This is a genomic window from Mycoplana ramosa (assembly GCF_041930185.1).
Lineage (GTDB): Bacteria > Pseudomonadota > Alphaproteobacteria > Rhizobiales > Rhizobiaceae > Mycoplana > Mycoplana ramosa.
In genome coordinates, this window is sequence record NZ_JBHEEW010000001.1 from 447,388 (window position 1) to 555,833 (window position 108,446).

At 64.8% G+C, this 108,446-nt stretch carries 88 protein-coding genes, 1 tRNA gene and 5 pseudogenes (1 of these 94 running past the window's edge); 47 read left to right on the forward strand and 47 right to left on the reverse strand.

The window, feature by feature from the left end; translation table 11 throughout:
• The 3 genes from JNC62_RS02095 to JNC62_RS02105 form a co-directional block, all read right to left on the reverse strand.
• On the reverse strand, window positions 1-452 hold the 5' portion of the coding sequence (locus JNC62_RS02095; RefSeq protein ID WP_374835475.1) for a DUF1254 domain-containing protein. The gene continues 106 nt to the left of window position 1, outside the view; 452 of the gene's 558 nt are visible here — the first part of the coding sequence; the start codon lies at window positions 450-452; its stop codon lies off the left edge, out of view.
• Window positions 445-1,032 (reverse strand): DUF1214 domain-containing protein, encoded by a 588-nt coding sequence (locus JNC62_RS02100; RefSeq protein ID WP_374835476.1) that lies wholly within the window; start codon window positions 1,030-1,032, stop codon window positions 445-447. Before JNC62_RS02100 ends, JNC62_RS02095 begins: the two co-directional genes overlap by 8 nt.
• A gap of 163 nt (window positions 1,033-1,195) precedes the next feature.
• Window positions 1,196-3,355 carry a transglycosylase domain-containing protein gene (locus JNC62_RS02105; RefSeq protein WP_374835478.1) on the reverse strand — a complete coding sequence of 720 codons (2,160 nt, stop codon included), beginning with the start codon at window positions 3,353-3,355 and terminating at the stop codon, window positions 1,196-1,198.
• Window positions 3,356-3,600: 245 nt separating this feature from the next.
• Here JNC62_RS02105 and JNC62_RS02110 point away from each other — a divergent pair, with 245 nt between their 5' ends.
• From JNC62_RS02110 to JNC62_RS02120, 3 genes are all read left to right on the forward strand, one after another.
• Window positions 3,601-4,101 carry a YcgN family cysteine cluster protein gene (locus tag JNC62_RS02110; protein WP_374835667.1) on the forward strand — a complete coding sequence of 167 codons (501 nt, stop codon included), beginning with the start codon at window positions 3,601-3,603 and terminating at the stop codon, window positions 4,099-4,101.
• Between the two features lie 136 nt (window positions 4,102-4,237).
• Window positions 4,238-4,927, forward strand: coding sequence for a hypothetical protein (locus JNC62_RS02115; protein WP_374835479.1), 690 nt, complete (start codon window positions 4,238-4,240; stop codon window positions 4,925-4,927).
• 170 nt (window positions 4,928-5,097) lie between these two features.
• Entirely contained in the window at window positions 5,098-6,060 is a 963-nt protein-coding gene (locus tag JNC62_RS02120; RefSeq protein ID WP_374835481.1) for a glycosyltransferase family 32 protein, read from the forward strand.
• Between the two features lie 40 nt (window positions 6,061-6,100).
• On the opposite strand, the gene JNC62_RS02125 is transcribed toward JNC62_RS02120, so the two are convergent.
• A complete protein-coding gene (locus tag JNC62_RS02125) occupies window positions 6,101-7,081 on the reverse strand; it encodes a polysaccharide lyase family 20 protein (RefSeq protein ID WP_374835483.1) in 981 nt (326 codons plus the stop codon).
• A 157-nt stretch (window positions 7,082-7,238) separates the two neighbouring features.
• Between JNC62_RS02125 and JNC62_RS02130 the strand changes: the two genes are divergently transcribed.
• From JNC62_RS02130 to JNC62_RS02140, 3 genes are all read left to right on the forward strand, one after another.
• The gene (locus JNC62_RS02130) at window positions 7,239-8,333 is read left to right on the forward strand and encodes a glycosyltransferase family 4 protein (protein ID WP_374835485.1); all 1,095 of its coding nucleotides are present in this window, start codon (window positions 7,239-7,241) and stop codon (window positions 8,331-8,333) included.
• Window positions 8,330-9,085: a polysaccharide deacetylase family protein gene (locus JNC62_RS02135; RefSeq protein ID WP_374835487.1), complete on the forward strand. Its 756-nt coding sequence runs from the start codon at window positions 8,330-8,332 to the stop codon at window positions 9,083-9,085. Before JNC62_RS02130 ends, JNC62_RS02135 begins: the two co-directional genes overlap by 4 nt.
• Window positions 9,086-9,179: 94 nt before the next feature.
• A complete protein-coding gene (locus JNC62_RS02140; RefSeq protein ID WP_374835489.1) occupies window positions 9,180-9,710 on the forward strand; it encodes a DUF1801 domain-containing protein in 531 nt (176 codons plus the stop codon).
• A gap of 91 nt (window positions 9,711-9,801) precedes the next feature.
• Here the strand turns inward: JNC62_RS02140 and JNC62_RS02145 are convergent, their stop codons facing one another.
• The 12 genes from JNC62_RS02145 to JNC62_RS02200 all read right to left on the reverse strand — a co-directional run bounded on the left by JNC62_RS02145 (window position 9,802) and on the right by JNC62_RS02200 (window position 26,860).
• The gene (locus JNC62_RS02145) at window positions 9,802-10,713 is read right to left on the reverse strand and encodes an MBL fold metallo-hydrolase (protein WP_374835491.1); all 912 of its coding nucleotides are present in this window, start codon (window positions 10,711-10,713) and stop codon (window positions 9,802-9,804) included.
• Window positions 10,714-10,930: 217 nt separating this feature from the next.
• Complete coding sequence (locus JNC62_RS02150) at window positions 10,931-11,392, reverse strand: cyclic nucleotide-binding domain-containing protein (protein ID WP_374835492.1); 462 nt, start codon at window positions 11,390-11,392, stop codon at window positions 10,931-10,933.
• A gap of 51 nt (window positions 11,393-11,443) precedes the next feature.
• Window positions 11,444-14,155 (reverse strand): ABC transporter transmembrane domain-containing protein, encoded by a 2,712-nt coding sequence (locus JNC62_RS02155; RefSeq protein ID WP_374835494.1) that lies wholly within the window; start codon window positions 14,153-14,155, stop codon window positions 11,444-11,446.
• 347 nt (window positions 14,156-14,502) lie between these two features.
• Window positions 14,503-15,696: a glycosyltransferase family protein gene (locus tag JNC62_RS02160; RefSeq protein ID WP_374835496.1), complete on the reverse strand. Its 1,194-nt coding sequence runs from the start codon at window positions 15,694-15,696 to the stop codon at window positions 14,503-14,505.
• Window positions 15,696-16,940, reverse strand: coding sequence for a glycosyltransferase family 4 protein (locus JNC62_RS02165; protein ID WP_374835498.1), 1,245 nt, complete (start codon window positions 16,938-16,940; stop codon window positions 15,696-15,698). Before JNC62_RS02165 ends, JNC62_RS02160 begins: the two co-directional genes overlap by 1 nt.
• Before the next feature lie 10 nt (window positions 16,941-16,950).
• Window positions 16,951-18,153 (reverse strand): glycosyltransferase family protein, encoded by a 1,203-nt coding sequence (locus tag JNC62_RS02170; RefSeq protein WP_374835500.1) that lies wholly within the window; start codon window positions 18,151-18,153, stop codon window positions 16,951-16,953.
• Between the two features lie 78 nt (window positions 18,154-18,231).
• Complete coding sequence (locus JNC62_RS02175) at window positions 18,232-19,407, reverse strand: ABC transporter permease (RefSeq protein ID WP_374835502.1); 1,176 nt, start codon at window positions 19,405-19,407, stop codon at window positions 18,232-18,234.
• Window positions 19,404-20,402: an ABC transporter permease gene (locus tag JNC62_RS02180; protein ID WP_374835503.1), complete on the reverse strand. Its 999-nt coding sequence runs from the start codon at window positions 20,400-20,402 to the stop codon at window positions 19,404-19,406. Before JNC62_RS02180 ends, JNC62_RS02175 begins: the two co-directional genes overlap by 4 nt.
• A 3-nt stretch (window positions 20,403-20,405) precedes the next feature.
• Window positions 20,406-22,316 carry an ABC transporter substrate-binding protein gene (locus JNC62_RS02185; protein WP_374835505.1) on the reverse strand — a complete coding sequence of 637 codons (1,911 nt, stop codon included), beginning with the start codon at window positions 22,314-22,316 and terminating at the stop codon, window positions 20,406-20,408.
• Window positions 22,313-24,202, reverse strand: coding sequence for an ABC transporter ATP-binding protein (locus tag JNC62_RS02190; protein WP_374835507.1), 1,890 nt, complete (start codon window positions 24,200-24,202; stop codon window positions 22,313-22,315). The genes JNC62_RS02185 and JNC62_RS02190 overlap by 4 nt, the downstream gene beginning before the upstream one ends.
• A 127-nt stretch (window positions 24,203-24,329) precedes the next feature.
• The gene (locus tag JNC62_RS02195) at window positions 24,330-25,307 is read right to left on the reverse strand and encodes a polysaccharide lyase family 20 protein (protein WP_374835509.1); all 978 of its coding nucleotides are present in this window, start codon (window positions 25,305-25,307) and stop codon (window positions 24,330-24,332) included.
• Between the two features lie 188 nt (window positions 25,308-25,495).
• Window positions 25,496-26,860 (reverse strand): adenylate/guanylate cyclase domain-containing protein, encoded by a 1,365-nt coding sequence (locus tag JNC62_RS02200; protein WP_374835511.1) that lies wholly within the window; start codon window positions 26,858-26,860, stop codon window positions 25,496-25,498.
• Between the two features lie 198 nt (window positions 26,861-27,058).
• Between JNC62_RS02200 and JNC62_RS02205 the strand changes: the two genes are divergently transcribed.
• Complete coding sequence (locus tag JNC62_RS02205; protein ID WP_374835513.1) at window positions 27,059-28,435, forward strand: nucleotide sugar dehydrogenase; 1,377 nt, start codon at window positions 27,059-27,061, stop codon at window positions 28,433-28,435.
• A 22-nt stretch (window positions 28,436-28,457) separates the two neighbouring features.
• A complete protein-coding gene (locus tag JNC62_RS02210) occupies window positions 28,458-28,943 on the forward strand; it encodes a class I SAM-dependent methyltransferase (RefSeq protein ID WP_374835515.1) in 486 nt (161 codons plus the stop codon).
• Here the strand turns inward: JNC62_RS02210 and JNC62_RS02215 are convergent.
• The 4 genes and pseudogenes from JNC62_RS02215 to JNC62_RS02230 form a co-directional block, all read right to left on the reverse strand.
• A pseudogene (locus tag JNC62_RS02215) lies at window positions 28,925-30,671 on the reverse strand (adenylate/guanylate cyclase domain-containing protein). The gene JNC62_RS02210 and the pseudogene JNC62_RS02215 overlap by 19 nt on opposite strands.
• 314 nt (window positions 30,672-30,985) lie before the next feature.
• Window positions 30,986-32,023, reverse strand: a complete 1,038-nt coding sequence (locus JNC62_RS02220; protein ID WP_374835517.1) for an NAD-dependent epimerase/dehydratase family protein — start codon at window positions 32,021-32,023, stop codon at window positions 30,986-30,988.
• A gap of 2 nt (window positions 32,024-32,025) precedes the next feature.
• Complete coding sequence (locus tag JNC62_RS02225; protein ID WP_374835519.1) at window positions 32,026-33,342, reverse strand: UDP-glucose dehydrogenase family protein; 1,317 nt, start codon at window positions 33,340-33,342, stop codon at window positions 32,026-32,028.
• A gap of 136 nt (window positions 33,343-33,478) precedes the next feature.
• Entirely contained in the window at window positions 33,479-33,880 is a 402-nt protein-coding gene (locus JNC62_RS02230; RefSeq protein ID WP_374835520.1) for an MmcQ/YjbR family DNA-binding protein, read from the reverse strand.
• 439 nt (window positions 33,881-34,319) lie between these two features.
• Between JNC62_RS02230 and JNC62_RS02235 the strand changes: the two genes are divergently transcribed.
• The 25 genes and pseudogenes from JNC62_RS02235 (at window position 34,320) to JNC62_RS02355 (ending at window position 60,053) form a co-directional block, all read left to right on the forward strand.
• Window positions 34,320-34,907, forward strand: coding sequence for a hypothetical protein (locus tag JNC62_RS02235; RefSeq protein ID WP_374835522.1), 588 nt, complete (start codon window positions 34,320-34,322; stop codon window positions 34,905-34,907).
• A gap of 304 nt (window positions 34,908-35,211) precedes the next feature.
• Complete coding sequence (locus JNC62_RS02240; RefSeq protein ID WP_374835669.1) at window positions 35,212-36,411, forward strand: DNA-packaging protein; 1,200 nt, start codon at window positions 35,212-35,214, stop codon at window positions 36,409-36,411.
• A 171-nt stretch (window positions 36,412-36,582) separates the two neighbouring features.
• Window positions 36,583-37,236 (forward strand): hypothetical protein, encoded by a 654-nt coding sequence (locus tag JNC62_RS02245; RefSeq protein ID WP_374835524.1) that lies wholly within the window; start codon window positions 36,583-36,585, stop codon window positions 37,234-37,236.
• Window positions 37,237-37,435: 199 nt separating this feature from the next.
• Complete coding sequence (locus tag JNC62_RS02250; RefSeq protein WP_374835526.1) at window positions 37,436-37,870, forward strand: phage portal protein; 435 nt, start codon at window positions 37,436-37,438, stop codon at window positions 37,868-37,870.
• 4 nt (window positions 37,871-37,874) lie between these two features.
• A complete protein-coding gene (gene gp17, locus JNC62_RS02255) occupies window positions 37,875-38,009 on the forward strand; it encodes a tail completion protein gp17 (protein WP_374835528.1) in 135 nt (44 codons plus the stop codon).
• Window positions 38,010-38,460: 451 nt separating this feature from the next.
• Window positions 38,461-40,011, forward strand: a complete 1,551-nt coding sequence (locus tag JNC62_RS02260) for a hypothetical protein (RefSeq protein ID WP_374835530.1) — start codon at window positions 38,461-38,463, stop codon at window positions 40,009-40,011.
• A 123-nt stretch (window positions 40,012-40,134) separates the two neighbouring features.
• Window positions 40,135-40,542 (forward strand): phage major tail protein, TP901-1 family, encoded by a 408-nt coding sequence (locus JNC62_RS02265; protein ID WP_374835532.1) that lies wholly within the window; start codon window positions 40,135-40,137, stop codon window positions 40,540-40,542.
• Window positions 40,542-40,910, forward strand: coding sequence for a gene transfer agent family protein (locus JNC62_RS02270; RefSeq protein WP_374835534.1), 369 nt, complete (start codon window positions 40,542-40,544; stop codon window positions 40,908-40,910). Before JNC62_RS02265 ends, JNC62_RS02270 begins: the two co-directional genes overlap by 1 nt.
• A complete protein-coding gene (locus tag JNC62_RS02275; RefSeq protein ID WP_374835671.1) occupies window positions 40,907-41,188 on the forward strand; it encodes a rcc01693 family protein in 282 nt (93 codons plus the stop codon). The genes JNC62_RS02270 and JNC62_RS02275 overlap by 4 nt, the downstream gene beginning before the upstream one ends.
• Window positions 41,185-41,722 (forward strand): annotated as a pseudogene (locus JNC62_RS02280) (phage tail tape measure protein). The gene JNC62_RS02275 and the pseudogene JNC62_RS02280 overlap by 4 nt, the downstream one beginning before the upstream one ends.
• 8 nt (window positions 41,723-41,730) lie before the next feature.
• Window positions 41,731-42,057 (forward strand): annotated as a pseudogene (locus tag JNC62_RS02285) (DUF2460 domain-containing protein); the annotation flags it as partial.
• A pseudogene (locus JNC62_RS02290) lies at window positions 41,999-45,709 on the forward strand (baseplate multidomain protein megatron); the annotation flags it as partial. The pseudogenes JNC62_RS02285 and JNC62_RS02290, both read left to right, overlap by 59 nt.
• Before the next feature lie 18 nt (window positions 45,710-45,727).
• Window positions 45,728-45,937, forward strand: a complete 210-nt coding sequence (locus JNC62_RS02295; protein ID WP_374835535.1) for a hypothetical protein — start codon at window positions 45,728-45,730, stop codon at window positions 45,935-45,937.
• 103 nt (window positions 45,938-46,040) lie between these two features.
• A complete protein-coding gene (locus JNC62_RS02300; protein ID WP_374835537.1) occupies window positions 46,041-46,295 on the forward strand; it encodes a hypothetical protein in 255 nt (84 codons plus the stop codon).
• 50 nt (window positions 46,296-46,345) lie between these two features.
• The gene (gene feuP / locus JNC62_RS02305) at window positions 46,346-47,017 is read left to right on the forward strand and encodes a two-component system response regulator FeuP (protein WP_374835539.1); all 672 of its coding nucleotides are present in this window, start codon (window positions 46,346-46,348) and stop codon (window positions 47,015-47,017) included.
• The gene (locus tag JNC62_RS02310) at window positions 47,007-48,428 is read left to right on the forward strand and encodes an ATP-binding protein (protein WP_374835541.1); all 1,422 of its coding nucleotides are present in this window, start codon (window positions 47,007-47,009) and stop codon (window positions 48,426-48,428) included. The genes feuP and JNC62_RS02310 overlap by 11 nt, the downstream gene beginning before the upstream one ends.
• Window positions 48,429-48,543: 115 nt before the next feature.
• Window positions 48,544-48,966 (forward strand): RT0821/Lpp0805 family surface protein, encoded by a 423-nt coding sequence (locus JNC62_RS02315; RefSeq protein WP_374835543.1) that lies wholly within the window; start codon window positions 48,544-48,546, stop codon window positions 48,964-48,966.
• A gap of 104 nt (window positions 48,967-49,070) precedes the next feature.
• Window positions 49,071-50,201, forward strand: a complete 1,131-nt coding sequence (ccmI, locus tag JNC62_RS02320; RefSeq protein WP_374835545.1) for a c-type cytochrome biogenesis protein CcmI — start codon at window positions 49,071-49,073, stop codon at window positions 50,199-50,201.
• Window positions 50,198-50,650 carry a cytochrome c maturation protein CcmE gene (ccmE, locus tag JNC62_RS02325; RefSeq protein WP_374835547.1) on the forward strand — a complete coding sequence of 151 codons (453 nt, stop codon included), beginning with the start codon at window positions 50,198-50,200 and terminating at the stop codon, window positions 50,648-50,650. The genes ccmI and ccmE overlap by 4 nt, the downstream gene beginning before the upstream one ends.
• Window positions 50,647-52,638: a heme lyase CcmF/NrfE family subunit gene (locus JNC62_RS02330; protein ID WP_374835549.1), complete on the forward strand. Its 1,992-nt coding sequence runs from the start codon at window positions 50,647-50,649 to the stop codon at window positions 52,636-52,638. The genes ccmE and JNC62_RS02330 overlap by 4 nt, the downstream gene beginning before the upstream one ends.
• A complete protein-coding gene (locus JNC62_RS02335; protein ID WP_374835551.1) occupies window positions 52,635-53,120 on the forward strand; it encodes a cytochrome c-type biogenesis protein in 486 nt (161 codons plus the stop codon). The genes JNC62_RS02330 and JNC62_RS02335 overlap by 4 nt, the downstream gene beginning before the upstream one ends.
• 146 nt (window positions 53,121-53,266) lie before the next feature.
• Window positions 53,267-54,829, forward strand: coding sequence for a Do family serine endopeptidase (locus tag JNC62_RS02340; protein ID WP_374835553.1), 1,563 nt, complete (start codon window positions 53,267-53,269; stop codon window positions 54,827-54,829).
• 118 nt (window positions 54,830-54,947) lie between these two features.
• Window positions 54,948-55,631, forward strand: a complete 684-nt coding sequence (locus JNC62_RS02345) for a response regulator transcription factor (RefSeq protein WP_374835555.1) — start codon at window positions 54,948-54,950, stop codon at window positions 55,629-55,631.
• A 5-nt stretch (window positions 55,632-55,636) separates the two neighbouring features.
• Window positions 55,637-57,058: a sensor histidine kinase gene (locus tag JNC62_RS02350; protein WP_374835675.1), complete on the forward strand. Its 1,422-nt coding sequence runs from the start codon at window positions 55,637-55,639 to the stop codon at window positions 57,056-57,058.
• Between the two features lie 37 nt (window positions 57,059-57,095).
• On the forward strand, window positions 57,096-60,053 hold the full coding sequence (locus JNC62_RS02355) for a bifunctional [glutamine synthetase] adenylyltransferase/[glutamine synthetase]-adenylyl-L-tyrosine phosphorylase (protein ID WP_374835557.1): 2,958 nt from the start codon (window positions 57,096-57,098) through the stop codon (window positions 60,051-60,053).
• A 27-nt stretch (window positions 60,054-60,080) separates the two neighbouring features.
• Here JNC62_RS02355 and JNC62_RS02360 read toward each other — a convergent pair whose 3' ends face one another.
• Together JNC62_RS02360 and pepN are read right to left on the reverse strand one after the other, a co-directional pair.
• Entirely contained in the window at window positions 60,081-62,432 is a 2,352-nt protein-coding gene (locus tag JNC62_RS02360; RefSeq protein WP_374835558.1) for a PAS domain-containing sensor histidine kinase, read from the reverse strand.
• Window positions 62,433-62,622: 190 nt separating this feature from the next.
• Window positions 62,623-65,271: an aminopeptidase N gene (gene pepN / locus JNC62_RS02365; RefSeq protein WP_374835560.1), complete on the reverse strand. Its 2,649-nt coding sequence runs from the start codon at window positions 65,269-65,271 to the stop codon at window positions 62,623-62,625.
• A gap of 257 nt (window positions 65,272-65,528) precedes the next feature.
• On the opposite strand from pepN, the gene JNC62_RS02370 reads away from it, so the two are divergent.
• Together JNC62_RS02370 and JNC62_RS02375 are read left to right on the forward strand one after the other, a co-directional pair.
• Complete coding sequence (locus JNC62_RS02370; RefSeq protein ID WP_374835562.1) at window positions 65,529-67,832, forward strand: xanthine dehydrogenase family protein molybdopterin-binding subunit; 2,304 nt, start codon at window positions 65,529-65,531, stop codon at window positions 67,830-67,832.
• 193 nt (window positions 67,833-68,025) lie between these two features.
• Entirely contained in the window at window positions 68,026-68,964 is a 939-nt protein-coding gene (locus JNC62_RS02375) for a DMT family transporter (RefSeq protein ID WP_374835564.1), read from the forward strand.
• Between the two features lie 36 nt (window positions 68,965-69,000).
• On the opposite strand, the gene JNC62_RS02380 is transcribed toward JNC62_RS02375, so the two are convergent.
• The 6 genes from JNC62_RS02380 to JNC62_RS02405 form a co-directional block, all read right to left on the reverse strand.
• On the reverse strand, window positions 69,001-70,284 hold the full coding sequence (locus JNC62_RS02380; RefSeq protein ID WP_374835565.1) for an MFS transporter: 1,284 nt from the start codon (window positions 70,282-70,284) through the stop codon (window positions 69,001-69,003).
• Between the two features lie 352 nt (window positions 70,285-70,636).
• Entirely contained in the window at window positions 70,637-70,780 is a 144-nt protein-coding gene (locus JNC62_RS02385; RefSeq protein ID WP_374835567.1) for a hypothetical protein, read from the reverse strand.
• A 66-nt stretch (window positions 70,781-70,846) separates the two neighbouring features.
• Complete coding sequence (locus JNC62_RS02390; RefSeq protein ID WP_374835568.1) at window positions 70,847-71,023, reverse strand: hypothetical protein; 177 nt, start codon at window positions 71,021-71,023, stop codon at window positions 70,847-70,849.
• 196 nt (window positions 71,024-71,219) lie between these two features.
• Entirely contained in the window at window positions 71,220-72,113 is an 894-nt protein-coding gene (locus JNC62_RS02395; RefSeq protein ID WP_374835570.1) for a uracil-DNA glycosylase, read from the reverse strand.
• A gap of 117 nt (window positions 72,114-72,230) precedes the next feature.
• A complete protein-coding gene (locus JNC62_RS02400) occupies window positions 72,231-73,019 on the reverse strand; it encodes an SDR family oxidoreductase (RefSeq protein WP_374835572.1) in 789 nt (262 codons plus the stop codon).
• A 75-nt stretch (window positions 73,020-73,094) separates the two neighbouring features.
• Window positions 73,095-74,384, reverse strand: coding sequence for an Hsp70 family protein (locus JNC62_RS02405; protein WP_374835573.1), 1,290 nt, complete (start codon window positions 74,382-74,384; stop codon window positions 73,095-73,097).
• Window positions 74,385-74,669: 285 nt separating this feature from the next.
• On the opposite strand from JNC62_RS02405, the gene JNC62_RS02410 reads away from it, so the two are divergent.
• From JNC62_RS02410 to JNC62_RS02425, 4 genes are all read left to right on the forward strand, one after another.
• Entirely contained in the window at window positions 74,670-76,334 is a 1,665-nt protein-coding gene (locus tag JNC62_RS02410; RefSeq protein ID WP_374835575.1) for an electron transfer flavoprotein-ubiquinone oxidoreductase, read from the forward strand.
• Window positions 76,335-76,616: 282 nt separating this feature from the next.
• Window positions 76,617-77,234 carry a L,D-transpeptidase gene (locus tag JNC62_RS02415; RefSeq protein WP_374835577.1) on the forward strand — a complete coding sequence of 206 codons (618 nt, stop codon included), beginning with the start codon at window positions 76,617-76,619 and terminating at the stop codon, window positions 77,232-77,234.
• A gap of 317 nt (window positions 77,235-77,551) precedes the next feature.
• On the forward strand, window positions 77,552-78,550 hold the full coding sequence (locus JNC62_RS02420; RefSeq protein WP_374835579.1) for an ABC transporter substrate-binding protein: 999 nt from the start codon (window positions 77,552-77,554) through the stop codon (window positions 78,548-78,550).
• A 107-nt stretch (window positions 78,551-78,657) separates the two neighbouring features.
• Window positions 78,658-79,545: an ABC transporter permease gene (locus JNC62_RS02425; RefSeq protein ID WP_374835581.1), complete on the forward strand. Its 888-nt coding sequence runs from the start codon at window positions 78,658-78,660 to the stop codon at window positions 79,543-79,545.
• A 284-nt stretch (window positions 79,546-79,829) separates the two neighbouring features.
• On the opposite strand, the gene JNC62_RS02430 is transcribed toward JNC62_RS02425, so the two are convergent.
• Window positions 79,830-80,735, reverse strand: coding sequence for a DMT family transporter (locus JNC62_RS02430; RefSeq protein WP_374835583.1), 906 nt, complete (start codon window positions 80,733-80,735; stop codon window positions 79,830-79,832).
• 141 nt (window positions 80,736-80,876) lie between these two features.
• Between JNC62_RS02430 and JNC62_RS02435 the strand changes: the two genes are divergently transcribed.
• Window positions 80,877-81,350 (forward strand): Lrp/AsnC family transcriptional regulator, encoded by a 474-nt coding sequence (locus JNC62_RS02435; protein ID WP_374835585.1) that lies wholly within the window; start codon window positions 80,877-80,879, stop codon window positions 81,348-81,350.
• 46 nt (window positions 81,351-81,396) lie between these two features.
• Here JNC62_RS02435 and JNC62_RS02440 read toward each other — a convergent pair whose 3' ends face one another.
• A complete protein-coding gene (locus tag JNC62_RS02440) occupies window positions 81,397-81,825 on the reverse strand; it encodes a DoxX family protein (RefSeq protein WP_374835587.1) in 429 nt (142 codons plus the stop codon).
• Window positions 81,826-81,964: 139 nt separating this feature from the next.
• Window positions 81,965-83,212, reverse strand: coding sequence for an MFS transporter (locus tag JNC62_RS02445; protein WP_374835589.1), 1,248 nt, complete (start codon window positions 83,210-83,212; stop codon window positions 81,965-81,967).
• A gap of 320 nt (window positions 83,213-83,532) precedes the next feature.
• Here JNC62_RS02445 and JNC62_RS02450 point away from each other — a divergent pair, with 320 nt between their 5' ends.
• Window positions 83,533-84,468, forward strand: a complete 936-nt coding sequence (locus tag JNC62_RS02450; RefSeq protein ID WP_374835591.1) for a diacylglycerol/lipid kinase family protein — start codon at window positions 83,533-83,535, stop codon at window positions 84,466-84,468.
• Window positions 84,469-84,472: 4 nt separating this feature from the next.
• On the opposite strand, the gene JNC62_RS02455 is transcribed toward JNC62_RS02450, so the two are convergent.
• Window positions 84,473-85,831 (reverse strand): glutamine synthetase family protein, encoded by a 1,359-nt coding sequence (locus JNC62_RS02455; RefSeq protein ID WP_374835676.1) that lies wholly within the window; start codon window positions 85,829-85,831, stop codon window positions 84,473-84,475.
• Window positions 85,832-86,033: 202 nt separating this feature from the next.
• On the opposite strand from JNC62_RS02455, the gene JNC62_RS02460 reads away from it, so the two are divergent.
• On the forward strand, window positions 86,034-87,395 hold the full coding sequence (locus JNC62_RS02460) for an aspartate aminotransferase family protein (RefSeq protein WP_374835677.1): 1,362 nt from the start codon (window positions 86,034-86,036) through the stop codon (window positions 87,393-87,395).
• Between the two features lie 148 nt (window positions 87,396-87,543).
• On the opposite strand, the gene JNC62_RS02465 is transcribed toward JNC62_RS02460, so the two are convergent.
• The gene (locus tag JNC62_RS02465) at window positions 87,544-89,049 is read right to left on the reverse strand and encodes an ArnT family glycosyltransferase (RefSeq protein ID WP_374835593.1); all 1,506 of its coding nucleotides are present in this window, start codon (window positions 89,047-89,049) and stop codon (window positions 87,544-87,546) included.
• A gap of 1 nt (window position 89,050) precedes the next feature.
• Window positions 89,051-90,001, reverse strand: a complete 951-nt coding sequence (locus JNC62_RS02470) for a glycosyltransferase family 2 protein (RefSeq protein ID WP_374835679.1) — start codon at window positions 89,999-90,001, stop codon at window positions 89,051-89,053.
• 145 nt (window positions 90,002-90,146) lie between these two features.
• Between JNC62_RS02470 and JNC62_RS02475 the strand changes: the two genes are divergently transcribed.
• On the forward strand, window positions 90,147-91,115 hold the full coding sequence (locus tag JNC62_RS02475) for a lysylphosphatidylglycerol synthase domain-containing protein (RefSeq protein ID WP_374835595.1): 969 nt from the start codon (window positions 90,147-90,149) through the stop codon (window positions 91,113-91,115).
• Between the two features lie 31 nt (window positions 91,116-91,146).
• On the opposite strand, the gene JNC62_RS02480 is transcribed toward JNC62_RS02475, so the two are convergent.
• From JNC62_RS02480 to JNC62_RS02495, 4 genes and pseudogenes are all read right to left on the reverse strand, one after another.
• Window positions 91,147-92,649 carry an AMP nucleosidase gene (locus tag JNC62_RS02480; protein ID WP_374835597.1) on the reverse strand — a complete coding sequence of 501 codons (1,503 nt, stop codon included), beginning with the start codon at window positions 92,647-92,649 and terminating at the stop codon, window positions 91,147-91,149.
• 97 nt (window positions 92,650-92,746) lie between these two features.
• Window positions 92,747-93,066 (reverse strand): annotated as a pseudogene (locus tag JNC62_RS02485) (YnfA family protein).
• 77 nt (window positions 93,067-93,143) lie between these two features.
• Window positions 93,144-93,323 carry a hypothetical protein gene (locus JNC62_RS02490; protein WP_374835599.1) on the reverse strand — a complete coding sequence of 60 codons (180 nt, stop codon included), beginning with the start codon at window positions 93,321-93,323 and terminating at the stop codon, window positions 93,144-93,146.
• A 25-nt stretch (window positions 93,324-93,348) separates the two neighbouring features.
• Window positions 93,349-93,516 (reverse strand): hypothetical protein, encoded by a 168-nt coding sequence (locus JNC62_RS02495; RefSeq protein ID WP_374835601.1) that lies wholly within the window; start codon window positions 93,514-93,516, stop codon window positions 93,349-93,351.
• 162 nt (window positions 93,517-93,678) lie between these two features.
• Between JNC62_RS02495 and JNC62_RS02500 the strand changes: the two genes are divergently transcribed.
• Together JNC62_RS02500 and JNC62_RS02505 are read left to right on the forward strand one after the other, a co-directional pair.
• Window positions 93,679-94,380 carry a glutathione S-transferase N-terminal domain-containing protein gene (locus tag JNC62_RS02500; protein ID WP_374835603.1) on the forward strand — a complete coding sequence of 234 codons (702 nt, stop codon included), beginning with the start codon at window positions 93,679-93,681 and terminating at the stop codon, window positions 94,378-94,380.
• A gap of 576 nt (window positions 94,381-94,956) precedes the next feature.
• Window positions 94,957-95,226, forward strand: coding sequence for a sel1 repeat family protein (locus JNC62_RS02505; protein ID WP_374835605.1), 270 nt, complete (start codon window positions 94,957-94,959; stop codon window positions 95,224-95,226).
• Window positions 95,227-95,321: 95 nt separating this feature from the next.
• On the opposite strand, the gene JNC62_RS02510 is transcribed toward JNC62_RS02505, so the two are convergent.
• The 8 genes from JNC62_RS02510 to JNC62_RS02545 form a co-directional block, all read right to left on the reverse strand.
• Entirely contained in the window at window positions 95,322-96,443 is a 1,122-nt protein-coding gene (locus JNC62_RS02510; protein WP_374835607.1) for a pyridoxal phosphate-dependent aminotransferase, read from the reverse strand.
• Between the two features lie 222 nt (window positions 96,444-96,665).
• Entirely contained in the window at window positions 96,666-97,094 is a 429-nt protein-coding gene (locus tag JNC62_RS02515) for a PilZ domain-containing protein (RefSeq protein ID WP_374835609.1), read from the reverse strand.
• 193 nt (window positions 97,095-97,287) lie between these two features.
• Window positions 97,288-98,511, reverse strand: a complete 1,224-nt coding sequence (locus JNC62_RS02520) for an acyl-CoA dehydrogenase (RefSeq protein ID WP_374835611.1) — start codon at window positions 98,509-98,511, stop codon at window positions 97,288-97,290.
• A gap of 273 nt (window positions 98,512-98,784) precedes the next feature.
• Window positions 98,785-99,582 (reverse strand): 5-deoxy-glucuronate isomerase, encoded by a 798-nt coding sequence (gene iolB / locus JNC62_RS02525; protein WP_374835613.1) that lies wholly within the window; start codon window positions 99,580-99,582, stop codon window positions 98,785-98,787.
• Between the two features lie 44 nt (window positions 99,583-99,626).
• Window positions 99,627-100,526, reverse strand: a complete 900-nt coding sequence (gene iolE, locus JNC62_RS02530; protein WP_374835615.1) for a myo-inosose-2 dehydratase — start codon at window positions 100,524-100,526, stop codon at window positions 99,627-99,629.
• Between the two features lie 76 nt (window positions 100,527-100,602).
• On the reverse strand, window positions 100,603-102,447 hold the full coding sequence (gene iolD, locus JNC62_RS02535) for a 3D-(3,5/4)-trihydroxycyclohexane-1,2-dione acylhydrolase (decyclizing) (protein WP_374835617.1): 1,845 nt from the start codon (window positions 102,445-102,447) through the stop codon (window positions 100,603-100,605).
• Between the two features lie 213 nt (window positions 102,448-102,660).
• Window positions 102,661-104,595 (reverse strand): bifunctional 5-dehydro-2-deoxygluconokinase/5-dehydro-2-deoxyphosphogluconate aldolase, encoded by a 1,935-nt coding sequence (locus JNC62_RS02540; protein WP_374835619.1) that lies wholly within the window; start codon window positions 104,593-104,595, stop codon window positions 102,661-102,663.
• A 99-nt stretch (window positions 104,596-104,694) separates the two neighbouring features.
• Window positions 104,695-105,570 carry a MurR/RpiR family transcriptional regulator gene (locus JNC62_RS02545; protein WP_374835620.1) on the reverse strand — a complete coding sequence of 292 codons (876 nt, stop codon included), beginning with the start codon at window positions 105,568-105,570 and terminating at the stop codon, window positions 104,695-104,697.
• Between the two features lie 138 nt (window positions 105,571-105,708).
• On the opposite strand from JNC62_RS02545, the gene JNC62_RS02550 reads away from it, so the two are divergent.
• The gene (locus JNC62_RS02550; protein WP_374835622.1) at window positions 105,709-106,830 is read left to right on the forward strand and encodes a Gfo/Idh/MocA family protein; all 1,122 of its coding nucleotides are present in this window, start codon (window positions 105,709-105,711) and stop codon (window positions 106,828-106,830) included.
• Window positions 106,831-106,899: 69 nt separating this feature from the next.
• Here the strand turns inward: JNC62_RS02550 and JNC62_RS02555 are convergent, their stop codons facing one another.
• Complete coding sequence (locus JNC62_RS02555) at window positions 106,900-107,937, reverse strand: calcium-binding protein (RefSeq protein WP_374835624.1); 1,038 nt, start codon at window positions 107,935-107,937, stop codon at window positions 106,900-106,902.
• Window positions 107,938-108,286: 349 nt separating this feature from the next.
• Here JNC62_RS02555 and JNC62_RS02560 point away from each other — a divergent pair.
• Window positions 108,287-108,376, forward strand: a tRNA-Ser gene (locus JNC62_RS02560).
• Window positions 108,377-108,446 lie beyond the last annotated feature (70 nt).

The window sequence follows — 108,446 nt, forward strand, 5'->3', positions numbered from 1 at the left end:
CCTTCCTCGTCCGTCATCTCGACCAGGATCGATCGCGACAGCTCTTCCGGCAGGGTTTTGCGGATCGCGTTCAACTGGATCGGCGTCGCGACGACGACATCCAGCGCACCGGCCACGGCCGTGCGGTCGTTCATGCTGAACACCTCGTTTGCGGCGCTGTCGAACAGGCCGATCGACCAGAACGGGACACCGGCCGGGGCGTACAGCCGCACGGGACGCTCCGCGACCGAGAGCGCACAGACGGCGATCCGCATGCCCGGGTCGTCGTTCACAACCGCGTCGCCGGGGCCGGGTTTGTTGAGCAACGGGTAGAAATGCAGCGGTTCGCCGAGTTCGGTGATTCGCGTATAGGCGTCGTTGCCGGTGAAGCCGGGAACGGCCAGGATAATCAGGATGTGCAGCGCTGCGGCGCCGAGTATGCCAACGAGCACGGCGAAAATGACGCTACGCATTGCTGCATCCGGTCCGGGTGATCACCGGCATCGACAGGTCAACCACCCCGGAACTGCCCGCCGCCGGCGTGTCGAGCAGCGTCAGAACCAGACGGAACGGCTGATCCGCCGGCACGGCCAGCCAGTTGCCCGGCTGGGCCCCGGCAGCCGCGCGGATGGTGAAGTTGCTGTCGGCGCCCCGCAGGACCGTCCAGGAGTTCAGCCCGGCGGGCATGTTGCGATCGAGTGACAACGGCTTGCCGTCCGGTGTCGTGGCGTGGAGCGTCCAGAAGCGGGCAGGGGGAGTCAGTCCGGCCACGTCATAGGTGCAGCGTCCGGTGAGCATGAGCCCGCTGCTGTCGTGGGAGGCACGGAAGACCAGACCCTCCGCGCTGCCGAAGAGCAGCGCCCCGTCCCGTGCCCGGTGCGCTCTGGCATACGGGTCGGCGCTGCTCGTCTGGGCGTTGGGAAAGGCGTTCCACGGGCCGATCGCAATCGACCCGAAGCCGATCGTCGCCTTCAGCGCCCAGACCGCCGAGAACGTGCCGAGACCGAAGGTGATCGCAAGGGCGAGGGCGACAAGCAGGGGGATACGGAACAAAGCGGCCTACCGATTGGAGATGCGACGGTCTTCTTGCGCCCGGCACACGCAACATCGGGCGGAAATCGTCAGACCCTTGCATGATTCCGCGCCGAAATCGATTCCCATCTGAAGTGCAGCGACGGGCCATCGACTGGAAGCGATCGGGGTCATGCCCACCGGCTCACAGCGCCGCCACGCGGCCGTCGGCGGAAACCGGCTTGGCGTCGAGAAGATCCTTGGCAATCGAGCGCAGCAGCCGCGTCGTTCCGACCGACAACGAACGCGGCCGGACAAGCGGAGGAAGCGTGTCCTCGGCCTTGCCCGTGCCGGCCACCACCGTTTTCGGTGCTGCCCCCGGCAGCGGGTTCTCGATCCCCGGGATCGACCGCAGTTCGATGCCCTGATGGGCGTAGTCCATCAGCCGCTTGAACGTCATTGCCGGCAACGAGCCGCCGGTCATGTTGTTGGTCGAGGTATAGTCGTCGTTGCCGAACCAGACAGCGGTCGTGTAGTTGCCGGTGAAGCCGACGAACCAGGCGTCGCGGTAGGCCTGGGTGGTGCCGGTCTTGCCGCCCGTGACGATGCCGCCGTCGAGGGCGGCCTTGCGGGCCGTACCGTTCACCGGGATGTTGACGAGCATCCGGTTCATGTTGGCATTCGCCGTTTCCGACAGCACCCGGTTGGCCGGCGGCTCGTCGCGACCGAAGTCGTAGAGGATGTCGCCATTGTAGTTCAGGATCTGGGTGATGCCGTGCCGGCGCGATTGCATGCCGCCGGCCGGAAAGACCGCATAGGCGGTCGCCTGGTCGAGCACGGTCAATTCAGAGGTGCCGAGCGGCATGGTCTTGTCGGTGCGCAGCGGCGTTTCCACCCCCATCGCCTTGGCGGTCTGGGCGATCACCTCCGTACCGAGGAAGTCCTTGGCGAGCCGCACCGGCACGGTGTTGATTGATTTCGAGAGTGCCGTCATCAGCGTCACCCGTCCGGCATAGCTGCGGCCATAGTTCTGCGGCGACCAACCGCGCCAGGTGATCGGCGCGTCGACGATGGTGTCTTCCGGCGTTTTTCCCTTCTCCATCGCTGCCGCGTAGGTGTAGACCTTGAACGACGAGCCCGGCTGGCGCAGCGCCTTGGTGGCGCGGTTGAACTGGCTTTCGCCGTAGTCGCGGCCGCCCACCATGGCGCGCACGGCGCCGCCGTTCTCGACCATCACCAGCGCCCCCTGCTTGACACGGAAGCTCTCGCCGTACTGGCGCAGCCCCGTCTCCACCGCCTCTTCGGCCGCGGCCTGCAGGCCCATGTCGATCGTGGTGCGCACGATCAGCGAGTGCTGGGCGAAGGGGCGGGCGATGCGCTGCACCTCGTCGAAGGCCCAGTCGAGGAAGAAGTCCGGCGCGGTCTTCTCCTGCCGGTCGATGACGCTCGCCGGGTTGCGGCGGGCGGCGATCACCTGGCCCTCCGACATCAGCCCGCCCTGGACGAGGTTGGTCAGCACCTCGTTGGCGCGGGCCCGGGCGGCGGGCAAGTTGACGTGCGGGGCGTAGCGCGCCGGGGCCTTGAACAGCCCGGCCAGCATCGCGGCTTCGGCAAGGTCCACATCGGTGATGTCCTTGCCGAAATAGAACTGCGAGGCGGCCGCGACCCCGAACGTGCCGCCGCCCATGTAGGCGCGGTCGAGGTAGAGGCGCAGGATCTCCTTTTTGGAAAGGTTCGCTTCCAGCCACAGCGCCAGGAAGGCTTCCTTGATCTTGCGTTCGATCGTGCGCTCGTTGGTGAGAAACAGGTTCTTGGCGAGCTGCTGCGTCAGCGTCGAGCCGCCCTGCACGACGCTGCCGGCGCGAGCATTCTCGGTCATGGCGCGGGCAAGGCCGAGGAAGTCGATGCCGAAGTGGTCGAAGAACCGCCGGTCCTCGGTCGCCAGCACCGCCTTGATCAGGTGATCGGGCAACTCGTCGATCGGCACGGAATCCTCGTGAATGATGCCGCGATGGCCGATCTCGTTGCCGTAGCGGTCGAGGAAGGTCACGGCGAAATCGCCCTTGTTGCGCCAGTCGCCCTTGGTCTCCTCAAAGGCGGGAAGCGCCAGCGCGAGGAGCAGCACGAAGCCCGCCGTGCCGAGGTTCATACCTTCGCCGACAAGTTCGAACAGCGCCCGCTTCCAGCCCTTGACGATGAAGCGGCGGAAGAAGATGGTGACCTCTTCCCACCACTCGGCGAGGCGGAAGCCGGCGTTCCAGATCGTCGAATCGATCCAGGAATCGATCCGCAGCAGAATATGCCGTTTGCGGCGACGCGGCGTTTCCCCCGGCGGTTCCACTGGCGACGGATCCTGGTCCTGCAAGGCTTCATCCCTCATCTGCGCGGCGCGACACGCCGGCTCTGCCTAACGATAACAGGCAAACGTCACCGATAAAACAACATGGTTTCCGTTCCGTTGCCAGGTCGGCGCGGGCGCCGTCTGGTTGAGGCGCCCTTGCTTTCACAGCCTTTCCGCGCCGCAAGGCGAGTTTGCGCTGTGACCCGATGCTTTTGCTTGACCTTTCAGGCGGTTGGGTTCACTGGACAGGCATGGGTGCGACGAACGAGATGAAGAAGCTTCCGCTGGTCGACGACAACGTCGGCAACGCGCGGCCATTCTGGCAGACCAAGTCGCTGGCTGAAATGACAGACAGCGAGTGGGAGAGCCTTTGCGACGGCTGCGGGCTTTGCTGTCTCAACAAACTCGAGGACTGGGATACCGGCGAAGTCGTCTGGACCTCGATCCGCTGCCAGCTGCTCGACGAGCACACCTGTCGCTGCAAGGATTACGACAACCGCCAGGCGACCGTGCCGGACTGCATCAGGCTGACGGTGAAGTCGGTCGACGAGATCAGCTGGCTGCCGCCCACCTGCGCCTATCGCCTGGTCCGCGACGGCGAAGACCTCTACTGGTGGCATTACCTCGTCTCCGGCGATCCGGAGACAGTCCACCAGGCCGGCATCTCCGCCCGCGGCCGCACGGTCAGCGAGGAGGGGATCGATATCGAGGACTACGAGGACTATCTCGTCACCTGGCCGCTTGAGGTGGGCAAGGCCGGTAACCGCTGAAACGGTTGCAATTCACCCGCCCAATCACGCAGAAGTCATCAGCCGATTGCGTTTTCACAGGTTCGGGCCATGGACCGGACACGTCGTGCTCCTAGTTTCGTCTTGCAAGGGACGAAACTCACGGAGAAGCAGCACGATGACCGACCTCAACCCCCCTCACTCCTACAAGGTCCGGACGACTCTTGTGCTGGCGCTGGCGCTGCCGCTGGTGGCCACCGCCGCGCTGCCGGCGCTTGCCCAGGATGCCGGACAGCCGATGCAACCCGGCATGATGCATCCCGGCATGGCGGCCGGAATGCATGGCGAGCATGGCGACGACCGGATGGACCGCGGTTACCGGCATGGCGAGTATCGGCATGATCGCGACCGCGGCCCCCGGCGCTGGCACGGTGCCAGGGTCGGCGAGTGGCTGGCGATGCGGCTTGCCGCGGCGGAAACAGCGGCCGGCATCAAGACGGCGCAACTGGACGCCTGGCGGACCTTCACCGCCGCCTTCGTTGATTTCGCCACGCCGATGCCGGCGCGCGCCGGCATGATGACGGATGACGAATCCATGATGATGGAAGGGGAGGAGGCGGATGTTGCCCCGGGCAGTGACGAGGCACAGACGCCGACCGGCGATCAGCAAGCCGCGGGGGGCGATCGTGCCGCTCAGGGCGGCTTCGACATGCTTGATCGCATGATTGCGCGCGTTGAAAATCGAGCGCAGAAGGCCGAGAAGTTGAAAGCTGCAAAAACGGCGCTGGAGGCGGTTCTCGAACCCGGACAGAAGGAGACGATCACACGCTTCCTGATGCCCCGGCGCCATTTCGGCGGACGCGACTGAGGTCAACGCGGCGGAAGGTTTGGCGCATCCACATCATCCCGGCGCGCCGTCGAGGGCGCGCCGCTCCGATGGCGGGGTGCAACGCGGGCGGATGCGGTAAACGGCCGTTGACGCCGCTCTGCCTTCCGCGCTAGCCCAGAGACGCGGATGGACCGGCGGCGGGATTGTGGATGGCAGACAGGGAAAGCCTCAGGGCACGGCTGAAGCAGGCCGAGCAACTCCGGGACGGGGGGCGTTTTGACGATGCCCTTCGGGTCCTCGAGGCCATCGCGACCGACACCGACAACCATCTCCTTGGGCCGCGGACGGTTCTCGGCCTGCCGCGCAAGCTGCATTCGGCCTATCTGAAGATTGCCAAGCGGCAGGGCGACACGATCCGGCGCATCGGCTACCAGCACACGCTGGTGCCGCCGCCGGCGCTACTGGCGCGCTACGGGCATTTCGCGTCGGACGAGCGCGCTGCTCTGGCCGACGCGGGACGGCAGCCGGTGCCGCGCGTCATCCATCAGGTCTGGATCGGCGCGGCTGACCTGCCGGTGTCGACGCGGGCATGGGCCGACCATGCTGTCCGTCACGGCTACGAGTATCGGCTGTGGCGCGAGGCGGATCTGCAGGCGGCGGGCTTCGACCGGCATCCGATCCTTGCGGCCATGCGGGACGCCGGCGATCTGCCGGGGGCGGTCGACGTCGCCCGCTATCTGATCCTCGACCGGTTCGGCGGCATCTATCTCGACTGCGACTGGTATCCGGCCCGGCTCGACATCGCCTTGCACGACGTCATGCCGCTGGTGGGATTGACGGCGCTGGCGGAAAGGACGCCGCGCGATACCGGGGCGGGCAGCCTCCTCCTGACCAACTCGATGATTGCGGCGCCGGCGGCGCATCCGGTTTTCCGGCGTATCCTGGCCGCGCTGCCCGAGGTGGCAGTGGACTTGCCCGATGCGCCGGCCTGGTGGGCGACCGGCCCGCTGCTCTTCACCGTGGTTTGCCGTGGTGGTGCGGTGACCGTCGCCGACGCCGCGTTGGTTGCAGGAGAGGCCCCCCGCCGCGCGCCGATCGAGGAGGTGATGGCCCTGTGCGAGCGCGCCGAGCGGGAGGATGGCGGGCTGCTGGTCGCGTGGAAGCCGTGGTAGCCGTCGTAGCCGGGAACCAGACCAGACACCGGCGAAAGGATCAACGCACCGCCGCGCAGGCCCTCTCGTCGCGCAACACGTCGATGCAGTCAGGCGATCGGCGGAAATCGTCGTAGTAGAGCGTCCACTCGCCTTCGCCGGCTGCACGGTAGGGGCCGAACTTGAAGTACTGCTTCTCGCCGAGCCCGCGGTCGTTGTGGCCGATATAGCCCTTGGCCGTCACGATCCACCGCCCGTTGGCGAAGATCTCGATGTGGCCGGTGCCGTCCGGACCCGGTCTGGTATAGATGGCAAAGTCGATCCAGCCGGAGGCAGGAGCCGGCAGCGGATTGCCGTGGTGGGTGACGACGAGCTTGTCGGTGCAACTGGGAAAGACCTTGGCGTCCTCGGCCGTCCAGTCGGCGTCATGGGCGACGAGCGAGCGCATCTGGTTGGTCTCGGGCCGCAGCCACACCGGCGTGCTTCCGGCCGGACATGCAGGCACGCCGTCCCTCAGCTCCGCCGTGGTGCCATCCTGGTAGTTGCTCTCGATCGTGGCGAAGAGCTTTCCGTTGTCGAGCCGCAGGGCGAGGAAGGGACTGAAGTCCCCTTCCGCGTCCGGCCCGATCTCGCGCTTCCACTGGGCGATCAGGTAGCGGTGGTCGTTCTGCGGGATCGGATCGACGAACAGGACGGAGAAACCGAACCACACGCCTTCATCGTAGGGCACGCGCAGCTCCGTCTTCTCCCAGATTTCCGCCCGTTCGCTGCAGCCTTCGCTGTCGGCATGGCAGAGCGGCCGGATGCTGAGCTTCAAGGCACCGGCACCCTCGCGCTTCACTTCGCTTTGGAACGTCACCGTTCCCGCCTGCTGCTCGGCGTTGTCGCGGTAGTAGAGCCCGCCGGTCTCGGCGAAATCGGCCGCGTTGAAGCCGTCGTAGAGCTTCCGCTGCGCCGCATCCTCGGCGGAGGCGGCCATCGGAGCCGCCACAAGGACGAGAGCGGCCAGCGTGGTGCGGGCGATTGGCAACAGGGCAGGCATCCGATAGCTCCTCTTGATGTTCCGCCGGACCAGCGCGGAAATGGTCTTGCCACCTATCAATTTTGCAGGGGATGCGCACCGGTTTTCAAGGCGTGACGCGGCGTGCGGTGCCCGGGCCATTTTCAAACCGGCCGCCGTTGCGCTAGAAGGCTCCTTGATGAAGATCGCCTTCTACGCTCCGCTGAAATCGCCGAACCACCCGGTGCCCTCGGGTGACCGCCTCATGGCGCGGCTCCTGATCGAGGCGCTCGAGCGCAGCGGCCACACGGTGACGGTCGCCTCGGAACTGCGCAGCTTCTCCTCCGACCCGGCCGGGGAGGCGAGGGCGGACATCGACCGCGACGCCGACGCGGAGGTCGCGCGGCTGTCGACGCTCTGGGAGCTCGAAGGTGCCCCCGATGCCTGGTTTTGCTATCACCCCTACTACAAGGCGCCCGATCTGATCGGCCCGCACCTCGCCCGCCGGTTCGGGGTGGCCTACCTGACCGCGGAGGCGTCCTACTCCCGGCGGCGCAACCAGGGGGTATGGGCACAGAACCAGGAGCGCCTGATCGAATCGGTGCGCTCGGCCGCCGTCAACATCTGCTTCACCCGCCGCGACCGCGACGGCCTTCTCGAAGGGGCGTCGGAGGGACGATACGTGCTGCTGCGCCCGTTCATCGATCCGGCGCCGTTCCTCGCTCAACAACCGCGCCCGCAGCCGGGCCGGCTCGTCACGGTCGCGATGATGCGCGCCGGCGACAAGATGGAGAGCTACCGCATGCTGGCGGCCGCGCTGGCGTGTCTGCCGCACGCCCCATGGACGCTTTCAATCGTCGGCGACGGGCCGTTGCGCGAGGAGGTGGCGTCGCTGTTCGCATCGCTCCCGCCCGGACGCATCACCTGGCACGGGCAGCGCAGCACGCAGGAGGTTGCCGAAATCCTGCGGCAGGCCTGGGCCTACGCCTGGCCCGGGACCGGGGAGGCCTATGGGCTTGCCTATCTCGAGGCGCAGGCGGCGGGGCTGCCGGTTGCGGCGCAGGCGGTCGCCGGCGTGCCGGAGGTCGTACGCCACGGCGTGACGGGCCTGCTGACGCCGGCCGGCGATGTTGGCGCCTATGCGGCGGCACTGGAACGGCTGCTGACCGAGGCCGATGAGCGGGATCGCATGGCAGAGGCCGCGCGCCGCTTCGTGACCGAGGACTGCTCGCTCGAACGCGCGGCGCAGCGCCTCGACGACCTCCTGCATCGACATCTGGGAGGCCGCGCATGAACGACGACGCCGTGTGGCAGCCGCTTCTCGACGAACTCGATCGCTGGCAGCAGCGGGGGCAGATCGCGACGGCGTGGCTGCGCGACGACGACGCGATCGAACCGACGGCTCCCCTCGAACGGCTGTTGACGCTGACGGGCCGTTACGCCGTTCCGACGACGCTTGCCGTCATCCCCGCCTTCACCGGCGGGGCGCTGGCGCATCGGCTGGCGACGGCGGCGCATGTCGAGGTGGCGGTGCACGGCTGGTCGCACGAGAATTTCGCGCCTGGCGGCGAAAAGAAGCAGGAACTCGGCGCCCATCGGCCGGCCGATGTTGTGCTCGCTTCGCTAGAAAAGGGACTGACGCATCTTTCACGCCTCCACGGCGACCGGTTCGTGCCCGTGCTCGTGCCGCCATGGAACCGGATCGATCCGGAGCTGATCCCGAAGCTTGGCGGCATCGGCTACCGCGCGCTCTCGGTCTTCGGCCCGGAAACGAATTCGGCGCTGCGGTCGCTCAACACCCATGTCGACGTGATGGACTGGCGCGGAACCCGCGGCGGACGCGATGCCGGCGTGCTGGTCGGGGAGATGGTGGCGCGATTGCGGGCAATGGAGGCGGGTGGCGGGACGCTCGGCCTGCTCACCCACCACCTCGTCCACGATGCTGCGGTGTGGACCTTCCTGGAGGCCCTGTTCGAGCGGACGACCGGTCATCCGGCCTGCACCTGGGCCAGGCTGTCGGCAATCGTCGGCAACAGCGGATCCTGAAGCATCTATCGCGATAGCGCCCGAGACACGAGTCGCCAATATCGACGTTCTGTGCTTGTGTTTACATTCAGGCGCACCAATCGTGGGGAACGCAATGTCGTCAAGGACGAGCAAGACGCTGGCGACGTCGGTGCCGGCGACCACTACACAGGCCAAGGGCGCGAAAGGGAAGACGCGCAGCCGGTCGCCCGCAACCGAGCGCGTGGCTCCCCCTGCTGGCGGCGGGCCGCCCCTGCTTTCGGGCGGCAACCCGCAGATCGCAAAAGGTGACGGAGATGCTCCGGTGCAGTCCTATATCGCCGCAATGCCGGGCTGGAAAAGCGATGTCGGGCGCCGTCTCGACGCGCTCATCGTCCGTACCATCCCCGGCGTGCGAAAAGCCGTCAAATGGAACTCGCCATTCTATGGGATCGAGGGCCAAGGCTGGTTTCTCAGCTACCATTGCTTCACGAAGTACATCAAGGTGGCCTTCTTCCGCGGGACGTCGCTGCGTCCCCTCCCTCCCGGCGGCTCCAAGAACAAGGAGGTCCGCTATCTCGATATCCACGAGGACGACGCGCTCGACGAAGCGCAGTTCGTCGCATGGGTGGAGCAAGCCAGCCGATTGCCGGGCGAACGAATGTAAATGACCGGTGCAGGATGCACGTCTGACAGGCCGTCTCCCTGGAACGCGAGCCGGCGCGAGCCAGCAAGTGAAACTGACAGATTGCACGGCTTCAACTGCCGACGGTGGCGTATTCCAGAACTTGCCCGTCGCGGGCGGAGAAGGAAGTGGGGAACTCGGCGGCTGCGAGGCGGTCGATCTGTTCCAGTTCGGCGTCGGTTCGCCACGGCGCATGGTGGATGAAGGCGATCGCCTTGGCATTGGCGGCCCGGGCCAGGCGGATCGCCTGCTGCCAGGTCGAGTGGCCGAAACCCTTGAAGATCTCCATTTCCTCGTCGGTATAGCAGCAGTCGTAGATGAACAGGTCGACGTTCTCGATCAGCCGCAAGACTTCCGGATCGAGGGTGCCCGGCACGTGTTCGGTGTCGGTGATCATCGCCACCGATCGCCCGTTCCACTCGATGCGGTAGCCGATCGCGCCGCCGGGATGGTTGAGGTTGCCGGTCTGCACCGTCACGCCAGGGCGCGGCTCGAGCACGTCGCCGGCGCGGAAGTCGCGATAACCGAGATGGGCGCGGCAGATCTTCGGATCGACCGGGAACCACGGCGGCTGCATGAATTCGCAGACCATCTCGCAGGTCGTCATGACGCCCGCCAGATGTCCCGACCAGATGTTCACTGCGCAATCGGGGCTGTACAGCGGCTTGAAATAGGGCAGGCCGATGATGTGGTCGTAGTGGCAGTGGCTGAAGAAGAGATCGACCTTGTCGACGTTCTCCGCCTTCATAGCGAGGCCGGCGGGGGGAATACCGGAACCGGCATCGAAGACCAGCACGTTGTCGCCGCAGCGGATCTCAACACAGACGGTGTTGCCGCCGTAGCGGCTGAACTGGGCTCCGGAGACGGGGATGCTGCCGCGCGTGCCCCAGAAGCGGACAGACAGGACATCGTTCGCGCCGTTGTTGTCCTTCAGCCGGCGGGGGCCTTGCGTTTCGCGCCTGGAATGCGGCGGCCTTCCCAACATGTTCATATCTGCCTGACCTTTTTCAGGCCGCCGAAGGCGGCCAAGACATCTAGCCTTCCACAGTTCCTTCCGGTGCCCCAGAAACAATCGGTTTTACAAGCGTAGCGAAAGTGAAACTGTTTTGCGAGTATGAACTTGGTCGCGGAAAACACAGCCTGATAATGCTCTGCCGTTCAACGTTTCAATGCCGCAATGGGTTCCTTTCCGGTGCGTCGGCCTAATCCTGCTTGCGTGCCTGTGCTCGCGCCTCGGTGAGTTCCATCGTGGTGCGGCTGAGGCGGCTGGCGAGCTCACGCATGATCTCGATCGTCATTTCGGGGAAGTCGGTCAGCAGCTTGAGGAAATGCTCCTTGCTGATCCGCAGCGCCTCGAGGTCGGTCGCCGCCTTCACGGTCGCGGTGCGCGAGACGTCGCAGAGGATCGCGATCTCGCCGACGATCGAGTTGTCTTCGACCTGGGCCACCTTGATCTGGCCGCCCGGCGCCTCCACCAGGATGTCGGCCTTGCCGGTGAGGATGACGTAGGCGGCGTCGCCGCGGTCACCCTGCCTGAACAGGATTTCACCGGCCGCGTAGCTTACCCGATCGGAGGTAAACGCCAGAAGCTTCAGCTTCGTGGGTTCGACTCCGGCAAACAGCGGCACCCGCCGCAGCATCTGTACCTCGTCCTTCAAAAGCATGGTCTCGTCCGTCCCCCCGGTGTTGGTGGCCTTTGGCCTTTTATCGACCCATTATGACACCAATTCCTTGAATGTTGCATTGTCTGCAAGGTCACCATGTTTACCATCTCCCACCAGCCGACCTTTGTCGAAGATCAATACCCGATCGAAAAGGTCGGTCAGCGACGTGTTCGACAGCACCCAGAGGATCGCCGAACCCGGGCTGCGGCTTCGCAGCAGAGCCAGCGCGTCCCGGCAGATCTGCTCCTGCAAGCGTGAATCGAGCGCCGGCAGCGGGCGGTTGAAGACGTAGAAGTCGGAACGGCGCAGCAATGCGCGGGCGAGATTGAGCTTCTGGCGCTGGACCTGGGTGATGCGGCGGCCGCCTGGCCCGAGATTGAACTCCAGCCCGATCGACAGCACCTGATTGTAAAGGCCTGGTTCGCCGAGCAGCGAAATCACCATGGCCCGCACCCGCTCCGGGCCGTCCGCTTGACGGTGGCTGACGCGGCCGAAAAGCACGTTGTCCATGATGCTGGCCGAGGCGGTGAAGGTGTCCGGATCGTAGCGATCGATCGCTCCCTTCATCTCATCCGGCATTCCCTCGTGGAACTGGCGGCGCACGTCGACGATCTTGGCCATCAGCTCGTCGCTGAGCAGGCCGAAGCGGTGCCGCGGCTCGATGTAGGCGAAGCTGAGGCGGATGATGTCGTGCTTTTCATCGTCCGTCGTCTCGGCAAAGTCCTTGCCCTTCAGCCTCTGCAACAGCTGCTGGTAATAGGGGATGTCGTCCGGCGTCATGAAGGTGAGCTGCTGGAAGAACGGATGATCCGGCGGCAGGCCGGCGAAGAGCTCGACCGCGTTCTCGGCGATCTCGTAGCCCATCTGGTAGAGAATGCGATCGAGGCCGTTGCGCGTAACCAGGTCGACGAAATACTGGTTGCGGCCGATGGCGCGGCCCATCAGTTCTTCGCCGATGGCATTGCCGAACAGCAGGTTTTCGCTGACCGTTGCTTCGATATTGTAGCGATCCGGCTCGAATGGCACGACAAGGTTGCCCAACCCGGCCTTTTCCAGTTCCTCGCGGAAGGTCTGGCGCAGCGCAACGATGTGCGCCGCCAGTTCCGCGTGGGTCGCCGGATTGATGGTCGAGCGCAGCGCCAGCTCCAGGATGTCCTTGGTCAGGTACACGCAGTCCAGCGCCGCGGCCACCGAGTGGAACAGGTCTTCCGGCCCGGTTGCGCCGGCCGCCTCATAGTCGATCCAGTCGCTGTGGATGTCGAGATCGGGGTTTCCGGCCATCCTGGCCTCGTTGATCTCCCATTTGCGCTGGCCGATGTGGGCGTCGTCGTACACGGCGGCCCTGAGCGGTGCGTGCTTCAGTCCATAGAGCAGGTTGTCGCGCAGCGATCCGAAGAAGAAGTAGGCGTCAGAGGTGACATAGGTGATGCGCCGCCCGGCGACCGATTCCGGCAGTTCGAGCAGGTCTTTCGATCCCACGATGATGCGTCCCGATTCCGGCCACACGGTCCTGCCGATCGCCTCGGCCAGCGCCTCGCCGCCGGCTGCCGCCCCCCCGATGATCGCCGTGGATTGGCCCAGCTCGAACTGGACGGAAACGTGCTCGAGCGTGCGGGCGCCGCTGTCGTCGGCAAGCGTCAGGTTGAAAGTCGAGAGCGGGCCGTCGAGACGGATCGGCTCGTCGATCGAAACCGCCTGCAGGGCGGGATCGATCAGTTTGTTGACCTTGAACTGCTCGACGACCTGAGTGTACTTGATCTGAACGTCCTGGCGCGCCTGGTCCCAATCGATCAGTTCCTTCAGCGGGCCGGGCAAATCCTTGTAGGCGGCGATGACGGCGACCAGCTGGCCGATGTCGAGCCGGCCCTGCAGCGCCAGGTAGCCGCCGATACTGTAGAACAGGAAGGGCGTGACGGAGGCGAGGAAATTGTTGATGAACTTGACCAGGAACTTCCACTGGTAGAGGTCGTAGCGGATCTTGAAGATCCGACCGAGCCGGGCGGCGATGTCGGCGCGTTCCAGGTTCGAGGTGTCGAAGGCGCGGATCGTGCCGATGCCGTCGACGATTTCGCTGACCCTGCCGGCCAGTTCGCGCGCGGTCAGTTGCCTTTCCCGGCCGAGCACCAGCAACCGCCGCCGCATGCGCGGAATCAGGACGGCCTGCACCGCGACGATGATGCCGGCGATCATGCCGAGCCAGATGTTCTGCACATAGATGAAGAACAGCGCGGTCGCCGCCTGGCCGCCGAGCAGGGCCGGAGCGACGAAGGCGTCGCCGGTGAAGCCGCCGAGCGGTTCCACCTCGTCCTTGATCATGCTGGCGATTTCCGCCCCCTTCATCCGCTTGAACTGTCCGGGGGGAAAGCGCAGCACGCGATCGATCAACTCGAAGCGGATGCGGCGCAGCAGCCGCTCGCCGAGGCGGCCCTTGTAGGTGTTGATGTAGAGCTTGAACACCCCGTTGACGACGACGAGACCGAGGAAGACCAGGCTGAGTGCCATCAGCATCTGCAGTCGGTTGAGCTCGATCCCCGGAAAGAACACGACGTTGCCGAACAGCGGCAGGTCGTACTCGATCCGCATGAAGAGTTGCCGCGCGGCTTCGCCCTCGAACCCCTGTCCCTGAATCGGCCCGTTGACGATCTGCTTGGGCAGGTCGAACGACATGAAATAGGGGATCATCGACAGCGCCACGACAAACAGAATCCAGAGTTGCTGCTTGCGCGTGTGGGTCCAGATGTAGCTTGCGAGACCTTTTTCCATGAACCGTTCAGACCGTGAAGAAAACGGGCCGCACGCGCGACGATGGCGAGCCGGTCTCGTCAAGTTTCGCGCCGGCCGACGGGTGCGCTATCAGGATTTCGAACCGCGAGCCAGGCATCTCAATCGCTCCGGAAAAGGCGCATCTCGCACCGCAGCCATCAGCTTCCCATGCTGCAGTGAAATGCGTTTTCGCATTGATTGCAAGGTGCTGGCCGTCCGACGGCGGCGGCGAGGGCCGGTTCGCAGGCAAAGGCTGTGTCGCGGCCTTCTGATCGGGCTGCCGCACGTTCGCTCTCTGGCTTGTTCGCATCTCAGTGTCCGAACTGGTTTTTCTTCCGCAAGCGGGTTTAGCGCGCCGCGCTCTCGCGCGCGAGGTCGGAGACGCGGGTGCCGGCCAGCAGGCGACGCAGGATCGCGGAGGTCTTCGCCGCGCCGTCGAGGTCGAGCGGCGCGACGGATCCCATCGGCTGCTCCATCGCCGTCGCGATTGCCCGCGTCAGGCTCTCCGGCGAAAGCGCGGCTTCCGAAACAACCGTGGCCAGCCCGAGCCTTTCCAGGCGCAGGGCACGGGCGGTCTGCTCGGTTTCCCCCCCGGCCGTGAACGGCACGAAGACGGCCCGGCAGCCGGCGCGCAGGATGTCGCACACGGTGTTGTAGCCGGACTGCGAGACGGAGAGCCGTGCGCCTGCCAGCAGGCCCGGAAAATCGGCACGGAAGCGCGTGACGTGGACATTGTCCGGCGCGGCCGCGACGGTCGCGTCAAAGGCGGCCTGCGGCAGGTTGGGCCCGGCGATCAGGCACCAGCGCAACGTCTGCGGCAGGGCGCGGGCGGCGGCGACGGCAGCCGCGTTCAGCGTCGCGCCGACTGCTCCGCCGCCGGCCGACACAAGGATGTCGAAGCGCTCGGACGCCGGGGCTGGCGGCGGGGCGGCGACGAGGCCGGTGTAGATGACCCGATCGGCAATCGCCCCCGCCAGCGAAAAGCTGTCCTCCAGCCGTGCGAACGACGAGGGATCGCCATGCACGAGGATGCCGTCGAACAGCCGGGTTGCAAGGGCCACGCTCTCCTCGTCCCGGCCGGGCTTGCTCCGCTCCTGCAGGATGTCGCGCAGCGACGAGAGCACGATCGGCCGTTCCTTCATTGCGGCTATTTCGTCGAGCAGCGGCAGCAGCTCGAAGCGCACCTGGCGGCGGCCGAAAGGAAAGGCCTCGATAATGACGATGTCCGGCCTGGTTTCACGGAACGCGGCCAGCAGGCGGTGGCGGCGATGGTCCCGGAAGGCGTCATCGACGGGATGGCCCGCGAGATCGACAAGACCCGAGAATCCGGCATCGCCGGCCACCACCGGCGGCAGTTCGACATGGCGTATTCCGGGACCGGGAAAACCCTGCACCGGCGTTCCGCCCGTGACCATGGTCACGTCGAATCCGTCCCCGGCGAGGGCCCGGGCGATGCGGCTGGCGCGGGCGAGGTGGCCGATCCCGAGAAGATGCTGCACGTAGAAGAACACGCGCGGGCCGGGCTTTTCGACTTCGCTCATCAGGCCGCCTGCCATTCGGTCTTAAACAGCGTCGTCAGCTGCCGGATGCTGGTGTGGTGATCGAATTCGGCGCGAACGCGCTGTTCCGCCGCTTCGCCGAGACGCTTGCGCAGCGCCGGATCACGGATCAGCCTTTCGAGCGCAGCCGCCAGCGCCTTCGGGTCCTCCGGCGGCACGACGAAACCGTTTTCGCCGTCCCTCAGAAGCTCCGGAATGCCGGAAATATTGGTCGAGACACAGACGAGCCGCTGGCTCGACGCCTCCACCAGCACGTTCGGCAGGCCGTCGCGGTCGCCGTCGGCGGTGATGCGGCAGGCCAGCGCGAACAGGTCGGGCCTGCGGTAGTGGTCGAGCACGTCCTGCTGGTCGAGCGCGCCGTTCCAGGTGATCCGGCCGGCGATGCCGAGCTTGTCGGCAAGTTCCTTCATCGCGCCAAGATTCGGTCCGCCGCCGATGTGGACGAACCGCCAGCAAAGATCGGCGGGCAGCAGTGACAGCGCCTTGAGCAGCACGTCGTAGCCCTTCTTGTCGACGGCGCGGCCGACGCTGAGGATCGTCACCGGATGGTCAGGGTCGGAGCCGTCGCGCAGCGAATGCGCGCCCGCAAACGGCCCGAAGCGGTCGAGGTCGAGGCCGTGATAGCTGAGGTGCACGTGGTTTTTGCCGTTCGCAAGCTCGCGCAGGCGGTCGAATCCGGTCTGGTTGCAGGTCACCGTCCAGCGGCTATGCGAGAGTTTGCCTTCGAGCTCCCAGTCGGGCGAGGTCCAGATGTCCTTGGCGTGCGCCGAGCAGGTCCAGGGAATGCCGTTCATCAGGCTGGTGTAACGCGCCACGGATGCCGGCGTGTGGATGAAATGGGCGTGCAGCCAGTCCACCCCCGCCGGCCACTCGGCGCACAGCACCGCGGCCTGGCCGAAACGGCGGAAGCGGTTCGGCGTCAGGTCACGGCGCAGATCCTTGAGGAAGGCGCGGAAGGCGGCCTTGAAGCCGGGCAGGCGGGAACTCCTGATGAGCCCGCGGATAACGCGCAGCGGCTCCTGGTAGAGATACTCCGGCAGATAGTGTACCGGCGCCCGGATCTCGTCATGGACGGGATGACGCTTGGTGTCGGTCGGACGACGCATGGAAATCAGCGTCAGGTCGAAGCCGGCCCTTTCCAGCCCCAGCAATTCCTGCGCGATGAAGGTCTCCGACAGCCGCGGATAGCCCTTCAGGATGACGGCGATTTTCTTCTGTGATGTCACTTTTCAAGCCTTATACGGCGGCAAGCCGCCTGTTGTCCCCGGTCTCAAGCAGGTCGCCGACGATCTGGGAGATGTGCGGCAGCCCTTCAAGCCTGAGGGCCTTTGAGGTCTGGGACGGCGGCGGGCGGTCGGGCAGGGCCTTCAGCGCCTCGGCCAGCACCTTCGGCAGGCGCGACTCCTCCGGCGACAGCATCTGCACCAGCCCGAGTTGCGCGGCGCGCCGGGCCCGGATCATCTGCTCCTCGCGCGGGTTGACGCGGGGAACGACCAGCGCCGGCTTGTCGAACGACAGGATTTCGCAATAGGTGTTGTAGCCGCCCATGGCGACGACGGCGGTCGCGCCGGCGATCAGTTCCTCCATGCGGTTGTCGAATTCGATCACCTCGACGTGGGGAATCTTCGATCCCTTGCGCACGAGCTTCTGGCGCTGCGCCGCCGGCATGTAGGGGCCGAGTACGATCAGCGCCTTGTGCGTCAGGTCGGGGTCTTCCTTGTAGGCATGGAGGACGTCATGGATGAGGGCGGCCCCGTCACCGCCGCCGCCGGTCGTGACTAGGATGTAGTCCCCCTGGGGACGGTGTTCCAACGCAGGTGCTTGCGAGACGCTGCGCTGCAGGAAGCCGACGAAGTTCATGCGGGCGCGAACGACGGGCGGCACGTCGAGACCGATCAGCGGGTCGTAGAAATCCGGCGGGCCGTAGACCCAGACCTTGTCGTAGTACCTGGCGATCTTGCCCATGACGTCGTGGCGCTTCCATTCGGCGTCGAGCAGGTGCGGCGCGTCCATCACGTCGCGCAGGCCCAGCACCAGCGTCGTCCCACGCGCCTTTAGATAGGCGAGCGTCTCCTCGACCTCGCCGCGCAGGCCCATCGGCTCCTTGTCGACGATGAAGATGTCCGGCTGGAATGTTTCGGCGGTGTGCCGGATGATCGACTGACGCATCTTCAGCGTCTCGTGAAGGTCGATGTGCTGCTCCATCGAGGTGTATTCGCCGTTCCGCAGCTTGATGACGCTCGGGATCTTCACGAAATCGACGCGGGCGCGATAATCGAAGGCTCCGGCGATCGGCGAGCCGGAGATGATCAGGACGTTGAGGCCGCGGAAATCCTCGACCAGCGAATGGGCGATGGTGCGGCAACGGCGCAGGTGGCCAAGACCGAACGTGTCATGGCTGTACATCAGAATTCGGGCGTCTTCCAGACGGCGTGTCATCGGCTACTCCACACAGGTTGAACGACCGAACTTAGGGGCCAGTACTCGGATTCGCTAATTATGCATTGCACAATTTTGTTACTTGTAGGGGTCGGCCGCGTCCCGCAACCCGTCTCCGAGGAAGTTGAACGCGAGAATCACCAGGATGACGGGGATCATCGGGAACAGCAGCCACGGGTAGAAGGCGATGACGCTGACGCTGCGCGCCTCGGTGAGCAGGATGCCCCAGCTGGTGATCGGCGGGCGCAGGCCGAGCCCGAGGAAGCTGAGCGCCGTCTCGCCGAGGATCATGCTGGGAATCGTGATGGTTGCGCTCGCGATCAGGTGCGACAGGAAGCCGGGCACGAGATGGCGCCCGATGATGCGGCTGCTGCTCGCGCCCATCAGTTGCGCCGCCAGCACGTAGTCCTCCTCGCGCAGTGCCAGCAGCTTCGAGCGCACCGCGCGCGCCAGGCCGGTCCAGTCGAGCAGGCCGAGAATGACGGTGATGCCGAGATAGACGAGGATCGGGCTCCAGCTGACGGGCATGATCGCTGCGAGCGCCAACCACAGCGGTATACTCGGGATCGACTGCAAGACCTCGATGATGCGCTGCACAACGAGGTCGATGTAGCCGCCGTGGTAGCCGGCGAGTCCGCCGATGACGATGCCGAGCGTGAAGCTGATCGCAATGCCGATCAGGCCGATCGTCAGCGAGATGCGGGCGCCGTAGATGATGCGCGACATCACGTCGCGGCCGAGGCGATCGGTTCCGAGCAGGAACATCTGGCCGTCCTTTGCCGGGCAGACCAGATGCAGGCTGGCGTCGAACAGGCCCCAGAAGCGGTAGGGATCGCCGGAGCAGAAGAAACGCAGCTTCTGCACGTCGTTCCTGTTATCCGTGTAGACACGCCGCAGCGTGTCCATGTCGAGCGTCATCTGGCGCCCGTACACGAACGGGCCGACGAGTTGGCCCTCGTGGAAGAGGCGCACCCGCTGCGGCGGGGAATGGATGAAGTCCATGTTGCGCGTGTGCAGATTATAGGGCGCCAGGAACTCGGCGATAACGATCATCAGGTAGAGCGCCAGCAGGAAGATGCCGGAGGCGAGCGCGATCCGGTGCTTCTTGAACTTCCACCACATCAGCCGCGTCTGCGAGGCCTGGAACACCTTCGCCTGCCCGGCGGTCATTGCTTCCACCGAATAGGGGTCGAAGGGGGCGGTCGAGACGTAATGCTGGAGGGGGGCGCCGGACGGCGGCAGCGGTGAGTTCATTTGGTGCTCCCGCCCTGAAGCCGGATGCGCGGATCGAGAATGGCGAGCGCGATGTCGGAGATCAGCACGCCGATGACGGTGAGGAAGGCAAGGAACATCAGGAACGAGCCGGCGAGGTACATGTCCTGGCTCTGCAGCGCCTTGATCAGCATCGGGCCGGTCGTTTCCAGTGACAACACGATGGCGGTGATTTCAGCGCCGGAAATGATCTGCGGCAGGATCGAGCCGATGTCGGAGATGAAGAAGTTCAACGACATGCGCAGCGGATATTTGACCAGCGCCCGGAACGGGTTCATGCCCTTGGCGCGCGCCGTCACCACATATTGCTTCTGCAGTTCATCGAGCAGATTGGCGCGCAGCCGGCGCACCATGCCGGCCGTTCCCGCGGTGCCGATGATGATGACCGGGATCCACAGGTGCTCCAGGATCGACTTCGCCTTCTCCCAGCTCATCGGCTCGTTCAGGAACCGCTGGTCCATCAAATGGCCGATCGAGGTGCCGAACCAGATGTTGGCGAAGTACATCAGGATCAGCGCCAGCATGAAATTGGGAATGGCGAGGCCGAGCAAGCCCAGGAAGGTCAGGCCGTAGTCGCCCCAGCTGTACTGGTGTGTGGCGGAGTAGATGCCGATCGGAAAGGCGATCAGCCAGGTGAACAGGATGGTGACGAAGGAGACGAGCACCGTAAGCCAAAGCCGGTCGCCGACCACGTCGGATACGGGCAGCTGATATTCGAACGAATAGCCGAAATCGCCGTGCAGCATGCCGCCGACCCAATGGAAATAACGGACCGGCGCCGGCTGGTCGAAGCCATAGCGCTCGCGGAGCGCGTCGATCTCCTCCATGTCGGCGGCCTCGCCCATCGCCCGGAGCTCCGAAACATAGCTTTCGAAGTAGTCGCCGGGCGGCAGTTCGATGATCGTGAACACGAGGACCGAGATCAGGAAGAGCGTCGGAACCATCACGGCGATGCGCCAAAGGATATATCTCAGCATCGCTCAGGCGCTCCCGTCGAACCAGAACGTGTCGGGCATGTAGACGCCCATGAAGGCGGTAGGGTCGTAGCCGTACAGCCCTTTCTCCGGCACGTTCCTCATTCTTCTCGAGGTGACGACCGGCTGCAGCGTGCCGTTGACGATGCCGATCGAGAAGACCTGGTCGGTGTAGATCGACAGCATCTCCGTCCACACCGTCTCGCGCTCGGCCGTCGAGGTCGAGCGCTTCCATTGCTTCATCAGCTCGACCAGCCGCTTGGCCTCGGGCAGGTCCGGAGCCTCGCCCTTCTGCTCGGCGGAGAGATAGTGCAGGCCCCAGACCGGCCATTGCAACTGTTCGTCGCCGGTCGGCGCCAGTGCCGACGGCGACATGTCCGCGGTCGGAATGCCGTTGTCGATGCCCTGCTGCACCGAGATCATGATTTCGCCGCCAAGCGCACGGCTGCGGAACACGTCGCGCTGCGAGGTGCGCACGTGCAGCTTCAGCCCGATCTCGCGCCAGTGGTCGGTGACGAGTTCCAGCACGTCGGTCTCCAGCGTGCTCTCGCCGGCCGATTCGACGATGAGGGCGGCCTCCCGTCCATTGGGTAAGAGGCGCAGGTCCTCGGACTCATTCCAGGCGAGGCCGATCTCGTCGAGCAGCCTGTTGGCGAGGTCGCGATCGAACTGTGACCAGGCGCGCTGATACTCCGGCTTGAACATGGGGCTCTGCGGCAGGATCGTGTCGGCGCTTTCGCGCGCCAGCCCAAAGAAGCTCGCCTTGTTGATTTCCTCGCGGTCGATCGCCACCGACAGCGCCCGGCGGAACCGGACGTCGCGGAACAGGTCGCGCCAGACCGTGTCGCCGCAGTTGAGGTTCGGAAGCAGCGCGATGCGCGAACCCTGGACGTGTTCCCACAGGCGCACCCGCACCGGATAGCGGTCCTCGGCGTCCTTCAGGAACGTGTAGTCGGCGAAGTCCAGGCCGTACGACTGAATGTCGGTCTCGCCTGAACCGGCCTTGGCGGGAATGATGCCGGAGGCCGAGACGTTCAGCAGCACCCTGTCGATATAGGGCAACTGCTGCCCGGTCTCGTCGACGCGGTGGAAGAACGGGTTGCGCTCGAAGATGAACTGTTCGGCCGGCGGCGCGACCAGGTTGCGCCACGGATCGAGCGTCGGCAGGTCGGGGTTTTCCGGGCGATAGGTGCGCGAGCGCTTGATGTGCAGCCCGGTCCAGTCGTCGGTGCCTTCCTCCTCGACCAGCTTCTTCAGCGTCTCGGGGTCGGCATATTTCGGATGGAACTGCTTCATGTAATGGGCCGGCAGCGCCAGCGTGAGCGGCTGCGGCGAGGCGAGGCGCTGCAGGAAGTCGGGGTTCGGAACGTCCCAGGAATAGCGGACGGTCAACGGGTCGACCACCTCGAAGCGCGGCGGCTGGCCATCGGAGAGCAGGTCGAGCGGCAGGCCGCGCGGGCGCATCTCCTTGTTGTTGAGCACGTCTTCCCAATAGTAGACGAAGTCGTCGGTGGTGAAGGGATGGCCATCGGACCAGCGATGCCCGTCACGCAGGCGGAGGGTGTAGACGCGGTTTTCGACCTGCTCGAAGCTCTCCAGGATATCCGGTTGCAGCACCAGGCGCTCGTCGATGCCGATCAGCCGGGCGTAGCCGTTGATCGTCATCAGGCGGATGTCCTTCTGGCCGCCGATGATCATGCGCGCCGAGCCGCCGTACTGGCCCGGGTTTCGGCCCATGGCCGCCAGGTTGACGACGCGCGGCACCTTCGGAATGCGCTCGGCCATCGGCGGCAGCGAGCCGTCGGCGAGCTTGTCCTTCCAATATTCCGGTTCGCGCAGCGGCGGTGCCGCCCGCGCCAGCGACACGGGCAGGCAGGTGGAGGCAAGCAGGCCGAGAAGAGTTCGACGCGTGATCACGGGCGCAACTCCCTCACATCCGCGTTCCGGCGGGCCAGCACGAGATGGCCGTCGCCGAGATCCACTGTCGCCAGCCCGTCGCCGGCGGAATCCCGCTGGAACTGCACGGACCAGTTCCGCATGTCGCTTGCGCTGGCCGCCTTCAGCGCCGAGAAATCCAGCGGCCGGTCGAGGTCGGGGAAGGGGACAGCCGCAAGGAGCGACTTCGTGTAGGGATGAACGGGCGCGCGCATGAGGGTTTCACGCGGCGCAAGTTCGACGATCCGCCCTGCGCACATCACCGCAATCCGGTCGGCCATGTAGTCGACGACAGCCAGATTGTGGGAAATGAACAGATAGGTCAAGCCGAGGTCTTTTTGCAGGTCTTTCAACAGGTTGAGGATCTGTGCCTGCACCGATACGTCAAGGGCCGAGACCGGCTCGTCGCAGATGAGCAGTTCCGGCCCGAGCGCCAGCGCCCGGGCGATGCCGATCCGTTGGCGCTGGCCGCCGGAAAACGAATGCGGATAGCGGTTCAGGTAACGGCGGTTGAGACCGATCACCTCCATCAGCGCGCCGACCATCTCCTGGCGGGACTTGGGCGTGCCGCGGTCGTGGATCTCCAGCGGTTCGGCGAGGATGTTCTGCACGGTCATGCGCGGCGACAGCGACGAGACCGGGTCCTGGAACACCATCTGGATCTTGGCGCGCAGCTTCTGCAGGTCGCCGCCCTGGGCCTCGAGCACGTCCACCGGACCACTGTGATCGTTGAAGGTAATCGAGCCGGAATCGGGTGTGACGGCGCGCATCAGCATCTTGCTGACGGTCGTCTTGCCACAGCCGCTTTCGCCGACGAGGCCGAGGCATTCGCCGCGGCGAATGTCGAAGCTGACGCCGTCGACCGCGCGCACCGCCGCCTCTTCCGAAGGCCGGAAGAAGCCGCCCTTGCGGATCTGGAACGACTTGCTGACATGACGCACCGACAGCAGGATTTCGGAGCCGGTCGTCTTCCTGGTGCCGGCGGCGTCAAGCAGGTGCGAAGCGTTGACCGGCACCTCGCGCAGGGCCTTCAGCCGTTCGCCCGGCTTCATGTCGAAATGCGGCACCGCAGCCATCAGGCCCTTGAGGTAGGGATGGGCGGGACGGCGAAAGATGGCTTCGACCGGACCCGCCTCCATGACCTCGCCGTGGAAGATCACCACCACCTCGTCGGCGACGTTGGCGACGACACCGAGATCATGGGTGATCAGCAGCATCGCCATGTTGAATTCCTGCTGCAGGTCCTTCAGCAGCCGGAGGATCTGCGCCTGGATCGTCACGTCGAGTGCGGTCGTCGGTTCGTCAGCGATCAGGAGCGCCGGCCGGCAGATCAGCGCAAGCGCGATCATGGCACGCTGGCGCATGCCGCCGGAGAGCTCGAACGGATACATCTTGAACGCGCGCTCCGGTTTGGAGAAGCCGGCCATGCGCAGCATCTCGATCGTGCGTTCGTAGCGCTCGTCCTTGGTCATGTGCTCGTGGATGGTGAGCACCTCGCTCACCTGGTCGCCGATGGTGTGCAGCGGCGACAGCGAGGTCATCGGTTCCTGGAAGATCTTGCCGATGCGCCGGCCGCGGATGGAGCGGATGTCCGGTCCATCCTGCGACAATTGCAGGATATCGGTTTGCTTGCCGGTCAAAGGATCGTTGAACAGGATCCGGCCGCTGGCCGTCGCGATGCGCGGCAGGATGCGCATGACCGACTGGCTGATGACGGACTTGCCCGAGCCGGACTCGCCGACGAGCGCGGTCACCTTGCCGGGAAGAACCCGCAGGCTCGCCTTTTTCACCGCATCAACCTGCCCGCCGACCATGGCAAAGGAGATGCTGAGATCTTCGATCCGCAACAGATCCGCCCCTAAGATCATGCCCGGAAATTCCTTCGGTTACGTTTTGTGCGCTATATTCAAGACAGTAACGAAGCCATTGCGGCCTGTCCATCGTATTTGCCCGCTGTCTTACATGCCGATGTTGCAGTTTTATGTCGCAGAAAAATCAATGACTTGGAGGACCATCAGCCGTTGTCGCGGCCCGTAGTGCCGCGAGCCCGGCAGGGCCCAGCACGTCTTCGCAGCGGGTCGAGCGGCGAAAGTTGTCGTAGTAGAGCGTCCATCGGCCGCCCGCGGCCGAGCGGTAGGGGCCGAACTTGAAGTATTGCCGGGCGCCAAGCCCCCGTCCGGCGTGGCCGACATGGCCGCGGATGGTTGCAATCCAGCGATCGTTGGCGAAGAGCTCGATGTGCCCGCTGCCGTCCGGTCCCGGTCGGGTCATCACCGCAAAATCGATCCAGCCGCTGTGCGGCGCCGGCAGGCCGTTGCCGCGATCGACCACGGCAATGCGATCGGTGCAGGCGTCGAAGAGACGTCCGTCGTACGGCTCCCAATGGGGATCGGTGGCGACGAGCGCGCGCATCTGCCGCTTTTCCGGCCGCAGCCAGACCGGCGTGAGACAGGATGCGCCAGCTGCAACGGAAACGCTGCCCTGTCCGACCGGAAAAGTCGTTTCGACAGTCGCAAACAGCCGGCCGCGGACGAGCCGCAGCGCCAGGAAGGGACTGTAATCCCCGTGCGCCCCCGGCCCGATCTCCCGCTTCCACTGGGCGATCAGATGCCGGTGGTCGTCCTGCGGGATGGGATCGGCGAAGCGGACCGAGAAGCCGTACCAGACGGCCCTGTCATAGGGCACGCGCAGCGCCGTGCGTTCCCACACCTCGGCCCGCTCGCTGCGGTGACGTTTCCCGTTCCAGATCGGCCGCACGCTGAGCTTGAGCGCGCCGGCGCTGCCATGAGTGACCTCGCGCTGGAACTCGACGCTGCCGGCGCTCTGCTCGACGTTCTCGCGATAGTAGAGACCGCCCGCAGGCGAAAAGTTGCTTCCCTCGAAGCCGTCGACCAGCGTGGCTTGCCAGGCGGGCGGGGCGGTCGCGCGTCTGCCGTTGGTTTCGCCACCCGTCGCGTTCGAGCCAGGCCGCATCAGGATCATCCATGTTCGGGACGAGATCTCTGTCAGAGGATGCATCAACCGCGGAGGATTGGCAAACCCTGCCGGGACCGGCGCAGGGAGCGGTCGCCCGGCGCATTCTTCTGCAGGGCCGGCTTGTGCCGCGCTTCAGGGCGCCGGTGGCATGTCTTGGCGCAGACCGGCTCCCGTTCGGGAGTGGTTCAATTGAGCCCGCGGGCGATCATCGGCACTTTCGACTTCGGTTCACCGCCATGCGTCGAGCGGGAGTCACGATAGAGCAGCATGACCTGTTCGGCTTCCGACCGCGCGTCGTGGCCATCGGCTTCCAGTGCTTCGGCACGGTCGATCTTGAGGTTGGTCTGCCCGGGCAGGAGCACGGTCAGCTTCTGGCGCACGCCGCGCAGCTTTTCCTGGCCGAGCGTCACCCATTCTCCACCGCAATAGGTGGCGAAGGTCTGGCTTGCGACGATCGACTGCGAATATTTCTTCGTCAGCCCCTGGAGCCGCTGCACCTCGTTGACGGCCGAGCCAAAGGCGGAGAACGTCAGGCGGTCCTTCAGTCCGACATTACCGAACATCACGTTGCCGACATGCAGGCCGATGCCGTAGCGGATGTCCGCCAGCCCATCCTTGCGCCGCTTGGCGTTGAGTTCGTTCATGCGCATCGTCGCAAGGCGGACAGCGGACATCGCCGCCCGCGCCGCCACCTGCGAGGGCTCGCGGTGGCGGCCGCAGGGATAGACTGCGAGGAACCCGTCGCCGATGAAGCTCAGGATCTCGCCGCCGTTGCGGTTGAACGGCGTCGCGATGGCGTCGAAGAACTGGTTGAGGGTGTCGATATAGGCCTGCCGGCCTTCCTTTTCGGCGAGCACCGTCGACTGGCGCATGTCGGCCATGACCAGGGCGGCGCGGATGGTCTCGCCGTCGCCGCGGCGGATCTGGCCGGAGAGCACGCGCTTGCCGGCATTGCCGCCGAGATAGGTCATCAGCATGTTGTCGGCGAGCTTGCCGAGCACGGCCATCTTGGCGGCAACGGCGAGGCTGTTCTGGACCTTCAGAAGCGCGTCGATGACGTTGTCGTTGAAGCCTTCGGGCGCGTCGGTCGACCAGGAACCGACCATGCCCTGGCCGGGTGATTCACCGAAGGACTGGACGAACGCCATGTAGTCGGTCACGCCGATCTTCTTCAGGTCGTCGAAGACCGGGAACTCGGAGGGGGCCGTCGGGTCGATGCGGCGGCGCAAATGGTCGAGGCTGTTGCTGAGAAGGTAATAATAGGGGCTGAGCAGGAAACGCGACGGCTCCGCGCTGCCGCCGGCGGCCCGGAAGCCTTCCACCGTGACGCCCTGGCCGCGCATCCAGGTGAAGCCCAGCGCGTCATAGAGCGGATGCAGCATCGAAAAGCTCAGGTGGACGCGCAGCAGCGGCAGCCCCGCCGCGGCAAGGCGTTCGCAGAAGCCGGTGATCAGATATTCGAGGCTTTCGCCGCTCAGGGCCGTGGTCTTCAGCCATGCCGAGACACGGTCCAGGAGGATGTTTGAGACGTCGGCCGCACGCGTGTTCATCGGTTGTTCCTGTCGGTGTGGAGCCTGCCCGTTTCGCTCAATGGCCCGTGGTCCGGCCCTTGCCCGACCGCGCGACGCCAATGATATAAGTGAGGGGCCATCGCAAAACCAGAAGGAGGAGACCAAAATCTGTTTCCCGTTTCTCGCTCAATTTTCCGTCATCCGCCGTGCGCTTGACGCCGAATGGATTTGACCGCAATGGATAGCGCACGATCGAACGGGTGCTCGCCTTTGACCTCGCTGCCTTCCTCCGCCGAACATCTCCTGCAGGCCATTGCGCGCAAACGCGCGCGCGCCGGCGTCATCGGGCTCGGCTACGTGGGCCTGCCGCTTGCGATCACGATTGCGCGAAACGGCTTTGCCGTCACCGGGTTCGACATCGACCCGGCAAAGATCGTCGCGCTTGACGCCGGCCGATCCTACATCGAAGCGGTGCCGGACGCAGCCTTGAGGACAGAAAGCGAAGCGGGCCGGTTCCGGTCGACGACGGATTTTTCGCAGCTTTCGGGCTGCGACGTGATCCTCATCTGCGTGCCGACGCCGCTGACGAAGCATCGCGAGCCGGACATGTCCTATGTCGTCAGGACCGCCGAGGCGGTCGCCGAGACGCTGCGGCCCGGTCAACTGGTCGTGCTGGAATCGACGACCTATCCGGGCACGACGGACGAACTGGTGCGGCCGATCCTGGAACGCGGCGCACTTCGCTCCGGAACCGACTTCTTCCTCGGCTTCTCGCCGGAACGCGAGGACCCGGGAAACCGCGACTTCGAGACGGCGACGATTCCGAAGATCGTCGCCGGCGACGGCCCGGCGGCCTCCGCGCTGATGCAGGCCTTCTACGGCGCGGTGGTGAAGGCGATCGTGCCGGTGTCCTCCAACGCCACCGCCGAGGCGGTCAAGCTGACCGAGAACATCTTTCGCGCCGTCAACATCGCCCTCGTCAACGAGATGAAGGTGCTCTACGAGGCGATGGGCATCGACATCTGGGAGGTGGTCGACGCGGCGAAGACGAAGCCGTTCGGCTACATGCCGTTCTATCCGGGGCCGGGGCTTGGCGGACATTGCATCCCGATCGACCCGTTCTACCTGACATGGAAGTCGCGCGAGTTCGAGCTGCCCACCCGTTTCATCGAACTTGCCGGCGAGATCAATTCCAGCATGCCGCGCCACGTCGTCGGACGGCTGGCCGAGGCTTTGGACATCCGGCTCGGCAAGGCGCTCAGCCGTTCGCGCGTCCTGGTCATCGGCCTCGCCTACAAGAAGAACGTCCCCGACATTCGCGAAAGTCCCTCGCTGAAGCTGATCGAACTGATCGAGGAGCGCAAGGGCAAGGCCGACTATCACGATCCGTTCGTGACGGAGATCCCGAAGACGCGCGAATACATGGCGCTGAAGGGGCGGCCGTCGGTGGCGCTGGACGAGGCGACGGTGTCAGGCTACGACGCCGTGCTGATCGCGACGGATCACGACGCGGTCGACTATGCTGCACTGGCGCGCTGGTCGCCGCTGGTCATCGACACGCGCAACGCCTTTGCCCGGCGCGGGATCGACGGCGGCAACATCGTCAAGGCGTGAGCGATAGGAGAGTGTACCGGCAATGAGCCGTCTCGACAGTTTCATCCGCCGCCTGACGGCACAGCGCGACATTCTCAACCATATTCGTCGCGACCTGGATTTGCCCTCGAAAGGCGCGGTGATGGAAATCGGCCTCGGCAACGGCCGGACGTTCGACCACCTGCGCGAATGCTTTTCCGATCGCCGGATCGTCGCCTTCGATCGCGATTGCCGGGCGCACGCGTCCTCCGTTCCGGATGCGGAGAACCTGGTGCTGGGTGAGATCAAGGAGACCGGCAAGGCTTTCGAGACGGGAACAGCCGCGCTCGTTCACGCCGACATCGGCACGGGCTACGCCGACAGGGACGCCATCACGCTGACCTGGTTGCCGCAGATGGTGGCCGGCATGCTGGCGACCGGCGGCATTGCGGCAAGCGGCCTGCCGCTGGAGCACCCGGCACTGCAACCGCTGACGGTGCCCGACAGCGTTCCGGCAAACCGATACTTCCTCTATCGCAAGATTTCCTGACCTTGCCCGTCAGATGGCGAAGCGCTGGCTCTCCGCCTCGGTGATCAGGTAGACCCGCATCGAGGCGCTGCGGCCGCGAAGGGCGACCTCGCTGCTTTCCAGCCCGTCGACCGCCAGGCCGGACTGCAACAGGGCGGGCTCGGAGACCACGATCGCGACGTCGTGCTCCTTGGCCGTCGTCTCGAGACGGCTTGCGACGTTGACCGTGTCGCCGATCGCCGTCAGGCTCTTTGTCGCCCCGTAACCCATCACGCCGACCACGCCGGGGCCGGTGTGGATGCCGATGGCGATCCGCAGTCGCACGGCGAATTCGCGCGACAGGTCTTCGTTCAGTTGGCCGAGGTCGCGCACGATCGCGGCCGCGGCCGACAGCGCCTGGTGACAGGCGTTTTCCCGGTTGCCGCCAAGGCCGAACAGGGCCATGGCGCCGTCGCCGATGAATTTGTCCAGCCGGCCGCCGGCTTGCTCGACCGCCTGGCCGACGACGGCGAAATATCGGTTGAGCAGGAAGACGACGTCATAGGGGAGGCGCGCTTCCGACAGGTCGGTAAAGTTCCTGAGGTCGCAGAACAACACGACGATCTCTTCCTCGCGACCCGGACGGACCGGTTCGGTGGCGACCGGCAGGCCGTCGTCGGTGTTCGGCGCCATCAGCAAGGCGACGCTGAGATCGGCGGTGGGGTGAAGCTGGCAGCCGAGCCGGACGCCGGGATCGGCATGGATGCGGGCGAGGGTGGCCGCCTCGATCGGTCCCGGCGGCGGCAGCGGCGCGGCGCTTTCGAGGACGCGGACGCGGCAGGTCGAGCAGCGGCCCTTGCCGCCGCAGACCGAGTAATGCGGCACGTTGCCATAGCGGCTGCCTTCGAGCAGGCTCAGGCCGCGCGGCGCACGCACGAGCGCGCCGTTCGAGTAGCGGATGGTGATCTGCGAGGCCCGCTCACCCAGCATCCGCAGCCTTCGCAAGAAGAGGACCAGAGCGATTGCTCCGAGAAAGACAAGGTATAGTCCGGCCTTGATGCGGCCGAGCCCCTCGGCGACAACGGCCGGGTCGATCCTCGAAGGGGGGATCATCAGGCTGCGCGGATAGGCGGGGTCGAGGATTTGCGGGGCGCTTCGCGCCAGCTCGGCGATTGTGCGGCCAGCCTCGGCGAAGCCGAGAAGCGCCAAGGCGGGAACGAGGATCGCGACCGCCAGCAGATAGGGGGAAGCGGCCCGGTACCAGCTGCGAAAGCGCAGCCAGAAATAGACGCCGATGCAGGCATGCGCCCAGATCACCAGGAGGGCAATCACCTGACGTAGCCCCTGCAGTGGGTTGTTCAGCCACAGGCTGCGAACGACCGTTTGATAGTCGACGACGACGCCGTACAGCGGTTGCGACAGGCGGGCGGGGACGGCGTGCTCGATGATGAGGAAGGGGATCAGCAGGCCGAGCAGGATCTGGGCGGCCTCGCGCGCCGGCATGCGCAGCGTTCGACGCAGATAGACCGAGCGCAACACCAGGAGGACGTGCGTGACGAGCGCGCCGTAGAGCAGGGTGGTGCCGACCGGGTTGCGCCAGACCGCGGAGAACGCCTTCAATACCCGATCGGCGGCATCAAGCGATAGGAGCAGAATCGCGTGGTTGGCAAGGTGCATCGCCACGAAGGCGAGCATGACGAGGCCGGAACCGAGGCGCACCTTCTGCAAGAACCGTTCGGAGGAGATCAGCGCCGCGATGGCCTTTGGCATGGTCGGTCCTGAAGGGTTGATACGGTCTCGCCAGGGTTTCGATGCGGGCCGGCGCTACTGCATGTTTCCTCAAATCGTAGCCGATTTGAGGATAAAACATGCAGCAATTCAAAGCGCTACAGCGACCTTTGCGCGTCTTATAAGACGCGCGGCGCTGTAGTCGACCGGGCCGGGCCGACGCCCCGATCAAAACCACGGCCACAAGAAATAGCCCGACGTCAGCCTCGGCAAAAGGTGTCGCTTCGTTGACGTTGCGTCGACCATCCAGCAATCTCCGCATGAATCGGGCATCCATGCCGCGCAGGGCGTGCGTGTCAGGCCGGACCGCCGCGGGGCTCCGGCTGGCTGGCGTAGTAGTCCCGATACCAGTCGACGAAGTCCTTCACGCCTTCGGCGAGCGGGGTCGCCGGCTTGTAGCCGGTCAGCGCGACGAGCAGGTCCGGGCTGGCAAAGGTGCGTGGCGGATCGCCCTGCTGCATCGGCAGGAACCTGCGCCGCGCCGGACGGCCGAGCGCGTCCTCGAGCGTCGCGACGAAGTCCATCAGCCCGACGGGGCGGCCGCCGCCGATATTGACGATGCGGAACGGCGCCTGGCGCGACAGGGTGTCGAGCCCGGCGGGCGTTGCAATGCGGTTCTCCTCCGACGGGATGACGGCGGACAGGCGCAGCATGCCCTCGACCAGATCGCCGACAAAGGTGAAGTCGCGGCTCATCCGGCCTTCGCCGTAGAGCTCGATCTCGCGTTCCGCGAGGATGGCTTTGGTGAACTTGAACAGCGCCATGTCCGGCCGGCCCCAGGAGCCGTAGACGGTGAAGAAGCGGAACGCGGTGGTCGGCAGGCGGTAGAGATGGGCATAGCTGTGCGCCATCACCTCCATTGCCTTCTTGCTGGCGCCGTAGATCGTCAGCGGCTCGTCCGCCCGGTCGCTCTCGCGGAACGGGATGGTTTCGTTGGCGCCGTAGACCGAGGAGGTGGAGGCAAGCATCAGGTGGCGGGCATTGACCAGCCTGGCCGCCTCGAGCAGGTTCCACGTGCCGAGGATGTTGGTTTCCACGTAGGACTTCGGCTCTTCCAGGCTGTAGCGAACGCCCGCCTGGGCTGCCAGGTGAACGATGACGTCGGGCTGCGCCTGCTCGACCGCGTCCTTGAGCGCTCCGGCCTCCTCCAGCATGAGGCGATGGAAACGGTAGGTCGGAAACTGGGCGAGTGCGGCGTTGCGCGCCTCCTTGAGGCCGACGTCGTAATACTGCGTCATCCCGTCCAGGCCGACGACCTCGTGTCCCTCCTCCAGAAGCCGCCGGGCGAGATGAAAACCGATGAAGCCGGCCGTGCCGGTGATGAAGTAGCGCATGCTCAGTTCCCGTCGCTGCCGCGGCCGACGCCGACATATTTGAACCCGTGGCGGCGCACCTCCTGCGGGGGGTAGACGTTGCGCAGGTCGACCAGGATCGGCGAGGCCATCGTTGCGTGCAGCCGGCGGAAGTCAAGCGCGCGGAACTCGTCCCACTCGGTGACCAGCACCAGCGCCTCCGCCCCGGCCGCGATGGCATAGGGGTCGCTGCCGAACTCGACCGAGGGCAGCAGCTGCTCCGCCGCTTTCATGCCTTCCGGGTCGAAGGCGGCGACGCGGGCGCCGTGATCCTGCAGGGCCTGGATGATGGTCAGCGACGGGGCCTCGCGCAGGTCGTCGGTGTTGGGCTTGAAGGTCAGCCCGAGCACGGCGATCCTCTTGTCGCGCACCGAGCCGCCGCAGGCGGCGATCACCTTGCGGGCCATGGCGCGCTTGCGGTTGTCGTTGATGGCGACCGTCGTCTCGATCAGGCGCACGGGGCTCTCGGCGTCGCACGCCGTCTTGACGAGCGCGAGCGTGTCCTTGGGAAAGCAGGAGCCGCCGTAGCCCGGGCCGGCATGGAGAAACTTGTCGCCGATGCGCTTGTCATAGCCGATGCCTCTGGCGACCTTCTGCACGTCGGCGCCGAGGCTCTCGCAGAGGTCGGCGATCTCGTTGATGAAGGTGATCTTCATGGCGAGGAACGCATTGGCGGCGTATTTGATCAGTTCCGACGTGCGCCGTTCGCAGAAGAACAGCGGGCCTTCGTTGAGATGGAGCGGCCGGTAGAGCTCGGTCATCACGGCGATGGCGCGCGGGTCCTCGGTGCCGACGACGATGCGGTCGGGGCGCTTGAAGTCGCCGATCGCGGCACCCTCGCGCAGGAACTCGGGGTTCGACACCACCGACACGTCGGCGTCGGGATTGGTCTCCCGGATGATGCGCTCGACCTCGTCGCCGGTGCCGACGGGGACGGTCGACTTGGTGACGACGACGGTATAGCCGTCGACGGCGGTGGCGATCTGGCGCGCGACGGCATAGACATAGGTGAGGTCCGCATGGCCGTCGCCGCGCCGCGAGGGCGTGCCAACGGCGATGAACACGGCATCGGCCCACGCGACGGCGGCCTCCACGTCGGTGGAGAAATTCAGCCGCCCCGCCGCGCTGTTCGATGCGGCCAGTTCCTGCAGACCCGGCTCGTAGATCGGAATTTCGCCCTTGCGCAGGGCATCGATCTTCTCGGCGACGTTGTCGACGCAGACGACGTCATGGCCGAAATCGGCAAAGCAGACGCCGGAAACAAGACCGACATAGCCGGCGCCAATCATCGCAATTCTCATATGCCCTCTTTCGATAGCCTCAGTGGGTCGTGTGAAGGGACGTCTCGCTCAATGGGCCCGGCGGTGGATGGGCGAGGGCGTATCAACGAGCCAGCGGTCCACCGTGCCTTTTATTCATTCGGGCAAACAAAGGAAATCATAAATTATGGCCGGGCTGGCCCGCCTCGGGAAAGTGCTTTCCCGCCGCGGCGTCGCGGTGCCTGGCGGCGCCGTCAATTGCGTCGACCAGGCCGGCGGGCGCGACGTTGCGCCAGGCCGTCTCGACGATGTGGTGGACGGTATCCATCTCGGCGCTGTCGAAGTAGAGCGAGGTCCAGCCCTTGTGGCCCCAGCCGCCGGGAACGGCGGCGCACAGGCCGGGCTGGGTGGCCACCAGCATGGCCTGCTGACCGCGCGTCAGCTTGCAAACGGCGCGGCCTGCCTCCGGCAGGGTCAGGAAGATGCGGCCTGCCACCCGGAAGTCGCGCTTGCCGAAATGGGCATTCTCCTCGGTGCCGGGCAGGGCCAGCGCCATCTGAACAAGGTCCTCGGACGTCATGCAAAAAAATAGCACGGATCTGGTTCGGCCGGAAGGTGACAGCGCCTGGGCGAGCTGCGGCTGCGGGAGGGCCTTAGGCGTTCGGGCCGCAAGTGTTGGATATTGGCCTTTTCATCGATAGGAAAATAATCCTTGACAGCGTGACGGTGGTCTGCTAGGGTTCAACTACAGTCGGAAAAGTGCGGGCGGAGAGATCGCCCGACGACCGGAAGTCGTGGCGAGGTCCCGGAAGAAGACGAGATCGCGACCGGGGAAACGCGTTGGCGACGCAAACGCTGGTGTTGGCCGGATTTGCCGGGAGGCTTTCGGACAATCCGGAGCCGCACAGCGACCGGTCCCACCATGGTGATATCCGCCCGCCGGCTGGCTGGCACAGCGTAAGACGGAAGCGCCCGTTCGCATCGAACGCGGCGCTTTTTCCATTTCCGGAGCAATGATCATGCACAGCTTCGATGACGTCGATCCCGATCTTTTCGGCGTGCCGGCAACGGACCTCGCTTACGATGGGGGCACGCGGCCGGAACGCTGGGAAGTGGGCCGCGTCGAAACCGCGCCCCTTCTCCTCGACATGAAGGCGGACACCGGCGGTGATCCGCTGCAGGACATGCAGACGATGCTGGCCGAAATGACGAAGGAGCTGCGCGAGCGCTTCCAGCGCTTCCAGAGCCAGCGCCGCACGGCGGAGCACGTTGCGGATGCGGCTGAAGATGAAGCGGACCGCAAGCTTGCCCAGGCGGATGCGAAGGCGGCGATCGAGGCTGTCTCGCTGATCGTGCGGACGCTGGAAAAGATCGACAGCCTCCAGCGCGCAATCTCAAGCGAGCGGCGCGATGCCGACGAGCGTCGCGGCGAGGTCGCCGACTACGAGGCGGTGGTCGCCGAGTTCGACCGCCGGGTCAATGCGAAGGTGCAAGCCTACATCGAGCAATGGAAGGCCGATCATGAGCGATGCGGAGCGGGGGAGGCCGCCGATCCGGCGATGGGGTCGGCGGTGGGAACCGGCGACGACGGACAGAACGGCCCGTGAGCGGCGCCGGCTCGCAAGAAAAACGCGTGATGCACTCCAGGACATGGCGGGCCGCATGGCACAGGAGGTCGGGCGGATCGGCGACCAGCGCGAGGCGCTCCTCATGGATATTCTCGGACCGGTCGACGGTCTGGCGGCAAGCATTGGCGACGGCGGCGCGGCCAGGGCGCCCGCACGTGACGGGATCGACGAGAATGCCCCTGATGGGTTGGGGCCAGACGAAGCTGACGCGGTTACCTCGCCAGAGAACCGTCCGCTCGATTTCGGAGACCCGTCCTCCACGGCGCAGGTCATCAGCCGCGCGATGCGGCTCTGGCCGATCGAGCGGCATCCGGCGCAGGAGGAGCCCGAGGGTGACTGGCGGGTGTGGCTGCTGATGGGCGGGCGCGGATCGGGCAAGACTCGCGCCGGCGCCGAATGGGTGCACGAGAGCGCGCTGCAGGCACCGAGGCTGAGGATCGCGCTGGTGGCGGAAACGCTGGGCGACGCGCGCGAGGTGATGATCGACGGCGTGTCCGGCATTTGCCGGATCGCGCGCGGCCAGCGCCCGGAATTCGAGGCCTCGCGCCGGCGGCTGGTCTGGCCGAACGGATCGATGGCGCAAATCTTCTCGTCGGAGGATCCCGAAAGCCTGCGCGGGCCGCAATTCCATCTTGCCTGGTGCGACGAACTGGGAAAGTGGCGCCATCCGCAGGAGACCTGGGACATGCTGCAGTTCGCCCTCAGGCTCGGCGAGCGGCCGCAGGCGCTGGTGACGACGACACCGAGGCCGATTCCGTTGCTGAGGGCGCTGATGGCGGACCGGGGAACGGTGCTGAAGCGGATCAAGACGGCAGACAATGCCAGGAACCTGGCTGCGGGTTTTCTGGAGGCCATGGCGGAACGCTATGGCGGGACGCGGCTTGGCCGCCAGGAACTCGACGGCGAGATGATCACCGATCGCCAGGACGCGCTGTGGAGCCGGGATCGGATCGAAGCGGTGCGCCAGCGTCTGCCGGCGCCGCTGTCGCGGATCGTCGTGGCGGTCGACCCGCCGGCGACCGCATCGAGCCAGTCCTGCTGCGGCATCGTCGCCGGGCTGGACGGCGCGGGCAGGGCGGTCGTGCTGGCGGATGCGTCGGTGACCGGGGCAAGCCCGGCAGGCTGGGCGAATGCGGTGGTGCGCGCCTTCCGGCGCTTCGACGCCGACCGGGTGGTCGCCGAGGTGAACCAGGGCGGCGAGATGGTGCCGGCCATGCTGCGCAGCATCGACGCGGTTCTGCCGGTGACGATGGTGCGGGCAACGCGCGGCAAGTTCCTGCGGGCCGAACCGGTCGCCGCCCTCTACGAGCAGGGCCGCGTCACGCATGCCGGCAGTTTTCCCGAACTGGAAGACCAGATGTGCGACTTCGGGCCGGACGGGCTTTCCTCCGGCCGCTCGCCCGACCGCGTGGATGCACTCGTCTGGGCGCTCACGGCGCTGGTGCTCGACCGACGGGGCGAGCCGAAGATCCGCGGCGTGTAACGCAATCTATGGGAGTAAAAATAGTTGATGTAATTTTTAGGTGCATTTGTGGGCGGATTATGATTTAATCGCCCACCAACTGGACATCGATTGATCGCAACGGGAGCGGTGGAGCAATTCTCGACCGCGCTGCCTGCCTGTACGCCTTGGGTGCAGGGGATGGAGGAGAGAATGCCGATCAACAGGAAGTTCTTTTTCGACCGGGTGCGGCTGCACCTTTACAAGCACGGCCTGGACCAGGACGCCGTCGACGGGCACACGGCGATCCTCGATCGCTGGGAAAAGCATCTTCCCAAGGACGACGACCGCTGGCTCGCCTACATCCTGGCGACCGCCTATCACGAAACCGGGCGGCGAATGCAGCCGGTGGAGGAGAACCTGAATTACTCCGCCAAGCGTCTGCTCGAGGTCTTTCCGAAGTATTTCCGAACGGCCGAGGAAGCCGCAAGCTATGCCGGCAAGCCGGAAAAGATCGCCAACCGTGTCTACGCGAACAGGCTCGGCAACGGAAACGAGGCGAGCGGCGACGGCTGGCGCTATCGCGGCCGCGGGCTGGTGCAGATCACCGGCAAGACGAACTATGACAAGTTCAAGATCGCCGGTTCGCCGGATGACGCGCTCAAACTCGAAGAGGCCCTGACGATGCTGTTCGAGGGCATGATCAAGGGCGTCTACACCGGTTACGCGCTGAAAGATTTCCTCGACGGACGCAAGGAAGAATGGGTCGAGGCGCGGCAGATCATCAACGGGTACGATCGGGCGCAGGACATCGCCGACTACGCCCGCCACTACTATTCGGCGATCAGCTACACGACGGGGGCGTGAGCGGAGCGAGCAGGCTGCGGGCGGTGCACGCATCGCCCGCTTGCAGGCCAAATCCGGGGCACGTCGATGCCGGATGTGTCCGGCATCACGGCATCCTGCCGTGGGCTTGCGAGCCGGGCTGAACATCCTCCCGCATCCGTGCGACGCTGTCTGCAGCGGATCGCGAACCGGCCCAAGCCGCATCAACGAGGACATTGCGATGAAATTTCCGTCTTTCCTGCCCTGGCGGCGCGCCGGGGCGCAGCGCGTTGGCGTTTCCGAGACCAAGGCGACCGGGTTCGTGACGCTGACCGCCGAGGGGCGGGCGCGCTGGTCCAGCCGCAGCTACGCCTCGCTGGCGCGCGAAGGGTTCATGAAAAATCCGGTCGCGCACCGGGCGGTGCGGATGATCGCCGAAGCCGCGGCGTCGGTGCCCTGGCTGGTCTATGAGGGCGATGAGGAACTGGCGGACGACCCGCTCGCCGGACTGCTCGTGCGGCCGAACGGCCGGATGGGCGGCAACGAGTTTTTCGAGGCGCTTTACGGCCACCTGCTGCTCTCGGGCAATGCCTTCGTCGAGGGCGTCCGCATCGGCGCGGCCTTGGTCGAAGGGAGGCGGGCACCTGGAAGTGCAGACAATTGCGGCAGGCGTTGAGGCGTTGTTGCATGATGCGGCGCTGACGCTCGACGGATTTCATCTCGTCAGCCTGCTACACCGCTCGACCCGGATCGCGCGGGAGGGAACGAAGCCGTTGCACAAGGCCGAGATGCGGTTTCGGGCGGTAACGGAATAGGCGGGGTCGGACTGACAAAGGCTCCGCGCTCAACGGTTTGATGCCTGGGGGATCCTTGATGGGGTCGTGATGCGCGCAGTCGATACGCGCTACCACCCCTCCGACCTCCAGTGCGCAGGTCCTGCCGAGCAGAAGATTTTTTTGCGCCGCCGACGCGGCGCGCTGGATCCCGGCTCAAGGCCGGGATGAAGGAAGAATAAAGCGGGGCGCTCTTCGGGGCCAGCCCTTAACCAAAATGTGGACTTTTAGTTGAAGTTCCTCGGAAACCCCTTAGAGAACAACGCTCTGAGGGGTTTTATCTTGCTTAAAAAATTTGAAGGAAGTCAAAAGCTACGTCTTCCCCACTCCTTCAATGGAGTGAACGTCAACTTCTGCAAAAATCCGCTCTGCTCTAACTTCGGCGAGCCAGCAGAGGTCGAAGATCAACGAGGCAAGCGACGCAGCAACGACAGTGACGGGCGATTCCCTGTATTGCATCTCCTGCGACACCCACAGCGCCGTCAAAAGCAACCGCGCCGTTAGCGAAGAACTCGACAGGCATCTCGAGCTACTGGCGACGCCAGGTGGCCTTCACTGCCCACAAGTGACCTGCACGAACTACTTTAAACCTATTGATTCGCACCCTGAATCTTATTCCCCACACGGCAGGACCGCCAGGGGTGACAAGCGGTACAAGTGCAAATGCTGTTCGAAGACGTTTTCGTCCGGGCAACCGCACCAGCGACAGAAGACATCCCACGAGAACAAGTCTGTCTTCCAAATGCTCGTAGGGAAAGTCTGCATTTCCAAGATCGCTCAGATCACGGGCCTCGCGCCGAAGACCGTCTACGACAAGATCGATTTCCTGCACGCCCAGTGCACCAAGTTCCTGGCGGATCGGGAGAGGCGTCTTCCAGAGCTGGAATTCGACAGCATGCGGATCGCCACCGACATGCAAGACTATATGGTCAACTGGCCCACCAAGAAGCTCAGGAAGACCATCCAGTTCCGCGCACTGGCATCAAGCTGCCTCGACACCGGATACGTGCTTGCCTGCCATCCGCAACTCGATCCAAGGTTCAACACGAACGACATCCAGGCTGCGGTCGAGGCATGCGGTGATCTTGATCTGAAGCCTGCGATGCGCGAATACGCCCGCCTCTGGAACTATGAGGACTATGCTACCGCGCTGCAGATGGAGCCGGGCACTTTCGCGCCTGTCCGGGAGGATCAGGACGCGGCCGAAGACATGACAACGGATCGTCAGCTTCCTAATCAGGGGGCAATGGTCCACATCGATTACCTGATGTTCGGGCATTTCTTGTACCTGCATGCCTTGATCGGCCGCAGGTCTGGTCACGTCCATTTCTCTCTGGATGCCGATCCGGGGCTGGCCAACGCCTGCCTAGCGGCGTGGAAGGACAAGTTCCTGAACGGTCAGCTCGATGTGGCCATTCTGACCTGTGACAAAGGGGCGACGATCGATCAGAAGAATGCCGCTGTAGCAGAAGCGGCGAAGCTCAAGATCAAAGCCGAAGAGAAATTTCCCTATCTGCATCCATTTCAGGCTTGGCTGGCCTACTTCGTCGACAACAGTGTCTTGCCGTACTTTCACGGCCGACGCCGAGGCGAGGAACTCCGATCGAGGGAAATTCCCTACCCATTCATCAAGAAGTCGGAGCCAGGCAAGAAGGTGCGATTCCTGACCGATGACGGTCAGCGCTCAACCATGGAGATCGCACGGCTCTTTCACCACACGTCGCTGCACCAAGTTGACCGCTTCTTCATGCAGGTTCGGCGCAGTATCGCCGGGCTTGAGCGAGCGCCGCAGTACCCTCGTCGCGCTTCCCGGAAATGGTACCTGTATGGCTTCTACTCACCCGAGATGGTCGAGAAGTGCCTCACCATCTATCGAACCTACTTCAACTATATCGCCAAGGGCGAAGACCGGATGACGCCCGCGATGCGTATCGGTCTTGATAAGGGGCCGGTGAGGTTCGAGGAGATCATCTATTTCGAGTGATCCCGGATCACTTTCACCCCTAACTAAAATGTGAAGTCAGCAACAAGCATTTACTGGCTCCACATTTTAGTTAGGGGCTGGCTCTTCGGGGCGCCTTTTTCGTTTCTGGAAAGGAGCATGCGGATGGTGGCGCAAAAGGGGCGGGACCTCTTGTTGAAGGTCGAGGATGGCGGGAGTTTTGTCACGGTTGCCGGGTTGCGGTCGAAAAAGCTCTCCTTCAACGCGCAAGTCGTGGACGTGACCGACGCCCAGTCGGCGGGGCGCTGGCGCGAGCTTCTGGGCGGTGCCGGCGTGCAGCGGGCGTCGGTGTCGGGAAGCGGCATCTTCAAGGATCAGGCGTCGGACGCGCTGGTGCGGGCGGCATTCTTTGCCGGCGCGATCCTGTCGTGGGAACTGGTCATTCCAGATTTCGGCACGGTCGCCGGGCCCTTCCAGATCACCGCGCTGGAGTATTCCGGCGCGCATGACGGCGAACTGCTGTTCGACCTGTCCCTGGAATCGGCCGGCGCGCTGACGTTCGGGGCGCTGTGATGGTCGGGCGCGCCAATCGCCGGCGGGGCGAGATCGAGGCGGTCTTCGACGGGGAGCGACGCATCCTGTGCCTGACGCTGGGCGCGCTTGCGGAACTGGAGACCGCCTTTGAGGTCGACAATCTGGACGACCTCGCACGACGCTTCTCGCGCGGGAGCATCAGCGCGCGCGACATCATTCGCATTCTCGGCGCGGGCCTGCGCGGCGGCGGCAACCTCTACAGCGACGAGGACGTGGCAGGGATGATGAGCCAGGCCGGCCTCGAGGGTTTTGCCCGCACGGTCGCGGCGCTGCTCTCGGCCACCTTCGGCACGGAGGATGCCGCAGGAGGCGGGCGAAACCCTCCGGGGCCGCATCCGGCGAACTGAGCCGCGAGGCGGCAGGCTTCCCCTGGGAGGCGGTGCTGCACGCGGGACTGTGCCGGATGCGGCTTGATCCCAAGGTCTTCTGGTCGATGACGCCGCTGGAGTTTGCGATCGCCGCCGGGCTTGGCGAGCACGGCGGTGGCGCGCCGGACCGGCGGGGGCTGGAGGCGCTGATGCAGGCGTTCCCCGACACGCGCTTCCAAGCGGCAAATCCGCGGAACGAGGTGGACGAAGATCGTCCCCAGCATGGGACGACATCCTTTCAAGGAGCGGAACGATGACGGAAACGGATGGCATGCCGTTGGCCGAGACGGTGCAGAGTGCGGAAGCGCTGCAGTCCGTCTTCGACGACCTCGAGGTGCGGTCGCGTTCGTTCGGGACCGCGCTGACCGGGGCGCTGAAATCAGCGACGGTGGACGGGCGCGGGCTCGAGGATGTGCTCAAAAGCCTGGCGTTGCGGATCAGCAATATCGGGCTTTCGGTCGGCCTGAAGCCGCTCGAGGGGCTGCTCGCGTCCGGGATCTCCGGACTAGCCGGCAGGGTCACACCCTTTGCCAAGGGCGGCGTGGTTGCCGCGCCGACCTATTTTTCCGCCGCCGGCGGATTGGGGCTGATGGGCGAGGCCGGGGCGGAGGCAATCCTGCCGCTGCGGCGCGGCGCCGACGGGTCGCTCGGGGTGGCGGCCAGCGAGGGCGGCGGGGGAACCAGCATCGTCTTCAATGTCACCGCCACGGATGCGGCAAGCTTCATGCGCTCGCAGGGACAGGTCCGCGATGCTGACGCGGGCGGTCGGTCGCGGACAGCGGGGGCTCTGAAAATGGCGATGTCGGGATTTCACGAGGTGCGCTTTCCGCTGCGGATCGCGCTCGGTACGAGCGGCGGGCCGGTGCGGCGCACCGACATCGTCTCGCTTTCCAACGGGCGGGAAAACCGGAACCGTCGCTGGCACGACGCCAGGCGGCGCTACGATGCCGGCTCCGGCGTCCGCTCCATCGACGATCTCTATGCGGTTCTCGCCTTCTTCGAGGCGCGGGCGGGCCAACTGTACGGCTTTCGCTTCCGCTCGACGGTGCGAACGCGGGACTTGCTCGACGATCCGCGGCAGCAGACTGCAAGATGCGCGCATCCCCGGCGCGGACGAGGGGGCGGGGATCATCCGGATCTACGGCACCGCGCGCGTCGGCGGCACGCTGATCTGGGCGACACGCTTTGACGAGGAGGTGACCTCCGAGCGCGCCGGCGGCAAGGCGACGGGACCGCGTGTGGAGACCTACCGCTACTTCGCCAGTTTCGCCGTCGGCATCTGCGAGGGGCCGATTGCCGGCATACGCCGTGTCTGGGCCGACGGGCGCGAACTCGACCTGACGGACATCCCGATGCGGATCCACCGGGGCGAGGCGAACCAGCAGCCCGATCCGCTGATCGAGGCTAAGCAGGGGGCGGGGAACGCGCCGGCCTATCGGGGGCTTGCCTACGCCGTCTTCGAGCGCCTGCCGCTCGACGGCTTCGGCAACCGCATTCCGATCCTGCAGTTCGAGGTGCTAAAGCCGACGGGGATGCTGGAGAAGCGCATCCGCGCCGCGACGATCATTCCCGGCTCCAGCGAGCACGGCTACGATCCGCGCAAGGTCACAGAGCGCCTTGGGGCGGGCGAGGGGCGCAATATCAACCGCAACAATCGGATCGCCGCTTCCGACTGGACGGCATCGATCGACGAACTGCAGGCGCTTTGTCCCAATCTCGAGCGCGTGGCGCTCGTCGTCGCCTGGTTCGGCACCGATCTGCGCGCGGGCCACTGCCGGATCCTGCCGGGGGTGGAGGTTCTGGCGCGCAGCGACGAGAGCCGGCCCTGGCGCGTCAGCGGCATCGGGCGCGGCGCGGCCCACCTCGTCAGCCGCAATGATGGCGGCCCGGCCTATGGCGGCACGCCGTCGGACGAGAGCGTGGTGGCGGCGATCGCGGACCTGAAGGCACGGGGGCTGAAGGTCTATCTCTATCCCTTCGTGCTGATGGACGTTCCGGCCGGCAACGACCTTCCCGATCCCTATGGGGGTACTCGTCAGGCGGCCTATCCCTGGCGGGGGCGGATCACCTGTCACCCGGCAACAGGCCGGCCCGGGAGCGCCGACAAGATGGCTTCGGCGCGCAGCCAGGTCGCGGCGTTCTGCGGCAACGCCGCTGCCGGCGACTTTTCCGTGTCCGGCAGCTCGGTCGTCTCCGAGGCGCCAGACCAGGGCTATCGGCGGATGGTGCTGCACTACGCGCATCTGGCCGATGCCGCTGGCGGCGTGGACGGCTTCATCATCGGCTCGGAGATGCGGGGGCTGACGCAACTGCGCGACCAGGCGGGGGCATTCCCGTTCGTCGAGGCGCTGTGCGACCTTGCCGCGGACGTGCGCGCCATCGTCGGGCCGGCGACGAAGCTCACCTACGGCGCCGACTGGAGCGAGTACTTCGGCTATCACCCCACCGATGGCAGCGGCGAGGTGCATTTCCACCTCGATCCGCTCTGGGCATCCCCCGCGATCGATGCGGTCGGGATCGACAACTATATGCCGCTCTCCGACTGGCGCGACGGCGACGCGCTTTTCGGCAATCCGGACGGCTTTCGCCTGCCGGACGACGAGGATGCCATGCGCGGCATGATCGAAAGCGGCGAGGGATTCGACTGGTACTATGCAAGCGACGCGGATCGGACCGCGCGGGCCCGCTCGCCGATTACCGACGGCATGGCGGGCAAGCACTGGCTGTACCGCTACAAGGATCTGGCCGGTTGGTGGACGAACCGGCATTTCGCGCGCGCGAACGGGACCGAGGCGTCGACCGCGTCGGCCTGGGTGCCGCGCTCGAAGCCGATCTGGTTGACGGAGCTCGGATGCCCGGCGGTCGACAAGGGCGCGAACCAGCCCAACGTCTTCACCGATCCGAAGAGCGCGGAAAACGCGCTTCCCTATTTTTCCGCCGGCGGGCGCGCCGACGCGATGCAGCGGCGGTTCCTCGATGCCCATCACCGCTGGTGGCAGGGAACCGGCGCCGAGCCGGGCATGGTCGATCCGGATCACATCTTCGTCTGGACCTGGGATGCGCGGCCCTATCCGGCCTTTCCGGAAAACGATGCGCTCTGGGCCGACGGACACAACTGGCAGCTTGGTCACTGGCTGAACGGCCGGCTCGGGGCGACGACCGTGGCGGACACGATCGCGGCCATCCTGAAGGATCATGGCTTCACCGCGTTCGACGTCTCGATGGTGAGCGGCGACCTGGTGGGCTTCGTGCAGGCGGATCCCGGTTCGGCGCGCAGTCTGCTGGAGCCGCTGATGGCGACGTTCCAGATCGATGCGGTCGAGGAGAACGGTATCCTGCACTTCCGTTCGCGCCTGCGCGCGGCGCTGCCTGCCATCGCGATCGACGTGCTCGCCGAACGCCCGGAGGAAACCGCCTTCGAGGAAGTGCGCAGCCATCCGAGCGAATTCGCGGGCGAAGCGATCCTGGATCACGTCTCCGATTCGTCCGCCTATCAGCGGGTGACGGCGCGTTCGCGGCGGATGACGGCGGAGAACGATCGCATGCTGCGGCTGTCGCTGCCGGCGGTGCTGCACGCCGGCGCTGCTGCGGGAAGCGTCGAAGCCGCGCTGCGCGATCACCGCGCCGCCATGCGGCAGCTGACGTTCCGGCTGCCGCCGAACGCGCTCGACGTGATGCCGGGCGACGTCGTGCGGCTGAGTGAGGGACCCGAGGAGCGCTTTCTGGTGACCCGGATCACGGAGGGCGCCGTGCGGGAGGTTGAGGCACGCAGCTTTGCCGGTGGCGAGGCCAGCGCGCCGATGCCGCCCGCCAGGCCGTCCATGCCACCCGGGGGGCTGGAGGCCGCTGCATTCCTGCCCGAAATCCACTTTCTCGACCTGCCCTGTTTCGAGACGGGGCCTGCGGAGAGCTTTGCCCGCGTCGGCGCATACGCGAAACCTTGGCGGCCGATCCTGATCTCGTCCTCGCCCGGGACCGACGGCTTTAACGCGCGGGTGCGGCTCGATCGGCCGGCGCGCATGGGCCGGCTGTCCGCGCCGCTTGCGGCGGGAGCCTGGGGACGTTTCGACCGTGCGCACACGATCGAACTCGACATGCCCTTTGGCGCGCTTTCTTCCAAGGGACGAAATGCGGTGCTCGGCGGGGAAAACCGCATCGCGATCGCCTCTGCGTCCGGACGTTGGGAGATCGTCGGCTTCCTGGCGGCGGAAGAGACTTCGCAACGGCACTGGCGGTTGAGCGGGCTGTTGCGCGGGCTTGCAGGCAGCGAGGACGTGATGGCCGAAGGGCATGAAACGGGCGCTGCCGCGGTGTTTCTGGATGCCGCCGTTCAATCGCTGGCGTTGTCGGCGGAGGAGGCCGGACGCAGCGTCAACTGGATCGCCGAGGCTAGAGGTGTGACGGAGGCGCCCCCTGCATTCGCGTTTGCGGGCGGATTGCGCGCAAAGACGCCGATCGCGCCCGTGCACCTGAGAGGTCGGCGGCTTGCGGAAGGTGGGATTCGCTTCTCCTGGACGCGGCGGGCGCGCCTGAACGCGGATGGCTGGGACGGCTTCGACATTCCCCTCGACGAGCCGTTCGAGGCCTATCGCCTCGAGATCCTGTCCGGGGAGACGATCGCCCGCGCCGTCGAGACAGACCGGCCGTTCTTCGACTACGCGGCGGCGGACGAGATCGCCGATTTCGGCGCACCACAGACGCAGATCGCCATCCGCGTCCGGCAGCTTGGGCTTGCCGTGCGGGATGGAATTCCCGCGCAGACGATGGTGAAGCTTTGAAGCGGAAAGGACTTTGTCATGAATGCAGACCTCAAACCCTGGTATCTGTCGAAGACCGTCTGGGGCGGCGTGCTGGCGATCGTCGCATCGCTTGCGGACCTCGCCGGGCTGGGTATCGACAGCCTCGAGCAGGCCGAACTCGCCGATCACATGACCGCGCTACTGGCCGCCGCGGGTGGGATCGTTGCGGTGGCGGGGCGGATCGTGGCGCAAAAACGGCTCAAGTAATCCTGTGCGCCCCGGGCGTGAATTGCGCTGCCACATTCATTTGCCATTCAGCGTCGTTCAGTTAATTCTGGCGCCACATTGTTACTGCCATGAAAGTGTGTCTATGTCCTCGCCCTTCCTCATTGCCGCAGCTGCGGCCAGCCTGGCGGCATTCGCCCAGCCAGCCGCAGACCGTCCGACCGGCGTGCTGCCGGCGGCGGCCGATTGCAGCGAGGCCGCGCGTCAAGTCGTCTCCGACACGGGTGGCGAACTGCTTTCGGCGCAGCCGCGAAATGGTGTATGCGTGGTGACGGTTCTGGTCCCCGGCAAGGGCAGTGCGCGTCCGCGCAAGGTCACGGTGCGGGTGCCGATGCAATAGTCGGCCGGATCGCTGTACGAGCGGTCCGCCGAAGGAAGGGAAACCGACAGATGCGCATTCTCGTGGTCGAGGACGACGAAAACCTCAATCGTCAGCTGGCCGAGGCTTTGAAGGAGGCCGGCTATGTGGTCGATCAGGCCTATGACGGCGAGGAAGGGCACTATCTCGGAGACGCCGAACCCTATGACGCGGTTATCCTCGATATCGGCCTGCCGGAGATGGACGGCATCAGCGTGCTCGAGAAATGGCGTGCGGACGGCAAGCGCATGCCGGTGCTGCTGCTGACGGCGCGCGATCGCTGGAGCGACAAGGTGGCCGGCATCGACGCTGGTGCGGACGACTACGTGGCAAAGCCGTTCCACGTCGAGGAGGTGCTGGCACGCATCCGCGCGCTGATTCGCCGTGCGGCAGGGCATGCCAGTTCCGAGATCGTCTGCGGCCCGGTCCGGCTGGACACGAAGGGATCGAAGGCGACGGTCAACGGCGTGGCGCTGAAACTGACCTCGCACGAGTACCGGCTGCTCTCCTATCTCATGCACCATATGGGGCAGGTGGTTTCGCGCACCGAATTGGTGGAGCACATGTACGATCAGGACTTCGACCGCGACAGCAACACCATCGAGGTGTTTGTCGGCCGGTTGCGCAAGAAGATCGGCGTCGACCTGATCGAGACCGTCCGCGGCCTCGGTTACCGCATGCAAGCGCCGAGCGATGGCCGTTAGGGCACCAAGAGGCGCGCGGTCGCTCACCTTCCGCGTGCTGCTGCTCGCGTCGCTATGGTCGATGGTGGCGCTGATCGTGATCGCGCTGGCGATTTCGACCCTGTATCGCCGCAGCGCCGAATCCAGTTTCCAGGATCTGCTGCGGGCACAGCTCTACAACGTCATCAACTCCGTCTCCACCGATGATCAGTTCCAGCTGACCGGCAGCCCGCAGTTGGGCGACCTGCGATTCTCGCAGCCGCAGACCGGCTGGTACTGGATCGTCGAGCCGATCGGCGAGAATTTCCCGAGCGAGCCGATGTCGTCCACTTCGCTCGGCTACGGCAGCATTCCCATTCCCGACACCGAAACCATCCCCTTCGACACGCGCTACGAGCGCTACTACACGACCGAGGACACGTTCGGAAATACGGTCGAGGTGGTCGAAACCGAGGTGGTGCTCGACCAGGACGGACGGACGGCGCGGTTCCGGGTCGCCGGCAACCGGAATGTGCTCGAGGACGACATCAGCGCGTTTTCGCGCAACCTCTACCTGGCGCTGGCCGGCTTCGGTGTCGGCAGCCTCGTCCTCAATGCGGTTGCGATCCTGATCGGCCTGAGGCCGCTGGACCACGTGCGCAAGGCGCTGGAGCAAATCCGTGCCGGCCAGGCCGAGCGGCTCGGTGGGGCCTTCCCGCGCGAGATCCAGCCGCTGGTGAGCGAGGTGAACGCGCTGATCGACAGCAATCGCCGGATCATCGAGCGGGCGCGCATGCAGGTCGGCAACCTGGCGCACTCGCTGAAGACGCCGATCGCCGTGCTGCTGAACGAGGCGCGGGTGCTGACCGCCCCGCATGGCGAACTGGTCCGCAACCAGGCGGAGGCGATGCAGAGCCAGGTGCAATCCTACCTCAATCGCGCCCGGATCGCCGCGCAGAGGGAGTCCGTGCTGGCGAGGACGGAAGCCGCGTCCGTGCTGCAGCGCCTGGCGCGGGTGATGCGGCGGCTGAACGCGGACATCGAGTTCACGCTGCTGATCGAGCCGGAGGATCTGATGATCGCGATGGAGCAACAGGATATCGAGGAGGTTGTGGGCAACCTTCTGGAAAATGCCGCGCGCTACGCGCATAGCACGGTTGCGATCCGGGCAATGCCGGCTCCGGAAGAGCCCGGCAACGACGACACCCAGCGCCGGCGCTGGATCGTTCTGGAGGTGGAGGACGATGGGCCAGGTCTCGAGCCGGAGCAGATCCAGGAAGCGCTGAAGCGAGGGAAACGGCTGGATGAGAGCAAGCCTGGAACAGGCCTCGGCCTGTCGATCGTGCGCGAGATCACCTCCGAGTATCAGGGGACGTTGGCGCTTTCCCGTGGCAAGTCGGGCGGGCTGCTGGCGCAACTGATGCTGCCTGCGGTGGCAAAGGATGTTGCCTGATACGACAGACAATGCAAGATAGACGAACCGCCTGGGCAGGACTGGCCGGCGGCGTTGGAATCCAATCGAAAACAGCCAGAAAAGGCGTGAAATGAAGCGGACTTACCGGTTGAACATGAAATCTCGTGTTATCGCGATTCCGGTGGTTGTTGCTTCGATCGGCCTTGCCGGCTGCGGCACCACGTCCGGGCGCACCACAGGCGCGGGGAACGCCGGCGTCGTCGTCTCGTCTGCCGCCTATATTGCCGCGCTCGAAGGGGGACTGGTGTCCCGCGCCAAGGGAATTTCCCTGTCGGCGGGCGACCGCCAGCGGGCGCTTGAGGCAGAGTATCGCGCACTCGAAGCCGCTCCCGGCGGCCAGCCCGTCGTCTGGCAGGGGCGTCGCGTGCAGGGCTCCGTCGTCGCTGCCGCTCCCTATCAGGTCGGTTCACAGAACTGCCGGCAATACAGCCACACGCTGATCGCAGGTGGACGCGAGACGGTAAGCCGGGGGGCCGCGTGCCGGACCGCGGCCGGGACCTGGACGCCGCTGAGCTGAGCGCTCAGCCGCCGCACCCGACTGGTTGCGGCGAAACGCCTCAAATTTCCGTCACTTCGCCTTTTGCAATTGGAAAACGCCAGCCGTTCCATTAATTGGATCGCATGCTTTTCTGGATCCTCGTCGCCGTCATGACCGCCGCTGTCGCGGCCGTATTGCTCCTGCCGCTGCTGCGGGCCGGCCGGAGTGCCGATATTGCGGACGCGCATGACGCCGAGGTCTATCGCGACCAGCTCGATGAATTGGCGCGTGACCGGGCCGCCGGGCTGATCGGCGTCGATGAAGCCGAACTGGCGCGGGCGGAAATCGCCCGCCGGCTGATTGCGGCCAAGGCGCGCGAAACGAAGGCGGGACCGGCGACGTCGGAGCGCCGCAACCGGCTGGCGCAGGTGGCGATCATGGTGCTGTTTCCGGCGATCGGCCTCGGCCTCTATCTGGCCACGGGCAACCCCGATCTTCCGGCGCAGCCGCTGGCGGCACGGCTGGCCGAGCCGGGCAACGATCTCAATATCCTGATCGCCAAGGCTGAGCGCCACCTTGTCGACAACCCCGACGACGGGGCGGGTTGGGAACTGTTGGCGCCGATCTATTTCCGCAACGGCCGCATCGAGGATTCCGCCAACGCCTATCGCGAGGCGATCCGCGTCCTCGGCGCTTCGCCCGAGCGGCTCGACGGCTATGCGGAGGTGCTGATCGCGCTTGCCGACGGCATCGTCACCAAGGATGCCCGCGAGGTGCTGCAACAGTCTAAGTCGCTGGATGCAAACAATCCGCGGACGCGATACTATCTGGCACTGGCGCTGGAGCAGGAAGGCAGACGCGAGGAGGCGAAGGCCGCGTTTGAGGCACTGGCCAAGGATTCACCTGCCGACGCCCCCTGGCTGTCGCTCGTCAACCGCCATATCGCTGCTCTGGCCGGCGGCACCGAGCAGATGGTCCCCGGCAATCCGACCGAGCAGGACGTCGCTGCGGCTGCGCAGATGGATGCGGACGGCCGCAAGCAGATGATCGCCGGGATGGTGGAGAGCCTCGCGGGAAAGTTGAAGGAAAATCCGGACAATTTCGAGGGATGGATGCGCCTTATCCGATCCTACGTGGTGCTGGATCAAAGAGAGGCGGCCGCAGATGCGCTACGCACGGCGCTGAAGAGCTTCCCGCCGGAGAGCGAGAACGGCAAGCAGTTGCTGGCACTGGCCGGCGAGCTTGCAATCGGAGCCGAAGGTAACGGGCAATGACGAGAAAGCAGAAGCGTTTGGCGGTCATCGGGGGCGGCGTCGCCTTCCTCCTTGCAGCAGTGCTGCTCGTGATGTTCGCCTTCAGCCAGTCGATCGCCTATTTCTACGTGCCCGGTGACCTGGCCAAGACCGAGGTGCCGCCGGGAACGCGAATTCGGCTTGGCGGTCTGGTCGAAGCCGGGTCGGTGAAACGGGGCGAGGGTTCGACCGTCACTTTTGTCGTCACCGATACGATCGGGACGGTGCCGGTGACCTATACGGGCATCCTGCCGGATCTGTTCCGCGAAGGGCAGGGCGTCGTTGCCGAAGGCGCGTTCAAGGCAGGCGATCCGGTTTTTGTGGCCGATACCGTGCTTGCCAAGCATGACGAAACCTACATGCCGAAGGACGTGGCCGACCGCCTGGAGGCGCAGGGCGTTACGCTCGGCGGCAAGGAGACCATCAAGTGATCATCGAGCTTGGACATTATGCGCTGGTGCTGGTGCTGGCGACGGCCATCATCCAGTCGCTGCTGCCGCTTGCAGGCACATTGCGCAATGATTCTTCGCTCATGGCGGTCGCGCCGTCCTCGGCAATCGCCGGCTTTCTGCTGACGGCGTTCTCCTTCCTCGACCTGACCTTCGCCTACGTCGTGTCGGACTTCTCCGTGCTGAACGTTTGGGAGAACTCCCATTCGATGAAGCCGCTGATCTACAAGATCTCCGGCGTCTGGGGGAACCACGAGGGCTCGATGATGCTGTGGTTGCTCATCCTGAGCTTCTTCAGCGCGCTCGTGGCGAGCTTCGGCGGCAACCTGCCCGAGCGCCTCAAGGCCAACGTGCTGGCAGTCCAGGGCTGGATCACGGCGGCCTTCGCGCTTTTCATCCTTTTGACGTCCAATCCCTTCCTGCGGCTCGATCCGGCGCCGGGCGAGGGCAAGGACCTCAACCCGATCCTGCAGGACGTCGGGCTCGCGATTCATCCGCCGCTGCTCTATCTCGGCTATGTCGGCTTCTCCGTCTGCTTTTCCTTTGCGATCGCCGCACTGATCGACGGCCGCATCGACGCCGCCTGGGCGCGCTGGGTGCGCCCGTGGGCGCTCGCCGCCTGGAGCTTTCTCACCGCCGGCATCGCCATGGGTTCCTACTGGGCCTACTACGAACTCGGCTGGGGCGGCTGGTGGTTCTGGGATCCGGTGGAAAACGCCTCCTTCATGCCCTGGCTCGCCGGCACGGCCCTGCTGCACTCGGCGCTGGTGATGGAGAAGCGCGAGGCGCTGAAGATCTGGACGGTGCTGCTGGCAATCCTGACCTTCTCGCTGTCGCTGCTCGGGACGTTTCTGGTCCGCTCCGGCGTTCTGACGTCGGTGCATGCCTTTGCCACCGACCCCACACGCGGCGTATTCATCCTGGCAATTCTGGTGATCTTCATCGGCGGGGCGTTCTCGCTCTTCGCCTTCCGGGCGCCGACGCTGAAAGCCGGCGGCCTGTTTGCGCCGATCTCGCGCGAAGGCGCGCTCGTCTTCAACAACCTGATCCTCACGACCGCGGCCGCGACCGTTCTGACCGGTACGCTATACCCGCTGGTGCTCGAGGCACTGACGGGTGAAAAAATCTCGGTCGGCGCGCCGTTCTTCAACCTGACCTTCGGCCTGCTGATGGTGCCATTGCTGCTGGCCGTCCCCTTCGGCCCGCTGCTCGCGTGGAAGCGGGGCGACCTGCTCGCAGCCGGCCAGCGGCTCTTCGCGGCCGTCGGAATCGGGCTGGTGATCGCGGCCCTCGTGCAATGGACGCATGGCGGCGGCCCGGTCCTTGCCTATTTCGGCCTGGCGCTCGGCTTCTACATGCTCGCGGGTGCGGTTACCGACCTGTGGCTGCGCGCCGGCATCGGCAAGGTGAGCGCGAGCGTCGCCGCCAGGCGGCTGTTCGGACTGCCGGGCTCGGCCTTCGGCACCGCGCTCGCCCATTTCGGTCTCGGCGTGACGGTGATCGGTGTCGTCGCGGTGACGGCCTTCGAGACCGAGCATGTCGTGGAGATGAAGCCCGGCGTCAGTGTCGAGTCGGGTGGCTATACCCTGACCTTCGACGGAATGCGCCAGGGTCGCGGGCCGAACTACACCGAGGAAAGCGGGCATTTCACCGTGGCCCGCGGCGGCGTCAAGGTCAGCGAAGTCTGGTCATCGAAACGGCTCTACACGGCGCGACGGATGCCGACGACGGAGGCCGGCATCCGCACGTTCGGGCTGAGCCAACTCTACGTGTCGCTTGGAGATCCGATGAGTGATGGCGGCATCGTCGTCCGCATCTGGTGGAAGCCGATGATTCTGTGCATCTGGCTCGGTTCGCTGGTCATGATGGCGGGCGGGGCGGTATCGTTGTTCGACCGCCGGCTGCGCATCGGTGCGCCGCAGAAGCTGCGGAAGATCAAGCCGGCGCCGGCCCTGGAGGCGGCGGAATGATGCGCAGGCTGCTTGTTGCCGTCGCGTTTCTGATGAGCGCCTTTCCCGCCTTTGCGGTAAACCCGGACGAGGTGCTTGCCGATCCGGCGCTGGAGGCGCGCGCCCGCGCGCTGTCGGCCCAGCTTCGCTGCATGGTCTGCCAGAACCAGTCGATCGACGACTCCAATGCCGAACTGGCCCGCGACCTGCGCCTGTTGGTGCGCGAACGGATCAAAAGCGGCGACAGCGACGAGGCGGTGATCGATTATGTCGTGTCGCGCTACGGCGAGTTTGTGTTGCTGAAGCCGCGCCTCAAGCCGGAGACCATACTGCTATGGGGCGCGCCGGTGATCCTTTTTCTGGGCGGGGCAGTCGCGATGGCGGTGTTTGTCCGCCGGCGTTCGGGCCAGGCGGTTGGCATGCCGCTGACGGCCGAGGAACGGGCGGCGCTGGAGCGGATCGTCGCGGCGGACGCGGCCGGAAAAGACGAGCGGCAAAGCTAGGTCCCGAGCCTGGGAACCCCTTTTATTTCAGCCTTTTGGCGAAGATTACCAAAAATTCATGCCGCGGACAGTGTGCCGTAAGGTTTGGGATCCTATCTCTGAGGCATCGAATTCATTCGAACCATCACAGAGAAAAGGCATCCGCGATGTTCACGCAAAACTCCCTTCGTCCCTCGCTCAAGACGGTCCTGAAGACCTCGACTGTCGCGGGTCTTGCAGCAGTGATGCTGGCAACCGGCATCCCGGCGCGCATCGCGCAGTCCTTTGCCGAGCCTGTCAAGGTGACGGCACCGCAGGTTGCAAGCTTCGGCGATGTCGTCGACGCCGTTTCCCCGGCCGTCGTTTCCGTCCGCGTTCAGTCCGACGTCAAGCCGGTCGAGAACGACGGCAACTTCACCTTCGATTTCGGCGGCCGCGGTTTCGATCAACTGCCGGACGACCATCCGCTGAAGCGCTTCTTCCGCGAGTTCGGCGGCCAGGATGGCGGCCAGAGCGCTCCACGCCAGTTCGGTGAAAAGGATGGTGGCAAGCGCAAGGGGCATCTCCGTCCCACCTCGCAGGGGTCCGGCTTCTTCATCTCCGAGGACGGCTATATCGTGACCAACAACCACGTCGTCGACGACGGCGCTGCTTTCACCGTCATCATGCATGACGGCACGGAACTCGATGCAAAGCTGGTCGGCAAGGACAGCCGCACCGACCTGGCGGTCCTCAAGGTCGACAACAAGGAAAATCGCAAGTTTACCTATGTCAGTTTCGCCGATGACAGCAAGGTGCGCGTCGGTGACTGGGTCGTGGCCGTCGGCAACCCGTTCGGCCTCGGCGGCACCGTGACGGCCGGCATCATCTCGGCCCGCGGCCGCAACATCGGCTCCGGCCCCTATGACGACTACCTGCAGATCGACGCCGCCGTGAACCGCGGCAACTCGGGTGGTCCGGCCTTCAACCTCGACGGCCAGGTGGTGGGCATCAACACCGCGATATTCTCGCCCTCCGGCGGCAATGTCGGCATCGCGTTCGCGATCCCGGCCTCCGTCGCCAAGGACGTGGTCGCCGAGCTGATGAAGGACGGCAAGGTTGAGCGCGGCTGGCTCGGCGTGCAGATCCAGCCGGTGACGAAGGACATCGCCGAGTCGCTCGGCCTGGCCGACGCGCAGGGGGCACTGGTGGTCGAGCCGCAGTCCGGCTCGCCGGGCGAGAAGGCCGGCATCAAGAAGGGCGACGTGATCACCGCGCTCGATGGCGACACCGTCAAGGATTCGCGCGATCTGGCCAAGCGCGTCGCCGTGATCAAGCCGGGAACCACCGTCGATCTGTCGGTCTGGCGAAACGGCAAGTCCGAAACGGTCAAGGTGGAGATCGGCAGGCTGGAAAGCGACCAGCAGGCGTCTGCCTCCGAACAGCAGGCAAACCCCGACCAGCAGCAGTCCAGCGAACAGGAACTGGCCGATCTCGGCATCTCCGTCAGCCCGGCCGATGACGGCAACGGCGTCATGGTGGCCGCGGTCGATCCGGACTCCGACGCCAGCGACCGTGGGCTGAAGGCAGGGGATCGCATCACCACTGTCAACAACCAGGAAGTCAAGTCCGCAGAGGACATTACCAAGGTCATCGACCAGGCCCGCAAGGACGGTCGCTCCAAGGCGCTGTTCCAGGTGGACACCGATAACGGCAGCCGCTTCCTTGCCCTGCCGATCGGCCAGGGCTGATCCGCACAGTTCGATCCGGAACGCCGCGAAATCGCAAGATTTCGCGGCGTTCGCGTCCTGATCGCCCCCCTTGCCGGCGGTCTGTTCAAGTGGATGACAACACGTGTAAGGTCCAGCCATGAAGATACTGATTGTTGAAGACGATCTGGACGCCGCCGCCTACCTCTGCAAGGCGTTTCGCGAGGCCGGGATTGTTTGCGATCACGCTTCCGACGGCGACAGCGGCCTGTTTCTCGCGTCCGAGAACAGCTACGACGTGCTCGTGGTGGACAGGATGTTGCCCCGGCGGGACGGCCTGTCGCTGATATCGGAACTGCGGGCAAAAGGCATCCACACGCCGGCATTGATCCTTTCCGCGCTGGGGCAGGTCGACGATCGTGTCACCGGCCTGCGTGCCGGCGGCGACGACTACTTGCCCAAGCCCTATGCGTTCAGCGAACTGCTGGCCCGCGTGGAGGTGCTCGGGCGCCGAAAGGGCACGCCCGAGCAGGACATGACCTACCGGGTCGGCGATCTCGAACTGGATCGGCTTGCCCATGTCGTTCGTCGCGCCGGCAAGGAGATACCGCTACAGCCCCGCGAGTTCCGCCTGCTCGAATATCTGATGAAAAACGCCGGCCAGGTGGTGACGCGCACCATGCTGCTGGAAAACGTCTGGGACTATCATTTCGACCCGCAGACCAACGTGATCGACGTGCATGTTTCACGGCTGCGGTCCAAGATCGAGAAGGATTTCGACCAGCCGCTGCTGCGCACGGTTCGGGGCGCCGGCTACATGATCAAGGACGAGGTGTCGGCCTGAAGATGCTGTCCGGCCTCTCAACGCTCTTCCGGACGACGGCGGTTCGCCTGTCCGCCCTCTACATCCTGCTCTTTGCCGCCTGCGCCGCCTTTCTCGTCTTCTACGTGACGTCAATGTCGGAAGGCCTGCTGAAGCAGCAGATGCGGGAAACTGTCTTGATCGAGGTCAGCGAGATCAAGCAGATGTATGCCGCCAACGGGATGAACGGTCTTCTCAGAACGCTGGAGCGCCGTGCGCGCCAGCCGGGCGCCAACCTGTACATCATCGCCAGTCCGACGGGAGAGATCCTTGCGGGCAACGTGTATTCGCTGCAGCCGGGCGTGCTGGACCAGGAAGGCTGGACGCAATCGTCCTTCCGCTACCAGCGCTTCGAGGACGAAGGCAGTTCGGAGCGCCACGTTGCGCGCGCGGAGGTGTTCGTGCTCGACAACGGTCTGCGGATTCTGGTCGGCCGCGACCTGGGCGAGCCGGAGAATTTTAGCGGTCTGGTCCGCCAGGCGCTCGTCGTGGCGCTTGGCATCATGGGCATCGGCGCGCTGGCGATCTGGTACCTGATCGGGCGCAATGCGCTGCGGCGCATGGACCGCATGTCGGACGCCAGCCAGCGCATCATGGACGGCGACCTGACGCAGCGGCTCCCGGTCGGTGGCTCCGGCGACGAGTTCGACCGCCTGTCGGAATCGCTGAACGCGATGCTCGGGCGGATCGAGAAGCTAAACGAAGGGCTCCGCCAGGTTTCCGACAACATCGCCCATGACCTCAAGACGCCGCTCACGCGCCTGCGCAACAAGGCCGAGGCCGCCCCAGCCGGCAAGGCCACGACGGCCGAGTATCGCGAAGCGCTGTCCGAGATGATCGCGGAATCCGATCAATTGATCCGCACCTTCAACGCGCTTCTCATGATCTCCCGGGTCGAAGCCGGCTCCGCGGTGGCGGAGATGGGGCCGGTCGACCTGACCGAGATCGTCGCGGATTGCGTCGAGCTCTACGAGCCTGCCGCGGAGGAGGCCGGCCTGTCGGTCACCTCGGAAATTGCTGCCGGCATCAAGATCACCGGCAACCGCGAACTGATCGGCCAGGCGCTCGGAAACCTGCTCGACAACGCGATCAAATACGCCGAAGGCGGGCCGGACGCGCATATCAAGGTCAGCCTCGCACGAGCCGGCGACGGAGCCGTCGTCACCGTGGCCGACAACGGCCCCGGCATACCGGCGGAACGTCGCGCCGACGTCCTGAAGCGTTTCGTCCGGCTGGACGGCAGCCGCTCCAAGCCTGGCACCGGTCTGGGCCTGTCGCTGGTGGAGGCGGTAACGGAGGTGCATCACGGCCGGCTGGAGCTTGCAGCAACGGTATCGGACGGCGTCGAGCGCGGCCTCACGGCCACGATGCATTTTCCCTTGACGCTGGCGGGCAAGGGCGGCGCCTGATAGACGGTGGAGGCAATAGCGCATCCAGGGGAGAGCGATGACCTTTGCCGATACCACGCGCCTGAGCGACATCGAAACGTGCCCGATCCGGCCGTCGAGCCAGACGGAGGCCAGATCCGTTCTCTCCGACCTGAAGGACATCGCCCGTGACAACGCGGAGGTTGCCGCGCTGCTGGCATCGGAGAGTGTGCTCAAGGATTTCGTCGTCGCCGCGTTCACGCTGTCTCCCTATCTGCGGGATACGGCACGGGTCACGCCAGATTTTCTTTCACTCGCGATCAGCAAGCCATTGCTGCCGCTCATTCAAGAAGCGGTTTCCGCTGCGCGCCGGGCCTCGGATCCTTCGCTTCACGAAGACACGGGTGAGGCCGCGGTCATGGCGCGATTGCGTCAGGCCAAGCGCAAGGTCGCGTTCCTCACCGCCATGGCCGACCTCGGCCGGCTGATCGACGGCCGGCAGACCACCCGATTGCTCAGCGATCTTGCGGAGGCCGCCGTATCGGCCGCAGTTGACCACCTGCTGCTTTCGGCCGCGACGAGCGGAAAGCTGAAATTGCAGGACGCTGCGCGACCGAGCCAAGGCTCCGGGCTGATCGTGCTCGGCATGGGCAAGCTGGGCGCGGCCGAACTCAACTACTCCTCCGACATCGATCTCGTCGTCTTCTTCGACCCGCAGGCCGACGTGGTCGTGGACCGCAGCGAGGCGACGGAGACGTTCGCCCGGCTCGTTCGCCGGCTGATCCGGATCATGCAGGAACGGACGGCCGACGGCTATGTCTTCCGCACCGACCTGCGGCTGCGGCCGGACCCGGGCGCGACGCCACTGGCGATCTCGGTCGATTCCGCAATGCTCTATTACGAAGGGCGGGGGCAGAACTGGGAGCGGGCGGCCTTCATCAAGGCCAGGGCGATCGCGGGCGACCTCGATGCCGGCGCGCGATTCCTGCGGGAACTGACGCCCTTCGTCTTCCGCAAATACCTGGACTACGCGGCGATCGCCGACATCCATTCGATCAAGCGCCAGATCCATGTGCACAAGGGACATGGTGAGATCGCGGTCAAGGGGCACAACATCAAGCTCGGCCGGGGCGGCATTCGCGAGATCGAGTTTTTCGTGCAGACGCAGCAGCTGATCGCCGGCGGCCGGATGCCGGCATTGCGGCTGCGCGCGACCGAACCGATGCTCGTCGAACTTGCCAAGGCCAAGTGGATCGACGAAGCGACGTGCCAGGAACTGACCGAAGCCTACTGGTTCCTGCGTGACGTCGAGCACCGCGTCCAGATGGTGCGCGACGAGCAGACGCATCTCCTGCCGGATACCGAAAGCGAGCTGAAGCGCATCGCCTACATGATGGGCTTTGCCGGTACGGCGGATTTTTCCGCAGCGCTGGTGAACGTGCTGAAGACGGTCGAGCGGCGCTATGGCGCGTTGTTCGAGCAGGAGGCGAAGCTGTCGACCGACGGCGGCAACCTGGTCTTCACCGGCCAGCGCGACGATCCGGATACGCTGGAGACGCTGCGCAAGCTCGGCTTCCAGCGGCCCGAGGCGATCTCGCAGACCATTCGAACCTGGCACTACGGCCGCTACCGCGCCACGCAATCGGTAGAGGCCCGCGAGCGGCTGACGGAACTGACGCCCGATCTGTTGCGGGTGTTTGGCCAGAGTAAGCGGGCGGACGAGGCGTTGCTGCGTTTTGACCACTTCATCTCCGGCCTGCCGGCGGGGATCCAGCTCTTTTCGCTGCTCGGCAACAACCCGCGCCTGCTGTCGCTGATCGTCAACATCATGTCCTCGGCGCCGCGGCTGGCGGAGATCATCGCCGCCCGGCCGCATGTGTTCGACGGCATGCTCGACCCGACGCTTTTGGCCGAGTTGCCGACGCGCAGCTATCTGGCGGATCGCATCAGGGGGTTCGTCGCCGGCGCCCGACACTACGAGGACATCCTGGACCGGCTGCGCATCATTGCCGCCGAACAGCGTTTCCTCATCGGCATCCGCCTTCTGACCGGCGCCATTGGCGGGCGGCAGGCCGCGCGCGCCTTCACCCACGTGGCCGACCTGATCGTCGAGGCCGCACTGGACGCGGTGAAACGCGAAATCGAGGCGGCGCACGGGACCTTTCCGGGCGGGCGGGTCGCTGTGGTCGGCATGGGCAAGCTCGGCAGCTTCGAGTTGACCGACGGATCCGACGTCGATCTGATCCTGCTCTATGACTACGACGGATCGGCCGCGACGGAATCGCTTGGCCCCAAGCCGCTCGACGCCACCCGCTACTACGCCCGGATGACCCAACGGCTGATCTCGGCGCTGTCGGCGCCCACATCGGAAGGCGTGCTCTACGAGGTGGACATGCGGCTCAGGCCCTCCGGCAACAAGGGGCCGGTCGCGACCCGCATCGCCTCCTTTGCCAAGTATCAGGAAGAGGAGGCCTGGACCTGGGAGCATATGGCGCTGACGCGAGCCCGCGTCGTCTGTGGCGACGGAGACCTGGCGAAGGAGGCTCGCTCGACGATCCGCGGCATCCTTGACCGAAAGCGCAATGTTGTCGCGATCGCCAAGGACGTGGCCGAGATGCGCGCCCTGATCGAGGAAGAAAAGGCGCCGAAGGACATCTGGGACCTGAAGCTGATCCCCGGCGGCCTGGTGGACATCGAGTTCATCGCGCAGTTCCTGATACTGGCAGCGCCGGCGCGCGGTGTCGGCCTGCCGGAACAGGCGCTTCCGACCGCAGAGGTGCTCTCCCTCGTTGCCGGCGGGCAGATGGATGTCAATGACGTCGGGACCCTCGAGCAGGCGCTGCGGCTTTATACGGAGATCTCCCAAATCGTGCGCCTCTGCATCGACGGCCCGTTCGATCCGAAGGAGGCGCCGGCGGGGCTGATCGATCTTGTCTGCCGGGCTGGCGACAGCCCGGACCTGCGCACGCTCGAAAGTGAGATCCGCCGGTTGGCGAAGGCCGTGCGACGGATCTTCCAGGCGACGATCACCGGCTAAGTCACCGTCAACAAGCCGGAATGAACCTCAGGCGCGGGCCCTGCAAGGCAGGCTCACGCCCTCCCGGTCGGGTATGCGCACGGAGATGATCGTGCCCTTGCCCTCCTCGGAGAAGATGCGCATGCTTCCGCCGTGCAAACGGGTCAGCGATCGGGAAATGGCGAGCCCGAGGCCCGAACCGCCCTTGCTCTTGGCGTACTGGCTCTGCACCTGCTCGAACGGCTGGCCGATCTTGGCGAGGGCGGCCTTGGGGATGCCGATACCGGTGTCGGCGATCGTGACCGTGACCGCGCCGTCGCGCTTCTGTGCCCGCACCCTGACCCTGCCGCCGTCATTGGTGAACTTCATGGCGTTGGAGAGCAGGTTGAGCAGGATCTGCTTCATCGCCCGCCGGTCGGCAATCAGCGCAAGGCCAGACGAGACCTGCTGCTCGACACGGATGTTCTTCTGTTGTGCCTGTACGGTCGTGAGGCGCAGGGTCTCTTCGACCAGCGGCGCCAGGTCGATGGCTTCGCAACTGATGCGCATGTGACCCGCCTCGATCTTGGACATGTCGAGGATGTCGGTGATGACGTTCAGCAGATGTCGGCCGCTTTCATGGATATCGCGGACGTACTCGTCGTACTTCTCCGAGCCGAGCGGTCCGAACATCTGGTTCTGCAGGATCTCCGAGAAGCCGAGGATCGCGTTCAGCGGTGTGCGCAATTCGTGCGACATGTTGGCGAGGAACTCGGATTTTGCCCGGTTCGCGGCCTCCGCGCGCTCCTTCTCGGCCTGGTAGTTGGCGTTGGCCACCGAAAGCTCCGACGCCTGTCTTTCAAGCTTGGCGCGCGAGGCGGAGAGATCGCCGATGGTGGCGACCAGACGGCGCTCGGATTCGCGCAGGCGCACCTGATGGCGCTTGATCATGGTGATGTCGGTGCCGACCGCGACAAGGCCGCCGTCGCGCGTGCGCCGCTCGTTTACCTGCAGCCAGCGCTCGTCGGCAAGCTGGACCTCGGACGTCTGGGAACTGTTGCTGCCGTTGGTTTCGACGATCCGGCGGGCAATCACCGGGCGGGCGGCCGCTGCGAGCACGACGATGCGTTCCGTACCCGGGACCAGCACCTCATCCGGCAAGCCGTAGGCCTGCTGATAGTGCGCGTTGCACATGACGAGGCGATCGTCCTTGTCCCAGAGGACAAATGCTTCCGAGGTGCACTCGATCGCGACCGCGAGCCGCTGATCGGCCTCCTGATAGCGTTGGGCGAGCCGGTGCTGCTCGGTCACGTCCATGGCGATGCCGATCATGTGCGTGCGGCCGGAGGCCATGCGGATCAGTTGCGCACGGGCGCGAAGCCAGACGTAGTGTCCATCGGCGTGGCGCATGCGAAACACCTGGTCGACCTGCCGCGCCTCGCCCTTCGCCACTGCGCGGGCAACCTGGTAAATGCCGTCGTCGTCCGGATGCATCAACCTGGCCGCATCGCCAAAGGACAGGTAGTTGTCGCGCGGCGTCATGCCCAGCATTTCGTACATGGAGCGCGACCAGAACAGCCGCCGGCCGGACAGGTCGAAGTCCCACAGCCCGGATCGGCCGCGCGCAAGGGCGGTCTCGACCCGCAGGTTGGACTCGGCGAAGATCGCATCGGCCTCGCGCGCACGCTTCGATTGCAGGAAATAGGCATAGAGGATGAAGCCGAGGATGGCCGATATTCCGGCAAAGAGCGTGACGTTCAGGGACAGCTCGCTGCGCCACTGCGCCTCGACGCCGTCGAGCGGGCTGGCGACGAGCGCGTAGCCGCCACCCCTGGAGCCGCCGTCGACGATCGAGACATAGTGCTCGACATCGCCGATGCGGGCCTGCATCACCCCCGACTGCTCGCCGAAATACTGCGTGGCGGCAACGTCGGGCGCGATCCGTGCGACCGACATGCCGACAAAGCCGGCGCCGGAAAGCGAGCTGGCGAAGATGCGGCCGTTCTTCTGGACGAACAGCACCAGCGCGCCCTCGGGAAGCCGGTCTTGCGGCAGGTGCGCCGTGAGCACACGCTCGACCTGATTGCGCTGGCCTTCGGAGATCAGGGCGCCGTTGTCGGTGGAAAACAGCGCGCCGACGGCGGCAGCCATCAGCGCCGTGCTGTCGCGGACGCCGGAATCCATGCGCTGATGCTCCAGCAGAATGCCGGCCAGCCGTGAAATACCCACGACCAGCAGGAAGGCAACGATCAGGATCGGGATCGAGCGCTTGAGAACCGGCTCCGCGCGCGACAGGCGCAAGGTCGCCGGACCCGCGAAGATCCGGGCATGACCCGCCGGATTCTCGTCCCAGGCCGCCACGCCTGGAAATTTGAGACGAATCCGCCCCTCGGCTGCGCGTCCCCGTTGCGCGTCCGCCATATCCAACACCCTGTTCCGTCTTGGTGATTCGGAAAATCGCCCGTCCGAATCTAAGCTAATGAATCATTCGCGATTCGCCTTGTCCAGAGGAAAGGTAAGGGTTTCTTAACCAGTTTTGAGGGTTGAGAAATCATAGTCCGGCGACGCAATCCGGCGCCGGGCGGCTGGCCTTGAGTGTTCGGGCCGGTTTTCAGCCGTTCAGCATCCGCTCGACGATGTCGGCGACGTCGGCGGAAAGCTTCTCGCCGGCTGCAATCCGCCGCAACGCGTTCAGCGCATGCTCGGCACGCACGCCCTCCAGCGAGCGCCAGGAGCGCATCGATGTGAGGATGCGGGCGGCCAGTTGCGGGTTCTTCGGATCGATCTGAAGGATCTGCGACGCGAGGAAGCGGTAGCCTTCGCCGTCGAGGCGATTGAAGCCGGTCGGATTGGAGAAGGCAAAGGTGCCGACCAGTGCGCGCACGCGGTTGGGGTTGGCCGCGTTGAAATGCGGGCTCTGCATCAACTGCTGCACCCGACCCAATGCGCCCTCGCCAGGTATCGTCGCCTGGATGGCGAACCACTTGTCGAGGACGAGTGCGTTCTCGGCGAAACGCGCGCGGAAGGTCTCCAGCGCCGCCTGCGTTTCCTCCGCTTCCGGAAAGCGATGGGCGAGGACGCCGAGCGCGGCGCTGAGATCCGTCATGTTGTCTGAGTCGGCAAAGGCTTGTGCGGCACGGGCCGGCTGGCCGTCGGCGATCGCGAGAAAGGGCAGGGCGGCATTGCGAAGCGCCCGACGGCCTGCACTTGCGGCATCCGGCGTGAAGCTGCCCTTACCGTCGTGGCGCTCGAAGAGCGTTGCGAACAGCGCTTTGCCTTCGCTCGCCAGGAAGGCGAGAACGGCCTCGCGGCCGGCACGGATCGCGTCGGGATCGTTGTTGCTGCCGAGTTCGCGCGCAATGTCCGCCTCGCTCGGCAGCGCCAGGATCTGGGCGCGAAACGCCGGCTCCAACGTCTCGTCTGCGGCGATCTCGATGAGCGTGTCGGACAGAAGCGAATTCACGGCGATGGCGGTACCAGCGCGCGCGTTGCGCGACGCCTCCACCAGGTTCGGCAGCGCGAGGTCGTTCAGCGCCTGCCAGCGCGCGAACAGATCGCGGTCGTGCCGGGCGATGTGGGCGAGGTCTGCGGGTGTGCGTTCGAAGTGCAGGTTGATCGGGGCAGAGAAGTCACGATTGAGGGTGACGACCGGCCGGGCGTCGAGGCCGGTGACAGTGGCGACCTGCTTGCGCTTGGTCAGGTGCAGGACGTCGCCGGTGACTTCGACGCCGTCGATCGAGGCCGGCGTCGCTTCGCTTCCGTCGGGAAGAAGAAGCCCGAAGCGCAGCGGGATGTGCATCGGTTCCTTGGCGGATTGTCCCGGCGTCGGCGGTACCATCTGCTCAAGCGCCAGCGTGAAGGTTCCCTTTGCTTGGTCGAAGGCGCTGCTGACGGTGACGAGAGGCGTCCCCGCCTGATGGTACCAGAGCGAAAACTGGCCGAGGTCGCGGCCGCTGGCGTCCTCGAAGCACTTGACGAAGTCCTCTATCGTCGCCGCGTCTCCGTCATGGCGCTCGAAATAGAGGTCCATGCCCTTCTTGAAGAGGTCGCGCCCGAGGATGGTCGCGATCATGCGCGTGACCTCGGCTCCCTTCTCGTAGACCGTCGTGGTGTAGAAGTTGTTGATTTCGCGATACTTCGTCGGCCGTACCGGATGGGCCAGGGGGCCGGCGTCCTCGGGGAACTGTTCCGACTTCAGGTGCCGTACCTCGGCGACGCGCTTGACGGCGCGCGAGCGCTGGTCGGCGGAAAACTCATGATCGCGATAGACCGTCAGCCCTTCCTTCAGGCACAGCTGGAACCAGTCACGGCAGGTGATGCGGTTGCCCGTCCAGTTGTGGAAGTACTCGTGCGCGATGATTGCCTCGATGTTGGCATAGTCGGCATCGGTCGCCGTTTCCGGGTCGGCAAGCACGTACTTGTCGTTGAAGACGTTAAGCCCCTTGTTCTCCATCGCCCCCATGTTGAAGTCCGAAACGGCGACCACCATGAAGATGTCGAGGTCGTACTCGCGGCTGAACACCTCTTCGTCCCACTTCATCGAGCGCTTGAGGGCGTCCATCGCGTAAGCCGCGCGTGGCTCCTTGCCGTGCTCGACATAGATCTTCAGCGCGACTTCGCGACCGGACATGGTCGTGAACGTGTCCTCGACGACGCCGAGATCGCCGGCGACGAGGGCGAAGAGATAGCTGGGTTTTGGATGCGGGTCGAACCAGGCGGCGAAATGCTTGCCCTCGCCATAGCCCGCGCCGCCAAGGAAGTTGCCGTTCGACAAGAGCAGCGGGCAGCTTTCCTTGTCGGCGATGATGTTGACCGTGTAGACGCAGAGCACATCCGGTCGGTCGTAGAAATAGGTGATGCGGCGGAACCCCTCGGCCTCGCACTGGGTGCAATAGATGCCGTTCGTCCGATAAAGGCCCATGAGCTGGGTGTTTGCTTCCGGGTTGATGACCGTGTCGACGGTGATCTCGAAGGCGGCTGTTTCCGGCAGTTCGCGGATCGTCAGCGTATCGTTGTCTTCGGTGAACCGTCCCGGCTCCATGGGCATGCCGTCGAACAGCAGGCCGGTCATTTTCAGTTCGTCGCCGTCAAGGACCAGCGGAGCATCGACAGCGGCGCCTTCCCGCCGATGGAACAGCATGCGCGATGTGCACTTGGTTTCGGTCGGATCGAGTTCGAAGGTGAGGTCGACGCGTTCAAGAACGAAGTCTGTCGGGCGGTAGTCTGTCAGATGGATGATCCGGCCGCTCTCAGTGCGCATGGTATGTCCTGTTCGTGTCCTTTTACTCTGTCCCGTTTTAACGCAATTGGACCAGGGGAAAAGGACGGATTGGTCTTTGGCTCGCACTTTTGATATTGGTTGTGGCTTAACATCTCATTGCCACACGCGCGGGTGTTCCTTTCATTTTGAGGAATATTGCCGTGGCGCCTCTCGACATTTTGCGAGGGTGACCTAACCTTTGCACGAGGCGGCGGCGCACGCGACCGCTTGTGGTAAACCTCAGGAATACGACCGGCATGACGATCGCTACACCGAAATTCGGAGTGGGGGCTTCCGCGTTGCGCAAGGAAGACCTTCCGCTGCTCAAGGGCGAGGGGTGCTATACCGGCGACATCGCGCGCCCGGGTGAATTGCGCGGGTTTGTCCTGCGTTCGCCGCATGCGGTCGCGATGTTCAAGATCATGTCGCTGGACGCCGCACGCGTAGCGCCCGGCATCCGCCTGATCCTGACGGCGGAAGACATACCCGAGCTTGGCGACGTGCCGTGTCTTGCCCGGGTCGTCCAGCCGGACGGCAGCAAACACCAGGTACGCAATGCCCCCGTGCTCTGCCGCGACCGCGTCCGCCACGTCGGCGATGCCGTGGCCTTCATCGTCGCCGATACGCAGGACCAGGCCGAGGACGCGGCGGAACTGATCGAGATCGACTGGCAGATGGAGGAGGCAAACGTTTCGCTCCGGGGGGCCGCCGAGGGCGAGGGCGTGCCATTGGTATGGCCGGAACTCGGCTCCAATCTGGTCTACGAGCATCAGACCGGCGACCCGGCGCCGGTGGCGGAGGCGTTTGCGAAGGCAAACCGGGTCACCGAGATCGCGCTCGTCAACAACCGTCTCGTCGCCAACTACATGGAGCCGCGCGCGGCGCTCGGTGAATGGGACGCGGCAAGCCAGAGCTTCACGCTGACATGCGGATCGCAGGGCGTGCATGGGGTGCGCAGTTCGCTCGCCGGGCACGTTTTCCGCATGCCGGCCGAGAAGATCCGCGTCGTCACCCCGGACGTCGGCGGCGGCTTCGGCACCAAGGCGTTCAATTATCGCGAGTATCCGCTGGTCCTGGAGGCGGCCCGCCGGCTCGGGCGGCCGGTGAAATGGGTCGGCAGCCGCGCCGAGCATTTTCTGGCGGATTCGCATGGGCGCGACAGCATCGTGCATGCCGCCGCGGCCATGGACGAGCGCGGCAAGATCACGGCGCTGCGCATCCGGATGGATGCGAGCATGGGCGCCTATCTCTCGCAGTACGGACCGATGATCCCGACGATGGCGGCGATCATGGCAACGGGCGTCTACGACATTCCCTTGCTCGACATGCACATCCGCGCCTTCTACACCAACACCACGCCCGTCGACGCCTATCGCGGCGCGGGGCGGCCCGAGGCGGCCTATGCAATCGAGCGGCTGGTGGACAAGGCAGCGCGCGAAAGCGGCCTGTCGCCGGCGGAGTTTCGGCGCCGCAACTTCATCCGGCCGGAAAAGTTCCCCTACAGGACCCAGGGCGGACGGCTCTATGACGTCGGCGAATTCGATGGTCACATGACCAAGGCGATGGAACTGGCCGACTGGGACGGCTTTGCCGTGCGCGCTGCAAAGAGCGCCGAAAGAGGATTGATCCGCGGAATCGGCATGTCGACCTATGTCGAGGCCTGCGCTTTCGCCGGCTCGGAGCCCGCCAAGCTGAAGCTGAACGAGGACGGCACGATCACGCTCTTCATCGGCACGCAGACGAACGGGCAGGGGCATGCCACCGCCTACAGCCAGTTCATCGCCGACAAGATCGGCATCGACTTCGACAAGATCATCGTCCGCCAGGGTGATACGGCCGAACTGGACAGGGGCGGGGGAACCGGCGGCTCGCGTTCGATTCCGCTTGGCGGCGTTTCCGTTGCCGCCGCCAGCGACGGCCTCGCCGAAAAGATGAAGCGCATCGCCGGCGACGAGTTGGAGGCTGCGGTCGACGACATCGAACTGGTCGCGGGCGAGGCGCGCGTTGTCGGCACGGACCAGTCGTTGAACTTCGCCGGGATAGCGGCTGCGGCGAAATCGCAGGACGACCTGATCGCCGTGTCCGACATCGTGCAGGACGAGGCGACCTATCCGAACGGCACCCATATCGTCGAAGTCGAGATCGATCCCGACACCGGTCGTGTCGATATCGTCAACTATCAGGTTGTCGACGATTTCGGCGTGACGGTGAATCCCGTCCTTCTGCTGGGGCAAGTGCATGGCGGCATTGTCCAGGGCATCGGCCAGTGCCTGAACGAGGAGACGGTCTATTCGCCCGACGGCCAACTGCTGACGGCGACGCTGATGGACTACGGCCTGCCGCGCGCCCAGGACCTGCCGTTCTTCCACTTCGACACCCGCAACGTCCCCTCTACGACGAATGCGCTCGGCATAAAGGGGGCAGGCGAGGCGGCGACGATCGGGTCGTGTCCCGCGGTGATGAACGCGGTCGTGGACGCGCTCTTCCGGGCGCGCGGCATCGACCACATCGACATGCCGGCGACGCCGCAGAAGGTCTGGCAGGCGCTGAACGGTGGTTGATGCGGCTGTCCCGAGCAGCCCTGACAGTGAGAGGACCGGAACGTTCGGCCATCAAAAGCTGTGCTGCCGCATCACGAAGATTGATCGCACTTTCGCCGGATAGGGCGCTACTATCGCGCCAACCGATTTGCCAGCCCGTCCCGAGGCCGTCCGGCGTCGCTGCCGCGGTCGTGAGTGAAAGTCCGTCCTTCCCATGGAATTCGCCGAACAGCAGCCGATGAAGGCGATCTTCCTGAAGGTCTCCTCCGTCGTGATCTTCGTCTGCATGTCGACGCTCATCAAGGCGGCCGGCAAGGACATCACGACCGGCCAGATCACCTTTTACCGGTCCGCCTTCGCCATGGTGCCGATCGTGGTGTTTCTCGCGGCGCGCGGCGAGCTTTTCCAGTCCTTCCGCACGCGGAACCTGCGAGGCCATCTGGCGCGCGGCTTTGTCGGCATCGTCTCGATGAGCTTCGGCTTTTACGGCCTCGTCCACCTGCCGCTGCCCGAGGCGATTGCGATCGGCTATGCCATGCCGCTGATTGCGGTGATGATTGCAGCGCTCTTCCTCAAGGAAACGGTCGGGATCTATCGCTGGTCGGCGGTGCTGGTCGGCTTGCTCGGGGTCTCGATCATCACCTTTCCACGCCTGACGCTGTTCGGCGAGGGCGGGGTCGGAATGGCCGAAGCCCTCGGAGCGGTGGCCGTTCTTGCCTCAGCGACGCTCGGTGCCATTGCGATGGTCCTCGTGCGCAAACTGGTCCAGACGGAGAAGACGCCGACGATCGTGCTCTATTTCTCCCTGTCGGCCGCCGTCTTCTCGTTGGCGACGCTGCCCTTCGGCTGGGTCGAGCTCAGCGCAAAGGCGCTGACGCTGCTGGCGCTCGCCGGGTTCTGCGGCGGCGTCGCGCAGTTGCTGCTGACGGCAAGCTACCGCTACGCCGACGTCTCCACCATCGCCCCGTTCGAATACACGTCGATCGTGCTGGGCATGCTGTTCGGCTACTTGCTTTTCGACGACATTCCCACGCTGACGATGCTGGTCGGCACAATCATCGTGATTGCCGCGGGCATCTTCATCATCGCCCGCGAACACCGGCTCGGCCTGCAGAGAAAGGCCGCCCGCCGTCACCTGACGCCGCAAGGCTAGCAGAGACCGCTGTCCCCTCGAGGCTGCCGAGCCTGGTTAGACCTTGGACCACTGCGGCGTTGTCGTATCCGCCACGACGTCGCTCGTCCCCTCGGCCGCAGACGCCACCACAGTGGCCTCCGCGCCGACCGGCTGCACCGGCATCGCGCGAAAATCGGTCTTCGCCACCAGGCCGCTCGCCGCATCGCGGCGCATGATCCGCCATGCGGCATAGCCGCCGTAGAGCGCGAAACAGAGGGTGAAGACGGCAAACAGCGAACTGGGCCCGAAGCGGTCCATGACCGGCCCGACCATCAGCGGGCCGGAGATGGTGCCCACCCCATAGACGATCATCATGCCGGAGTTGACCTCGACGTATTCGTCCGGCTGGGCGAGATCGTTCGCATGCGCCACGTTCAGCGCATAGATCGGGAAGAGCACCGACCCGACCGCTGCCGCCATGACATAGAGCACCGTCGGCGAACTGCCCTGGGCGGCGATCATGGCGAGGCAGGAGACGACACCGACGAGGCCGCAAAAGACCATCACCACGCGCCGGTCCACGCGGTCCGATGCGCGGCCGATCGGGATCTGCGACAGCGCGCTGCCGACGAGAACGGCGGCAAGCAGGGTCGCGCCCTGGGCGGTCGTCAGGCCGATCCGCTGGGTGAAGACGCCGCCGAGGTTGAGCCAGCCGCCGGACAGCGCGCCCGCCAGGAAGGCGCCGACGACGGCAACGGGGGAACGCCTGTAGAGCTTGAGCACGTTGAAGCGTGCCTGGGTGGGGGGCGCGGGCAGCGGCGAGGAGGTCAGGGCCGTCGGAAGCAGCGAGACGGAAAAAATGATGGCGCAGAGGATGAACAGCGACGTGTTGGTGGGATCGCCGAGCGGCACCAGATACTGGCCGCCTATGCCGCCGACCATGGTGGTCATCACGTAAAGCGAGAAGACCGAGGCGCGGTTCTCGTTCGTCACCCGTTCGTTCAGCCAGCTCTCAATGATGAGGTAGCTGCCGGAAATGGCAAAGCCAGAGATGGCGCGAAACAGCATCCAGGCACGCCAGTCCACCACCAGCGAGCAGAGCAGGATGGCGATCGACAGCAGCGTGACCAGCGCCACGAAGACGCGAACATGGCCGACGGCGAGGACGAATTTCGGCGTGACGATGCACGAGACGGTGAAGCCGAGCGTATAACCGGTGGCGATCCAGGTGATCGTCTGGGTCGACCAGCCCTCCGCCACCGAGCGGACGGGAATGACATAGCTCTGCAACCCGAACGCCACCATCATCAAGAGCGTGGACAACAGGAGGCTCACGAAGGGGACGAGGCTCTTCAGCATGTCTTTCCGCAGGAAGGGGCGCACGCCGGGATGGCGTGGACGGACAGGGCGAGTGTGGCTGTAACCAAGCGCGGTGGCGCCGTCCATTGCGACAAACACTGGCGCAAAGAAGGGAGCGCCGAACTGCTGCTCGGGCCGCTGGGCTTTTCGCGGTCGTCCCTCCTCGTCACCCTGGACTTGGGGTCCAGCCGCGCCGTGTCTGCGGCGCGATCGAGTCGCTTGCGCTCAGTGACTTGAGGGCACTGGATGCCGAACCAAGTCCGGAATGACGGAAGAACGGTCGGTGCAGGACGTTGTCGGCAAGAAGGGGCGCCGAAGCCCCCCTGCGTTGCATGGTCGCCGGCGTCGTCGGTCAGTTCGGCAGGAATGCCTTGAGCGGATCGCGCCGCTGGGCCGCATCGGGCGGCAGCGACGCGAGCACATTGTATTCGCGTGCGGCGTTCACCGCGGTGCGAATGTCCTGGAGGTCGGAGATGAGTTTGCGCAGTCTTGTCATTGCACGGCCCCGGTCCGGTATCATCGAAGGCGCGCCGGATTGGGACGCCCGTGGCGAATTCGCGGCTCAGCGCTGGACGAGGTCGGCGTAGATGCTGGCGGGTCGATCGATGCGGGCGTAGCCGGAGGCCGTCAGCTGTTCAACAGCCGGAGCGCGCAAGCCGCCGAAACCATTGGCCGGACGGAAGCCGACATAGCGCAGCGTCTCGAAGCTCGAATGGATGGGGCGAAGGCGGGCGGTCATGATTTATATCCTTAAACTGTCCTCCCTGGCCCTATATCGCAATGCAGCATTGCTTTTGCAATGCGACATTGCGCCCGGCTGATATGCGCAATTCTCACGGCTTTGGTCATCTCCGGTTCATCGAACGTGCGAATCGAACCGCCCGGTTGCGTTCGAGGAAACCGTCACGAAATGGTGGAACCGGCACCGCTCTTTGTCACCCGGGGTGGGCGGACGATGCGAGCCCTGCGCGGAAAGCGAGCAGGTCCTGCCAGGCAAGGCGTTTGCTGATGGGGGCTGCGGCCAGATCCTGCGGGTGCAGGGTGGCAAATGCCGGGATCGTTCGTCCACCAACGACAACCTGGCGCCATTCGCCGCGAAGCTGGTGGATCGTCTGCGTGCCGCCGAAGAAAAAGCGGGCGGCGAAATTGCCAAGGATCAACAGGCAATTCGGCTCGACCAGCTCGATCTGACGCTCGATGAACGGCCGGCAGATGTCGCTTTCCGGTGCCGACGGCACGCGGTTGCCGGGCGGGCGCCAGGGGATGACATTGGTGAGGACAACGTCGGCGCGGCTCAGGCCGATGCCGCCGAGCATCCGGTCCAGCATCGCGCCCTGACGCCCGGAGAAGGGCAGCCCCTCGCGATCGTCATCGGCATTGGGCATCGGGCCGATCACCATGACCGCCGGCCGCGGATTGCCTTCGGCGAAGACGAGGCCGCGCGCGCTGTTCTTCAGGTTGCAGCCGGTAAAGGCGTCCATGGCCGACTTCAGTTCGGCGAGCGAGCGGGCGCTGCTTGCGACAAAGGCGGCGTCGGCGACGGCCTGGCTGTCCGGGATGGCGACAGCGGGTGCGGCCGGCGTCGCCGCGCGCGTTGCCGGCTGTGAACCGCTGCGGGAGGCGTTGGTGGTTTGCCTGTTCGATCCGCTTTCGGAACGAGCGGCCGTGTCGCCCGCGCCTTGTCGCGCCGCATGCGCGGCGCGCATCGCCTCGAATTCCGCGATCCGGTCGATCGGCGTTTCTTCGAGCAGCCACTCCACGCCCGCCTCGGCGTGAAACGCGAGCAGGGCGGCCAGTTCGGCGGCGTCGAGGTCTGAAGCGGAGATCATCCTCTAGCCATACAGGAATGACCTCGGCGGCGGCAAGTCATGGCGTCGCTGCGCCCATCCCGCCTGTGATGCAGGGACCGTCGGTGAAGGTCGTCCGACCTGTGTGGCAAACCGGTGTCAAACGGACCGGGCCGCGCCGCCGTCGCAACGGATGATGCTTCCGGTGACGTAGCTCGCCGGCTGGCTGCACAGGAAGGCCGCCGTGGCGGCGAACTCCTCGACGGTGCCGTAGCGGCGTGCCGGGATGGCCTGCTCCGATTCGGCTTTCACCTCGTCGACCGACTTTCCGCTGCGCTGCGCCGCGGCGGCGTCGAGGCTCTTGAGCCGATCGGTGAAAATGCTGCCCGGCAGGAGAAGGTTGGAGGTAACGCCGTATTGGGCGACTTCATTCGCCAGCGTCTTCGACCAGCCGGCCAGGGCCGGGCGCAGCGTGTTGGAAAGCGCAAGGCCGGGTATCGGTTCGATCACGCCGGAAGACGCAACCGTGAGGATCCGGCCCCAGCGCTGCTCTTTCATCTGCGGCACGAAGCGGTTGGTCAGGGTGATCAGCCGCAGCACCATCGCGTTGAAGTAGGTTTCGAGCAGTTCGGCCGTCATGTCCTCGCTCGATCCCGGTGTCGGGCCGCCGGAATTGTTGACGAGGATGTCGAGCCCGCCGAGTTTTTCCGCGACCGCCGCGACGAGCGTCTCGACGACATCGCTTTCAAAAAGGTCAGCCCTGGCAAAGGAAGCCCTGCCGTTCCCCTCGGCATTGATCGCCGCGCAATTGGCAGAAAGTTCGTCGGTTTTGCGGCCGCACAGCAGCACGTCGGCGCCCTCGCGTGCGAGTGCCACGGCAATGCCGCGTCCCAGTCCGCGCGAGGAGGCCAGAACCAGTGCCCGCTTTCCCTTGATGCCGAGTTCCATGTCTGCCCTCCTTGCCGCCGTTTCATTGTCCCTGGCGAAATCGTGCGCCATATCAACGACTTTGCCGCCTGATGGTCAAGAGAGCTTCGCCGTCCAGTCGGCGATATCGTCGCGTTCGCCGATCAATGCCAGGCCATGGGCGATCGACAGCAGCTCTCCGCCGCTCTCGATCCGGTCATGGGCGAAGCGCTGCTCGAACAGCCGCCGCACGGCCGGGACAAACGAGGTGCCGCCGGTCAGGAACACCTTGTCGATGTCGCCGCATTCGGTGTTGGTCTTGGTAAGCACGTCGTCGAGCGCTCCCTCGATCCGCTCCAGTTCAGGGGCGATCCACTGCTCGAAGTCGGACCGAAGGACAGTCCGCGTGGCCTTGTCACCGAGCGGGGCGAAGGAGAAAACCGTCTCCTCGGCAGCGGAAAGGCGCATCTTGGTCGCCGACACGGCCTGATAGAGCGGATAGCCCTCGTCGTGCTCGATCAGGTCGACGAAGGCCTCGAGCTTTTCCGGCTCAAGGCTGACCCGCACCAGTTTCTTCAACTCGGTGAAGTCGCGCAGCGTCTTGAAGATCGACAGCTGGTTCCAGCGCCCGAAATTCGCGTAGTAGCCGGAGGGCACTTCGAGCAGTTTGTCGAAGCTCTTGAACAGTGTGCCCTTGCCGATCATCGGCGAGACGATGTTGTCGATAATACGGAAGTCGAAATTGTCGCCGGCGACGCCGACGCCGGAATGGCCGAGCGGGGTTGCCGTCAGCCGCCCGGCATGGCTTTCGAAACGGATCAGCGAGTAGTCGGTGGTGCCTCCGCCGAAATCGGCGACGAGCACGGTGGCATCGCGATCGAGATTGCGGGCGAAATAGAAGGCGGCGGCGACCGGCTCGTAGACGTGGTGGATCTCCGGAAAGCCGAAGCGGGTCAGCGCCGCGTTGTAGCGTTCGGTCGCCAGCGCTTCGTCCGGGTTGCTGCCGGCAAAGCGCACGGGGCGCCCGACTACCACGCGTCCGGCCTGGTCGTCGAAGGCCGCCCCGGCATAGTCGCGCAGCCGCGACAGGAAGGCATGCATGATGTCTTCGAACTGGTAGCGCCTGGCGAAGATCAGCGTGCCCTGGAACAGCGGCGAGGCGGCGAACGTCTTGATCGACTGGAGGAATCGACATTCGCCGGGATTGTCGATGAACTGGGCGATCGCCGCCTGACCGGCCTCAAATGAAAGTTCGTGCGCATTCTTCTTCATGAAGGAAAGCGCCGTCCGCAGCGTGTCGGCTTCGCCAACGGGTGTGTCGAGCCGCACCGACTGCGTCGTTGTGCCGCAGGCCGTCGCCAGAACGGAATTGGTGGTGCCGAAATCGAGGCCAAATGCGGTTGTCATGACGTATCCGATGCGGTGAGGGGACGGACGGGCGCGCCTCCTCCCATGGCGGGCGGGCAAAAGCAAGGCGGATATGGCGTCCGTGGCGCATCTGAGACAGCCGCCGTCGATATCGGCCCCGCGCCGCCCCGGAGGACGGGGCGATCTGATATCGATGCATCATCCCATGCACAAAAGCGATGAGTGTTTGTCAAAGCTTGGCTCGACAAGGCTTTGTGCATTTGTCATGAGAAAATCCAACGAATGGTTGGCTGTCGGGGGACGGCTGAATCTGGAGGCAATAGAGTGACTGAAGCGATGGACCTTCCCGAGCGCGAGAGCATGGAATTCGACGTGGTGATCGTCGGCGCGGGGCCCGCCGGCCTTGCCGCAGCGATCCGGCTGAAACAGGTCAATCCCGAACTGTCGGTCGTCGTGCTGGAGAAGGGCGCGGAAGTTGGCGCGCACATCCTGTCCGGCGCCGTCGTCGATCCGATCGGTATCGATCGGCTGCTGCCGGGCTGGCGCGAGGAAAGCGATCATCCGTTCAAGACCGAAGTGACGGACGATCAGTTCCTGTTCCTCGGCCCGGCTGGCTCGATCCGCTTGCCGAACGCCTTCATGCCGCCGTTGATGAACAACCACGGCAACTACATCGTCTCGCTCGGCAATGTCTGTCGCTGGCTGGCCACCCATGCCGAAGCGCTCGGCGTCGAGATCTATCCGGGCTTTGCCGCCACCGAAGTGCTCTACAACGACGAGGGTGCGGTGATCGGCGTCGCCACCGGCGACATGGGCATCGGCCGCGACGGCGAGCCGGGCCTGAACTACACCCGCGGCATGGCGTTGCTCGGCAAGTACACCCTGATCGGCGAAGGCGTGCGCGGCTCGCTCGCCAAGCAACTGATCGCCAAATTCGACCTGCAGAGGGACCGTGAGCCGCAGAAGTTCGGCATCGGCCTGAAGGAGCTCTGGGAGGTGAAGCCGGAGCACCACAAGCCGGGGCTCGTGCAGCACTCCTTCGGCTGGCCGCTCGGCATGAAGACCGGCGGCGGTTCGTTCCTCTATCACCTGGAAGACAATCTCGTCGCCGTCGGCTTCGTCGTCCACCTGAACTACAAGAACCCGTGGCTGTTCCCGTTCGAGGAGTTCCAGCGCTTCAAGACACACCCGGCGATCCGCGGCACCTTCGAGGGCGGCAAGCGGCTGTCCTATGGCGCCCGCGCCATCACCGAAGGCGGCTACCAGTCGGTGCCGAAGCTGTCGTTCCCGGGAGGGGCGCTGATCGGCTGTTCGGCCGGGTTCGTCAACGTGCCGCGCATCAAGGGCAGCCACAACGCGGTGCTCTCCGGCATGCTTGCCGCCGAGAAGCTGGCCGATGCGATTGCCACCGGCCGCGCCCATGACGAGCCGATCGAGATCGAGAACGGCTGGCGCGACAGCGCGATCGGCCAGGACCTGAAGAAGGTCCGCAACGTCAAGCCGCTGTGGTCGAAGTTCGGCACCGCGATCGGCGTCGCGCTCGGCGGTCTCGACATGTGGACCAACACGCTGTTCGGCTTCTCCTTCTTCGGTACGCTGAAGCACGGCAAGACCGACGCCGCTTCGCTGGAGCCGGCGGCAAAGCACCAGAAGATCGACTATCCGAAACCCGACGGCGTTCTCACCTTCGACCGGCTCTCCTCGGTGTTCTTGTCGAACACCAACCACGAGGAAGACCAGCCGATCCATCTGCAGCTGAAGAACCCGGAACTGCAGAAGACCTCGGAGCTGGACGTCTATGCCGGCCCCTCGACGCGCTACTGTCCGGCCGGCGTCTACGAATGGGTGCAGAAGGACGGCAAGGACGTGTTCGTCATCAACGCGCAGAACTGCGTCCACTGCAAGACCTGCGACATCAAGGACCCGAACCAGAACATCAACTGGGTTCCGCCACAAGGTGGCGAAGGGCCGGTCTATCCGAACATGTAATGTTCGGTCCGGCCCGCCCGGACCACCGTCAGCAATGAGTGGCGAAGGGCCGGTCTATCCGAACATGTAATGTTCGGTCCGGCCCGCCCGGACCACCGTTCGAACACGTGGCGAAGGGTCGCTGCGACCGAGCAGGCAATGCTCGGTCCGGTCGGCGGTCGCGGCGGTCTTCGTTCAACCACGCGTGAAGGTGACGCGCACACGCGATCGCGGCAATTTTACCGGTCATTAACCATGATGTCCCTAGGTTTGGTTGTAACCACCGAACCTTAGGAATTGACCATGCCGATTTCCCGTCGCACCCTGGTGTTTGGCCTCTCGGCAGTGCTGGCCGGCTGCTCGACCAACTATCCGAACCACCGGGCAAATTACGCGGCCCGGCCGGACGAGCAGTTCCCGCTGCCAGCCATGCCGCTCGACCGGATCAAGCCGGAACTGCGCCGGCAGGAGGTCGCCTACGAGACGGCCCATGCGCCCGGAACGATCGTCGTCGATACCCCGGCGCGCCGGCTCTACTATGTCCTCGGGGAAGGCCGGGCGATGCGCTACGGTATCGGGGTCGGGCGCGAAGGTCTGACCCTTTCCGGCAATGCCTACGTCGGTCGAAAGGCCGAATGGCCGAGCTGGACGCCGACGCCCAACATGATCCGCCGCGAGCCCGAGAAGAACTTGAAATACGCAGGCGGTGTCTCCGGCGGGCCGCACAATCCGCTCGGCGCCCGTGCCATCTACCTCTACCGGGGCGGCAACGACACCATGTTCCGCATCCACGGCACAAACCAGCCTCAAACGATCGGTCACGCGGTATCGAGCGGTTGCATCCGGATGCTCAACCATGATGTGATTGATCTTTACGAGCGCGTAAACGTGGGTGACAGGGTCGTCGTGCATCAGGCCTAAGTGCCGATACAAGTTGAACAAAATATCACGTTCTGTCACCCGGTCGGTCTTGTTGCACGTTTATCGCGCTGGTGAAGATTTACTCAACCGAATTTTATCCGTGATTTGATCCGCCATGGCGCAACCGGGCCAGTCTCGGGCGCTTATTGATCGACATTCCTTTACACACCTGCAAAACTCCTATTTGCGGAGCGGATTCAATTTCGTCGACGGGAGTGGTCGACGAGGCTTCGCAACGAATCATGATGCCGGTTGCGGCGGTGCAGTCGGACATCGGGGGTGCGTTCACCGCCGCTAATATAACGAGGGAAACCGACATGAAACACCTGCTTGCAACCACCTGTCTCGCTTTTGGCCTGTTTGGCATGGCGAGCGCCGCGTCTGCCGAGTGCGGCGACGTGACCATCGCCAGCATGAACTGGCAGAGCGCCGAAGTTCTGGCGAGCCTCGACAAGATCGTCCTTAGCGAAGGCTATGGCTGCAACGCCGAGATCATCGTCGGTGACACCGTTCCGACCATTACCTCGATGATTGAAAAGGGCGAGCCGGATCTCGCGCCGGAAGGCTGGGTCGACCTGCTGCCAGACGTCGTCAACCGCGGTCTTTCTGAAGGCAAGCTTGTCGGCGCCGCCGTCGCGCTGTCCGATGGCGCCGTGCAGGGCTGGTGGATTCCGAAGTACATCGCCGACGCCAATCCCGACATTAAGACGATCGACGACGCGCTGAAGCACCCGGAACTGTTCCCGGATCCGGAAGATTCCAGCAAGGGCGCGGTTCACAACGGTCCGCAGGGCTGGGGTGGCACGCTGGCAACGACGCAGTTCTTCAAGGCCTATGGCGGCGAAGCGGCGGGCTTCAACCTGATCGATACCGGATCTGCTGCCGGCCTCGACGGCTCGATCGCCAAGGCCTACGAGCGCCAGCAGGGCTGGGTCGGCTACTACTGGGCGCCGACGGCGCTTCTCGGCAAGTACGAGATGGTGAAGCTCGAGCACGGCGTTCCCTATGACGAAGCTGAATGGAAGCGCTGCAACACCGTCGCCGATTGCCCGGACCCGAAGAAGAACGACTGGCCGAAGGACAAGGTGCAGACGCTCGTCACCAAGGGCTTCTCCGAGCGCGCCGGCGCCGACGTCATGGAGTATCTGAACAAGCGCGCCTGGTCCAACGACACCGTCAACAAGTTGATGGCGTGGATGACCGACAACCAGGCGAGCGGCGAGGACGGCGCCAAGCACTTCCTCAAGGAGAACGAGGCGCTCTGGACCCCCTGGGTATCGCCGGAAGCGGCCGAAAAGATCAAGGCATCCCTCTGATTCGGAAGGTTTGACGACAGGCGGCGCGACCATCGCGCCGCCTGTCGTCTTTTCCGCCAGCGGAAGACCGCCCGTTGGCGCAAGACAACGACGATAGGGGAAACCGCATGGACTGGCTCACCAGCTTTCCGCATATGAACGACGACTCGCTGCGCGAGTTGAAAAAGGCGATCGATGAAGGGTTCAGGACCTTCACGCGCGCCTATGGCGACAGCATCGAATCCTTCTTCGATCCGCTGCAATTCTTTCTGATCCAGTCCGAGCGGCTGATGACGCGCACGCCCTGGCCGATCGTGTTGATCGCGATCGCGCTGATCGCCTGGCTTGCCAGCCGCAACTGGAAGATCGTCGCCGGCTGCATCGGCACGCTGCTCGTCATCGGCTACTTCGACATGTGGGACGACACGATGAAGACGATCTCGATGATCTTCGTCTGTACCGTGCTGTCGATCGCGATCGGCATTCCGCTCGGCATTGTCATGTCGCGTTCCGATCGTGTCCAGAACATGGTCAATCCGATCCTCGACGTGATGCAGACTATGCCGAGCTTCGTCTATCTCATCCCGGTCGTGATGCTGCTTGGCATCGGCAAGGTGCCCGGCCTGATCGCCGTGGTCATCTATGCGATCCCGCCGATGATCCGCCTGACCAATCTCGGCATCCGGCTGGTCGACAAGGACGTGCTGGAGGCGGCGGATGCCTTCGGGTCCTCGAACTGGCAGAAACTGAAGAACGTGCAGATGCCGCTGGCGCTGCCAACCATCATGGCTGGTATCAACCAGACGATCATGATGGCGCTGGCGATGGTGGTCATCGCCTCGATGATTGGTGTGCAGGGGCTCGGACAGCCGGTGCTGAAGGCGATCGCCAACCAGTACTTCACCCTCGGCATTTTCAATGGCATGGCCATTGTCGGCATCGCCATCATCTTCGACCGCGTCAGCCAGGCCTACGGCAAGCGCCTGCAGCGCCACCGCGAGATCGTGCACGGGTAAGGGGTGATTGGGCGGCGACCAAATTGAACCGTCATGCCGGGCTTGACCCGGCAACCAGCGCGCTCAAGTCCTCGAACGCAATGACTCTTACGCGCCGCCGACGCGGCGCGGCTGCACCCCGGATCAAGTCCGGTGTGACGGAGGTGAGGGGAGCGCTCGCGGCGCCAGTGAGACAGCCCGAAGGCCCGATGGGAGGCAGGGAGCGCACGCAGTGCCAGTGTTACCAGCCCGAACGGCGCCGGTGATTGCTCGCCGGGGCCTGTTTCGTTGGCGCCGCGGCGGCCTCACGCCCGCTTCGACAGAATGCCGGTGGAGAGCGCGACCCCGGCGCCGGTGACGACGGCGGCGACCATTTCCGTCATGCCGAGCGGTTCGCCGAGCAGCAAGCCGCCGCCAAGCGTCACCAGAACCGGCGTGATCGCGGTGAATGCCGCAGCCTGTGTTCCGCCGAGCGCGCGGATGGCGGTGCCATAGGCGAAGGTGGCGACGAGCCCGGAGAGAACCCCCTGGCTGGTGAACTGCACCGCCATTTCCGGTAGCGGGGCGGCGGCGAGCGTCGTGCCGAAGAGTGCCGCCAGAGCGAGGTGGATCAGGGTCGACCAGCTCGCGATCAGGGCGCCGCCCTGCAGCGGTGTCAGGCCGGAGCGACGGAAGGCGTGGGTATAGCCGGCCCACAACAGACCGCCAAGCGGGAGCAGGACGAAGCCGGTGAGCGTCATGCCGCCCGAAAGGACGGCCTTTGCGAGCAGGATCGCCAGCCCCGCGAGGATGGCTGCGAGACCCAGCACGCGCATCCGGTCCGGACGTTCGTTGAAAACGGCGATGCCGATCATAGCGGTTGCGAGCGGCATCGAGCCGCCGAGCAGGATGCCGCCGGCGGCGGCCGGCGTGGAATGCAGCGCATGGGCGGTCACCTGGAAGAACAGCGCGCCGGCGCCGGCGACCATCATGATGATCAGCCGCAACGGCACGCCCTTGGGAAACAGACCCATGCGCAACCAGATCGGCGCCAGGAAGATGGCGGGCACGCCATAGCGAAGCAGGCCGACGTCGATCGTGGTCAGCGATGTGGAGCCGCTATGGCGGGTGGCGAGCACCCAGGTTGCCCAAATCAGCACCGTGACGATCGCGCCGGCATAGCCGGCCGCGGCCGAGGTGCGCTCGGTGGAAGAGACGGTCGAAACGGACATGCGGCATATCTCCATGCGGTCCAGGGCTGTTCCAGACCGAAAAATTACTGCCGAATGCCGAGGCATGTCCTTGCGAAATGTGGCTAGGAGAAAGTATTCTGCGCAACTATCTGCCAAATGTCGCGGCTATAGGTCGAAAAGATGCCAAGTCTCGATAGATTCGATATCGCGATCCTGCGCATTCTCCAGGAGGATGCACGCGCCACCAATGTCGAGATCGCCGAGCGGGTGAACCTGTCGCCGTCGCCCTGCCTGCGCCGGATCCGCAATCTGGAGAAGGCGGGCATTCTCAAGGGATACCGGGCGGACATCGATCGCAAGGAGGTCGGCCTCGGCCTGACCGTCTTCGTCGAGATCAAGGTCGACCGCCACAATCTGCACAATGCGCTGTCGCAGCAGGAAGCGCTGCTGGCCATTCCGGAGGTCGTGTCCTGCTTCCTGATTTCGGGCAATGCCGATTTCCTGGCGGAGGTGGTGGTGGCCGACCTTGCGGCCTACGAACGGCTCCTGACCGACACACTCCTGACGCTGCCCGGCGTCTCCGACATCCGTTCCAACTTCGCGATCCGCACGATCAAGACCGGCGGTCCGCTGAAGCTGCCTGACTTGCGGTAAGCGGGACGCCGCCCCGGGTTGTGGGGAGGGCAGCGCCCCTTTGCCGCTACTTTGCAGCGGCAACCGTGTTCATGACATCGGGGTGGCTGGCTTTCCAGGCGACGACCATCAGCGCGCCGATCACGGTGACGTGCTCCGCCACGAAGTAGAATTCCAGCGTGCGCATCGGCTCTTCCATGGTCCAGAAGGCATGCGCGATCGGAATGGTCAGGGCGGTGAAGACGGCAAGCATGCCGGCGCCCAGCCACGTCAGCCGATTGGCGATGATGAAGGCGGAGCCGAAGAGTTGCGTCAGTGCGACCGCCACGTTGAAGAAGGGGGCCGGCTCCAATCCGAAATGAGCCATCTCGGCGATGCCGGCGTCGAAGTCGAGGAGTTTGGCGAGACCGCTCGTCCAGAACATCGAGGTCAGCACGATGCGGGCGAAATAGCCGAACCAGTCCGAGCCGGTGAGCGAGTCGATAGAGCGAGGCATTGCAATCTCCGAGTGACATGTTGGTTTCTCCGGTGCCGTCTGGCGGCGCCGGTATCGACCCTGCTTGGGTCGTCGGAGACATCTCTATCAGAGCGGGTACCTGCGGGTGTCACCGTGGTAACACCCGGTTTGCGCGCGCCTACTCCGCCGCGCAGGCGGCGAGCACGGCGATGTTCCGGTCGCGGCGCTCGATGGCAACGGAGATCCAGAAGACGGCGAAGCCGCAAACGGCCATGATCGCACCGACAAAGCCCATCGAGGCGTAGCCGTAACCGTGGCCGATGGCGAGGCCGCCGAACAGCGCGCCTAGCGCATTGGCGACGTTGAAGGCCGAATGGTTCAGCGCGGCGGCAAGCGTCTGCGCGTTGCCGGCAACGTCCATCAGGCGCGTCTGCAGGGCCGGTCCGACGACGAAGCTGCAGCCGATCAGGAAGCAGCAGATAAACAGCATCGCCGGAATGTGGGCCGTCAGCGACAGGGTGACGAGCACGATGAAGTAGATGGACAGCGTCCATCCGATTGTGCGCACCAGCGACAGGTCGGCGAGCCTGGCGCCGAAGATGTTACCGACGATCATGCCCGAGCCGAACACCACCATGATCACCGGCACCATCGACAGCGAAAGGCCGGCAACCTCGGTGACGATCGGCGAAATGTAGGTGAAGACGGCGAACATGCCGCAGAAGCCGGTTGCGGCGATTCCGAGCGTCAGCCACACCTGCTTGCGTTTCAGCGCTTCCAGTTCCGTCAGGGCGTTGATGCCGATCGGGGCCTCGTCGCGCGGCAGGAAGACGGCGATCAGGATGACGGTGAGGGCGCCGGTGACGCCGACGGCGGCAAACATGAACTGCCAGTCGAGCATCTGGCCGAAGAAAGCGGCGAGCGGGGTGCCGATCAGGGTCGCCAGCGTCAGTCCGAGCATGACCTTGCCGACGGACTGCGTGCGCCTGTTTGCCGGCACCATCGAGGCGGCGACCAGGGCCGCCACGCCGAAATAGGCGCCGTGCGGCAGGCCGGTCAGAAAGCGCATCAGGATGAAGCTCTCGAACGTAGGCGCAAGCGCGCTCGCAAGGTTGCCGATCGCGAACACGGCCATGAAGGCCAGAAGCAGATCGCGCCGGCGGAACCGCGCGCCGAGGACCGCAAGGACCGGGGCCCCGACGACGACGCCGAACGCATAGGCGCTGATGACGTAGCCGGCCTGCGCATTGGTGACGTCAAAGGTCGTGGCCACGTCCGGCAACAGTCCCATGATCGCGAATTCGCCTGTTCCGATGCCGAAGCTGCCGACGGCAAGCGCGACGATGATCAGCGTGACGGTCAGGGCGGAGAGGGCGGGCTGCCGGGAGGAAGGAGCAGCCTCGGCGGGGATGCGCAGTTCGGTCACGTCGTCTTCCGTGTGATGGCCCAACGCGCGGCACACAGACAGAGTTCGCGCAGTCACCCTCCTCCTGGGTGCCTCGCAGACGCTCCGGCCGACGGCCATGCCTGGAAAACAATAAGATCGGCCCGCGAAGGCCGCGGACGGCGGCGAAAGTAGCACCATTCGCGGCAATTCCTATGGCTATTTTTTGCATGGCAGCACTGCCGCTGCGGCTACCGGACCGGCGCCGTCTCGGCGGCTGCTGCTATTTTGCCGCTTTGCAACTGTTTAATTGCCTGGAACGTTTCGGGGAGGGCGTTGGTGCGAGAGTTCGGAGAACCAAGATGCGGATCCAGGCGATATTCAACAAGGACGGAGGCACCTTCCGCACCACCGACATGGAAGCCTATGTGCGGCACGCCGAGACGGTTTTCGCCGCGGCGGGTCATCACCTCGATTGCGATGTCGTCGAGGGAGCGGACATCGAGATGGCGTTGCGCCGCTGCGCCGGGCGGACCGATCTCGACGCCATGCTTGCCGGCGGCGGCGACGGCACGATCTCGGCCGCAGCCGGCTTTGCCTGGGAGAGCGGCATCAGCCTCGGCGTCGTGCCGGCGGGTACCATGAACCTGTTTGCCCGTTCGCTGCGCATTCCGCTCAACATCTGGCAGGCGGTCGATGCGCTGGCCGGGGGAACCGTCACCGACGCGGATATCGGCAGCGCCAACGGCCGCGCCTTCGTCCATCAGTTTTCTGCCGGGATGCACGCCCGCATGGTGCGGTTGCGCAACGCCATGACCTACCGCTCGCGGCCCGGCAAGATGGCCGCAAATGTTCGCGCGGCGATCGGTGTCATGCTCGATCCGCCGCGATTCGAGGTCGAGTACGACGTCGATGGCGTCCGAGAGCACCAGATGGTCTCGGCGATCAACGTATCGAACAATCGTTTCGGCAATGATTCGCTGCTCTACGCGGATGCCGTGACCGGCGGACACCTGGGCATTTACGTCGCCCAGCCGCTGACGACGTCCGGCGTCGCACGGCTGGCCTACGACATCCTGCGCGGGCGGTTGCGGGAGAACACCGCCGTCACCGAGATGACGGGGAGCGCGGTCGAACTGCACTTTCCCAAGATCGACCGCGCCGTCAACTGCGTCATTGACGGCGAACTGCTGCCGATGGGCCGCGATGTCTCCTTGCGGCTGCACGCCGGCGAATTGAAGGTGATCGTGCCGCAGGTGGCGACACAATCAACGCAAAAGCCGCAAGCGGCCGCCTGAAGCCTCAGATCCGCGGCAGGTAGGTCTGGTAGTCGAAGTCGGAGACCGTGCGCAGGTAGGTGATCGCTTCCTTGCGCTTGGTGTCGCCGTAGAGCTTCTGGTAACGCGGGCCGAAGACGTCGGCGATGAAGGGCGAGGCGGAAAACTCCTCGACCGCCGTCAGGAAGTCGTGCGTCAGCCGCTGGGTGCCGACCGGATCCTGGCCGGGTTCCGTCGCCGGACCGGGATCGAGGTCCTCGTCCAGGCCGAGCAGGATGCCGCCGAGAATGGCCGTCAGCAGCAGGTAGGGGTTGACGTCCGCGCCGGCGACACGGTGCTCGACGCGTGCGGCGGGACCGTCCTTGTCCGGAATGCGGATCGCGGTGCCGCGATGGCCGAAGCCCCAGTCGATGTCCACCGGTGCGAACGAGCCCGGCTGGAAGCGGCGGTAGGAGTTGGCAAAGGGTGCGAAGATCAGTTGCGCGTCGCGCATCGTCTTCAGCATGCCGGCGCAGATCGACTTCAGCTTCTTCGGATCGCCGCCCTTGGCGTCGAGAATGTTGCGGCCGTCCCTGTCGATGATGCTGGCATGCACATGCAGGCCGGAGCCGGCCTGGTCGGCGTACGGCTTGGCCATGCACGTGGATTTCAGCCCGTGCCGGCGCGCGGCCTGCTCGGCGACGCGCTTGAGATAGATGCAATCGTCGGCGGCGGCGAGCGCGTCGGGCCGGTGCAGGAGGTTGATCTCGAACTGCCCTTGGCCGAATTCCGCCGTGGTGGCGTCCGCCGGCAGTTCCATGTCGCGCGCCCAGGTGCGTACCGTCTGCAGGTAGTCCTCGAGCGCGTCGACGGCGCCCATGTCGTAGAGCTGGAAGCCGTTCGGCTGGTCGCGGTACATCAGCCGTTCCGGCGGGCGCGGCTTGCCGGTCACACGCCAGTCGTCCTGGACCACGTAGAATTCGAGTTCGGTGGCAACCACCGGCGTCAGTCCGCGCGCCTCGAAGCGCTTCAGCAGGTTTGCCAGGATCGCGCGCGGGCACATGAAGCTCGGCGTGCCGTCGAGTTCGTGCATGGTGGCGAGCACCTGCTTGGAGCCTGCCGGCGCCCACGGCAAGGCGGTAAGCGAGCGGCGGTCGGGAATGCAGTTGCCGTCGGGGTCTCCGATCGAGATGGACAACCCGGTGATGTCGTCGTTGTCATCGCCCCAGATGTCGAGCGACTGGGTGGACGAGGGCAGGCGGACGGTCCCTTCCCAGACCTTCTTCTCCGCTTCGATCGGGATCTGCTTGCCGCGCAGATCGCCGTTCATGCCGACGAGGAGGATTTCGATACGGGAGGGAGCATTGGCGGGCGTGGTGCCGGCCACCGGGTTTTCGTTGATCATGGTCAATTTTCACTCTGGAGGGTTGTTCAAAGGTCACTCGGCGGTAAGCGATTCTTGCGCCGCTCTATTGCCAAATGCCTGTCAGGTGGGCATTTTCCTAGCCCATTCTGACCCGTCGTTCAATGCGTCAGGGAGCTTTCGCCGGTCTGAGGTGGAATTGGCGAAAACCCTGTGAAACCCAAGGAAGCCATTCATGTCGAATATGCATGCCGCCCTCTCCAATATCGGTGCGCTTGATGCCGCCCATCATCTTCATCCCTTCTCCGACATGAAAAAGCTGAATGCGGCCGGCACCCGTATCATCGAGCGCGGTGAAGGCTGCTACATCTATGACAATCACGGCAAGAAATATCTCGATGGTTTCGCCGGGCTGTGGTGCGTCAACATCGGCTATGGCCGCAAGGAGATTGCCGACGCCGCCTACAAGCAGATGAACGAGCTGACGTACTACAACACCTTCTTCGGCACGACCACGCCGCCGACAGTGCTTCTGGCACAGAAGATCACGTCTCATGCCGGCCCGAACATCAACCGCGTCTTCTTCACCGGTTCCGGTTCGGAGGCCAACGACACCTGGTTCCGCATGGCGCGCGTCTATTGGGCTGCCATGGGCAAGCCGACGAAGAAGACGGTGATCGCGCGCGTCAACGGCTATCACGGTTCCACCGTTGCCGGCGCCTCGCTCGGCGGCATGAAGTGGATGCACGAGCAGGGCGACCTGCCGATCGCCGGCATCGTTCACATCGGCCAGCCCTACTGGTACGGCGAGGGCGGGGATCTCTCGCCGGCCGATTTCGGCCTGAAGATGGCCCGTGAACTGGAAGCGAAGATCGACGAGTTGGGCGAGGACAACGTCGCGGCCTTCGTCGCCGAGCCGATCCAGGGGGCGGGGGGAGTCATCGTGCCGCCGGAAACCTACTGGCCGGAAATCGCCCGCATCTGCAAGGCGCGCAACATCCTGCTCGTGACCGACGAGGTCATCTGCGGTTTCGGCCGCACCGGTCATTGGTTCGGCCACCAGCATTTCGGCGTCGAGCCCGATCTTGCCCCGATCGCCAAGGGTCTCTCCTCCGGCTACCTGCCGATCGGCGGCGTCATGGTCAGCGATCGTGTCGCCGACGTGCTGGTCAATGAAGTGGGCGACTTCAACCACGGCTTCACCTATTCCGGCCATCCGGTTTGCGCCGCAGCGGCGCTGGAAAACCTGCGCATCATCGAGGAGGAGAAGCTGGTCGAGCGCGTCCATGACGACGTCGGTCCCTATCTGGCGGCCGGCTTGAAGTCGTTGGAAGATCATCCGATGGTGGGCCAGACGCAGTCGGCCGGCCTGATGGCCGCGGTCCAGCTTGCCGAGAACAAGTCGACCCGCAAGCGGTTCGAAGATCGCGAGCGGGCCGGTGTCGAGGTCCGCAATCACTGCCTCGCCAACGGCCTGGTCCTGCGGGCCACCGGCGACCGCATGCTGTTCTCGCCGCCACTGGTCATCACCCGCGGCGAGATCGATCAGATGATCGAGATCACCCGCAAGGGGCTCGATCACGCCTGGAAGGTGATGAAGGGCTGAGGCCGCATCGCGTTTGTGACGGAGGCCGGCTGGCCTCCGTCAAGCCGGCCTCGATCCGGCATCCAGCAGTGCCGTGACTGCGGCGCAGAATCTTTTGCGCTGGATGCCGACGGCAGGTCCGGCGTGGCGGGATGAGACGGGGAACGCGCTACTCCGCAGCCGGATAAACCCACGCGTAGCTGAACGTGTAGACATCTTGCGCCCGGCCGTAGTGATAGGGCAGTTCGGCCGTGTGCACGATCGGAGAGGTGCCAATGGCGCCATCCAGCAAGCGCTCCGCCTCGGTCAGCAGATCGGCAGGAGCCGCCGGTTCGGCTCCGGGTTCGAACCGCCAGACCAGCAATAGCGGCGATTGGTGGCTGATCGCCATCTTGGGCGCGAAGCCGGAATAGCTGTTCGAAACAACCGGCACTTCGGGAAACTGCAGGCGCAGATTGCCGGCGAGATGCGTGTCGGTCGTCAGGATCGCGGCGGGAACGATGTGGTCGGTCGCCCGGACATGGGCCGCGAAGGCGGCATAGGGAACGTTCAGCTTCTGATAGTCGCCCGTCAATCCGGCCATTGCGACGCGGCCGAACAGGATCGCCGGTACGGCGAGCATGACGATGAGGGGAACCGGGAGGAAGCGTTTCAGGTGCAGTGCGTCCTGTCCGCCGGCTGCCTCCACCTTGAGGCAGAGATAGAGTGGCAGGATCAGCAACAGCGGCGTCAGCCAGCGGTCCTTGATGTGCTCGGCCCCCCCGAAGACGATGAGCAGCGACAGCGCCAGCAGGAAGACGACCATCATCCGCTCGATCAGCGCGGTCCACCGGTTGCCGTGCGAAAGCGCCTTCCACAGGGATTCGCGGAACACCGCCGCGAAGACGATGACGGTCACGCTCGAAAAGCTGAGGATGGCCAGGGCCAGCGATGCAAATCCGCCACCGATCCGCGACGACAAGCCGGTGGTCCCCTCGCTGAGCTTTTCCATCGTCCGCTCGGTCGCAAGGCCGAGGTGATCGGCGAGCCAGAGCACGTGCGGGGCGACGATTGCGGCACTGGCGGCAATCGTCAACAGCAGCCTCCAGTCGAACAGGCGCGACCGCCACTCTCGGTCAAGGAGCACCGAGAGCAGCGCGGCGGCGGGCAGCAGGGCAAAATTGTATTTCGAGATAAGGCCGATGCCGATGGCGAGCCCGGTGAGGAGGTAGGACGCCGCAGTCGGGGCGGCGAGCGTGCGGAAGAAGCCGTAGAAGAACAGCGAGGTTGCGAAGATGACGGCGACGGTATGCGTCAGGTCGCGCTGCGCCTCAAAGGCGATCTGCGGCACCGTCAGCAGCGCCAGCGTCGCGATGATCGCCAGATCGCGATCCTTCAGGACGGTACGAGCCGCCAGTCCGTAGAAGAAATAGGCGAGGAACAGAACCAGGTTTTTTAAGAAGCTGATCGCGAAGACGCTCGGACCGGTGACCTTGATGACCGCGTATTGCAGCCAGTTGTAGAAGGGAGGCTGCGTGTCGTAGCCGGCCGCCAGCCACTGCGACAGCAGGATCTGCTGCGCCTCGTCCCGCTCCAGCGAGTCCGGCATGGCGAGGCGCACGAGCAAGTTCAGCAGGAAATAGCCGGCGAGCAGCAGGAACACCGCGTTCGGCGAGGCGCGCAGGAACCGTGTCATCTCAATTGTGCCGGAACGTTTGCCTTACGACATAGTTCGGCGTGTCGTCGTCGCGAAAATAGGTGCGGGCTATCATCTCGGCCAGGATGCCGGTGGTGATCAACTGGACCGACGACAGGAACAGCATGAAGCCGATGAGCAGCAGCGGGCGGGTACCGATATCGTTGCCGAAGACGACCTTGTCGATGAAGAGGTAGCCGAGGATCAGCGCGCTGAGCGCGCCCGCGGCAAGGCCGATCGAGCCGAAGAAGTGGCCCGGCCGCGCCTTGTAGCGCATGAAGAACAGCACCGAGAGGAGATCGAGGATGACTCTGAAGGTGCGGGAGATGCCGTACTTCGACGTGCCGAGCGTGCGCGGGTGATGGGTCACCACCATTTCGCCGATTCGCGAGGAGGGCACGACGCCGGCCACCCAGGCCGGAATGAAGCGGTGCATCTCGCCCATCAGCTTGACCTGCTTGATGATCGAGGCACGATAGAGCTTCAGGCTGCAGCCGTAGTCGTGCAGGCGAACGCCGGTGATCCGCCCGATCAGCGCGTTGGCGCACCACGAAGGGATCTTGCGCAGGAAGAGCCCGTCCTTGCGGTTCTTGCGCCAGCCGACGAGAAGATCGAGTTCGCGATCCTCCAATGCCTTTGCCATGGCGCGGATGTCGCACGGATCGTTCTGGAGGTCACCGTCGAGGGTAGCGATCAGCCGTCCGGTCGCCGCATCGATGCCGGCCTGCATCGCCGCCGTCTGGCCGAAATTGCGCTGCAGTTCGACGATTGCAAGGCGCAGGGCCGGGCGCTCGAGCGAACGACGCGCCTTGGCGAGCGTGCCGTCGGTGCTGCCGTCGTCGACGAGGATCAGTTCCCACGCCTTGTCGTAGCCCTCCATCGCCTCGCAGACACGCGCGATCAGAAGTTCGACGCTCTCCTCTTCATTGAAGACGGGCACGACGATCGACATTTCGATGCCGCTTGGCTCGAGCGCGGTTGCAGCGACGGTTTGGGACTTCTCTTGCAACGGTTCTTTCTCCACTCCGGCGGAGTTCTTTCCGGCCGCGGTTCGTGATACCACGCAGTTCGCACCGATCACGGAAATCCAGCACTATATGACTTCAGCGCCGAATTCCAGTCGACGATCCTGGCTTTCCCGCCACGCGATGAGCTTGCTGGCGCTGGCTTGTCTCGTCGCCTATGCCGCCTTCGTCGAGTGGCAATGGGGCTGGGGGCGGCTGCTTCTGCAGTGGTCCAGGGTAGGAGCGGGAACTGCCGTCGCCGCCCTTTCCCTGCTGACCGCCACCTATTTCGTGCGTGCGCAGCGCATCTATGACTACTTTCCCGCCGAGACCTCCGGACGGTTCCTGCAGCTTTTTCGTCTCACCCAGGTCCACAATCTCCTCAACATCATGCTGCCGTTCAGGGCAGGCGAGACGAGCTTTCCGCTTCTGATGCGATCGCAATTCGCGGTCCCCTTGACGCGCGCGACGGCGGCGCTGCTCGTCATGCGGCTTTTGGACCTGCACGCGCTTTGCGCGGCCGCCGGCGTCGGCCTGGTGCTGGGGACCCGGAACACGACGGTCGCCTGGCTAGCCTGGTCTGCGTTCCTCGTCTCGCCCTTGGTGTTCTTTGCCGCCAAGGGTCCGATTTTCCGGCACCTGAACGGCACCTTGCCGCAGAAACTGGAAAAGCTGCTGGAGGAAGTCGAGGCCGGCGTACCCGCGAACGCAGCCGGGTTCGTCCGCGCCTGGGCCTTCACCGTGCTGAATTGGGCGGTGAAGGTGATCGTGCTCGCCTGGGTTCTGGCCTTGCTCGGGGTGACGCCGCTTTCGGCAACGTTCGGTGGCGCGCTCGGCGGCGAACTGTCTTCGGTCCTGCCCCTGCATGCGCCGGGCGGCGTCGGCACCTATCCGGCCGGCATCACGGCCGGCGCGGTCGCGTTCGGTGCAGGGCGTGACAGGGCCGCTGTCGCGCTGATGGCGGAGGCGGCCATCAACGCCCATCTGCTCATTGTCGCCAGCGCCTGCGTCGGCACGGCGTTGTCCATCGTCCTGTCGTGGTTTTCCGCCAAGCCGCGGTGACGGGACCAGCCGCGCCGGCGCGAGACCGGGATTATTGGAAGGCCGTCTCGAAGAAGCTTCGGAGCTTGCGTGAGTGCAGCTTTTCCGTCGGCATGCCGGCGAGCTTCTCCAGCGCCCGGATGCCGATGCGCAGGTGCTGGTTGACCTGCGTGCGGTAGAAGGCGGTTGCCATGCCGGGCAGCTTCAGCTCGCCGTGCAGCGGCTTGTCGGAGACGCAGAGCAGGGTTCCATAGGGCACGCGGAAGCGGAAGCCGTTCGCCGCGATCGTCGCCGATTCCATGTCGAGCGCGATCGCCCGCGACTGCGACAGCCGTTTCACCGGCCCGCGCTGGTCGCGCAGTTCCCAGTTGCGGTTGTCGATCGTGGCGACCGTGCCGGTGCGCATGATCCGCTTCAGGTCGTAGCCTTCCAGCCCCGTCACCTCGGCGACGGCGCTTTCGAGCGCCACCTGTACCTCGGCCAGCGCCGGGATCGGCACCCACACCGGCAGGTCGTCGTCGAGCACGTGATCCTCGCGCACATAGGCGTGGGCCAGCACGTAGTCGCCGAGCGTCTGGCTGTTGCGCAAGCCGGCGCAGTGGCCGAGCATCAGCCAGGCATGCGGGCGCAGCACGGCGATGTGGTCGGTGATCGTCTTGGCGTTGGAGGGACCGACGCCGATGTTGACGAGCGTAATGCCGCCGTGCCCCTTGCGCTTGATGTGGTAGGCCGGCATCTGCGGCAGCCGCGCCAGCGTCAGGTCGGTGTCCGGCTTGTCGTTGCCGGCCTGGGTGACGACGTTGCCGGGCTCGACGAAGGCCGTATAGCCGTTGCCGCCCTCGGCCATCTGCAGTCGTGCCCAGGCGCAGAACTCGTCGACGTAGAACTGATAGTTCGTGAAGAGCACGAAATTCTGGAAATGGTGCGCGTTGGTGGCCGTGTAGTGGCTGAGGCGTGCGAGCGAGTAATCGATACGCTGCGCAGTGAAGGCCGCCAGCGGCGAAGCCTCGCCGGGGCCGGCTTCGTAGGAGCCGTTGGCAATCTCGTCATCCGTATTCGTCAGGTCGGGCGCGTCGAACAGGTCCCGCAGCGGCACGGTGATGTTTTCGGCGATCTCCGCCTCCACGTGCGCGCCCTCGCCAAAGGCGAAGTGCAAGGGGATCGGGGTGGAGGACTCCGACACGGTGACGCTGATGCCGTGGTTGCGGATCAGATGTCCCAACTGTTCCCGCAGATAGTGCCGGAACAGTTTCGGTCGGGTGATGGTGGTCGAGTAGACTCCCGGGGAGGCGACATAGCCGTGGGACAGTCGTGAATCCACGTGGCCGAAGCTCGTCGTCTCGACGCTCACCTGCGGATAGCACGCACGATAGCGGCACGCCGGCGCCCTGGTCCTCGCCAGGCCGGCGAAAGCATCCGTCAGGAAGTGGGTATTCCGCTCATAAAGCGCCTCCAGGCAATCGACCGCCTTGACCGGGTCGTCGAAGGTCTGCGGCTCGAAGGGATCTGGCAGGGCAAACGGAAGGGCGGGCCGGGACAAGATTTCTTTGCTCATGAATCATTATAGTTCGGCAAATTCTGCACGCAAACGACAAGAATGTAACGTCCCCAGTCGGTCAACCGCGTCGCTTTCAGGTGCTTGTGTGCGAATTTCAGCGCGGACCGGCAAGAATGACGATCGTTCCGGCGACAGCAATGGCCGCACCCGCCAAATCCCATCGGTCGGGGGAGACGCCTTCCGCAGCCCAGAGCCAGAGCAGGGAGGCGGCGATGTAGATCCCGCCGTAGGCTGCGTAGGCGCGGCCGGCCGCGCTCGAATCGATCAGCGTCAGCAGCCAGGCGAAGGCCGCAAGCGATGCCGTGCCGGGGACAAGCCAGAGCGCCGACTTCTCCAGCCCAACCAGGCCCAGAAGGAAAAGCAGCCGGCAATTTCCGCCAGGGCAGCGGTGCCGTAGATCAGGAAGGATTTCATTCTGGCTCCGTGCGAAGGAGCCGATGCCATAGCGCAAAACGCCTGAGGCGGAAATCGCCTTCAAACGTCGGGCGTCTTCAACTCATCGCCTGACGCTGCAGCGTGACGAAGAGGACGAGCCCGGCACCCTGCTTGCCGGCGCCGAGGCTGCCATTGTGGGCCGCGTAGGAAACGGCCGCAAGCGGCGCAACCATGAGGGCGGTCAGAACGAGGATGCGCAGGCTGATGGCGAGGCTGGCGAAAAGCGCGATCGGCATGGCGGGCGTCCTTGCTGCGGCAGGGTTAGAGGGCGCGATGGCATAGGGTCGGGACCGAGCAGGCGCTCGCCGTGCCAAACCGCTTGTTCTGGTCGTGACGGCGCGCATCGGTTTCGACCGCGGCAGCGACCGAGATCGCAAAAACGGTCATCAGCAGCGTTATGATCGTCAGTCGGCGGGCCAGGATTTCCATCGTTCGTCCCTAAGATTGTCTTTCCGTTATGGCTTTCTCGCATGACGTGACTGAATGCGTCCTGAGAGGGCGGTTCATCTGGCGTTCAGAAAGCGATGCCCGACGGTCTTGAAGCCGGGCGCGGTCGTGGCTAACTCGTTGTGACATCGAATGGAGAACCATATGACCAGACCGATCGAGCTTTACTACTGGCCGACCCCGAACGGCTTCAAGATCACCATCATGCTGGAGGAACTGGGCGCTCCCTACGAGGTGAAGTACGTCAATATCGGCAAGGGCGAGCAGTTTTCGCCCGACTTCCTGAAGATCGCGCCCAACAACCGCATGCCGGCGATCGTCGATCCCGACGGTCCGGGCGGCGCGCCGATCTCGGTGTTCGAGTCCGGTGCCATCCTGCAGTATCTCGGCCGCAAGTACGGAAAATTCTATCCGACCGAGGAGCGCGCCCGCGTCCAGGTCGAGGAATGGCTGTTCTGGCAGATGGGCGGGCTCGGCCCGATGGCCGGACAGGCGCACCATTTCCGTCAGTATGCGCCGGAAAAGGTCGAATACGGCATCAAGCGCTACACCAACGAGGTCAACCGTCTCTACGGCGTGATGAACAGGCGGCTGGCGGAGAACGAGTATCTCGCCGGCGACTACTCGATCGCCGACATGGCCTGCATCGGCTGGGTGCGCCCCTACGAGAACCAGGGCCAGAAGCTGGAGGACTTCCCGCACCTGAAGCGCTGGTTCGAGGCCGTTCTCGCCCGCCCCGCTGTGCAGCGCGGCATCGAGGTCGGCAAGGAGGAGCGCGCCCGTCAGGCGAGCCTTGCCGACGACAAGGAAGCGCAGAAGATCCTGTTCGGCCAGCGGGCGCGGTAGGGGCCGCTGACCCGCCAGATTTCGTCATGCCGGACCTGATCCGGCATCCAGTCGCGCAAGTCCTTGCGCTAGAGAAGCTTCTTTCGCGCCGCCGACGCGGCGCGGCTGGACACCGGCTCAAGGCCGGTGTGACGGAAGATGGGTGGGCCGCTCCTCCACCTCCATCAGAATTGCCAGTCACGGCGGCCAAGGCACCGCTCTGTCTCACCGGCAGGCGCAGCGATCACTTTTTGCGCGGAGGAAACGCGCGAACGCTCTCCGTGGTTAGCGATTGGTTGAAATCGCAAGTTGAACAATGCGTAAATTTTGAAGCAAATCCGCGGCGTTCCAGCGGGTGCAATGCTTAACGAAAATCCAAGTTTACCAACTGTTTGAACTTTGTTCGTCTCAAATTAAGCATGCATTTTAAGCGCCTGTTGAAAGGGGGCTGGCATAGTGCAGCCATAAGACGAGCACGGGAAACACCGGCCGGCAAAACCTTCCGAGGAGCACATGCCGCAGAAGACGGCAGGCCCTCGAAAGGCTTGAAAAACAGGGCGATACAAGAAGAAGACAACAGGACAGGGACAAACGGAAATGGCACGCTTCGATATCCAGAACGCCGAAATGGCCGCCATGACGGGCGGCGACACCCGCGCCGACACGTTCTGCGACATGGGTCTGATGTACGCGACGGGGCGCGGCTGCGACGTCGACCTGATCGCGGCCCACAAGTGGCTGAACATCGCCGCAATCAGGGGTTGCGATCGTGCGGCCGAGCTGCGGGCCGATCTCGCCGCGACGATGACGAAAACGGATCTGGCGCTGGCGCTTCGCGCCGCCCGCAACTGGATGACGACGCACTGACGACAATAGGCAATCAGGCGGGTAGGCAGTAGGGCGCAATCAACCTACGAGAACCTTTAAAAAGGCATCGCTGTCCAACAACGATACTCTGCTGCCTACCGATTGCTTCCCGCCGTGCGAAGCACCTTCGGCAGAACCTCTTCCAGCAGAGCCATCTCGGCTTCCGGGCCGACGCTGACGCGGATGCAGCGGTTCAGTGGCGCGACACCGGGCATGCGAATGAAGACGCCGTGCTCCATCAGTCCGTCGACGATCGCACGCGCATGCGCGCCGTCGCCTCCGCAGTCGATCGCGACGAAATTCGTCGCGGAGGGCAGGGGGCGCAGGCCGTTCTGCGTGGCTATTTGCGCGACCCGGTCGCGCGCGGCGGCGATGCGGCCGACGACGTCGCGCAGATACGCCTGGTCCGCGAGCGCGGCGAGCGCTGCCGCCGTCGAAATCCGTGCCATGCCGAAATGGTTGCGGATCTTGTCGAACGCCTGGGCGTTGCCGATCGTGCCGATCGCATAGCCAATGCGCGCGCCCGCCAGCCCGTAGGCCTTGGAGAAGGTCCGCATCCGCAGAACGTTCGGTTGGCCGATCAGCGCTTCGATCGCCGGTGTCGATCCGGCCGGCGCCGTCTCGCAATAGGCCTCGTCGAGGACCAGCAGGCTGCGCTCCGGCAGCGCCCGGGCGAAGGCGACGACGCTGTCGGCGTCCCACCAGCTTCCCATCGGATTGTCCGGATTGGCCAAATAGACGAGCGGCGCATCCTCGCCCCTGGCCGCCGCAAGCAGCCCGTCGAGATCCTCCCGGTCGTTGACGTAGGGAACCGTGACGAGCCGCCCGCCATAGCCGTTGACGTGGTAATTGAAGGTCGGATAGCCGCCGAGCGATGTCACCACCGCTGCGCCCGGTTCGACGACGAGGCGGACGATCTCGCCGAGAAGCCCGTCGATGCCGCCGCCGATCGCGATATTGTCGCGCGAGACCCCGTGATGGAGGGCAAGCGCCTCGCGCAGCTCGAAATTCTCCGGATCGTTGTACATCCAGGTGTCGCCGGCCGCGCGGGCGATTGCCTCCAGCACAGACGGCGCGGGGCCGAACCCGCTCTCGTTGGCGCCGATGCGTGCCTTTACCTTCGTTGCCCGCTGGCGTTCGATCGCCTCCGGCCCGACGAAGGGGATGGTGGAGGGCAGCGCGTTGACGAGCGGGGTGAAGCGGGAGAAGCCGGACATTCTGCGAGTACCTTGTTGAAGGACGTCAAGGAAAAGCCTGCCGCGCCCGCGAGCGGGCCGGCAGCGCAAACCGCCGGCACAGTAGCGCATGCGGGCAAAAATCCAAATGGATTTTCAGCAAGGATTGTGTCATGTTTTCAGGGTGTTACCCCAGAAATGCCTGGCGCTCGGCGCTCGATCTGTCTGCGGGCGCCTCTGGCGAACCCGCATTCCACCGGTCGATCAGGTGCGCGGCAGGCTGAACTGCGGCCGCTCCAAGCCCTTCGCATAGGTGGGCGGTGCGTCCTTCTTCTTGGCGGCGACACCACCGGTGAAGTAGTCGGCGCGCACGATCTCGTGCAGCAGCTCCTCATCGATCTCCTTGATGAACTGCACGCCGATGCGATGGTCGTTGCGGTAGATCTCCGCGCAACCGACCTTGGCGAAAACGCCGACGATGGTCAGATAATAGTGCGTGCCGAGGCCGATCGTCGTGTTGACGGAAAAGCTGGCGCCGCCTTGCGAAATGTCGATCAGCTTGCAGCTCCGGGTCTTGGGAACTGCGAGATCAAGACCAACGGACAACAGCATGCCCTGCCGGTTGACCTTGAAGCGCTCCCATTTGCGCTCGTAAAGGCCGCCGCTTTGGCGCTTGTCGACCAACTCCATCATAGGTTCTCCCGGAATAGGCATCATGCCCCGAATGACCATCCAAGGAATTTTTGCAGATTTGTGTTGGAAATCGCTAAAGACGGCATATCAAAATTTACGTATCGCAATTCCGGCGGATGCCCGCGATGGAAATGAGAACGGCGCCCCGCATTGCTGCGAGGCGCCGTCCCGTCGTCGATCTTGAGCGCTGAACTTATTGGAATGCCTGCAGGCCCGTCTGCGCGCGGCCGAGGATGAGGGCGTGCACGTCGTGGGTGCCTTCGTAGGTGTTCACGGCTTCCAGGTTCATCACGTGGCGGATGACGCCATACTCGTCCGACACGCCATTGCCGCCATGCATGTCGCGGGACACACGGGCGATGTCGAGCGCCTTGCCGCAGTTGTTGCGCTTCATCAGCGAGATCAGTTCGGCCGGGGCGCGGTGCTCGTCGAACAGTCGGCCGAGGCGCAGCGCGCCCTGCAGGCCGAGCGCGATTTCCGTCTGCATGTCCGCCAGCTTCTTCTGGATCAGCTGCATCTGCGCGAGCGGCTTGCCGAACTGCTTGCGGTCCATCGTGTACTGGCGGGCGGCGTGCCAGCAGAATTCGGCAGCGCCCATCGCACCCCAGGCAATGCCGTAGCGGGCGCGGTTGAGGCAGCCGAACGGGCCGGCGAGGCCGGAGACTTCCGGCAGCAGGTTTTCTTCCGGAACGAACACGTCCTGCATCATGATCATGCCGGTGATCGAGGCGCGCAGCGAGAACTTTCCTTCGATCTTCGGCGTCTCGAAGCCCTTCATGCCGCGCTCGAGGATGAAGCCCTTGATCTTGCCGTCATGCGCTTCGGACTTGGCCCAGACGATGGCGACGTCGGAGATCGGCGAGTTGGTGATCCAGTTCTTGGCGCCGGAGACGAGATAGCCGCCGTCGACCTTCTTTGCCCGCGTGATCATCGAGGAGGGGTCGGAGCCGTGGTCGGGCTCGGTCAGGCCGAAGCAGCCGACCCATTCGCCGGAGGCGAGCTTCGGCAGATAGCGCTTGCGCTGGTCGTCGGTGCCGTAGGCGAAGATCGGGTGCATCACGAGCGAGGACTGCACCGACATGGCGGAGCGATAGCCGGAATCGACACGCTCGACTTCGCGGGCGACGAGGCCGTAGGAGACGTAGTTGGCGCCAACGCCGCCGAATTCCTCCGGGATCGTCGGGCCGAGCAGGCCGAGTGCACCCATCTCGGTCATGATTTCGCGGTGGAAGATCTCGTGGCGGTTGGCCTCGAGCACGCGCGAGGCGAGCTTGTCCTGGCAATAGGCGCGGGCAGCATCGCGGATCATCCGCTCCTCGTCGGTCAGCTGGTCCTCGAGCAGGAACGGATCTTCCCAGTCGAAGGCCGCCATTTTCGCGCGGGCCTGCTCCGGTGTTGCTTTATGGTGTGCGCTCATTGGAAAATCCTCTCTCGCCATCTGTCTCGTTGCAGATGTGCTACATCAGGATGCCGGAGCCTTAAAGGGGGCAAGCCCGTCGGTTCCTCCGCTGCTCTGCCTAATTGTGCATTGCTTCATGCGCCCCCAGAATGAGAACGGTCAGAACCGCCCCAATGGCGGCTTTTCCGCAGCTCGTCCGGTCGCGGCCCTGCCAAAAGCCAAGGCCTGCGTTCGCGCAGGATCGGCTCATGGGCCAACGATCTTGGCCCTGTTCGACATCCATTTTGCGCGTCACCGCGCCAGCAGCCACGCGTGCTCCTCGGCATTGTGGAACTTCCAAACCCTTTTCGGCCCCGCCATGACGTTCAGATAGTAGAGGTCGTAGCCGTGACAGGTGGCGCAGGGGTGGTAGCCTCTGGGGACCAGCGTCACGTCACCGTCCTCCACCGCCATCGCCTCGTCGAGCGAACGGTCGTCGGTATAGACGCGCTGGAAGGCGAAACCCTGCGGCGGGTTGAGCCGATGGTAATAGGTTTCTTCCAGCAGGCTCTCGTTTGGCAGGTCGTCGCGGTCGTGCTTGTGCGGTGGATAGGAAGAGGTGTGGCCCTCCGGCGTGATCACTTCCACCACCAGCAGCGAATGCGCCGACCCGTCGTCCTCGGGCATGATGTTCGTCACATGGCGGACGTTGCTGCCCTTGCCGCGCACGATCTGCGGATGGGTGCCGGGCGGGATCGCCTTGGGCTTGTGGTCGCCGCCGCCCGGTGCCGAACAGACCGCGAGCTCCAGCTCGGTCTCGGCCGTCACCGACCAGTTCGAGTTGGAGGGAACGTAAAGCGCATGCGGCTGCCCCTCGAACACGCTCATCCGCTCGCCGAGCACGCCGAAGCTCTCGCCGTCCGCCGTCGCCGAGCCCTTGCCGGTGAGAAAGACGAGGCAGACCTCCCGGCTTCCGGTTTCCGCTGCGACGATCTCGCCGGGTTTCATCCGGTGCAGGTCGAAGCCTACATAGGTCCAACCGGCGCTTTCCGGCGTGACATGCGTCACCCGGCCATGGGTGCCGTTCGGCTTGACGAGCAGTTTCGGCATCGGTTTCTCCTCAATACATCGTCGTTCGTCGGGGCAGGTGGGTGTCAGCTTCGGTCCAGGCCCGCTTCCTTCGCAAACGCCTTCAGCGCCTTCAGTCCCATAGACTGGTACTCGAACGGGTTGCGCACCAGCGGGTCCTGCTCCGCCTCGATGACAAGCCAGCCGTCATAGCCGTGCTCGGCTGCGATCTTCAGGACAGGGAGGAAGTCGACGCCGCCCTCGGGATCGCCGGGGACGGTGAACACGCCGCGGCGAACGCCCTCGAGGAAAGAGAGCCTTTCGCCCTCGACTTCCTTCCGGATCGCCGGGCGCACGTTCTTGGCGTGGATGTGCCGCACGCGGTGCATATATTTGCGCGCCAGATCCGCCGGATCCGACCCGCCAAACCAGGCATGTCCGGTGTCGAGCAGGAGCTTCGTCGCCGGACCGGTGCTGGCCATCAGCCGGTCGATTTCCGCGCCGCTCTGAACGACGGTGCCCATGTGGTGATGGTAGACGAGGTCGATGCCCTGCTCGGCGCAAAATTGCGCAATCGCCTCGACATCCGCGCCGAACTTCGCCCAGGCATCTTCGGGCAGCACGGGCTTGTCGGCGAGCGCCTTGCCGTCGTCGCCGTGGATGGCGTTCGAGGTCTCGCAGACGATGCACACCTTGCAGCCGTTCGCCTTCAGCATGTCGAGATGCGGCTGGATCGCCTTTTTCTCAGCCTCCACGTCGTGAGCGAGCAGGTTCAGCGAGTGCCAGCCGGACACGAACACGAGCTTGTGCGCCGCCAGAACCCTTTTCAGTTCCTCGCCGTTGCTGGGCATCTTGTGCCCCTTTTCGATGCCGTCGAAGCCGATCCTCTCGCAATCCGACAGGCAGTCCTCGAGCGTCAGATGCGCCCCGATCGTCCGGTCGTCGTCGTTGCTCCAGGCGATCGGGTTGGTGCCGTAGCGAATCATGTGTGGTACACTCCCAAAGAATCTCGTGCCTGGCACCCGTCCGGCGGAAATGCCGGGCAGGCTGCCGTTCACTCGCTCAGCGCTGCTGTCTGCGCGCCGCCTCGTACTTTTCCCGCGCCGCCTTCACCTCGCTGCGCGCGCTCACCTCGGGCACCGCCACGTCCCACCAGTGGCCGCCGGCCTCGGTGGTGACGAGCGGATCCGTATCGATGACGATGACGGAGGTGCGGTCATTTCTCTTGCTCTGCTCGAGCGCCGTCTCGAGGTCGGCGATCGAGGAGACCTTGGCGGCGACCGCACCCATGCTTTCGGCGTGCGCCCGGAAGTCGATCTCCGGCATCGTCTCGATGCGGGCGTCCTTGAGCAGGTTGTTGAAGTTCGCCCCGCCGGTCGCCATCTGCAGGCGGTTGATGCAGCCGAAGCCACGATTGTCGAGCACGACGATCGTCAGCTTCTGGCCGAGCATCACCGAGGTCGAAAGCTCCGAGTTCATCATCATGTAGGAGCCGTCGCCGACCATGACGACGACGTCCGCCTCGGGACGCGCCATCTTCACCCCGAGCCCGCCGGCGATCTCGTAGCCCATGCACGAGAAGCCGTATTCCAGGTGGTAGCTGCCCGGCTTGCCGGCCTGCCAGAGTTTGTGCAACTCGCCCGGAAGGCCGCCGGCGGCGCAGACGAGGATGGAATTCTCACCGCCGATCGTGCGCTGGACGGCGCCGATCACCTGGGCATCGGAGGGAAGGGTGGCATTGGTCGGCGCCGTCGCGCGGTTGACCGCCGCCATCCATTCAGTCTTGCGCGCCTTGGCCGCCGCTTCAACGGGGGCTGGCGCCTTCCAGCCGCCGAGCGCTTCGGAGAGCAGCATCAACCCCTCGCGTGCGTCGCAGACCAGCGGCAGGCTGTCGTGTTTTGCGGCGTCGAAGGCGGCCGTGTTGAGGCTGATGATCCGGGCACGCTCGTTCTTGAACAGCGCCCAGGAACCGGTGGTGAAGTCCTGGAGGCGCGTGCCGACAGCGAGGATGAGGTCGGCTTCCTCGGCAAAGGCATTGCCGGCGGAGGTGCCGATCACGCCGATCGAGCCCATGCACAGCGGATGGTCGTCGGGCAGGGCCGACTTGCCGGCCTGGGTGACGGCAATGGGAACGCCGTGCATGCCGGCGAACGCCTTCAACTCGGCGGTGGCGCGCGAATAGAGCACGCCGCCGCCGGCGATGATCAACGGCCGCTCGGCCTGCCGGATCGCCTCCAGAGCTGTGGCGAGCTCGTCGCTGTCCGGGCGTGGCCGACGCTCCTTCCAGACTTTCTCCGCAAACAGGCTCACGGGATAGTCATAGGCCTCGGCCTGCACGTCCTGGCACAGCGACAATGTCACCGGGCCGCAATCGACCGGATCGGTCAGAACCTGCATGGCGCGCTTGAGCGCCGGGATGATCTGCTCGGGCCGGGTGATGCGGTCGAAATAGCGCGACACGCATCGGAACGCGTCGTTGACAGAAACCGTGCCGTCGCCGAAATCCTCGATCTGCTGCAGCACCGGGTCGGGAATGCGGTTGGCGAAAACGTCGCCGGGCAGGAAGAGGACGGGCAGGCGGTTCACATGCGCCACGCCTGCGGCCGTCACCATGTTGAGCGCGCCGGGCCCGATCGAGCTCGTGCAGGCCATGAAGCGGGTGCGAAAGCTCGCCTTGGCGAAGGCGACGGCCGCATGCGCCATGCCCTGCTCGTTATGGGCGCGATAGGTCGGCAGTTCCGCACGCACCTGGTAGAGCGCCTCGCCCATGCCGGCGACGTTGCCGTGCCCGAAGATCGCCCAGACGCCGGCGAAGATCGGTATCTTGTGGCCGTCGACGACCGTCATCTGCGCCTTCAGGAAATGCGCGACGGCCTGCGCCATCGTCAGCCGGATCGTCTTGGCCATTCGTTCCTCCCGCGGTTTTCTTTCTCCCACCGCACTCCATTTTCCCCTCCCCAACCCCTCCCCACAAGGGGGAGGGGCTCGATCTGCCGCACCCGTCTTCCAAACCGAAACCGTGCAGCCAAGCAGCCAGTGCAACGGTGCCGATCGGCGACACGCGGTGCGGTCCGCTTCGCCCCTCCCCCTTGTGGGGAGGGGTTGGGGAGGGGAGTTCCATTATTTCGGCCCGCGCGTCTCCAGCCACGCCTCGGTCAGTTCGCGGAACCGCCTGGCCATCTCGGCGACCGCCGTCTCGTCGTCGATCCGGCCGGAGAGCCACTGCCGCGCCGCTTCGGCAAAAATCGTCCGCCCCACGGCAAAACCCTTCACGCTCGGCGCCACCTTCGTCGCCTCGAACGCCTTGACCAGTTCCGCCTGCGGCGCATCCAGCCCGAGCAGCACGATGCCGCGGCAATAGGGGTCGTTCCTCGCGACCGTCGCCTCGACGTTCTGCCATGCCGCCGCCGAGTCCTGCGGCTCGAGCTTCCACCAATCGGGCCTGATGCCGAGATCATAGAGTTCCTGCAGCGCCGTCGACACCGTCGTGTCGTTCAACGGTCCATTTTTGCCGGCGATGATCTCGATCAACAGCTCGCGCCCGATCCGCCGGGACGCTTCGTAGAGCGCGCGCAGCTTTTCCTGCTGATCGTTCTTCAGCGCCGGCGGGTCGTCCGGATGATAGAAGCACAGGCATTTGATGCAATGGCTGATCGGCCATTCGATAAGCTGGGAGCCGATGTCCTGGCTGAACTCGAAACGCAGCGGCTTCGACCCCGGCAACTCCACGGGGCGGCCGATCCAGGAAAAGTCCTTCGCCGCCGCATCGAAAAGGGCATCGCGTCCGAAACGCTCGTCGATCAGCATGCCGTAGCCCGGCCGCCCGTCCGCGACCCGCGCCGCCGCCTCAACCGCCAGCCGCTTGAAGGCGGGGATCTTTTCGTGCGGCGCGCCGATCTGGTCGGCAATCTCGACCAGTTGCATCCGGTGGTCGCAGGCAAGCGCCATCAGAAGCGGGATCTCGCTCCGTCGCGTGGTGGCCCAGTGGATGTGATTGATGGCCTCGTCCTTGCGCAGCGCCCGGTGCTTGCTGCCGTGCCCGAGGAAATAGGTCAGTTCGTCCCAGGTCGGGTATTCCGGCGAGCAGAGCAGGCGGGAGACGGCGAAGGCGCCGCAGGCATTCGCCCAGGTCGCCGAGGTTGCGTGGTCCTCCCCGGTAAGCCAGCCGCGCAAGAAACCGGACATGAAGGCGTCGCCGGCACCGAGCACGTTGTAGACCTCGATCGGAAACCCCTGGCCGACGATGCCGGCTTCCAGGTCGTCGCTGATCGGCCCGTCATACACGATGCAGCCCATCGCGCCGCGCTTGAGCACGATGGTCGCGTCGGAAACCGCGCGGATCGCCTTCAGCGCGGCGAGCACGTCGTCTGCGCCCGAGGCGATCATGATCTCCTCCTCTGTGCCGACGATCAGGTCGCAGTCGGGAAGGATCGTTCGCATCACTTGGGAGACCCGGTCGGACTTCACATAGCGCTCGAAGCCCTCGGCATGCCCGGCCAGGCCCCAGAGGTTTGGCCGATAGTCGATGTCGAAGATCACCTTGCGCTTGTTCTCGCGCGCGATGCGGATCGCCTTGCGCTGCGCCGCCTCGGTGTTCGGTTTGGAGAAATGCGTCCCCGAGACGAGGACGGCGCGCGACGACCGGATGAACGCCTCGTCGACGTCGGCCTCTGAGAGCGCCATGTCGGCACAGTCGGTGCGCACGAAGATCATCGGCGAGACGCCTTCGGCCTCGATTGCAAGCAGCACCAGCGCCGTGAGGCGCTCCGTGTCGGTGACGATGCCGGCGGTCGACACGCCTTCGCGGGCGCATTGCTCGCGGATGAAGCGGCCCATCTGCTCGTCGCCGACGCGGGTGATCAGGCCGGCCTTCAGCCCCAGCCGCGCGGTGCCGATGGCGATGTTCGCCGGGCAGCCACCGACGGACTTGGCAAACGAGGTGACGTCCTCCAGCCGGCTGCCGAGCTGCTGGCCATAGAGATCGACGGAGGAGCGGCCGATCGTGATGACGTCGAGCCGCGCGTCCGCCAGGGCTTCCGAGTGGTGTCGGGGCATGCCTCCTCCCATCGAACGCCGTCAATGTCGGCCCGGCGTTCCAGTGCAAAATGAAACATCAATTCCGAATGTCAGTCAATTCGGAATGTGTATTCCATTTCACTCTTTGGCGGTGTTTTTCCCGCTCCGATCGAGACTGCGCCGTTTCTCTGCAATCGCAACCGGCAATGCCATGGCGAGCACCATCGAGGCAGAGAGCGAGCGGAACCCGCCATAGTCGGCCTCCGCCACCTCGAACCAGTGCGAGGCAAAGGCGGCAAGCGGCGAGAACGCCGAATCGGTGATCGCCACGATCGGGACGCCGCGCTCGTGCAACGCCTGTGCCTGGGCTACGCTCTCCGTCGCGTAGGGGGCGAAGCTTGTGGCGATGACGCTGTCGCGCGGCGTCGCGAAGGCTGCGATTTCCGCATCGATGCCGTTTGGCGAGGCGATGACCTGATGACGGATGCCGAGCTTGCCGAAGGCATAGGCCATGTGGGCGGCGAGCGGATAGGAACGACGCTTGGCGACGAGAAAGATCGTTTCGGCCCGCGCCAGCAAGGAGACGGCGCTGGAAAAATCGTTCCGGTCGATCGCCTGGGCCAGCCGGGCGACGGACTGGCCGGCGGCGGCAATGAAGCCGTTCAGCAGCTCGTCCTCGCTGTTGGCGGCAGCGCCCTTTTCCAGCGTCGCCAGCCGCTCCTCATAGGACAGGTTGCGGTCGCGGAGGCGTTCGCGAAACACCGTCTGCAGGTCGGAAAAGCCGCCGAAGCCGAGATGATGGGCAAGCCGCACCAGCGTCGAGGGTTGCACCTCGGCGGCGGCGGCGATGCTGGCGGCGGTTCCGAAGGCGATCTCGTCCGGGTGGGAAAGGGCATAGGCTGCCACCTGCATCAGCCGCTTCGGCATCGTCGACTTCCGATCGATGATGACGCTGCGCAGGCTGTCGAAGTCGCGCGGTACCCGCACGGTCTGCTTGTCTTGTTCGTCGTCCATGTCCGGCCCGCGGTCCCTCGAAAGCGATAGGATGGAATGTGTGAAATGTTTATTCCATATGATTTCGGAAATACAGCTTCTGTTCCAGATCTTTCCGGTTCATCATCTACGCGATAAGTGCCGAATGGAGGAAAGACCATGGCAGGGCTTGGCGTCGGATTGATCGGAACGGGCTACATGGGCAAGTGCCATGCCCTTGCCTGGAACAATGTGGCGGCCATTTTCGGCGATGTGGCGCGACCGCGGCTCGTCCGGTTGGCGGAACGGAATTCGGCGCTGGCCGAGGCCCGGGCCCGTGAATTCGGCTTTGCGAAGGCAACCTCCGACTGGCGCGACCTGCTCGTCGATCCCGACGTGGACGTCGTTTCCGTGACCACGCCGAATCAGTTCCATGCCGACATGGCGATCGCGGCACTCGAGGCCGGCAAGCATGTCTGGTGCGAAAAACCGATGGCGACAGCACTCGCCGACGCCGAGCGCATGGAAGCGGCCGCACGGCGCTCGGGAAAGGTGGCGGTCATCGGCTACAACTACATCCAGAACCCGGTCATGCGCCATCTTCGCACGCTGCTCGGGCAGGGGGCGATCGGGAAGGTCAACCATGTCCGCATCGAGATGGACGAGGATTTCATGGCCGATCCGGAGGCGCCGTTTTCGCCAAAGAGCGAGGCAAAGGGAGGCTATGGCGCGCTGGACGATTTCGCCGTGCATCCGCTGTCGCTGCTTTGGAACCTGTTCGGCCATGTCGAGGCGGTCATCGCCGATCTGGGCAAGCCCTATCCGGATCGCCCGTTGAGCGACGGCGGTCGGCGCGCGGTCGAAAACCATGACCAGGCCAGCGTGCTGATGCGGCTTTCCGGCGGAATTCCCGCCGTGTTGATGGCCAACCGCGCCGCCTGGGGCCGCAAGGGGCGCATCGCCCTGCAGATCTTTGGCTCACACGGCTCGATCCTGTTCGATCAGGAGCGGATGAACGAGTTCCAGCTCTACCGGACCTCGGATCCCGCCACCGAGCAGGGCTTCGCCACCGTGCTGACCGCCCCGCACCACAAGCCCTATGACCGGTTCATCCCGGCGCCCGGCCACAGCCTTGGCTTCAACGACCTCAAGGTGATCGAGTGCCGCGAATTGATGGCCGCGATCGCCGGGGAGCCGTTCCGCGCGGTGGACTTTGCGAACGGCCTGCGCATCGAACGCGCGGTGCATGCCATGGCCCAGTCTTTCCGCGAACGGCGCTGGGTTGAGGTGGCGGCGGGGTGATCCGGGGGCAGAGCTGGATTCCGCGGCCGGAGCATCACCCCGGCCGCCAGTCTGATTTGCATTGGCCGATCAGAGAATGAAATCGCTCGAAAAGTATCTCGTGTAGTTGGCGTCGATCTGGAAGTTCGCGCGCCCGTCGCCGTTGACGTCACCCGAAATGATGTTGCCGGAATAGCGCAGCTCGCCCGCGTCGCCGGAAAACGACTTGGTGCCGATGAAGTGGAACGCCTGGTTGCCTCTGGCAGAGGTGTCGGCATCGATCTTGCTGAGGTCGATCTTGTCGTTCTCGGAGCGGATGAAGTCCTCGATGATGTCGCGGTTCGTGCCGACCACCGAATCATTGATCGATTCGAAGATGAAGAGGTCACGGCCGGTGCCGCCGTTCAGGATGTCGTGACCGCGGCCGCCGATAAGATAGTCGTTGCCGCTGCCGCCCACCAGCTCGTCGCTGCCGTAGCCGCCGAGCAGCAGGTCGCTGCCGCCCCGTCCCCACAGGATGTCGTTGCCGCTGCCGCCTTCGAGGTTGTTGCCAAAGGAATCGCCCCGCAGCGTGTCGTTGTAGCTGGTGCCGATCGCATCCTCGATGCTGTTGAAGGTCTCCTTGTTGGAGCCGACCTTGGCGTATTTGCCTTCGAGGTCGACGAAGACGCCGGTGCCCTTCAGCTTGCTGTCGTCCTGGAGTTCATAGCTGAGCGTGTCGATCCCGCTGCCGCCGTCGAAATAGTTCCGGAAACCGGCCGACAGGAAGGTATCGTCGTCGTTGCCGCCATAGTATTTGCTCTGCAGCGTCAGCACCTCGAACCAGTCGTCGCCCGCGCCGCCGTAGACATAGTCGCGGTAAGAGTCGTCGATTGCGTAACCGGTGTGGATGTAGGTGTCGTTGCCGGAGCCGAGATAGATTTCGTTTCCGCCCTCGAACCAGTTCTTCACATAGTCATTGCCGGCGCCGGCATCGACATAGTTGAAGCCGCCATCGCGGCTGACGAGGTTAAGGTAGATCTTGTCGTTTCCGCCATAGGTGTAGATCTCGACTTCGGGAACATTTTCTTGCCAAACGGTGTTTGCGTAATCGTTTCCGATATATTTGTAGCTGTTAACCCATCCCATGACGCGTATTCCTCGTTACTGCAATTACATTTGCTTGACCTGAACATTAAGCGCCCGTTCCTGAACGCGACTTGAACGGACGCGACGTCAGAAAGTCATCTGATGGTTGCCGAGGCTTTGTGGCCAAATCCGGCAGCAACTATGATGCTTCGGTGACTTTTGATCCGGCTCGGACGCAGGATCGCCGAACTGGTTAACGAATCGTTGCGGCGCCGCCCGCTGCGTCGGGGCCGGGCGCAGAGGGGGTCCAAGCCGCCGCCTCGAAACGGACAAGGACTGTTAATTGTCGCTCGGGTGCGGAAACCAGTTGATTAGCGCGCGCGTTTTCTTTATCAGCGCCAGCGTGGACGGAGAGGTGGCCGAGTGGTCGAAGGCGCTCCCCTGCTAAGGGAGTATACCGGAAACGGTATCGAGGGTTCGAATCCCTTCTTCTCCGCCACTTGCCCTCGCGAAAGCGTTCTCCCGATCCGGCTGCGGCTGGATTTTCTCGTTGCTTTCGAGGGTTATAC

Excerpts from the sequence above, each read along its gene's own strand:
- JNC62_RS02475 (WP_374835595.1), top strand. The coding sequence starts at position 90,147 with ATGACTTCAGCGCCGAATTCCAGTCGACGATCCTGGCTTTCCCGCCAC.
- JNC62_RS02395 (WP_374835570.1), bottom strand. The coding sequence starts at position 72,113 with ATGATCTCCGCTTCAGACCTCGACGCCGCCGAACTGGCCGCCCTGCTC.
- JNC62_RS02265 (WP_374835532.1), top strand. The coding sequence starts at position 40,135 with ATGGTGGCGCAAAAGGGGCGGGACCTCTTGTTGAAGGTCGAGGATGGC.
- JNC62_RS02135 (WP_374835487.1), top strand. The coding sequence starts at position 8,330 with ATGAACGACGACGCCGTGTGGCAGCCGCTTCTCGACGAACTCGATCGC.
- JNC62_RS02515 (WP_374835609.1), bottom strand. The coding sequence starts at position 97,094 with ATGATGGAGTTGGTCGACAAGCGCCAAAGCGGCGGCCTTTACGAGCGC.
- JNC62_RS02550 (WP_374835622.1), top strand. The coding sequence starts at position 105,709 with ATGGCAGGGCTTGGCGTCGGATTGATCGGAACGGGCTACATGGGCAAG.
- JNC62_RS02155 (WP_374835494.1), bottom strand. The coding sequence starts at position 14,155 with ATGGAAAAAGGTCTCGCAAGCTACATCTGGACCCACACGCGCAAGCAG.
- JNC62_RS02540 (WP_374835619.1), bottom strand. The coding sequence starts at position 104,595 with ATGCCCCGACACCACTCGGAAGCCCTGGCGGACGCGCGGCTCGACGTC.
- JNC62_RS02145 (WP_374835491.1), bottom strand. The coding sequence starts at position 10,713 with ATGTTGGGAAGGCCGCCGCATTCCAGGCGCGAAACGCAAGGCCCCCGC.
- JNC62_RS02510 (WP_374835607.1), bottom strand. The coding sequence starts at position 96,443 with ATGTCCGGCTTCTCCCGCTTCACCCCGCTCGTCAACGCGCTGCCCTCC.
- JNC62_RS02240 (WP_374835669.1), top strand. The coding sequence starts at position 35,212 with ATGCGGCTCTGGCCGATCGAGCGGCATCCGGCGCAGGAGGAGCCCGAG.
- JNC62_RS02360 (WP_374835558.1), bottom strand. The coding sequence starts at position 62,432 with ATGGCGGACGCGCAACGGGGACGCGCAGCCGAGGGGCGGATTCGTCTC.
- pepN (WP_374835560.1), bottom strand. The coding sequence starts at position 65,271 with ATGCGCACTGAGAGCGGCCGGATCATCCATCTGACAGACTACCGCCCG.
- JNC62_RS02235 (WP_374835522.1), top strand. The coding sequence starts at position 34,320 with ATGCACAGCTTCGATGACGTCGATCCCGATCTTTTCGGCGTGCCGGCA.
- JNC62_RS02160 (WP_374835496.1), bottom strand. The coding sequence starts at position 15,696 with ATGAGCGAAGTCGAAAAGCCCGGCCCGCGCGTGTTCTTCTACGTGCAG.
- iolD (WP_374835617.1), bottom strand. The coding sequence starts at position 102,447 with ATGGCCAAGACGATCCGGCTGACGATGGCGCAGGCCGTCGCGCATTTC.
- JNC62_RS02555 (WP_374835624.1), bottom strand. The coding sequence starts at position 107,937 with ATGGGATGGGTTAACAGCTACAAATATATCGGAAACGATTACGCAAAC.
- JNC62_RS02495 (WP_374835601.1), bottom strand. The coding sequence starts at position 93,516 with ATGGAAATCCTGGCCCGCCGACTGACGATCATAACGCTGCTGATGACC.
- JNC62_RS02520 (WP_374835611.1), bottom strand. The coding sequence starts at position 98,511 with ATGAGCGCACACCATAAAGCAACACCGGAGCAGGCCCGCGCGAAAATG.
- ccmI (WP_374835545.1), top strand. The coding sequence starts at position 49,071 with ATGCTTTTCTGGATCCTCGTCGCCGTCATGACCGCCGCTGTCGCGGCC.
- JNC62_RS02205 (WP_374835513.1), top strand. The coding sequence starts at position 27,059 with ATGGATAGCGCACGATCGAACGGGTGCTCGCCTTTGACCTCGCTGCCT.
- JNC62_RS02465 (WP_374835593.1), bottom strand. The coding sequence starts at position 89,049 with ATGACACGGTTCCTGCGCGCCTCGCCGAACGCGGTGTTCCTGCTGCTC.
- JNC62_RS02230 (WP_374835520.1), bottom strand. The coding sequence starts at position 33,880 with ATGACGTCCGAGGACCTTGTTCAGATGGCGCTGGCCCTGCCCGGCACC.
- JNC62_RS02370 (WP_374835562.1), top strand. The coding sequence starts at position 65,529 with ATGACGATCGCTACACCGAAATTCGGAGTGGGGGCTTCCGCGTTGCGC.
- JNC62_RS02195 (WP_374835509.1), bottom strand. The coding sequence starts at position 25,307 with ATGCGGCCTGGCTCGAACGCGACGGGTGGCGAAACCAACGGCAGACGC.
- JNC62_RS02500 (WP_374835603.1), top strand. The coding sequence starts at position 93,679 with ATGACCAGACCGATCGAGCTTTACTACTGGCCGACCCCGAACGGCTTC.
- JNC62_RS02385 (WP_374835567.1), bottom strand. The coding sequence starts at position 70,780 with ATGACAAGACTGCGCAAACTCATCTCCGACCTCCAGGACATTCGCACC.
- JNC62_RS02140 (WP_374835489.1), top strand. The coding sequence starts at position 9,180 with ATGTCGTCAAGGACGAGCAAGACGCTGGCGACGTCGGTGCCGGCGACC.
- JNC62_RS02315 (WP_374835543.1), top strand. The coding sequence starts at position 48,544 with ATGAAATCTCGTGTTATCGCGATTCCGGTGGTTGTTGCTTCGATCGGC.
- JNC62_RS02150 (WP_374835492.1), bottom strand. The coding sequence starts at position 11,392 with ATGCTTTTGAAGGACGAGGTACAGATGCTGCGGCGGGTGCCGCTGTTT.
- JNC62_RS02460 (WP_374835677.1), top strand. The coding sequence starts at position 86,034 with ATGCATGCCGCCCTCTCCAATATCGGTGCGCTTGATGCCGCCCATCAT.
- JNC62_RS02225 (WP_374835519.1), bottom strand. The coding sequence starts at position 33,342 with ATGAGAATTGCGATGATTGGCGCCGGCTATGTCGGTCTTGTTTCCGGC.
- JNC62_RS02440 (WP_374835587.1), bottom strand. The coding sequence starts at position 81,825 with ATGCCTCGCTCTATCGACTCGCTCACCGGCTCGGACTGGTTCGGCTAT.
- JNC62_RS02450 (WP_374835591.1), top strand. The coding sequence starts at position 83,533 with ATGCGGATCCAGGCGATATTCAACAAGGACGGAGGCACCTTCCGCACC.
- JNC62_RS02380 (WP_374835565.1), bottom strand. The coding sequence starts at position 70,284 with ATGCTGAAGAGCCTCGTCCCCTTCGTGAGCCTCCTGTTGTCCACGCTC.
- JNC62_RS02390 (WP_374835568.1), bottom strand. The coding sequence starts at position 71,023 with ATGACCGCCCGCCTTCGCCCCATCCATTCGAGCTTCGAGACGCTGCGC.
- JNC62_RS02335 (WP_374835551.1), top strand. The coding sequence starts at position 52,635 with ATGATGCGCAGGCTGCTTGTTGCCGTCGCGTTTCTGATGAGCGCCTTT.
- JNC62_RS02545 (WP_374835620.1), bottom strand. The coding sequence starts at position 105,570 with ATGGACGACGAACAAGACAAGCAGACCGTGCGGGTACCGCGCGACTTC.
- JNC62_RS02295 (WP_374835535.1), top strand. The coding sequence starts at position 45,728 with ATGAATGCAGACCTCAAACCCTGGTATCTGTCGAAGACCGTCTGGGGC.
- JNC62_RS02210 (WP_374835515.1), top strand. The coding sequence starts at position 28,458 with ATGAGCCGTCTCGACAGTTTCATCCGCCGCCTGACGGCACAGCGCGAC.
- JNC62_RS02455 (WP_374835676.1), bottom strand. The coding sequence starts at position 85,831 with ATGATCAACGAAAACCCGGTGGCCGGCACCACGCCCGCCAATGCTCCC.
- JNC62_RS02435 (WP_374835585.1), top strand. The coding sequence starts at position 80,877 with ATGCCAAGTCTCGATAGATTCGATATCGCGATCCTGCGCATTCTCCAG.
- JNC62_RS02300 (WP_374835537.1), top strand. The coding sequence starts at position 46,041 with ATGTCCTCGCCCTTCCTCATTGCCGCAGCTGCGGCCAGCCTGGCGGCA.
- JNC62_RS02190 (WP_374835507.1), bottom strand. The coding sequence starts at position 24,202 with ATGATCTTAGGGGCGGATCTGTTGCGGATCGAAGATCTCAGCATCTCC.
- JNC62_RS02340 (WP_374835553.1), top strand. The coding sequence starts at position 53,267 with ATGTTCACGCAAAACTCCCTTCGTCCCTCGCTCAAGACGGTCCTGAAG.
- JNC62_RS02125 (WP_374835483.1), bottom strand. The coding sequence starts at position 7,081 with ATGCCTGCCCTGTTGCCAATCGCCCGCACCACGCTGGCCGCTCTCGTC.
- feuP (WP_374835539.1), top strand. The coding sequence starts at position 46,346 with ATGCGCATTCTCGTGGTCGAGGACGACGAAAACCTCAATCGTCAGCTG.
- JNC62_RS02130 (WP_374835485.1), top strand. The coding sequence starts at position 7,239 with ATGAAGATCGCCTTCTACGCTCCGCTGAAATCGCCGAACCACCCGGTG.
- JNC62_RS02115 (WP_374835479.1), top strand. The coding sequence starts at position 4,238 with ATGACCGACCTCAACCCCCCTCACTCCTACAAGGTCCGGACGACTCTT.
- JNC62_RS02355 (WP_374835557.1), top strand. The coding sequence starts at position 57,096 with ATGACCTTTGCCGATACCACGCGCCTGAGCGACATCGAAACGTGCCCG.
- JNC62_RS02250 (WP_374835526.1), top strand. The coding sequence starts at position 37,436 with ATGAAATTTCCGTCTTTCCTGCCCTGGCGGCGCGCCGGGGCGCAGCGC.
- JNC62_RS02345 (WP_374835555.1), top strand. The coding sequence starts at position 54,948 with ATGAAGATACTGATTGTTGAAGACGATCTGGACGCCGCCGCCTACCTC.
- JNC62_RS02220 (WP_374835517.1), bottom strand. The coding sequence starts at position 32,023 with ATGCGCTACTTCATCACCGGCACGGCCGGCTTCATCGGTTTTCATCTC.
- JNC62_RS02420 (WP_374835579.1), top strand. The coding sequence starts at position 77,552 with ATGAAACACCTGCTTGCAACCACCTGTCTCGCTTTTGGCCTGTTTGGC.
- ccmE (WP_374835547.1), top strand. The coding sequence starts at position 50,198 with ATGACGAGAAAGCAGAAGCGTTTGGCGGTCATCGGGGGCGGCGTCGCC.
- JNC62_RS02490 (WP_374835599.1), bottom strand. The coding sequence starts at position 93,323 with ATGCCGATCGCGCTTTTCGCCAGCCTCGCCATCAGCCTGCGCATCCTC.
- JNC62_RS02110 (WP_374835667.1), top strand. The coding sequence starts at position 3,601 with ATGAAGAAGCTTCCGCTGGTCGACGACAACGTCGGCAACGCGCGGCCA.
- JNC62_RS02310 (WP_374835541.1), top strand. The coding sequence starts at position 47,007 with ATGGCCGTTAGGGCACCAAGAGGCGCGCGGTCGCTCACCTTCCGCGTG.
- JNC62_RS02480 (WP_374835597.1), bottom strand. The coding sequence starts at position 92,649 with ATGAGCAAAGAAATCTTGTCCCGGCCCGCCCTTCCGTTTGCCCTGCCA.
- JNC62_RS02175 (WP_374835502.1), bottom strand. The coding sequence starts at position 19,407 with ATGAACTCACCGCTGCCGCCGTCCGGCGCCCCCCTCCAGCATTACGTC.
- JNC62_RS02245 (WP_374835524.1), top strand. The coding sequence starts at position 36,583 with ATGCCGATCAACAGGAAGTTCTTTTTCGACCGGGTGCGGCTGCACCTT.
- JNC62_RS02200 (WP_374835511.1), bottom strand. The coding sequence starts at position 26,860 with ATGAACACGCGTGCGGCCGACGTCTCAAACATCCTCCTGGACCGTGTC.
- JNC62_RS02170 (WP_374835500.1), bottom strand. The coding sequence starts at position 18,153 with ATGACACGCCGTCTGGAAGACGCCCGAATTCTGATGTACAGCCATGAC.
- iolE (WP_374835615.1), bottom strand. The coding sequence starts at position 100,526 with ATGATTCGCTACGGCACCAACCCGATCGCCTGGAGCAACGACGACGAC.
- JNC62_RS02405 (WP_374835573.1), bottom strand. The coding sequence starts at position 74,384 with ATGACAACCGCATTTGGCCTCGATTTCGGCACCACCAATTCCGTTCTG.
- JNC62_RS02180 (WP_374835503.1), bottom strand. The coding sequence starts at position 20,402 with ATGCTGAGATATATCCTTTGGCGCATCGCCGTGATGGTTCCGACGCTC.
- JNC62_RS02425 (WP_374835581.1), top strand. The coding sequence starts at position 78,658 with ATGGACTGGCTCACCAGCTTTCCGCATATGAACGACGACTCGCTGCGC.
- JNC62_RS02470 (WP_374835679.1), bottom strand. The coding sequence starts at position 90,001 with ATGTCGATCGTCGTGCCCGTCTTCAATGAAGAGGAGAGCGTCGAACTT.
- JNC62_RS02505 (WP_374835605.1), top strand. The coding sequence starts at position 94,957 with ATGGCACGCTTCGATATCCAGAACGCCGAAATGGCCGCCATGACGGGC.
- JNC62_RS02430 (WP_374835583.1), bottom strand. The coding sequence starts at position 80,735 with ATGTCCGTTTCGACCGTCTCTTCCACCGAGCGCACCTCGGCCGCGGCC.
- JNC62_RS02270 (WP_374835534.1), top strand. The coding sequence starts at position 40,542 with ATGGTCGGGCGCGCCAATCGCCGGCGGGGCGAGATCGAGGCGGTCTTC.
- JNC62_RS02375 (WP_374835564.1), top strand. The coding sequence starts at position 68,026 with ATGGAATTCGCCGAACAGCAGCCGATGAAGGCGATCTTCCTGAAGGTC.
- JNC62_RS02415 (WP_374835577.1), top strand. The coding sequence starts at position 76,617 with ATGCCGATTTCCCGTCGCACCCTGGTGTTTGGCCTCTCGGCAGTGCTG.
- JNC62_RS02400 (WP_374835572.1), bottom strand. The coding sequence starts at position 73,019 with ATGGAACTCGGCATCAAGGGAAAGCGGGCACTGGTTCTGGCCTCCTCG.
- JNC62_RS02120 (WP_374835481.1), top strand. The coding sequence starts at position 5,098 with ATGGCAGACAGGGAAAGCCTCAGGGCACGGCTGAAGCAGGCCGAGCAA.
- iolB (WP_374835613.1), bottom strand. The coding sequence starts at position 99,582 with ATGCCGAAACTGCTCGTCAAGCCGAACGGCACCCATGGCCGGGTGACG.